This is a genomic window from Paenibacillus sp. Mc5Re-14 (genome assembly GCF_001049835.1).
Taxonomy (GTDB): Bacteria; Bacillota; Bacilli; order Paenibacillales; family Paenibacillaceae; genus Paenibacillus; species Paenibacillus polymyxa_C.
On record NZ_CVPD01000001.1, the window covers coordinates 4,552,295 to 4,667,637 of the forward strand.

The following is a 115,343-nucleotide window of genomic DNA, read 5'->3' on the forward strand; positions in this document are numbered from 1 at the left end:
GAAGAAGCGGTTAAAATCAATCCGGAACATCCTGTGCTCATCGACCGTTATATGTTAGGCAAAGAAGTTGAGGTTGACGCCATCTGTGACGGTGAAACGGTCCTGGTACCAGGGATTATGGAACATGTGGAACGGGCAGGGGTTCACTCAGGTGACTCGATCGCAGTATATCCGCCACAACACTTGTCTGACGAGCTGAAGAAAAAAGTCGTGGACATTACGATCAGCATCGCCAAGGAATTGAAAACGATTGGTCTGGTAAACATTCAGTTCGTCATTCATCAAGATGAAGTCTATGTCATCGAGGTTAACCCTCGTTCCTCACGGACAGTTCCTTTCTTGAGTAAAGTAACGAATATTCCGATGGCGAACCTGGCGACACAGGCCATTTTGGGCGGTAAGCTCAAAGATGCAGGCTATACAGATGGACTATGGCCTGAAAGTAATTATGTCTCGGTTAAGGTTCCTGTATTCTCCTTTGCCAAGCTGCGTCGTGTAGAGCCGACACTGGGGCCTGAAATGAAATCTACAGGTGAAGTTATGGGACGCGATATCCAGTACGCCAAAGCATTATACAAAGGACTCGTAGGTGCAGGTATGAAAATTCCATCTACTGGGGCGATCATCATCACAGTGGCGGATAAGGATAAAGAAGAAGCTGTCGAGCTGATGCAGGGCTTTTACAGATTAGGCTACAAAATTATTGCTACAGGTGGAACGGCAGCAGCCTTGGAACAGGCCAACATTCCAGTGAACACTGTTAACAAGCTAAGTGAGGGCAATCCGAATATTTTGGATATGATCCGCACAGGTGAAGCCAACTTCGTCTTCAACACGCTGACCAAAGGCAAAACACCAGAGCGTGACGGATTCCGCATCCGCCGTGAAGCAGTTGAGAACGGTATTGTCTGCATGACCTCGCTGGATACAGTGCGCGCTCTGTTAAAAATGCTGGAGACGATTAACTTCACATCCGAATCGATGCCAGTTCTGAGCAACTAACAAGTTATGAATAGATGAGAAAAATAAGTGGTAATGGGAAGGGCATTCATCAGCTTTTGCTGACGGATGTCCTTTATCACGGGCAAATATACCCGAATTGATGTGAGAAGGGGCGGTAGAACGGTGAACGAAGCATTTCAGCGGATGGCAGGACGGCTGATGGTTGCGCTAGATTACCCGGATGCACAACAGGCAGAGCAGTTAATTCGGCAGCTGGAGGGAATTCCTTGTTATATAAAAGTGGGTATGCAGCTGTTTTATAGCGCAGGACCAGCTTTTGTAGAACAATTAAAATCAAGAGGATACTCCGTATTTCTGGATTTGAAAATGCATGATATCCCTAACACGGTACGGGGAGGGGCAGAGAGCATTACCCGTCTAGGGGTGGATATGTTTAACGTACACGCTGCTGGAGGCCGCAGTATGATGTCGGCAGCCAGAGCCGGGGCCGAAGCAGCGATTTCCGCAGACAGCTCACTTACCATGCCGCTAATTATTGCAGTCACACAGCTGACCAGTACGGATCAGACGACCATGAATACGGAGTTAGGCATTCCTGGCACAGTACAGGATGCTGTTGTTCGTTATGCACAATTGACGCGTGAGGCTGGATTGGACGGTGTGGTCGCATCTCCATTAGAAGTGCCTGCGATTCGTGCGGTATGCGGATCTGACTTTAAAACCATAACCCCTGGCATACGCCCCGCTGGCAGCGCTACAGGTGATCAGTCGCGTGTCCTAACACCTGGACAAGCCATTGCCCAGGGCAGCAGCTACATTGTCGTTGGACGGCCGATCACGGCAGCATCAGACCCACGCGCCGCAGCGAAACATATTATTGAGGAGATGATACAAGTATGACTACATTAAATAATATACCAGAGCAAATTGCATCCCATCTGTTGCGCATTCAGGCAGTGGCGCTGCGTCCACAGCAGCCTTTTACATGGACATCAGGCATTAAATCCCCTATCTACTGTGACAATCGCCTGACCATGTCCTACCCGGAGGTGCGTGAACTAATCGCAGACTCTTTTGCGGCTATCATCCGCGAACAATACCCTGAAACCGAGGTTATTGCCGGCACAGCCACAGCAGGGATTCCTCATGCCGCCTGGGTGGCGCAAAAGCTAAATCTGCCAATGGCTTATGTTAGAGACAAAGCTAAAGGACATGGGAAAGAGAATCAAATTGAAGGTCGTATCAGCGCCGGACAAAAGGTTATGGTTATCGAAGACCTCATCTCTACTGGGGGAAGCTCCATTAAAGCAGCACAGGCTGTAGAGCAAGCAGGCGCTCAGCCGTTAGCTGTACTGGCTATTTTCAGCTACCAGCTGGACAAAGCCACTCAAGCCTTTGAAGAAGCAGGAGTGAAGCTGCAGACCTTGTCCAATTACACCGCCTTGATGGAGGTTGCCTTGCGTGAAGGAACCATTCAGGAGGAAGAGATGGAACTGCTACGTTCCTGGCGTCAGGACCCGGCTTCCTTCGGCAAATAAGGCTAAGTAATAGAGACAACGGAGCTAATAAGTAGTGCGTCACAGACTCATTGCGATCCAGTCCAGACTGTTAGAAATCAAGCTGTGTAAATCGAATTCGATCCGGTTACACTAACTCCTACTATCATGTGAAAAGAGGGAGTTCGGATGTATTGGGTTTACTACGGCAGACTGTACACGACTAAATTTCAGGCAGGATGTTTGGCAAAAAGGCTGGAGCATGACGGATGGATGTACGGCTACAATGATCCCCGCGCAGTGGAGGTGTACCGCTCGCGCAAAGGTCGTTATGGTGTCCGATTTATTCCATAGGTTTACAAAAATAATTTTTAAAAAGAAAATTTCTAAAAACTATTGACGAAACACAAGAAAATGTTGTATATTAATTAACGTTGCTGTTACGAATATGTAACGTGAATATACATGTTTTTTTGAGGGCCCTTAGCTCAGTTGGTTAGAGCGGTCGGCTCATAACCGATTGGTCGGGGGTTCGAGTCCCTCAGGGCCCATTTCCTCAAAAACCCTTGCTAAGCAAGGGTTTTTTTGTTGTCTATACTTTAAATTAAACGATAAGAGTAAGATTTCGGGAAGGAGACAAGAGAGAATCACAAAGAACATTAAAGAAGTTAACACGTGCTTAAGAGATGGAAGAATGAGTTAATCAATAAACGAAGCAAGTGAGTTTTTTATCTATCTGTACAAAATTAAAAAGTTCTATTATTTTGTGTCTAGCATTTTTTGGATGACTGTGGTATATTTATCCTGCTACTAAATACCTAGTTATGTATCATTGAATCGAAAATTTTAATATTTAATGTTATTTTTAGCACACTTTCAATTCAGCTATTTTTTTTGTATTGGTATAATTCTGCTAACACTGCTTAAAAATGATTTTTGTAATTGAATAACAAGTAACTTTAAATAAAAATAACTAGAATTAGAAATCCAGACAAAATTAGAATATAAATTAGCTTTGAGAAAGCGATATAACTATGATGTTTTTCTGTATAATTATTACTCTTAAACGTTTTATAAATGGAGTTTTTTTGCATTTTAAATAATAGAGGTGAATTTTTTGATGGATAATAGTATTAGAGAATAGGTTGTTATATGCATTAATAGGTCGTGACTATAAAGTTTAAATACACTCACTTTGCTAATAGGAGAAGATTTATGGTTAGTATTGTTGATGATATAATTGTATCTGGAATTGTAAATGTTACAACTTCATTTTTGTGTGATATGTTTAAATCTCATAAAAATAAAACTAGACAGAAAACTCTTGAAGGAGAAATAAGCAAATTTATTGAGGAATTTACGGATACTGAACTTGACTCAGGTAGTTTTTTTAAATATCTGAGTCATACAGAGACGATTTTAAACTTCAAAGAATATATTCAATATTCGGCATATAAAAATAAATACAAAGTAAGAATAAAAAAACAAAAAATCCCTTTACTCTTAACAAGAGAGACTTTTATAAAAATTATTTCAGAAAATGCCATATCTTATGTAAATGAAGATATTAAAAAGAAATTAAATTACAATACTGTATATTCATATTTTGAAAAGTTATTATTTGTTATTGAGGAGAAGCTAATAAGCAGGATTCCTGACCATAATGTAAGTATGCTTTATTTTATTAATAGTAGTCTAGCTGAAATGGAGGAACGTATACTAGATAGTGTCAGGTTTCCACTAAAGGAAGATTCGTTTGATCATGAAAGAACACGGGCAACTTATCTTAAATTAATAAAAAGGAAAAACAAAACAACTCACGTTTATGGAATCGATGATTTAGATATGTATTCGTTCTATGTTTTCCCGACGTTACAATATGTAGGGGATAAAACTACAGAGTCCAAAGATCAAAGAAGAAATAGTACTATTGAGTGGACCGATATTTTCAAAGAGTCGAATATAGTGTCAATTATTGGCGGAGCAGGCTTTGGAAAATCTTTATTTTTAAAAAATTTAATAAACAAACATGAAGATTTAAATGTTATTGAAGCTGACAAATTGTTGCCAATTTACTGTGATTTAAAGCAGTTTAAGCTCTATAGCAAAAATAGTTCATCATATTCTTTAGAACAATTTATAGTAGACAGCTTGATTAATCACACAGGAATGGATGGAAAGAATATAAATAAATCTTTTTTGGATTATTTCCTTTCTTCTGGAAGATGTCTAATTATGTTTGATGCACTAGACGAGGTAGAGGCTGAGGACAGAGATGAACTAAATTCTAGAATAGCGAGTTTTTTTGAAGTTACCAATAAAAATAATAAAGTATGTATAACTTCAAGAGCATTAGGGTTTACTTCAAAAACCAGGATAACTTTACAAGTGCACAAGGTTAAAGAAAAGAAGATAAAAGAATATCTAGATAAAATGTGTAAACTTGGTTTGTTTTACGAAAGTGATATTGAAGACTTTCTTTCACAATGTGGTACCTTAATAAGGAACGGTTTTTTGACAAGTTTTTTGCAAGTGTCGTTGTTAGTTAATATATTTAAAGCTGAAAAAGAACTGCCTGAAAATAAAATAGATCTATACGAAAAATGTATTGAGTATATTTCAAAAAAACGGGAGAGGGATCAGAAAAAAACAAGTTTTGATTTTAAAATAATGAGTAGTATTCTAGATAATAATACTAGTTTTGAAAAATTAGCTTTATTGGGTAAGCCTAACAACATAGAAATTGACCAATTGCAAATAAAAGATTATTTCACTTCGCTTTATTCGAAATCATATTTAACAAAAAATGAAACTCTTGTTGCGATTAATGAATTTTTAAAATTTTGCTCCCAAAGAACAGAGCTATACGTAGCAGGTAATCAAGATGGTTATTATAAGTTCTATCATCGTTCGTTTTTTGAATTTTTTTATTCGAAGTGTATGATGAAGGAATTTCCTGAAAATAGAGCTTTTATTACCGAATTAATGACCTTTGATCTTGATTCAGAAATGTTTGATTTGTCTGTAGCATTGATGAAAAAACACGATTATGATAGATATATCGACTTTCTTGATTTAGTTCTAGAGAGAACAAATACAAATTTCTCAAGTGGGGATAATTTTAATGATAAGGATTTTTTAAAGTGTTGCTCAATTTTTTCATCATCTAATGAAAAGTTCTATTTAAACGCTATACTCGAAATAATAGCTCATCCTAGTAGAATACTCACTCGAATTACCGAATCTTCTGCTTTTGATATTATTGGAAGTATTCTTTATAAATTTGATCATAATGAACAAATAAAAGAAAGGTTGATGATTCTATATAAAGAGGAGGTTTTATCAACATATCTGTTTACGCTTATCTTGGAAGAAGTATTTTCCGTTTCGGAAGAAAGGAAAGAGTTTAAAATTAACACTAATATTAACACATTCTTAGTGTTTATTCATTTTGTCGACGCAAAAAAAATAGTTGAAGAACTTCATTCTTGTATTTTAGAAGAAAGAAAACGTTTATTGCGTTTGTTCATAAGCTATGACGTGAAAAACATACGTGTTAATAAGATTATAAATAAGGTTCTGAGGAAATAAAATCAGCTTTTGAACATAGTGTAGTAATTTAAAAAAGATATAATAAAGATACATCAGCTGAAAGGTCATTGAAGGTTTATAGGGGATTCTTTCGATGTTATAGAGTGGAAATTTGTAAATATATAATGGCTGTTAATGTTATTACCACTTAATATTTAGAAGGATAATCAAAGCTAGTGATAATTCGGCTTTGTTCTATAATTTAATGTTGATGATATCCTGTTTGTTAAATACAATTAGCGGAATCCGCTGTACTCTATTCAATATATTAATACTGTTAGTTTGTTCAAGCAAATTGGTTACTGTTGCGTTATCACCGTTCGGTCTGATTAAGTTAAAAGAAAATTAAAATTGAACTCTATCGTATGTTTGAATCAACATAGACTCAGCGGCAGTATGCATAGAAATCCGAAAGAAGACACTTGAAAAAGTGCCCATCTTTCGGATTTCTACATTTTAGGAAAAATATAAATGATGAAGAGATAAATCCACATTATATCAAAACGTTTCTTTTCATCACCATAAATTAGATTGCCTAATTATCATGTATCAGAAAAATCAGCATGAGCTTATATTACATGCCTTTAATCATACTTAAGGGTAGGTAACCATGTAGATCCTTCTTAAAGTAAGATTTAATGTTGCGTTACTAGATTACAAACTTATAGAATGCTGAGAAAATTTTACAAGGAAATGAAAGAGTACGAAGAAATAATTTTAGGGACTAAGCACAGAAGAACAGCTTGAACATGCAGGGACTTACGTTAAGTTGCTAGAATTCCAAAAAAGCTCTAAGCTCTCGAAAGATAAAGATAGAACAAATGATTAACAGAGATTTTGGATATCACAGAAGCTACAATTCGTAAGTACAATAAGAAAAGCATTGCATCTATGCAATATACAGACATAGATATTATCATTGAGTTTTATGTATAGACAAGCGAATGTGATAATAATCTAGACTTATAAGATGAAGTCATTAATAACATAAGAAGATTGAATGACTTTACTTAATTACAATTTATTACTAAGTATACGTCAACTTCTTCATAACCGAAATAGGAAGACTTCTGAACCATTGAAGAACTACAACAAAGAGTTATGAATGAGTCTTAAACAACGGAGCGATACCAATGGAAACTAAAATAAGATGACTCCTGATTAATACTGAGCCATCTTATAAAGCCATTATATTTTACGATTTTTGTAGCTCACATTCTAGGTCATTCTTAAACCTAGTTTACCTTAACGGTATACACCATTCTCAATTTACCGTTACCGGCGTAAATTTCAACTCTTGCATTCGTTGCAGTGGTGGTAGTTACCACGCCGGATGCAGAAACGGTGACATTTCCGCTCGCCACTTTATAAGTATCTCCAGGGTAATTTGACAACGCATAGGAATAATTACGTGGCAACGTAGCCGTTCTGTAGTATACTCCGTTAACTTGTACAATAGGTGTAATTTCTGGAGAAGGGCCTACTGATGCGGAAGCACTAGGAACGATAATACTTCCAATGAGTCCCAAAGACATAGCTGTTGATAATAGTATTTTCTTAGTATTCATAAAAAAATCCTCCTTATGTATGATATGAGCTCCTAAAATATACCATGTAAAATTGTCGATTTCACTTCATTCGACAAATGTTGTCAAAATAATACAATAAAACAATCCTAAAGTCCTATAAGATACAAAATAATTAAAATATAACAATTAAAGAAATTAATTTTTAGCTTACTCTATTATTGAACTATTCTCTAGAGCTGGGCCATCTTTGCATAACACAAAATAAAAACGGATATCGGAGTGATTCGCCCGAGATCCGTTTTTCTATCTGTATGTTTAACACTTGATATCAGTTGACAAGTTGGTGTGCAACCGTCTCACTGATATTTAGATTTCTATCGATCATGCATTGCTTTAATGCAGATAGCTCCGTACTTTGACAAATCGCTTCTGCTACAAGTTGGGCAATTTTCCTTGCTCCTTCGTCAGAAAAATGGGTATTATCTGCTACCCCGGCTGGGTAATTAGGGTGCATTTTTTCAGGCAAATGCATAAATAGAAGTTGGGACTCTTTTTCACCCATGGAACGATAAAGCTGCTGTGATGCTTCGAAAATATCGAGCAACGGTGTTTGGGTTTCCTCGGCTACTTTTCGCATGGCATCGGGATAAGCTCCTACGGCCAGCGGATCAGGTTCACCGTCCGCGGTAAAACGGCGGCGGCTTACAGAGGTCAATAGCACAGGAATTCCGCCACGTTCCCGAGCGGACTGAATGAATTGAATTAAGTTTAGACGGTACTCTCCCTCAGGATCGGTGTAGCGCGTGGGGTCTTCTTTTTTCTCATCGTTATGTCCAAATTGGATAAACAGATAATCGCCAGCTTGAATATCTTTTTCAATATCAGCTAATCGCCCTTCTACTATAAAGGATTTGGTGCTTCGCCCATTGACGGCACGATTGTCCACATGAACAGTAGAGTCCAAATGAGCTTGCAAATGTTCGCCCCAGCCTGTCATCGGTTTTTCGGTTGCTCCTTTTTGGGCTGCAGTAGAGTCTCCTGCGATAAACAGTCGAGTTGTCATCCGCTGTCTTGTCTGCGCATATCCATGTTTTTGAAGCCATTTTTCCGCCAGGTCGAGCCATTGTCGGCATTCACGGTTGTCCTCAGACAGTCCCAATCCGTGCCGCCCTTCTTCAAATACATGCAGTTCAAACGGAATACGCTCTCTGGATAATGAGAAAGCGAACAACAGGCTATTTTCTACCGGTACAGCTCCATCATTGGCCGTTGTCCACATAAAAGTTGGGGGTGTCTGTGCAGTCACTTGCCGATCGGATGAAAAGGCTTGAAGCTGCTCCGAGTTCGGCTGTTCGCCTAAAAAGTGCGTACGGCTTCCCAAATGCGTATAAGGCTCATGGAATGATATTACAGGGTATCCCAACATCAGAAGATTTGGTTTTTCCGCTCCAATCGTGGACACAATGGAGGCCAGGTGACCGCCTGCTGAGAAACCGATGAGACCCACTTGATCAGGGATCACTTGCCAGTCATGCGATGTTTGGCGAATCCATTGCAACGCATGTTCTACATCTTCCAGCAAGGAGGTAACCTCGAAATCGCCGACCTGATACTCCAGCACACCCGCGTGAATACCCAAATCATTTAACCATCGGGCGATCGGCTCTCCTTCATGTGAGGCCAAATGCTCGTAGCCACCGCCAGGTAACACCAATACAAAAGGACGAGCTTCACGGACCGCTACGGGATAGAGGGAGAGAAAGGAAGTGTCTAACGGAAATTCTTCTTTTACAATCTGTTCTTTAGAACTAACGACATGTAACATAAGAGACCTCCAAATTTCTTTTTATCTGCCGCAAACCAAACTAAATCAACTTAAATTGGAATGATACGGATGTAAAAAATAATGCACACGTGAAAAAAATGATTTAAACCTTGTTATGAAAGCGCTATAATTTGGTGTGATACCAAGAACCAAAGGGGGAGCGCAATGAAAAAAGGAAGAATGTTCTACACTATTTTTATTACGATTCTGGTTTTGGGAATAGGATTGGTGGCCAGCTTCGGCAGCTACATCTATTTTACAACAATTAGCTCCGTTGTGGAGAGAGTTTCCAATACCAAGCAAAGCTACATGGCGCAGATTAGAAATAGCCTGGAGCAGAAAATTCAAACGATTGAATACGCTTTTAATACGTATAGCACGACCAGTTCCTTTAATGAAGTTGTCAAAAATCCCATTACAGAAAAAGATTTTGTAGCATATCGGAATGTGAATACCCAGCTCAATTATATTGCTACGATGGGATTAGAAGGAACCGAGTATTCACTGATCAGCCTAAATCAGAATTGGAGAATCTCCAATGGAAGCCTGTCTTATTTGACGAAAACGGAACGAGAACAGCTGATTAGCACCTATATAGACCACCAGGATAAGGGACTATTCTGGATTAAAACAGATAAAGGAATCCGTTTTGTGAATACCTTGCCTGTGTTTTCCAAAAAGAAGCAGGCCATTGCACTGTCTGATATTTCGTCGCAGACGTTAAGTCGTACCATTCAAACAGAGGATCATATGCCTGTGATTATTTTGAATAACAAAGGCGACTTAATGTACGAAACGGAGCCTGCTACTCCCTTATTGTCTACTCAGCAGCTTCAGCACATTTCAGAAGTAACTGCTAAATCAGACAACACAGGCATGCTAACGTTGGAGAAAACGGAGCATCAGCCAGCACGGCAAATCATTTATGCTAAATCTGCTTACAACAATTGGACTTACTTAACGGTATTAGATAAAAAAGAGATTGCAAACGCGTTTCAAACGACCAAATTTGGGATTATCATGATGGGCCTTGTATTAACGCTTTTAATAGTGGTGGTGGCCTACATCATTGCCATTTACTTTACCAAGCCATTTCAGCAAATAAAACGCAGCTTGCCGAAAAATCCTAATTTCGCATTCAAAAATGAACCTTCTAAAAATGAAATTGAGTGGATTATTAATTCCATCGACAACATTGTAACTGAGAAGGAAAGCTTGGAAAGTCTCATTCAGTCCGAAATGCCACAGTTGGAAACGCAATTGATTCTCAACCTGTTTCGCAAACGTGTTTCCGCAGAGGAATTGGCACGAAAAATGCCACGTCTGGGCTACCCGCAGATCGAGAATCAAATGTATATTACCTTGTTAGTTCAACTGGATAATCTGGGAGATCGAGAACCTTCGGATAAAGATATTTTACTGCTGGCTATTAACAAAATCGTAGAAGAAACGATTCCAGAGCAGCTGCGTATGCTTCCGATCATTTTGAACGATAACACTCAGGCTACCATTTTAATTTTGGCAGGTAAGAGTGCACAGGAAATGAGAAAGCAAGTGCTGGATCATGCGACCCTTTTGATTCAGCATGTAAAAGAGTATTTGAATGTATCCATCAGCATCGGTATTAGCACAGCGTATGATAACTTGTTAGAAAGCAAAGAAGCTTGTGAGATGAGCAAGCAAGCATTACATCACCGTTTAAATCTAGGTAAAGAGTCGATTATTTTTTATGAGGATATTTCCATGGTCATTTCAGGTCCGGTACTGCTTCATTATCCTGCGGAATTGGAATCGAAACTGTTTGATGCCATTCGCATAGGGGATGAAGAGCAGGTATATCATACCGTGCACTCTTTATTGGCAGAAATGATGACAAAGAACAATCATTCCATGAACTTTGAAGTGCTATTGGTACGATTTGTAAATAACCTCATCCAATTAGAGCAGCTATTAGGGATTGAAGTGCTGTTGACGCAAGACAATCATGCCTTGTATCACCGTTTGCTGGATATCCGTAACCCGGAGGAGATAGAACGCATGCTGTTAGAACAGGTTATTTTCCCCATGGTAAAAAGCATGAAGGAGAAGACCAACCAGCAATTCCGCTGTCTCTCAGAGAAAATTGCCGCGATTATCCGTGCTGAATATGACCAGGAATTATCATTAGAACTCATTGGAGATCGACTGCATTACAATCCGAATTATTTAAGCAGTATTTTCAAAAAAGAATACGGTACGACGTTTAGCGAATATCTGATGGGCTATCGCCTGCAAATGAGCAAAAAGTGGCTCGTTGAGACAGATATGACGATTAAAGAAATCGCCGAGCGATTGCAATATCATAATTCGCAAAACTTCATCCGCTCTTTTCGGAAAAAAGAACAGGTTACACCAGGGGCTTATCGAAAGATGAAGCAAGCCAATTAACCTTTAACCGCCCCCAACAAAGCTCCTTTGACAAAATGCTTTTGCACAAAGGGATATACGATTAACATCGGAACGGTCGCTATAACAATGACCGCCATCTTAATCGTCTGCGCAGGCGGGATGACATCTACCGCGGTTCCTTCTGCCTGCATACCACTGGAGACGATAACAATTTGGCGAAGTAAGACTTGAATTGGCCATTTGGCAGAGTCATTGATATAGAGAATAGCGTGCATATACGTATTCCAGTAGGCAACAGCGTAGAATAAAGAAATAGTTGCAATAGAAGGCAGGGCTAATGGCAACATAATTTTAAAGAAGATACCAAAATCGTTGCACCCGTCCATCTTGGCCGATTCCTCCAAATCATCCGGCAACGCCTGAAAAAAGTTACGCATGATAATCAGGTTAAATGCATTAATAGCCACGGGCAAAATCAAGGACCAATATGAATTGATCAGCCCCATGCTTTTGACAACGAGGAATGTCGGAATCATCCCCCCGCTAAACAACATAGAAAACACGACAATGAAGTTAATCGTATTGCGGCCAAGCAGATATTTCCGGGATAATCCATAAGCCATAAAAGCGGTAAAAATCATACTTACAACTGTACCCACGATCGTTACTCCGACCGAAACCCCAAGTCCTCTAAAAATCGTTGGAGTGGATAGGATATAGCGATAAGCATCCAGAGAAAAAGTAACAGGGAATAAAATAAACTTCTTGGCCACTACTTCCTCAGTTGAGGCAAATGAGCTGGCGATGATATTCAAAAAAGGCAAGAGACAAGTGAGGGCAATGAGAATCAAAAGTGTACTGTTTACAATGTTGAAAATACGACTGCCCAGTGATTCTTTTTTTCGTAATTTTGGTTTGAGTAATGGTTGTTCCAATGTGGTTGACCTCCTTGTAATCGTTTACATGTAAACCTTATCAAGAGGAAAGAATTCCGTATATAATCAAATCTTGAGGTGTTCTCTAAGCGTGGAAAACAGAGGATGATCATTAAGTTGTGTAGTAATCATTAGCTAAGGTGAAGAGGCTATAAAGTAGGCTGTTGGCCTACTTTTGTAAACGCTATCATTTGATGATTATATGCGGAATGTCGAAAATAACGTAATCTTGAAAGCGTATACAGTAATGTTTGAAGGAGGTCGAACTAATGAAAGTTTCAAGTGTCCCCGCACCAAACATGAAGATGAAAATGAAGAAGAACAAAAGAACGACGGAAAGCCTTTTACGAATGCAGAAACACAAGCTGCTCTATCTGATGGTTTTACCCGGATTGGTGTATTTCATTATTTTCAAGTATTTCCCTATGGGGGGATTGGTAATTGCATTTCAGGATTATCAAGCTTTTCAGGGAATCACAGGCAGTCCATGGGTAGGAATGAAGCATTTTATTCGTTTGTTTACTGAGCCTACGTTTTTTATGCTGCTTCGCAATACGCTGATTTTATTTGCACTGAATATTGTAATCTTTTTTCCGTTGCCCATCATATTGGCGCTCATGCTGAATGAGGTTAGGAAGATGTTTTTCAAAAACATTATTCAAACCATTATCTACATTCCGCACTTTATGTCATGGGTTATCATTGTTTCGATTTCTTATGTTTTCCTGACAGTGGACGGCGGTGTACTGAATGAAATGATTGCCGCGCTGGGCGGTGAGAAGATCAGCTTCTTAACATCTCCGCAGTGGCTGCGAACGGTATATATCGGGCAAGTGATTTGGAAGGAACTCGGCTGGTCTACCATCATTTATTTATCTGCAATTACAGTGGTGGATACGCAATTGTATGAGGCAGCAGAAATGGACGGCGCTGGACGTTTGCGAAAGACATGGCACGTGACGTTGCCAGCGATCCGCCCGGTTATTATTACATTGTTAATTTTGAAAATTGGTAGCACGCTGGATTTGGGCTTTGAGCATATGTATCTGCTATTGAATTCATTAAATCGCGAGGTTGCCGAAATCTTTGACACCTATATTTATACTGCGGGTTTAAAGAATGGACAATTAAGTTTCAGTACGACAGTAGGACTTTTTAAAGGTGTAGTAGGTTTAATTCTGATTATGCTCTCCAATCGACTCGCTAAGAAATTTGGTGAAGACGGCGTTTACTAATGACGACGGGAAGGATGCAAAATGGTACGGTTTGTAGAAAACATGAACAAATGGTGCATGCGCCTGCTACGCCTGGTCTACCTTAACTTGCTGTGGACCATTGCGACGATCCTGGGCTTGGGTTTTATAGGTGTTGGGCCTGCAACCGTTGCTATGCTTAGCATTTTAAGGCAGTGGATTCGGGGCAATGAGGAAGTCGCCATTTTCTCGACGTTTGTACGTTACTTTAAAGAAAGCTTTAAAGAAGCAGCCATCATTGGCGGGCTTTACAGCCTTGTGGGTTACGTGCTCTACGTGGATATCGTCAACGTCTCATCCTGGTATATTCGTGTGGTGACGCTGATGGGTGCCTTTTTGTATCTTATCTCTTTGGCATACATTTTTCCGTTGCTGGCTCACTATGATTGGAAAGGCATCAAGCTGAAGATCAAGATGTCGATCGTGATTGGTTTTTCGTATTTACAATATACACTTGTTCTTTTTGTAGCCATTGTCGTGCTTTATGCATTGATTCTAGGCTTGTACCCAGGAATTCTAACTTTTGCCGGAGCGAGCATCATCGGTTATCTCGTGATGTGGATGACGCATCAGGTATTCAGCAAAATAGAGCGAGAGGTTCTGGTGAAAGAGGAAGATATGGCATGAATATACAAACCAAAAAGGAGCAAACACGATGAAAAAAGGAATCAAGATGAAAAAGGGAGTGTCAGGTCTTCTTGCCGCACTTATGGTCATGAGTGTTTTTCTAGCTGCTTGTGGTGATAAGGGAACTGAGGATCAAGGCAGTCAAACCTATGATCCCAAATCCAAACTGGAATTTACCTGGCTAAACGTATTGCATACAGCCTCTCCGCCTACAGAAACGATTAAAAGTAAAATCGAAGAATACACCAATTCCAAAATTACGTTCAACTGGGTACCGGATGCTTCCAAGGAAGAGAGAATTACCACCGCACTGGCTTCTGGTGAATTGGCAGATATGGTGACTTTGACGATGATGACAAATTCCTCAGTGCGTAGTTCATTGAAATCAGGACTATTCTGGGATGTAGGCAAATACTTGGATGATTACGAAAATTTGAAAAAGATCCCACCTGAAGTGCGAGAAGCCGCTTCTATTGAAGGGGTGCTATATGGTGTTCCGTTCCAGAAGAATCTGGCTCGGGCGGGTTTGGTCATTCGTCAGGATTGGCTCGATCGCTTAGGACTGAAGGTGCCGACCACACTGGATGAGTTGTATGAAGTTGCGAGAGCGTTTACAGAAGATGATCCGGATGGCAATGGAAAAAATGATACGACTGGGTTTGTTGACAGATCGGATCTGCGCTACAGCAGTTTCAAAACGTTAAGTTCCTATTTTGGTACACCTAATGGCTGGAAAGTAGATGAAAACGGAAAGTTTACGCCGGAATTTGATACTCCTCAATATTTGGAGACCTTAAAGTATTCCAATAAATTATACAAAAACGGGTATCTCTCCAAAGACTTTGCTGTAACTGCTAAAACGGACCAGCAACAACAATTTGCACAAGGTAAAGCAGGTATTTATACAGGCATGATCGATATTTCTAACCTTAGAACCTTGTCTCAAGGCTTACAAAAAGGGCTGAAGCTGGTACCTGTCAACAAGATTTCGAATGGAGATGGACAATACCACGTATGGTCTGAGGGAAGCGGGGTAGGAGGCTTGCTGGCATTTCCGAAATCTGAAGTAAAGACAGAAGCTGAGTTGAAGAGACTGCTGCAATTTGTAGATGACTTAATTGACAAAGATGTATACATGTATATGACCGGTGGTCTTGAAGGTACTCATTATAAAATCGAAAAGGATGGTTCCTTCAAAATTACGAATACAGATTTGTGGCAAGCAGACGTTCAGCCGTTTTCAAGCTCCAGACCAAGTGAAGTGACCTATAACTTAAAGGATGCCAATCCAGAAAAGGAACTGGCTAATGAATTAGTGCGAGAAAATAATAAATTTGCTGTTCTGGACCCGACAGTGCCACTGGATTCAGCCACCGCTAATGAACAAGGAACAGAGCTGGAGAAAATCATTACCGACGCCTCCTTCAAATTTATTATGGGTGAAATTGATGAAGCCGGATTTAAGGCAGCTGTAGAAAACTGGAAAAAATCAGGCGGAGCACGAATTACCACTGAGTATGAAGAAGCGTATAAGAAATCGAAAAAATAAAGATATAGGTTGAATATTAGTATACATGAATTGTCACTACGCAGGCGGATGGTGCTTATCATTGCTGACACTTGTCCAGCACCATTCCGCCTACTCCGTTTTACAGTGTATTTTCAAGCCCAGTCTATAAATCATTATCATTCACAAAAAATAAAGACAGGAGAGAACGAAATGCAATTGTACAACATTGTAGATTATGGAGCAGTTCAGGATGGTACGACGATGGCAACAGAGGCGATTGCGGCTGCTATTGAAGCGGCAAGTAATGCTGGTGGAGGTACCGTTTTTGTTCCGGCTGGAACGTACCTAACGGGCGCTATTTTTCTGAAAAGCAACATTGAGCTGCATGTAAGCCCTGGCGCTATTCTTTCCTTCAGTACGGAACTGGCTGATTACCCTGTAGTAGAATCCAGATGGGAGGGCGTTCAGCGGGAAGTACATGCATCGTGTATTTATGGAGAGAACCTTGAGAATATTTCGATTACAGGCAGCGGAACGCTGGATGGAAATGGTCAGCCGTGGTGGGAAAAGCATCGGAATCATCCAGAGGAGTTACAGTATCCGAGACCCAAATTAATCAGCTTTGACCGTTGTCAGCGGGTTACCATTAAAGATGTTATGTTAAAAAATTCCCCCAGTTGGACTGTAAACCCCATTGCTTGCTATAACGTTACGATTGATAATTTGTCCATTCTTAACCCGGCGGACTCTCCCAATACGGATGGTATTAATCCCGAATCCTGTTCCAATGTTCGTATTAGCAACTGCAATATAGATGTAGGCGATGATTGTATTGCGATCAAAGCAGGAACCGAAGATACGCAAGAACGGATTCCTTGTGAAAATATTACGATTACCAACTGTACAATGGTACATGGTCATGGTGCTGTCGTGCTGGGAAGCGAAATGAGCGGGGATATTCGTAATGTTACGATTAGCAATTGCGTGTTCAAGCAAACGGATCGGGGTATACGTCTGAAATCAAGACGGGGACGCGGTGGAATCATCGAGGATATTCGCATCAGCAACATTGTGATGGAGGAGGTCATTTGTCCATTTATTCTAAACCTGTATTATTTCTGCGGACCTCGGGGCAAAGACAAATATGTTTGGGATAAAAATCCCTATCCGATTACTGATGAAACTCCGTGCTTTAGAAGAATCCATTTTTCTGATATTACGGCAAGACAGGTTCATGCGGCGGCTGGCTTCTTGTACGGACTTGCAGAGCAATATATCGCTGAAATCACATTTTCCAATATTGATATTTCTATGGCTAAAAATGCGATTCCCGGTCGTCCGGCCATGATGACAGGGATTGAAGATATGAATAACCGTGGTTTTTATCTGGGTAACGTGAAGGATATTCGTTTTCAACAGGTTACGATTGAGAATCATGAAGGTCCTGCCTTTTATATTGAAAATGGGGAAAACGTTGAAATCAATCGTTGCCATTCGAAGAATACAGCTCAGCCTGAAAAGCTGATAGAACAAGTAACGGTACAACCTTCTGAACAGAATGTGCTGAACTAGGAGGGATGAAAGGAGAATAAAACGTGGATAAGTTGCAAGCATTGCTGGGCGACCTTCCGGCAGATCGCCCTATAACGGCAACTCTGCTGAATCAAGAAGAGCGGGAGGGATATCGACTGGAGTGTCTCCTACTGGACTTGAACGGAATCGAGTCTGTGCCCGCTTATGTAGCTACACCCTTACAAGGGAACGGCCCGTTCCCATTGGTCGTTTTTAACCATTCGCACGGGGGCAACTATACGAATGGACGTAAGGAGTTGCTCCATAGCAGTCCTTACCTACAGCAGCCCTCGTTTGCTACAGTTCTGACAGACATGGGATATTGCGTGTGCTGTATCGACATGTGGTGCTTCAATGAACGTGGGGGCAAAACCGAGAGCGAGCTGGTAAAAGAAATGCTCTGGCAAGGCCAGGTGCTGTGGGGCATGATGCTGTATGATAACCGTCGTTTGGTAGATTATATGTGCCAGCGTGAGGACATTGATGCTTCCCGCATCGCAACGATCGGCATGTCGATGGGTGGACTTATGGCATGGTGGATGGCTGCTTTAGATGAACGAATACAGGTCACGGTTGATATCTGCGGACAGGTAGATGCCCATACGCTGATCGCCAAAAGGGGATTGGATCATCATGGGTTCTATTCCTATGTTCCCGGCTTGTTGAAGCATTTCACCACGTTGGATATTCAAAAGCGGATCGTACCTCGCCCACGGATGAGTATAACAGGTCAAAATGATCGAATGTGTCCTATAGAAGGAGTCGAGCATTTGGCAAACGGGTTGTTGGAAGCTTATCAGAAAGCAGGTCACCCTGAGCATTGGCAGCCTGTGATTGCGGGCGGTGGTCATATGGAGACATTGGAAATGCGAACGGCTTGGCAGTCATTTTTAGCTGAACACTTGTAAATCAAATGAAAGGATTGGGGTAACCATGCTAGTCGGAAAAGAATCCTTTTGTGATTTCCACACCATTCAGGAGGCGATTAATGTATTGGAGCAATCGCCTTCCAACGAAATGGAAACGCTAACTATTTTATCGGGTACCTATGAGGAAGAGGTGCGGATTTACCGTTCAAATCTACATATCATAGGCATCGGACAGGTAGAGATTCGAATGAATCGGTACGCCAGGGAGCGGAATGAAGCAGGTGAGGAAATAGGAACCTTTGCGACACCCACTTTATTTGTAGGCGGCAGCCATTTGATCTTGGAAAATCTCATCATTTCCAACACGGCCGGACAGGGAGAACACATTGGGCAGGCCGTTGCGGTATACGCTCATTGTGATCAAACCATCTTTAGAAACTGCACCTTTAAAGGGTACCAGGACACGTTATTTACAGGCCCTCTGCCTCCTGCACCCAAAGAACGATTAAAGTTTGGTGGAATTCCTTTGAAAGAACATCACGCATACTATCGCCAGCTCTATCAGCATTGTTACATCGAGGGTACGATAGACTTCATTTTTGGCGGGGCTACCGCTTACTTTGAAGATTGCGAGATTCGTAGTTTGCGTCATCATAAGAACCATACAAGCTACGTTACAGCCGCTTCTACACCGCAAGGACAAACGTACGGCTATGTATTTGATCATTGCTATTTAACCGCAGAGCCTGATATTACCCCTGTTTTTTTGGGTCGTCCATGGCGGGAATATGCCAAAACCGTATTTGTCAATTGTAAAATGGGCGACCATATCGATCCGCGTGGCTGGGACAATTGGGACAATGTAGCGAACGAGAAAACCGTATGCTATCAGGAATATGGCGGATCTGATGAAATAGCTTCATTACGTCAGCAGCGTGTTCCGTGGGCGGATTGTTTTGAAGCGAGGACAGAAGCATGGAGCAAGGAACAGGTTTTTGAGGGAGTCGCATTTTGGAAAGCAAGGAGAAGTGATGTCTCATGATGATCCAAAACCCTATATTAAAAGGCTTTAATCCCGATCCGTGTATTACGCGAGTCGAGGATACTTACTATATTGTAGTGTCATCGTTTGAGTGGCTGCCTGGAGTACGGGTGTACCAGTCCAAAGATTTGGCTCATTGGGAGCACTGCACGGATATTTTGACTGATCAGGTTGACTTGAGGGGGAACCCAAAAAATTGCAGCATTTGGGCACCGCAATTGAGCTACGCGGATAACCTATTTTATCTACTCTATACGGATGTGAAAAGCACCAAGCGTCCGTTCAAGGACGTTCATAATTTTGTGATAACAGCGCCTACGATTCACGGGCCGTGGTCGGAACCCGTTTATCTGAATAGTAGTGGATTTGATCCGTCTTTATTTCATGATGAGGATGGACGCAAATGGCTATTGAACGCCTTATGGGATTACCGCATGTTGGAAAGCAATAAGTCTTCAGGTATCGTCATGCAGGAGTATGACAGCAGTCAACAGCGGCTTGTTGGCGAGCCTGTTAAAATTTTTGATTGCACTCCATTGAAGAAGACAGAAGCGCCCCACATCTACAGGCAGAACGGTTATTACTATCTTATTACAGCGGAAGGTGGAACAGGTACGGGGCATGCAGTTACCGTAGCACGCTCCAAGCAAATATCCGGCCCGTATGAAGTGGACCCGCATAATCCGATGCTTACATCTCGTGATCAGCTGAATTTCCCGTTACAATGCGCAGGACATGGCAGTCTTGTGCAAACACCTGACGGAGAATGGTATATGGCCCATTTATGCACACGTCCAGTGGAGGGGAAATACGCCATTTTAGGGCGCGAGACAGCGTTGCAACAAGTCTATTGGAATGATGAAGGCTGGCTGCGATTAACCGCCGGGGGCCATACACCTCAATTGGAGGTGCCTGCGCCTCAAGGGACAGTTTCGATTAAGCAAGAGCAGCAGGAGTATATTTTCGAAGACTTTTTCGAGGGCCCCACAATTGATAAATCGTGGAACACATTGCGTATCCTGGCGGACGATAGCTGGTGTTCATTAAGTCAGCGCCCAGGCTACCTTCGAATTCATGCTGGAGAATCCATACAAAGTCTATTCAAGCACCACATGCTTGCCATTCGGCAAACGGATCATCATTTTCGGGTAGAAACAGCACTGGAGTATCAGCCAACAAGCTATTTGCAAATGGCGGGACTTTTGCTGTATCTCAATGAAGAGGACTATTTGTATACGTATGTCAGCTATGAAGAGGGAGTGGGAAAAGTGCTGCGCATGATGCGCTGTGAAGCTAATTCATTTACGTTAGTTCCGCAAGTGATTGCACTTCAGAATGATCTTCCTGTACATTTGGCTGTAGAGGTCCATGCCTCCTATGCACAATTTTATTATGGAGTCGGAGATGAGCCTTCCTGGAAGCGACTTTTTGAAATACAGGATATCAGCTTTTTGTCGGGAGGATTTACAGGGAATTTTGTAGGTATTGCTGCTCATGATATGCAACAATTCCAAGGGAGCTACGCTGACTTTTCCCATTTCTTATACTATGGTAAGGACCATCTCTCCTCATAAAAAATATAATACTGACTATATTGCAAGCACCTTAATCGGTGCTTTTTTCTTTTACAGGTTACCTTTTTACACTATAATCTCGCAAAATCTCCAAAAAAGCAGTGGTTGCTTTCGTCTCAAATACCGCAGAAGGGGTCAGAAAGGAGAATTTCCGAATGAACGGGAGATTGAGAATATCCAATACTTCTAATGTTCCCAAAGCAAGTTCCTTTTGAATTACCCATTGGGACAGCAAAGAAATCCCCAAGCCTGCTTCTACAGACTCTTTGATGATCTGTGTACTGCCAAAATTCATCATATGAGAAGGATAAAATCGAAGCTGTGCAAACATCTTTTCAGCCGCCTCCCGGGTTCCAGAGCCTTCTTCCCGCAGAATCCAGATGTCATCATGCAGCTCATTTATATCCACTTGAGATGTACCGGCCAAACGATGATTTTGCGGAACGACAATAACCATTTCATCATCGGCGAAGGATTCAATGTGTAAATGGTCATGCTGAAATTCTCCTTCGATAATGCCCACATCCAGTTGATTATGAATTACGAGCTTTTCAATTTCCAATGTATTGCCGATGGTAATAGAGGGCTGAATGAGCGGGTACTGGATTCTCATTTGCGCAATTACATGTGGTAGTACATATTCACCATACGTGTAGCTTGCACCAATAGACAGGTTACCCTTTGCCGTATGCATTAGTTCGTCCACCAAGTACTGCATACGTGTATGGAGTCGGATAATCTCCTGGGCATGATGATACACAATTTCACCTGCTTTAGTTAAGCGCACATATTTATTACTTCGCTCCAGGAGCCGGGTTCCTACACTGCGTTCCAGTGTTTGAATATATTGACTTACCGCAGGCTGGGTCATATGTAGTGCCTCAGCAGCTCGTGTGAAGTTTTGTTTCTCCGCAACCCTAACAAAGACGATTAAAGATTGATCCAAAGTCTATTCCTCCAAATTTATCATGCATATTTACTTATCATTATTATTATAATGATTTATTTTCCTTATGACAAAATACATATTAAGCTGTATGCATGTAGAATTGGAGGGAATCAGCATGAAGAGTCATATTCAACACGTCAAATTTTTATTGAACAGGGGTCGATTATTTCGGTTTTTATTTGGCATTGTGCTAACGATGATCTTTGCACTGGCAGGATACGTCCTGAACGAAGTGCCGGGCTTTCATTATGTAGGTCCATTGGCATGTGCAATGTTTCTTGCTATACTATACCGACAGTTGTGGGGGTACCCTGAAGCTGTACGCTCAGGAATTGAATTTTCAGCCAAGAAAATACTGCGCGGAGCTATTGTGTTATATGGGCTGAAGCTAAATATGGATGTTGTTATTCATCATGGGCTGGGTTTGCTTTTACGGGATGTAGGCACTGTGGTATTTGCCATTTTTTTTACGGTTTGGCTGGCAAAACGATTCAAGGCAGATGCTTCGCTTTCGCTTCTTCTTGGGATTGGAACAGGAGTTTGCGGTGCAGCAGCAATTGCAGCTGTTTCTCCCTTGTTAAAGTCCGACGATGAGGACACAGCCATAGGAGTTGGACTTATTGCCTTGGTTGGAACGGTATTTGCTATTTTGTTTACAGTGCTTCGACCTTGGCTTCCTCTGACGGATTTGCAATATGGAATCTGGTCGGGCATCAGTTTACATGAAATTGCACATGTGGCCTTAGCGGCAGCACCTGCTGGGCAGGATGCTCTTGCCATGGGTTTATTAGCCAAATTGGGGCGTGTCTTCTTACTCATACCGCTTAGCTTTATTTTAATGTATTGGATGAAACGAACCGGAAAGATTCGTACAGGTACTAAAGTAGAGTTCCCCTGGTTCCTCATGGGCTTTATTGCGGCAAGTATTTTGGGAAGTTATGTTTTTGGAAAATATATTGTAGTTTCACCTAGTCTAATGAACGAACTTTCTCAGCTTACTACCTTTATGTTAACGATGGCTATGGTAGGCATGGGGCTAAATGTGAGCTTTAAGACTTTGCGAGAGAAAGCAATGCTGCCCTTACTGGTACTTTCTGTTACTTCGATCATTCTTGTAGGACTAACATTTGTAACCGTATGAATAGAAAGTATGTGCTCGTGATGAGATAGCTGGCAAATGAGGTTAGTAAAACTGGAAAAAGCTCTGCTTGCGTATAGCTGGCAGAGCTTTTTAGTGCTTTCGTATTATAAGGCTGAAATATATAATGAATGAATCGTAACTTTTTACATAGGAGTCGCGTCTATCAAAATGGAGGCTTTAGAGGGGCATAGAATGTAAAATTTACATAGTGAAAAATTAGAGATTGGTAGGGTACATATGAAGAAAATTTGTTTATTTGCTTTTTTGTTTCTGTTTCTATTAGCATTTCCAAGAGAAAGTCACGCTGCGTCTTCAAATTCACATATTCAGCTGGATGGTAAAGATATAAGTGTCAGCAAGGGGGTGCAGATCCAGGAAGTAAAGGGCAATGTGCTGGTTCCACTTCGTCTTATTGTAGAAGAATTGGGTTATAGTGTGAATTGGGAGTCCAAGACAGGGACTGTAACTATACATAAAGAAAATCTTAACCTGAGCCTTCAGGTCAACAATCCCATTGCCTCAGTCAATGATCAACCGATGGGGTTGGCTGTAGCTCCTTTGCTTAACGGGGGGACGACTTATGTTCCGCTTCGCTTTGTATCTGAACAGACAGGAGTGGAAGTGGTCTGGAACAACGAACTTAAAACCGTATTCTTGACGACTCCGCCTGCTTCAAGCGGAAATAGCGTGACCACCCGTGATCACTCTGCTACTCAAGCTGCAAGCGATGCTATAGAGAGTGAGCGTACGGCTGTAAACCAAATTCGCTTCAACAATCACCAATTGACGATAACGGTGGATGGAAAAGTAAGCCCCAAAGTCACCAAGTTAACTCAACCAGATCGTATTGTTGTAGATATACCTGATTCGAAGTTTGGTGAGGAATTTCCAGCCTCACAATCAATTAACAATGGTGGACAAGGAAGCTTTCCAGTCACAGAAGATCTAGATGTTTCCAAGGTAAGATACTCCATGTTTAGTACAAACCCAGCCTCGGTACGTATTGTGATTGATCTTGATCACAGCACACCCTTTCATCTTATTAATGCAGTTGATGGTAAAGTGATCGTAGCGTTGGATCAGGCAACGGAGGAGTCAGCATCTACCGATACTGTTATATCTACTATACCTGTTGAGCCTACGATGTCTTCTGACGGACACGCGCAGGGGATTGACGTCTCGCACCATAATGGCAATATTGATTGGCAGCAAGTGGCGGCGGCAGGCAAGACATTTGCTTTTATTAAAGCTACAGAGGGCACCAAGTATCAAGATAATCAATTTTTAGCAAATGTTCAGGGGGCCAGAGATGCTAACATCCTGGTTGGCGCTTACCACTTTTTGAACGCAACTACCGTGGATGGAGCTCGCCAGGAAGCAGCTAATTTTGCTAGGGCTATAGATTCAGCAGGAGGAAGGCTAGATCTGCCCCCTGTGATGGATTATGAAAATAATCCCAAAGGTCTTGCTTCCGCACAGATCAGTGAAGTGGCTCATGCATTTTTGGATGAAATGGAGAAGCTTACCGGGCGTGAGCCGATCGTATACACGGGAAACGTCTTTGCTTCCAAGTTTGATCCTACGTTTTCTATGTATAAATTGTGGGTAGCGCGATACAGCACTACGCAAAAGCCGACCGCAGTTCCAGCTTGGAATAGCTGGTGGGCTTGGCAGTACAGTAGTACAGGCAGTGTTCCAGGTATTAGCGGCCAAGTCGATCTAGATGAGTACAATGGAACAATAGATGAACTTCGTGCTTCATTGGCAGGCTCGCTTGATTAGCAGGTTCATGTCATGATTAATCCTCGCGAATCCGAATTAGGATCTGCGAGGATTTTTAATGTCTGATTTGGTTAGCCAGGCATGATCCATACGATTTCGCTGATTCGAACAAAGAATTTTTTACCGTATACATCCAAGATGACATGGTCAGGCTTACTATCTACTACACATCCATCAATTCTGCCACGTGTTGTTTCAAGTACAACGTACTTGCCGATCATCGATTTTAATGTCTCTACGACATACGGATCTACGGGGTGTACCACGACATGGTGGGAGGTAGGATGGTGAGGAAAAGGTTGGTTAACGTTATAATTAAACATTTGATTTGAATTCAATTGCTTCACTCCTTCAGGATTAGTTGTGATATCCTATGCTCCTGCCTAGAAAAGGTGTAGGCTAATGCCCATCAGCGAGAATATTCATAACATTGCCAAAAAGCCCGGTCCATAGGAAAGCTCAATACATAAGCTATGTTGTACCTTGAATTGAAGGAGGCAATGATCCATGAGTGAATGTGAAAGAGGTTGCGGTGGCGGTTCAGTAGGGGGCTACCCAGGCGTTTGGACATCGACAGGAGCTATTCTGGTGCTGTTCATTCTGCTCGTTATCATTACAAAGTCTTTGTGGGTCTAAATTGAATTGAGTTAGCTTAACCCCCCATTGGGATATAACCGATGGGGGGTTAAGTGTTTTAGAGAATGGATCGTATGATAAAACACCCCAAATAACAGCGTACAGGCCCTACACAAACTGTGCCGGGCTGGGCAGCTGTCACATGAGGTGCTTTGGCATCTATAGACAGGAACGGGCAATGGATTGAGGACTAAATTAAAGCAATCGCCAACAGGGTGAACAGGCTTAAAGTTAAGATTTGATTACCGTACCCGTAAGGATAAAAGGCAGACGTTTGTACACGTCCATTCCGTTCAGTTTTTAAGTACACATTATTACGATCTACATCTGTAATGGTTCCTTCGTACTGTTTTCCATCAATGGTGAGAATACGCACCCTTTTATTCATACAGTTCAAACAGTTGTAGTAAGCGTCCATTCAATCACCCCCTCTTATACACATTGGCATTTTATGAGAGAGAAAGCCTTATGGTAACGGCGAACATACAGGGAAGGGGGATTCCGTCGTACTTAAGGTCTGACTAGGGTTAATCTTACTCTTGATAGGGATTAAAGGAAAAGCCAGGATATCCATGGGTATAGGTGTAGCCTCTTTGGGGGGCGACCTGACGATGTGATGAAGTATCGGTTAGCCTTACGTGAATCCCTGGTTTTCGAGGTGGCTGCTGTTTGCAGTCATTGGAAGGACCGATGATGATAGGTTTTTTTATAGGGGCGAGCGCTTCCTGGACCTTTTTCTCATCCAGACAGTAAGTATGAGCCATAATGTTACTTGGCGTGAGCCGCAAAACATCGGAGCCCAAAATGAATTCAGGGACTGGAGCGTTAAAAATCGCCAACAAGTGAGTGTTGTCCACCGTGGCGACTAGATAGTGCCACCATCCCTGAGGGACGTTAGCCACCTGTCCAGGTGTAATCGGAAAATGTCGTAACTCGCGGGTAAAAGGATTAATCAGTGACACGGTCACTGCTCCAGAGATACAGTATATTAGTTCTGTGGCATTTTGATGGTAGTGAGGCTCTACAACATTAGCAGTGCTGAGACGGATATCCAGTAGCGATACATTTGCTAATGTATTCAGCTGCTGGATCGACAGCTCGTTGATTGAGTTCTGAGCATCTTTCTGAAACAAAATATTGTCGCTTAAATCATAGGTGAACTGTACAGTGGGAGAGGTGTAATCCATATATGAATTCACGTGTTCTTTCCTGCCTTTCTGTTACTCGAAATGAATGATCGTACGCTACTCTATGCATTCGCCCATATATATGTGCACAAAAATGTGGTTTAAAAAAGCAGATGTCAGGTTCAGGTCCTGGGTAGATTGAATCGAAAAATAGCGAAAAAAGTCACGTATTCAAGTGTAGTCAAAATGTGATCTATTGCTTCTCATACACGTCATCCCTTGCTGGATAGTGTTTTATTGATTTGGGTATTCTTAGGACCAGAGCCGGATGATACGTAAATGCGGCTTGTGGTATACTGCAACGGACGTGTGAACGCATCAATGTCCGATTCCATATGTAGCCACGCGTCATTTCCGCAGCTAGTCATAAGTTATGGCACAAGAAGCATCATCGGATAAACGTCCCTGAGTTGTACAGGCCGGAATGGTTGCACCGGACAGAACATGAAAGAGGAGGTTGTCTGGAATATGAAAAAATTATCTATTTTAATCCTGTCCTGCGCATGCATGTTAGGTACTGTATTATCAGTCGCACCAGGACAAGCACAGGCACAATCGTCAGCTTTAAAGAAAGGGATTCAAAGCGAACGAGTGCTGGAGCTTCAACAGCAGCTTCATTCACTCGGTTACTTCAAAGCTGGTTTTACGGGATACTATGGCTCTTTGACCAGCAAAGCGGTGGCTCGTTTTCAGAGGGATCACGGTCTGGCGCCTGACGGTATTGCCGGAGCGGCAACACAGGCCAAGCTCGATTCGTTCGGAAAGGTCCGCGTAACCGCATTGGATCAACTGGCACGGATCATTTATTCCGAGGCGCGCGGAGAATCGTTTGAAGGACAAGTAGCTGTCGGCGCTGTCGTATTAAACCGTGTACAGTCCGGCGAGTTTCCAAGCTCGATTCCGGACGTTATTTTACAGCCGGGTCAATTCACCGCTGTACAGGACGGTCAATACCGCTTGAAACCCAACAAGACTGCGTACCGAGCAGCCAGACAGGCACTTAATGGTGCTGACCCGACCAATGGGTCTTTGTTTTATTACAACCCAGCCATTGCCACAGCCAAATGGAGTAAAAGCCGTCCGGCTGTCATTTCGCTTGGTCGTCATACATTTACGAATTGATTCCATATGAGCATTTGTGATTTTTTCCATCCGTCAGTAGCTTCTTCTAGAAGCGATGACGGTTTTTTGTATATTCACAAACTTGTAATATGTTAGGGATGATGTATCTCGTTTCATATTAAAAATTCTACCTATTATTCCGATACTCTTAATAGACAAAAAATGAAATCAAAGGAGTCTTTCTAAAATGAGTCAACATCCTTATACCATCGAAGTGGATCAAGTCATTAAAACGGTACATATGGCAGTGAATGGAGTTTTTAGCCAAGAGGAGTATGACAGCTTTGTAAAGGATTATATAGCCAAAACTTCTTCTATTCAGGCATCAAACTTTACACTCAGGGTAGATTGCACCCAAATGGCACTTTTGGGACCAGGTGAAGTAGAGAAACTGAAGGGTTCTTTTGCACGTTATAAAGAAACTGGATTTGCCAAAATAATTTTTGTCATCAGCCTCCAGCAAACGATTATTAAAATGCAGCTTGGTCGTGTAGCACGTGAAGCAGGATTAAACAACGTAGATATTGTAGTACAATAATGCGCTGACGTATGTGTAAGGGGGAAACCTGATGAGCCATATCAGAATAAAAGCACTGGGAGTGCACCATCCGTCCCATTCGTTGGATAACGAATATTATGTTCGCCATTTTGACGAGCGGGGAAAGGATATTCGACGCTTCATGGAGCATATGGGTAGAAAACAGCGTTATATCATTGATGATCCGAACGAAAACGGTCTAACCATGGGAATAGCAGCTGCGCAAAAAGCTCTGGAGCAAGCCGGTATGACAGGTCGTGATGTGGATATGATCGTGTTCTCCACTCAAGTTCCTGAGTCGCTGTTTCCGATGAATGCCTTGTTTGTACACCAGGCGATTGGGGCCAGACATGATGTGGCAGTGATGGATTCCAATGCAAATTGCGCAGGGATGACAGTAGCTGTCGATCAAGCCAGTCGGTCGATGTTGTCTAATCCCGAGGTGCGGACAGCGCTTATTATCGGCTCAGATTATAATTCGCTCATTTCCGATCCCGCGGATGAGATTACGTATGCGAACTATGGCGATGCTGCATGTGCAGCTATTTTGGAGCGTACAGAAGAGGACACCGGATTTATAGATTCCCTGTATTATACGGACCCCATCAATATAGATAAAATATTGTACCCGGCCCAGGGGTTAGCGGCGACACTCCAAAGGAACGCACCCGGCAAATTTATTCAGTGGCTTCCGTTCGACGCCAATATGGCCTTGCCTCCAACATTTGAACTGCTTGAACGTATTATAAAAAAGAATGGGCTTACACCTCAGGATGTACGGGCTTATTGTCTGTCGCAGTTTTCCTTGGCCAATGTGTTGAAGATCCAGGATCATTTGGAGCTAGAGGATGACCAAATGATTTATGTGGGTGATCGTTATGGTTATACAGGTACCAGCAGCCCGTTCATTGCTCTATATGAAGGTATCGAATCGGGTCGTATCCGGCGCGGCGATTATGTGCTATTTTGGACGATTGGAGCTGGATATCAACTGGTTGCTATGTTGTTTAAATATTAGGAATACGAAGACCTTGCAGCTGCAAGGTCTTTTTGTATATCCCACCATGATATTTGTAATGATTTGGTTGTGTTAGGTATGATTATTTTGTAAAATTTAAACAATGAATTCATTAGGGAGAGCTTATATTGCGGACGTTGGATAACATGACAATGATGACGAAAACATCGTACACAATTCATAATAGGAGCTGAAGAGTCATTAAAATCGAAAATTTATTTTACGGGGAACGAATAAAACTGGCCGCTGTTAGGGAAGAAGATGCTGAACTGATGTTCAAATGGGGTGAGGATGCGAAGTATTTGCGCAATGTAGATACGGATTTGGCACTCCCCTACACGTTGAAACAGATGGAATCAGAAGGATCTCCTAGCTCTAACGAGGTCTATTTTCGCTTAAGAACATTGGCAGACGATGTCCTGATTGGATTTGTTGCTATTCATGGGATTGAGTGGAATAATCGCTGCGGGCAGCTGGCAGTAGGTATAGGTAATACGGACTACCGTGGCAAAGGTTTTGGAGCGGAAGCTATACGTCTCATTCTTCGTTATGCGTTTTATGAGCTGAATTTAAATCGGGTCGGCTTGGATGTGATTGAGTACAATACACAAGCGATCCGTACCTATGAGAAGGCAGGGTTCCAGCTTGAGGGGAGAGTTCGTTCCGCTGTTCTCCGTGATGGCAACAGCTATGATCGCATCATGATGGGCATTCTGTACTCTGAATGGAGCTCGTCTCTTTAAATGTAATAGATACACAATTTGTTCATAATATATTCCATAATAAGCCTTTTAATAATGTGAAAAGAGGTTTATAGTTAAGGGGTCACATGCCCAAATCATTATTAATTTGAGTATGAGTCAAAGCTGAGGAGGAATTTACATGGCAAACGTTGTAAGGTCCGTTACTTCACCCAAGAAATTTATTTCTGGACAAAATCTGCTCTCGTCGTTAAATGACTACATTAAGGATTATGGCGATAAGGCCTATGTTATTTGCGATGAATTTATCCTTGAAAGAGCCCAAAAGGAGGCAGGTGCTTCGATTGAAGCAGCTGGTAACCAGGTGGTCTTCGAGAAATTCCAATATGAATGTACAAAAGAAGAGATTGATCGTAACCGTGAATTAGTACGCAAACATGGTTCGAACATCATTATAGGGATTGGCGGGGGAAAAACGCTGGATACCGCCAAGGCAACAGCCTATTATGAAAAGCTGCCTGTCGCTATTTTTCCAACCATTGCTTCTACTGATGCTCCTTGTACCGCGCTTGCGGTTATTTACAAGAAGGATGGCTCCTTTGATGAATATTTGTTCCTGCCTACGAATCCAGATGTAGTACTTGCAGATACAGGTATTTTGGCAGCGGCGCCTGCACGTTTCTTTGCAGCTGGTATTGGTGATGCACTGGCAACTTATTTTGAAGCTCGTGCGTGCTATCAGGCCAATGGGGACAATCTGGTGCTGAACAAGCCTTCCACTACAGGTCTGGGACTTGCTCGCCTTTGCTATGATACATTGCTGGAAAATGCCGTGAAGGCAAAGCGTGCAGTGGATCGTAAAGTATATACTCGTGCAGTTGAGGATACGATTGAAGCGACCATTTATCTGAGCGGTGTCGGAGCAGAATCAGGCGGATTGGCAGCAGCACATGCTATTCATAATGGCATGACGGCTGTTCCTTCACTTCACAAAGCACAGCATGGTGAGAAAGTTACATTCGGCTTGTTAACTCAGCTGGTGCTGGAAAACGCACCAAAAGAAGAGCTAGAGACCGTGATTAAGCTGGTTAAGGATGTAGGTCTTCCATTAACGCTTCGTGATCTGGGTGTAGAGGAATTTGTTGAGGCTGAATGGCGTCAGGTGGCTGAAGATGCTTGTGCAGCAAATGATACAATGGTCAACATGCCGTTCCCAGTTAGTCCTGATGATGTGTATAACGCAATCATCGCAGCAAATGCGATTGCAGAATCCTATCAAGAATAGTTTCTTTCTAGCTAGAAAAATGGATTTACAAAGACGGGTCTGTCATATCACTGACAGACCCGTTTCGTTTACGTGCACGATCTTGTGAAAGAAAAGAAGGGGATCAGGGACTTATATCCTATCTTGTTCTGACCGATATAGATGTAACAGGGAAAATAGGTTGGTCACACAGCAGGAGGAGATTTGATGTTGGTACATGGTAAAACGCGTAGGGGCAACTTGTACATCCATATGTCCAGCGGTTTTCACAAGATCGGGGATTTTCGGGAAGAATATTCCGTAGCACCAGGTGATCGGCTGATGTCTAGATTAACCAAGCGGATCTACACCATTGTATCTGTACATCTTGGTGAAGAGGCATATGCCGATCTTGATCTTGAAGAGGTAATTAGAAATAGTTAGGGAGCTTCATTTGGATTGGGTAGAAAAAAGCTTGCACTTCGCTCTAGGAGCAAAGTGCAAGCTTTTTTCTTTCAGCGGAGGGACTCATGGAGAAGATCGCGTGTGATAATATTATTTTGGTTCATAAAATGTCTGATGGCTGCCTGCGAATTGGTTGCCGACAGTTCCTTTCCCCATGTCATGGCATAGGCCCAGGCTGGCTGATTCTGTAGCACCTTCGCACTCGGCAGAATATCACTTTCTCCGATTCCCATAGGCTTGCCCTGCGCAAGCTTTAGCAATTCAGTGTAGTAGGAGGACCTGTAATCATTATTATAGATATCGGCTGCAAGCACATCTACCCGGTTAATGCCTGGAAAGGACAGACTATAGGGAGTGCTATAAGCGTTCGGGGCATTGGGACTCCAGACCCACAATAGGTTATCTAAATGATGGACATGTACGAACCGATCATACATTAGATCCCACAGCTTAGCGTAATTTTGTTTGTTCCCCCACCAAAACCAGTTACCATTCATTTCATGATAGGGTCTCCATAAAACTGGCACATCCGCATCCCGTAAGGTCTTAAGGGACAGAGCCGCCTCGTCCAAATCAGCGATGAGTTGCTTATATTGTGGGGTACCCGGCGTGACGTAACGATTAAATTCAGCTTGAGTAATTTTTGCTTGTACGTTTTTCCACGTTTTTGGTTTGCCCGGTAACGCCTGATGAAAGGTGATAGCTACGATTCCGCCGTCCTGACTCCATTGAATAGCGCTATTCACAACACGCTGACGTTGCTCTCGTAAGGCAGTACGGGATTGATTAGCCAACCCTCCAAACTCATAGCCGTGAAGTCCCGCGTATTGTCCGCTGATTTGTTGCAGCTTGTTATTTTGTTCATCCGGTGCCTCTAAGTAATCGTGCTGTCCGGAAATTAGCATATCATCCGGCACATTAGTTAGGTAGGCAAGTAATTGCCTGGCTTTGGCAGAGGCATGAGCATTAATTGGCGGGGCGGCATCGGCAACAATGAACGATTGTTGAGAGCCGCTAAAGAGTAAAACAAGCATTAGCAGTAGCACCCTCTGTAACCAAAAGCGTGTTGAGTGAGATTTCATGGCGCTCCTCCTTTGATGCTGGTAATGGGGTTAGTATTTTTCTTTTTGTTTTCTAAGCTGTATGTAGGCGCTAATCATGATCACTACTAGACTAATCATGGTCCACCCATTGAGTTCCTGCAAGTGTATCCAGTTGTCCCACACAAGGAAGCCTGATATAAAGACAAGCAAACCCACTGTAAGGTACATTTTGGTTTGTGCTGGACGCTTGGTACGTTTAGAAACCCAATGTATGATGCCTAGAATAAAGGCTGCCTGAAATAAAAATATACCCATTATCATTAAACTAGCTATAAAAATAGGGGACATCCGTTTCCTCCTCCTAGATCTACAAACAGAATATGCAGGTTTTAAGCGGATGTGGATTCTTGGATGTAAGTTTCATTATAAATGGAGTAACCAGTTGCGCCCTGATACGATCCTGAACAAGTTGACTAAATTATACCATAACTACCGTCCTGCAATGAAAGGCGTCTAAATACCCACTCTTCCTTAATTCGTCATCATACTTTATATTCAGTGAAATATCGACATGTTGGTTTGTATACTCATACATATGAAGCTTCATTCGGAAGTTGCATTGAATTATAGGCATAATTGCAACGCGAAATCGACGGAAAAGTTTGGTATGATTAAAGTGGATTGCAAAGGAGGCCTTCATATGAATGAAGAACACAGACCATTTTCTAGTCCGGTAGATGCTGAGGGAACCAAAGCAAACTTTGATGCCAATCAGCGGAAGCTTCACTCCGAGGGAGCTTCAAGCCTGTGGCGTCAGGTCAGTAATCTGCTTATTCTGGTTGGCGTAATTGCATTGATTATTATTATAGGTCGATTACTATAATGAGATGACTGAAAAGTAAGAAAGTTTAGGACGTGATACGTTGTTAAAGGCAGCTTTACTTTTTATTTTGGCAGGCATCGCTGAAATCGGAGGTGGATATCTGATCTGGCAATGGCTGCGAGAAGGCAAGACATGGTATGTCGGACTTTGCGGCGGAGTGATTTTAGCTGTCTATGGAGTCATTGCTACCTTTCAGGTTTTCTCCTCCTTTGGGCGTGTATATGCAGCGTACGGAGGTGTCTTTATTGTTCTTTCCATTGCATGGGGCTGGTGGATTGATAAAAAGACACCTGACTTGTACGATTTCATTGGTGGATTGATTTGTTTGGTAGGTATAGCTGTAATTCTGTTGCCGCGCTCAGGGTGATAGGACAAAAACCCCTTTTTTATTTTCAAAAACATGACTATAGGTCTACAAAAATAAGCTTCATATTCCGAAATAGAACTTAAGGAGGGGGTTCTATGAACTGGAATCAAATGAAGCTTAGATTGAAATTTGGCAGTGCTATGCCGAAGAGTGAAGGTAATTTCTCTTTTGGTCTCTTGTGCGGACTCTTCATCAGCATTGTATTGTGGATCTCGATTATTGGCTGGATCATGCTTATCTTCAAGTGATACTTAATAACCTGTGACCTATAATTCATGCTTTATTTGGTAAAGTCATTACGTAGCTTATCTATTCCACGGCCCACGGCTTCATCAATCATATCGGTAGCTGCAGGTGAATCGGCATCAGGGTCAGGAATCCGATCAAATCCTGGTTCACGCTTATCCAGAGATTGTTTATATTCGATTTGATCGTCAGTAAGACTCTTTTTTTCGGAGTTATGTTTTTTCATAGCACATTACACGCTCCTTCTTAGGCATGATTCAGTTCTACACTTTACATAAACGCTTATGCTCCATATTAAACGCTTATAAAATAAACCGGGAAGGATAAATCCCGCCCGGTACTTTCCAAACAACTAGCGATGCTCAATCAAATCAATCGCTCCCAGAACAACATGAGCCAGTCCGAAACCGAGAATGCCTGTAGCTGCAAGTTTGTACTTACTGCTCAGCAACACAGCGCCTGAAGCCGATACTACCGTCCCAAGAACAGTTGGAATCATACCTTCACGCATTCGTAACACCCCTTCTGGTGGTTTGGAAAGACATTTATTAGTGTAGTTCAAATGTGCACAAGTTATACAAAAAGAGATTTTTTATTATTTTTTTTAAAAACACTTTACATTTTGATAAAATTGTCGTATTATAAGTTGGTGCCCGGTTGAACGACATTTACATAGCGAGAACACTTCTTAATAAGTAAGCTTCTCAGATACTTGTAAGACAAGAACAAGTAAGTGTAAAATAGCGTTCCTAAATACTTGCCGGGGTGGCGGAATTGGCAGACGCACAGGACTTAAAATCCTGCGGTAGGTGACTACCGTACCGGTTCGATCCCGGTCCTCGGCATACTAGTTTTATTGCATGAAACCCTTGATACTCAAGGGTTTTTTGATTTTTTTGGGGTTGAGACCATAACACTCATATCACAGGGAGCGAGCGTCTTTTTCGCTTTTGGGGACGGATTGGGGACGAACTTTTGGATCGAAGATGTCAAGGTGCGCTGTCGTTTTACGACTGAGCTTCTTGGTGACGTGAGCATAGGTATCTGAAGTCACCTGAGATGTGGAGTGGAATGTCGCGATCGATGTTGAAGCTCCTTGATGGATGTTCCCTGACCCAGCAAATACGTTGCATTTGTATGGCGGAGACCATGAAGTGATGCATTACGGAAATCGTTCCCCTCACACTAGTTTTCCACTGCTGGGACGGCGTTTTATGGTAATAGGTTTCCCTGTACCTGAGTGAAAAATAAAGTTCCGATCCCTGCCTTTCCATATCCCATTTGCCTTTGCCTCAAACCTTAGTTTACGCATGTTTTTAACATGGACGACCAGTTCCTCCATATACCATTAAGGCATATCTACATAATCGTTAGGTGCTTTATTCTTAGTATCTGTAATGTCCGCCTGGCCATTTTTGGTGCTTGAAATGCTCTCGTCAATCCTCAATCTGCTGTTTTCAAAATCGCAATCGTCTTCGTCTAAAGCAATTAACTCACCGCGTCGGAATCCTCCCATTATCACCCCCAAGAAAAAGTTTCCATTTAGAGTCTGTATAAAGTAACTTATCAATTACCTCAACTGCATCTTCCAGACACGCTCTATTATTCTTATCTACCGCTTTTTTGAAATAGTATTCATTCTGAAAAAAAGGGGACCCTAAAAGATAACCGGAAACAATTCTATAGCTTAATCTTAGATATTTTACAGAATACTAAAACCAGGAATCGCAGAAGGAGTAGGGATGGTTGTTGAGTGGTTGATTTATTACGGTAGCCAAAGTTACAATTTAATGATTTGAAAACGAGAGGTGCATTATGGAAAATCTCAATATAACCCAGCTTGAGAAACGTATAAAAATTTTGCTTGAATGGAAATCTGTATTGTTGTGTTTGGCAGAAGATGAATTGTCACCATATGATAAGCAGTGTGCAGAAAAAGAGCTTAGTCGCGAAGATCAACACTTTATCACGAATCTTTGTATGTTATATAACATACGATTGCATCCTGATCAAAGTAACCTCGATGTCCAAAAAATCACTAAAAACTTTGAAGAACAACTCAAAATTATTGATTTTGAGTTGAGTTACGAAGTGTTTGAAAAATTATAATAGATTACCAACTTAGAGTGCATCCAATTTAGATTAGCGGGACCTTTTTCATTGCAGGAATTACCACAAATACGGCAGAATAACTATTCTGAGGTGATCAGCATGAAACATACATATAAAGTGTTAAAGTCGGATATAGAACTATTTGCAGCTGCATTAAGACAGTAAGAGTATATGTTACAGCCATTGGGAGAGGGTTTGATAGATATTGTGGACTACGGTGGCGTAGTGAAGAAGATTACACCGGAGTCGGTTAAGATTAATGGATCTTACTTCTTTCATAAAAGTTCGAATTTAGAGTAGAAGTGAAAGGAGCTACCGGATTGTAGATGGTGTCACTTTAAGGTAGACCATATCAAAAAATAGGAGGGGGAAATGATGAAGAAAAAAATATTTCTGTTCTTGATTTTATCTTTATCTATAGCAACTACGGTAGATGCAGCTTCATCCAGTAAAACTAGTGGAAACAACATAATTTCTCAAAGATCGGGCGGAAGCGCAACTGTAAAAGAAGCCTTTAGTGTCCCTAAAGGATGGGGTCATGTTAAACTTTGTATGAAGAATCACTCTGATCATCCAGTAAGAGTAAGTTTAACTCACAGCAGTTCAAACAAACTATATATTGAAGCATTAGTAATCGCTCCTCATGACACAGTGACTTGGAAATCTACTGATCAAGGTTTCAGCGACGGTTTGCGTTCTGGAGACTACATACTTCAGTGGAGAGGTAGTGATTATAAAGTTGACGGAGAAACATGGGGAGTAGCTGATTCACAGCCTGGAAACCTCTAAATTACCCTAGGACTACAACTTGTCCTTCTGGCCATTTGATGAGGAAGGTTAACTACGTGTTTGTTCAAGCCAGCAAGTGAAGTAATCTCCTTAATTGGTCGGGAGAGTTTTTTCGTTGATCAATTTTTTAGAGTAGATGTGAAAGGCTCTGTTATTAACTGGCGAGTCTTTTTTCTAATTAATCACGAAAAAAATTAATTTTATATATATTCTAGCCTATTCTTAATAAATACTATAAGAATAAGTCAGCAATTTATGAGATGAATGTTTGTTTTTTTAGGTAAAGTTACAAATAATGATAAATATATTGATTAGGCTATTTGTTGTGATATATTAAGGATAGAAATACACAATATCCCTACAACAATAAACAATGGGAGAGTGTGATTATGAATTTTAACAAAAAGTGGTTAGTTTTTGGTTTGTCATTTGCTATTTTTTCTGCTGTACCTTTGAGCGTGTCAGCCCAATCAAACGATTTAGAAACATCAGATGCTGTTTTTAGTCATGTTATTATTCCCCAAGCTTATATCGATGGTATTGATAATGGAATATTGGATGAACATGGGGAATTTAATGACTTTTCGTTCCCTTACGATCTTAGCGAGGGAAACCAAGTCAGAATAGAATTTGTTGATAAAGACCAGGTTGGTATAACGTTTAAAGTTTATGATCCAAACAATAAACAAGTCGTTGCAGCCTCAGGACACACCACAAAAACAAATAAATACAAAGTTACAAAAACATTTAGACCGAGAGTGAATGGTGATTATCGGGTTGCTATTGTTTCAGATGATGGAACTGGCGGCCACGGATTCTCAATAAAAGTAAGATCTCTTTAATTAGTGTTGCCCTCTAATTGAGGGCTTTTTTTCTTAATCATTCATGATGTAATTATTGGATTATTATACAAATAATAAAAGAAAGGACATCCAAATATGAAAAAACTAATTGGAAACTTGCTTATTTCCATCTCATTATTACTGTGGGCTGTTATGCCTGCATATAGTTATGCTGAACAGTCTAATCAATATAACTATGAATTCTTTCAGTCTGAAAAAATCCAAGAGCATCAGGATGTTAAAGAATATATATATCAGAAGGGATTTGAAAAATATTTAAAGTCGAAGGACCAGTTGGATGAGGAAATAATAAATTTATATAATCTAGAAACGATGGCAAGCGATACTACGCCAGATGAGTCTGAATTAGGAATGAATTCAAATAGCGTTTTAGATGATACGTATGGAGAGGCACCCAAAGTCACCAGTGAAAAAGAAGCTGAAATTGCCAAAGAATATGGATTAGTTAAACCAGAGACGCATATTAAAGAGTTTGATCAACATATTTTAGTGCAACGGAATAAAATAAACAATAGTATTATGAATATATGGTATATAAATTATATATGCACGAACTATGGATTCACAATCATGGCAATTAATATTGGTGATGACCCTTTGGATGTAATTTCTGGGACTTTAAAAAAGTACAACAAGAATAAAGATAATTGGAGAGTAGTTGCAACAAAAAAATTCAATAAAACTTTAGTGAATACAGGTAAGGTTTTTTCTTGGAATAATAGCAGGAACGCAGTTTCAGATTATTTTGAGTATGATATAGTAGTCAGTGACAACGGATCTACTTTTAAATATGACAACCATGATAAACTTAACTATAAAAGATATTATTTTGATGCTAATAAGTATAATATTTTGAAGGCACTAGGTGGAGAAAGGCATCATTTTGTATCTGACAAGGCATTAACAAGTGAAGGATTTAATGCGAAAGTAGCACCAGCAGTGAGAATGCTTTACAGAGATCATTTAAATACACCGTCTTGGGGATCTAGAGCTTCATCATTGGAGTTTAGGAGTAAAGAACAAGAATTTCTTAAGAAAAAAGATTTTAAGGAGTTATTACGTTTCGAGGTTAGTGGACTAAAAGAAGCGGCAGATTCAGAAGGAGATTATAAGAACCTACAGGAAAAATATTATGATTCTCTAGTAACAGTGCTTTTGTTAAGCGAGAAATATTTTGGTATAGAAGATCAAACATAAATTGTGACAGGAGAGTAACGTTTGTGGATAACTTAATTATCGAACCAAAAATAGGCATTGGTATGATTACGCTGGGTATGAGTAAAAGTGAGGTGGAGCACTGTATTCGCTCATACAGCAATCAATATGATAAATTGGACAAAGACCCCAACTATTTTCATTACGTTTTTACGATTGAATACGATTCTTTAGGGAAAGTTAATTTTATTGAAGTCGCCTCTCATGCAAAAGAGCAGTTTAATTGTTTGTTTAAAGAAATTGATATATTTAATACAAAAGCAGATGAACTAGTCAAGTTAATCGATAAAATATCTCCTTACGACCGAAATCACCCTGAGATTGGTTGGACGTACTCTTTTCCAGAGTTAGGGTTGTCATTATGGCGTTCAAGAATATTTAATGAGGAAGATACAAAAGAAGAGTGGTTTAAAGAAATGGATGTTGAAGAGCAGGAAGATGAGCTCAGGTTTCGTTATTTTGAAACTGTAAGTTTATTTTTCCACGTATAGAAAATCACGTTATCATGGCTCTGCTATTTTTATGTTAGTAGAGCCTTTTCTTGACTTGGTTGCAGAACTCATGTTTGTATATAATGCTGACAAAGGAGTTGATCGCTTTGTTACCAGACATTGAGCGTAAGTTACTGAGTATTCTGTACAACTTTTCTGCACAGAATGGACGAATGCCAATTATGAATGAACTGGAGATAAAGACAGGTAGGAGTGTAACGGATATAAAGTCGGGGTCTTTTGACCTTGGAGAAGGACAACTATACTTGTATGGGCTAACAAAACGGGTACGAATCATATCGTAATTATAGAGGTCTGGGCTAGGGATCCGAAGATTTCCACAAAGCCAACGCCGCCTGAAACTGTAAACAGATTCTATATAGAATATAAGCCTCGGATAATCTGAGGTTTATATTCTATTAGATGTAAATTATATCCATTGCAAGGAAGGATGTTCAGAACATAATTTTTACATAACACATCAGGAGACTACATACATGTCGAAAAAATTAGAAGGTAATGGCTTGTGGGAAAGCAGTCGGATTATCATACCAGAACACAAGGAAGTGTACTTAAAACTCATGAAAGACCGTCAGCGGGGAGGCAAGCCGGAACTTGACGATCAGGAAGCCCAGTTGATCGAGCAAGCGCTTATAGAGTCCTACAACACATGTCAACCTATAACATTGGGGTTTTTAGCCCGTTCGATGACGAAGAACTCACAGGTGTAATCACGTCTATAAATACTGCTCGTAGGGAAGTAAAACTGTTTCGTGGCGAGGATAATTTTAGTTTGATCGAGTTGGAGGGTATCATTTCAGCAAGTATCTAGCAAAAATCTAAGAGGAGTAAATATTCTACTGACGTTATCCAACAAACAAGAAATGTTTTCAACCCCTTACCTGCGACAATCCAAGTCGAAGTCTTTCGAGGAGCATTTGATGCTAGTGTTTTAGCTAATTAACTAAAAAAGAAAAATCCTATATGTGGCTGGAAAGTTAACAAAAGAGGCAGGGGGATCCCTGCCTTCGGAGTTTTATAATTCTACGTCTGAGAAAAGCGGAGTGGACAAATAACGCTCACCTGTATCAGGTAATATGACCACGATCATCTTGCCTTTGTTTTCTGGAAGTTTCGCAATTTGTGTTGCTGCATAAACCGCAGCCCCAGAAGAAATACCAACAAGCAGCCCTTCTGTTTTTGCAAGCAGGCGAGCAGTTTCAAACGCATCTTCGTTTTTAACTTTGAAAACCTCATCTACATATTCTTCATTAAAGTTATTTGGAATGAAACCAGCACCGAGTCCTTGTAGTTGATGTGAACCTGGATTACCGCCAGACAGCACTGGTGAATCGAACGGTTCGACGGCTATCACTTTTACAGAAGGTTTTCGTTCCTTCAATGCCTGTCCAACGCCCGAAATAGTTCCACCTGTACCTACGCCCGCGATAAAAATATCTACACCGCCGTCCGTATCATCCCAGATTTCCACAGCTGTAGTTTTGCGATGAATTTCTGGATTGGCAGGATTGCTAAACTGCTGTGGTATGAAAGAGTTTGGTGTTTCGGCAGCCAAAAGCTCAGCACGCTTGATAGCGCCTCTCATCCCCTCGGATCCCGGTGTTAACACAAGCTCAGCACCGAACGCAGTCAAAAGCTTGCGACGTTCGATACTAAACGTTTCAGGAAGTGTAATTATAAGTTTGTATCCAAGAGCCGCAGCCGCAAATGCAAGTCCGATTCCAGTATTGCCACTTGTCGGCTCGATAATAATGGAGTCTTTATTGATTAAGCCTTTCTCCTCAGCGTCTTTAATCATAGCATATCCAATGCGGTCCTTAACGCTACCAGCCGGATTGAGATATTCCAACTTTGCTACCACGTTTGCCTCAATATTTTGGATTTGGCTGTAGTTTAACAGTGCTAACAAAGGAGTATTTCCAATTAACTCTGTCAACTTTTGGTGAATTTTAGTCAAAATTATCCCTCCAAACAATTAATTCATATCTACTTACTGTGACATACATATTATCATGAATTTTTTTTCATAACCATGTCCTGTTAATTCATAGTGAGGAGCAGGAACGGATGGAACAGTTTAAGCCTAAGGTGCTATTCATAAAAAAATAGACCAAGTTTATTCAGAACCAAGAGAGTCATTAAGAATGTATACGGTGTATCATTTTTTAATTTCAGAATAATTATCACGGTTCATAATAAACTGGCTTTTTCCCAGGATGCGTTGAAGGATAGAAATCAGATTAAAATGTACAATAAATGATAGTGGCATGAGGTAGGACAACACATACGGCAAAAGATACTACCCGCTAATCTAGTGGTCGGCGGATAATGATTTTGTATTTAATAGAAGGCAAAAAGAGCAGTAAGGAATTAATCCTTCTGCTCTTTTTATTGGGGACAGACTCTAGTGTTTTGTATAGATTACAGTCCAAATGAGAACATATACGGACATATAAAAGCCTTGAGAATACTGGCTTGTGGAACTGTGTGCCACTACAGTGTATTAAAAACTCATAACTTAAAATCCTGCGATAGGTGATTACCGTACCGGTTCAATCCTGGTCCTCGGCATTTCATGTTTTATCTCGATCTCATCAGTGTTAATCGGATGAAAATAACGCTAGGTCCTGTGTAGCTGTAATGGAGCAATCCGTAGGTACACAGGACCAACGAAGCGCCTTACCGTTAGTATGCGGAGGAGGCGTTGTTATTTTGGTAAATTACATGCTATAAAAATCCAGTTTAGTTTTGTGTTTTGTAAGGATAATTATGCCACCAAGTGATTTGTTATCTTAATCTGGATATTGATACATCATCCAAAAGAATGGTGGCAAAAGCATCCTGCGCTGTAACACGGAACACTAAATCTCTAGAGACTGTCCCCGAATTCCCTGAGATTGAGAAGGTACGGGAGACTCTCTCATATTGTGATGAAGGTAGCGAGTTTAGCTGAATTGTGTAGGTTTGCTCTCCTAGACTAATTTGAAGCCGACCGCCAAAAGGCCTGATCAAATTACGTACCCAGAAGGTCACACGGTATCTTCTTCCTCTACTCAGATCGGAAATCGTTTGTCTAAGCGAGACGCTGTGCCCCGGGTTAGCTGAGATTCTGACGGCTTGATTGCCACTGTGCGGGTTGGTTCTGGTAATAAAGATTTGACCTGTCACGTTGCTGACGTTTGCAATCCAAGGTGTCAAATCCTGATCTTCAAAGCCATCGTTTCTAACAACAGCCTGGGTAGGCAAAATTTTTTTCTTCTTCAATGTGTGAGGTTGTATAGGGGATCTATTCATCCCTCTACGGACAGTAGTTGTACTTTTTCCAGCTTTTTTAGGTTTCATTTAAACAACTCTCTTTCTGTAAAAAATGTATTTTGTATTAGTAGTTTATGAAAGTGTGAATAATAGTGTTCATATTAAGAGAAACCAAAAATACCGTCGTAGGGCGGTATTTTTTTGGTTACGTAATACTGGGCCTTGCGGCCTTTTCAGTGCAGCTTTTTCGACTTTATAGTGCAAAATCTTGTAACAGAGAGTCAAAGCCCTTCTATTGCATAAGTTGCTATAATCGTTGGTACAGCAACTTTTTACAGAGAGACCATCGGAGACAAGAATGATCCCGAAAAGCGCAGGAATGCTTGTTATTCAGGAACTCTTAGCAAAGATTGCAGCATAGGAAACGCGTAGTGATGCAGATCAATTCAGCCGCATTTGAACAGTGAATTTTACGCACAAATTTTGATTTGGCCATGGAAGGTGGGTTCAGTAAAGCTGATATGAGTCTGACATACCATATGGAACAGTTAAGAGTCCGTTTTATGAATTTTATTAACTATGTATATATTGTAATGGATAAAAAAACAGGAGACATTGCCATTGTCGATCCGTCATGGGATATATTAAAAATAGAGTCATATCTTCGACAGTTGAATGGTAATCTAAGAGCCATTTTATTAACCCATTCACATTTAGATCATGTTAATTTGGTAAATCCGCTCCTGGAAAAGTATAGACCGCACGTATTCATGTCAATACAAGAAATCGATTATTACCATTTTAGATGTAAAAATTTACATCCTATTAAAGATGGGGACTTTATCAAACTTGGAGAAACAGAAATTATAAGTCTTCTGACCCCTGGGCATACCATGGGAAGTGTGTGCTATCTTTTATCCAATCACTTATTTACGGGGGATACCATTTTCATTGAAGGTTGTGGATTTTGTGATCCGAATGGAGGAGATCCGAAAGACTTATATCATAGCGTTCAAAAAATAAAGCGAGAGGTTGATAGCTCCATTCAAATTTATCCTGCTCATTCATATGGTAAAGCACCTGGTTTCCCACTCAGTCACCTTATGGATGAAAATATTTATTTTCAATTTACGAGTATGAAACCGTTTATTAATTTCAGAATGCGTCCCAACCAAAAAGGTCTATTCAATTTCAAATGAGTTGGTAAAAAGGGTGAGTTCTATAGGGGGATAGGGCATCCACCCCCCTAAAGATAGACTGGGGTGTTGCCAAAATGGCAATTGACACTGTTTGGGCAGAGGATTATAATGGAAATATACTATTCCATTTATATGATTATATGAAAAATAAAGGAACTTGTTTGCGGTTAATCGCTGGCGGGTCACGTTAACCACTGATGAGGGACATATCGTGAGAGATTGTAGCTTATCCATCAGATAAGTGAAAGGGCGAAGCTATGCATATACTGGCAGCGGACATTATAGGAGTTGATTTTGGCAGTATGTTTTGTTAGGAGATGAGCGGAGTGAATTGGTATGTGCTTTTTGTGCGAACGGGTAGGGAAGAAAGGGTTAAACAACTTTTTAATAAGTGGTTTGATTCTGAAGTTTACAAACCATTTATACCGATCCAAGAGAGACTTTTTAAAGTAGCAGGAACAGTCAAGAAAGAATTAGCACCTTTGTTCCCCAGTTATGTATTTATTGAGTCCAACTTACCTGACTTGCAGTTCGTAACAAGTACAAATTCAATGATTTATACTTCCAGTGATATCATTCGTTTATTGAGATATTCGAAGTTAGAAGCCTCCATGCGAGATTGCGAGAGACAAGTTTTAGAGAGTTTATGCAATGATAGATATTGTATAGAATGCTCAACTGGAATTATTGAAGGAGACAATATACGTATCATAGAAGGACCACTTAAAGGAAGAAGCAGCATAGTTAAGAAGATAGACAGGCATAAAAGACAGGCGGTTATTCAGTTAGAATTTATGGGTGATATCAGACTAGTGAACGTAGCTTTAGAAATTATTAGTAAAGTTTAAATAGAACAATTGTGAGAATATTTTTCTCCATGTGGAAGCTTTCAGAGCCCTTAAGGGATTTGAAGGTTTTTTTTGGTTTGGGCTTGCCTGTTCATAGGGGGATATGCATGTGGTCTTGTATACGGAACAGCTCATATTGACGCGGGAAGATACTGTGATGAAGGCGGCTGTAAGTTTTGTACATGCAGTTTGTCATGCCGGTGCTTCTCTCGATCCAGAGATTTTTCATTCAGATGAATGTAGCTACTTTGAGAGCCTGCTATTCCAGCGCCGAAAATCCAACTTTCTGCTCGGCAGGCTAAGTGCTAAACAAGCAGCATCGTTGCTGTTGAGTGAGTCGAACCTGAGCAACATAAGCGTGGAGACAGGTGTTTTCGGCCAGCCCTTGCTTCGAACTACCGGCGCCCCTGGATACCAAGTGAGCATCGCCCACTGTGATGATATTGGGACCGCTGTTGTTTTTCCAGAAGCGCATCCTATGGGGATTGATATTGAGAGGATAAGTCCTAACCGAAATAAGACCATGGAAAGCCAGTTGACGATGGAAGAAAGAGAAAGAATCGCAGCCGTTCGGGGAGTAGAGGAGTACTCTGTTTTATTGACGGTTTCTTGGACGGTAAAGGAGGCGATTTCGAAAATATTGCGCACCGGTTTTACAGCATCATTGCAAGTGCTTGAAATTAACGAGATCAGATTTAAAAGTGGATGCTTTCAGAGTACATTTTCGCACTTTCCACAATATGCTGCCCAGTCGTATCGGTTGGGGAACTACATCTTTACTATTGTAGCGCCAAGGAAGACGGAATGGAGTATGAATATGTCTCGATTGTATAAGCAATTTAATTCGATTTTTCATCCAAGCTGTTTGTAGATAATCCAATTTTAGGAGGGTAAACATGCGTAAAGAAGAAGTGTTTGAACTCGTTAAAGGTTGTATTTGTGAAGTGCTCCCGGAATTAAATGATCACCAGTTCCAGTATGACGATCGCTTGGTAGATTTGGGTGCGGATTCGGTAGATCGAGCCGAAATTGTAATGAAGACTATGGAAGCATTATCTCTTAATATCCCGCGCGTTGAGTTATCTGGCGTGAAAAATATAGGAGAATTGGCAGATGCGCTCTATGCCAAATTATAGACAGCCTGAATTAGTTATTACGGGCATTGGTGTTACTTCGGCGATTGGTCAGGGGAAGACGGCCTTTGCTTCGGCATTATTCAAAGGGCAACATGCATTTGGAGTTATGCAACGTCCCGGCAGAGAAGGAGAAGCTTCATTTATAGGTGCGGAGCTGCCATCTCTATCTTATCCGGAGTCCATATCCAAACGAATGTTACGAACCGCATCATTTTCAGGACAGGTGGCAATGGTTACCCTTCAAGAAGCCTGGGATGATGCTAAACTGGATCACGTCGACCCTAGCCGCATTGGGCTCGTGATTGGAGGATCTAATTTTCAGCAACGGGAATTATTTCAGACCTATGAGGCTTATCGGGAAAAAATGCACTTTGTACCTCCAACCTATGGGCTTTCCTTTATGGATACTGACTTATGCGGACTATGTACCGAGCAATTCGGCATTCAAGGGTTAGCGTATACTGTCGGTGGGGCTTCCGCAAGCGGACAAGTCGCCATCATTCAAGCGATTGAGGCAATTCAAGCAAATCGGGTTGATGTGTGCATTGCGATGGGGGCGTTGATGGATATTTCGTATTTGGAATGCCAGGCGTTGCGATCCTTGGGGGCCATGGGAAGCGACCGATACGCTAATGAACCGGCAAAGGCTTGTCGCCCCTTTGATCAGATGCGCGACGGGTTCATATATGGGGAATCTTGCGGAGTTATCGTCATTGAGCGGTCAGATTTTGCAATGAAGCGTCAGGGGAAATCCTATGCAAAGCTTACAGGCTGGGACATGGGGATGGATCGGAATCGAAATCCCAATCCCTCTTATGAAGGCGAGGTTCAGGTGATTAAAAGGGCCTTGAAGAAAGCGAAGCTGCAGCCAGAAAAGATTGATTATATTAATCCCCACGGGACAGGCTCAGTCGTTGGGGACGAGATCGAAATAAAGGCAATACAGGATTGCAATTTATCGCACGCTTACATCAATGCAACCAAATCCATTATCGGTCATGGCCTGAGCTCGGCTGGAACGGTTGAAATTATTGCTACTCTTTTACAAATGAAGGAGTCGAAACTTCATCCTACGCGTAATTTGGAGAAGTCTATCGGAGTGGATTGCAACTGGGTGAAAAATGAGCCCATTCCAGCAGCTATTCATAATACTATGAACCTAAGCATGGGGTTTGGCGGAATCAATACTGCCATTTGTATGCAAAAGTGTGAGTCGGGTATTTAAGAAAGGGGGAGCGTTATGGTATTGGTAGGAATAGAGGCGATGAACGTTTTTGGGGGCTCAGCCTATCTGGATGTCATGCAATTAGCGCAGCACAGACAGTTGGACCCAGCGAGATTTGAAAATTTGCTAATGAAAGAAAAGGCTGTTGCTCTGCCCTATGAAGATCCGGTTACCTTCGGAGTCAATGCGGCAAAACCGCTGGTGGACGCCCTCTCTGAAGCGGAAAAAAACCGCATCGAAATGCTTATAACCTGTACAGAATCAGGCATTGATTTTGGCAAATCAATCAGTACATATATTCACCACTATTTGGGGCTGAATCGGAATTGCAGGCTATTTGAACTCAAGCAAGCCTGTTATTCGGGGACTGCCGGATTCCAAATGGCGGTGAATTTTATTTTATCCCAGGTTTCTCCAGGGGCCAAAGCGCTTGTCATTGCCACTGATATCTCACGATTTATTGCCGCTGAAGGCGGGGATGTTTTGAGTGAGGATTGGTCTTACGCTGAACCAAGCGGAGGAGCAGGAGCTGTGGCCATGCTCATTAGTGAAAATCCTCATATATTCCAAGTTGATGCGGGTGCTAATGGATATTATGGCTATGAGGTGATGGATACTTGCCGGCCGATACCAGATAGCGAGGCCGGAGATGCGGACTTGTCTTTAATGTCCTATCTGGACTGTTGCGAGCAAGCATTTCTGGAATACCAGAAACGGGTAAAAGGGGTGGATTATAAAGATACCTTCCAGTATCTTTCCTTCCATACCCCATTCGGTGGAATGGTAAAAGGAGCGCATCGAACAATGATGCGAAGGATGACTCAGGCCAAACCGAATGAGATTGAGGCGGATTATTTACAACGTGTCAAGCCAGGATTGGAGTATTGCCAACGAGTCGGCAATATTATGGGTGCGACCTTGTACCTGTCCTTGGCAGGCACGATTGATAAGGGCACATTTGATTCTCCGAAGCGGATTGGTTGTTTTTCCTATGGATCAGGCTGCTGCTCAGAATTTTATAGCGGTGTGGTCATGCCGCAAGGCCAGGAGTATCTGCGTCGTTTTGAGATCGAGCGTAATTTGGATGATCGCTATCAATTATCCATGGATGAATATGAATCCTTGCTGAAAGGCAGCGGTGCTGTACGCTTTGGAACCCGCAACACCAAACTGGACTTTCAATTGGTTTCGGGAGTGATTGATTCCGGGAAAGGGAGACAGCGGTTATATCTGGAAGAAATTTATGAATTCCACCGCAAATATCGGTGGGAATCATGAATTATCAAACGATTCAGGTTCGGTTCCAAGATTCGATTTGTTATTTACGGTTTTACCGACCGGAGGCAAATAACACGATTAATAACATCCTCATTGAGGAATGCATGCACGTGCTTGCACTGTGTGAGGAATCGGTTACGATCGTCGTTTTGGAAGGTCTGCCGGAGGTGTTCTGTCTTGGAGCGGATTTTCAAGGAATGTACGAAAACATGACAAATGAACATGAGCATGCACAGAATCCCGAACCTCTGTATGATCTGTGGTTAAAACTGGCGACGGGGCCCTATATCACGATTTCTCATGTGCGAGGAAAGGCAAACGCTGGCGGTATCGGATTTATTGCTGCCAGCGACATTGTGATAGCAGATCAGACAGCACAGTTTAGTCTGTCGGAATTGTTATTTGGGCTTTTCCCTGCTTGTGTTCTGCCCTTTTTAGTACGCAGAATTGGATTTCAAAAAGCGAATTATTTGACATTAATGACACAGCCAATTATGGTTCAACAGGCTCTTTCATGGGGATTGGTTGATGTGTATGATGCACAGAGCGATACGGTGCTGCGCAAGCATTTATTACGTCTTAGACGATTGTCCAAAACGGGTATTTTACGCTACAAGCGCTTTATGGACGAACTCAGCGATTTGCGTCAGTGCAAACCACTGGCGTTGGCTTCCAATCAAGAGGTGTTTTCAGACGCTCAAAATCTTAAGGGCATTTTCCGCTATGTCGAAACAGGTCAATTTCCGTGGATGGACTGATGGGCGTTTGCCACAAGACGGGATGCTTAGGGGGAAGTAGATCATCATGTCACAATCTGTGGTTGAGTTACTTGAGATCGAGCGAGGGATTATTCAAGTAACAATGCAAGATAGAGTTCATAAAAATACATTTACACTTGAAATGACTCATGGACTTAGAGAAGCGTTCCGAACGATCCAGGATGACTCGACCTGCAAAGTCGTAATTCTAACAGGGTATGACAACTACTTTGCCACTGGTGGGACGCAAGAAGGACTATTGGCTATACATGAAGGGACATCGAAGTTTACTGATGAAAATATTTACTCTCTGGCATTGAACTGCAAAGTTCCAGTGATAGCTGCCATGCAGGGCCATGCGGTTGGTGGGGGCTTTGTCATGGGGCTATTTTCTGATTTCGTAATCCTGAGCAAGGAAAGTATGTACACGACTAATTTTATGAGATATGGATTCACACCGGGCATGGGTGCGACGTTCATTATTCCCCAAAAACTGGGGTTCAGCCTGGGAGAAGAATTACTGTTAAATGGGGGGAATTATCGAGGTGCAGAACTGGAGAAGCGGGGAGTGCCGTTTCCAGTTCTGCCTCGCAAAGAAGTGATGAGCTATGGGTTGGACCTTGCTAGACAGCTTGCCGAAAAACCCAGATTTTCATTAATCACGTTAAAGGATCATCTGGTTGCTCCACTCCGAGCTCAGCTTCCCAAAATCGTAGAACAAGAGCTGATTATGCATGAGAAGACCTTTCATCAAGCCGAGGTTAAAGAACGAATTATCAACTTGTTTGGAAAATAACAATTTTTTATAGATTAATTTATCGAGATTTGTTGAACGCCTTTTACGGTTGTTCATGGGAATCTGGAAACGAGTGTGAAAGGGGCACATAGCCTTTCTCATCACTCGTTTTTTCTTTGCTACTTTCGATTAGGCAACGCTTCAAACGTGAAACAGCAGCTCAAAATAGACATCGTGATAAGCATTTAGCTCATGTTGTATTTAAATTTTGTGTTTTGAGGAGTTGGTGGATGAATGACACGTAAACATGATCAAAGATCAGACCTTAATATCCCGATCGTTTCTTTTATGGAAACTTGCCGGCAATTTCCTGAAACAGAGTTGTTTACTTTTGAAAATGAAGGAGAGCATCCTCAAGTTCTTACGGGAACCACGCTTTTGCTGCAAGTGCAAACTTTGGGCAGCATTCTAATGAAAGAACTGGCCGCGCAGGAAAGAGCGCTTCTTGTATTTCCACAGGGTCTGGGATATATCAGCAGCATGCTGGCATGTTTTTATGCAAACATCGTAGCCATCCCTACACCCATTACAGCAGCAGAGCCAGATGAAAAAATGCTTGAGAAAATAAAGCCTATTCAAACAGATTCCGAGGCTGTATGTATCATAACAAATACTGCATTCAAAGCCTTTCTCCAAACACAACCAGAGTATAGAACGTTTCGTATCCTAAATATTGATGAGATTCTTCAGAAGAGCGCCGCCCACGTAGATATGAAGATGAGAATGCCAGCACCTGAAGATATGGCCCTTTTGCTGTACACATCAGGCTCTACATCCCTGCCTAAAGGCGTAATTCTCAGCCATAGATGTTTGATGAATCAGGTTAAGGCTGAGCAATGGAGAATTGACCAAAATAGCCGTATCGTGTCCTGGATGCCGCAATTCCATGCTTTTGGACTGCAAAACAATATTTTGGTACCGCTATTCAATGGTGCCTCAAGCATTCTTCTCCCACCAGAAAGCTTTGCTAAAAATCCGGAGCACTGGATTCAGATGATTGACAAGTATCAGGCTACCCATACGGCTGCGCCAAACTTTGCATTCGATTACTGCTGCTCCACCTTGGACATAGCTTCACTACAGGAATATTCTCTACACCATCTCCAAGCTATTATATGTGCAGGTGAGCCCATTCGAAAGGAGAGTTACGAAAATTTCATTCATAATTTCCGGGCATTAGGGCTTAAAGAAGATATATTTTGTCCTCTTCTCGGCTTATCTGAGTTGTGTCCTGTTACCAGTGTAAAACCGGGCCAGTCGATGAGATTCCTTAATTTGGATATTCCTAGCTTGGAGCAAAGAAGAGTCCAATACACAGATGAGAAGAATCCATCAAAGACCGTTGTCAGCTGCGGGGAAATCGAAGCTCCAACAGAAATACGGATTGTTCATCCTGAAAGTCATATGCAATGCCTACCAGGGGAAATCGGCGAGATTTGGATTAAATCCGATCGGACGGCAGAGGGCTATCTAAACAGGAAGGAAGAAACGGACAGCACTTTTGAGGCGGTACTTTCCAATACACAAGAAGACGGTTTTTTCCGTACAGGAGACCTTGGTTTTATTGCAGACAATCATATCTATGTCATCGGCAGAGAGAAAGAAGTCATTATCATTCATGGTAAAAATCATCATGCTGTCGATATTGAATGGACCATCCAAAAGAATATGCCGGAGTTGACCTTGCCTATCGCTGTATTTTCCGCCGAAATCAATGGTCAGGAAAAGGTAATCGTCGTACAGGAGATTGAAGCACCTCTTCATGAGCAGGAATATAAACGACTGGTTGAAAACATGCTGAACGCTGTATCTGGGACACATCAACTTGAGATATATGATATATATTTGCTGCCAAAGGGTAGTATTCCCAAAACGGGAAGCGGGAAAATTCAAAGAAAGGTCTGCCGTAATGCCTATATCAAACAAGAGCTTAGGGCGCTTTATCAATATCGGAGTCCCCTCTCAACAGCGTATTCAGATATAGGAGAAACGGATGTTACTATAAACGCTGTTTCGTTGATACAGCTGAAGATTCAGGAATATATGGTGCAATTTTTGCATCGGGAACTGAATCTGGAGTCCCAGGCAATGGATTTGAATAAAAATATTCACGGCTACGGCATCGATTCCATTCTTGTCATGAAGCTCATACGTGGTATCGAAAAATCTTATCCGATCAAGGTTAATGCAAGAGAAATTCTAGAATACCCGACGATTCAACTACTATCGGCTTATTTAGCCAAAAAGATTGAAAAAGATAAACCGGTTGTAGAGGCCAAGACCGAGACAATCCTGCACGGTTTGCAAAGGAATCCACTTTCTGAAGTTCAAAAAGGACTGTGGTTATTACATAAAATGTCTCCTGAAATCAATGCTTACAATGTACCAATATGTCTCCGATTTAATACGAAAGTGGAGATAGAGAACGTTAAACAGGCTTTCCACACCGTTTTAGAACAATATCCTATTTTAAATAGTGTGATTGAAGAAGAAAACGGGACACCTTATCAAAAGCTGGAGCCTGCTCAGCCGTTCAATATGCAGGTAGAGGATATTTCAAGCTTGAAAGCGGATGAAATCATGCCCTTTATTCGGAGCAAGGCAAAGCAGCCATTCGCGCTGGAACAGGACTCTATGATGCGTGTGTATCTGATGTCCAGGTCCGAGCAAGAACATTTCATACTAGTGGTCATCCATCATATTATTTTTGATGGTAGTTCTTTCGTCCTTTTTATTCAAAGTTTTTTAGATGCATATAAAGACTTGGTACGAGGAAATAGACCGATCGTTTTACCACCTGCCGCGAGCTATAACGATTTTGTGGAATGGGAACAAGCGATGCTGGCCAGTGCAGAAGGGGAGAAGCATTTTTCCTATTGGAAGCAACAGTTGTCGGGTGCTTTACCGACTCTAGAGCTTCCATATAGCCGCTCAGGTTTTCTGACTCCGAGCATGGAAGGACAAACATACACCAAGCGGCTTCCAGTTGATTGGGTCAATCGGGTAAAATCTTTTGCTCGTACGCAATATATGAGCTTGTCTACCGTCTTGCTAGGTATGTATGTGATATTGCTCAACCAGTATTCGAGACAGGAAGATATCATCGTTGGTATGCCAGTTATGGTACGACCAGAGGAGCGTTTTGACCAACTAATTGGATATTTTGTCAACATGCTTCCCATACGCAGCAAAGTGTCGGAGACAGAGACATTCTTGGATTTCATGAAAAAATTGCAAATGACCGTAGTCAATGGGATGGATCATGCTCCTTATCCTTTTCCGGCTCTGGTTCGAGCATTAAATGTGCCGCGTCTGCTGGCGAGCTCGCCTGTGTTTCAAACCGTTTTTTCTTACCAAAATTACCTGCAAACTTCAAGCTTGCAGCAGCTTTGTGCGCCGTATAGCGATAGCTTTACCGTTGAGTTGGTAGAAGAAATTCACCAGGAAGGTGAATATGAGCTGGTATTGGAGCTGCTGGAGCAGGAAGAAGAGATGACATTAAATATCAAATACCGTTCCGGTTTGTTCGATGAATCAACTATTGTACAGATGGCTGAGCGTTATATCGGATTAGCGGAAGCACTAATGAGCAATCCTACAGGGGCCCTGCAGGACTATTCAGTACTATTGCAAGAGGAAAAGAACAGCATCCTTTATGACTGGAATGCAACCGAAGTGAGTTATCCGGATAAATGCTTTCCCGAATTATTCATAAAACAGGCAAGAAAAACGCCTGAGACTATTGCAGTCGTGTATGAAGAACAATCGCTTACCTATCGGGAATTAAAAGAAAAGAGCACTTTGCTCGCCATATATTTGCAAAATCAGGGCGTGACTCCTGATACGCTGGTAGGAATTTGCATGGAACGGTCTTTAGAAATGGTCATTGGGCTGTTGGGAATCCTTCTGGCAGGAGGAGCCTATGTACCGCTTGATCCAGACTATCCGGAGGATCGATTGGAGTATATGCTTCAGGATTCCAATGCATCCCTTGTCATTACGCAATCGGGATTGTTGGAAAAAGTGTCTCGGCTGGCAGGGAGCAATGTGAACTGCATTGTTCTTGATAACGATTGGGATCTTCTGACAAGTAGTGTAAAGGGGAGAAAGACACTCAGACGGGAAGTGCAGTCTAGCCATTTGGCATATGTGATATATACCTCTGGAAGTACAGGGAAACCCAAAGGGGTCATGATCCCGCACAAAGCGTTGACCAACTTTCTTCTTTCCATGGCAGAAAAGCCAGGCATAACAGAGCAGGACAAACTGCTCGCAGTGACAACGTATTGCTTTGACATCGCAGGACTGGAATTATACCTGCCTTTGATTAAAGGCGCTCAATGCTATGTTTGCAGTTCTGAAAAAGCCAAGGATGCCGAAAGACTCAAGCAGGAGATACAAAAAATAAAACCGACAATAATGCAGGCTACCCCTGTGACTTGGACCATGCTCTTTCAAGCTGGCTGGAAGAACGAAGAGAACATGAAAATGCTCTGTGGCGGAGAAGCACTTTCAGAAACATTGAAATCTTATTTTGTTCATAACAACGGTGACGCATGGAATATGTTTGGTCCGACTGAGACGACGATTTGGTCTACAATTCAAACGATTACCGCCGACAAGCCGCTTTCGATCGGTAAGCCTATTGCCAACACTCAGATTTATATTTTGGATCAGCACCTTAGACCTGTGCCTATTGGACTTCCGGGTGAGCTTTTCATTTCGGGCAGTGGCTTGGCCAGAGGTTATTTGAATCAGCCGGTGCTTACGGATGAAAAGTTTATTAACAACCCATTCAAGCCCGGAACTAAGCTCTATAGAACTGGAGATTTATGCAAGTGGCTTTCTGACGGCTCTATTGAGTATTTGGGTCGGATGGATTATCAAGTGAAAATTCGCGGGTTTCGGATTGAGCTTAGTGAAGTTGAAGGTCAGGTCAGAACATATCCAGGAATTGATGAATGCGTCGTGGTTGCCAAGGAACAAGGAGAGGATAAGCAACTTGTTGCCTACTATTTGCGGAACGACTCCGAGTTCGGGAAGTCCTCACTTGACCCGAAAGAAGTGCGAAATTATTTAAAAGCATTCTTGCCTTATTATATGATTCCAGCATTCTTTATCGAACTAGACAAGCTGCCATTGACCCCGAATGGAAAAATAGACCGGAAGGAATTAATGAGTCGCAAGGTCGAGCTGGCGACAGCAACAAGAAAAATCCATTTGCCACAATCAGATGTTGAACATCAAGTTTTAACAATATGGAAAAAGCTTCTGGATGTCGATCATCTAAGTACGGATGATGCCTTTTTCGACGTGGGTGGAAATTCTTTTACAGCCGCAGAGATGGTTAGAAAGATCAAGGACAAGCTGGAATGCGATATTTCGGTGACAGCACTGTTCAAGTATCCAACGATTAGGGAACTTAGTGCTTATATTATGAAAGTAAAAGGCGAGGCCCCAGCTTCTGCAACAGAACAAACAGATACCACTGAAAATACCATTTCACAGGGAATAGACTCGAAGGAAGATGAACATAAACCATCCTACCCTGATTATTATGAGGATAGCATCGCAATCATAGGAATCTCGTCCCTTTTTCCGGGTGCGAAAAACCACGTTGAGTTTTGGAGTAATTTGAGGGCAGGGGTAGAGAGTGTCCGGTACTTTTCCGAAGATGAACTAGCTCAATTAGGGCTGGAGAGAGAGATTGTCGAGCATCCAAACTATGTGCCCGGACAATGCACAATTGAGGGGAAAGAGTATTTTGACCCTGAGTTTTTTAATTTGTCCCAGAAAAATGCTGAATTTATGGACCCCCAGATGAAATTGCTGTTACAGCATGCATGGAAAGCTGTTGAAGATGCTGGTTATGTTTCTAAAGAAATTCCTGAAACCAGTGTGTATATGTCGGCGAGCAGCAGCTTTTATCAATCATTTATTCCTAATTTGGCATCACAGTCGCCTAATATCCTGAGGAATGCGGATGAATATGTAACTTGGATTTTGGCACAGGGCGGGACCATTCCTACTATGATCTCTCATAAATTGGGATTTAAAGGTCCCAGCCTATTTGTACATTCCAACTGTTCTTCCTCGTTAGTCGGACTGCGTTTAGCTTCGCAAAGCCTATTGTCCGGTGAAGCAAAATACGCGTTGGTTGGTGCGTCAACAATCTTTCCTTTCAACAGTTTAGGCTATGTATATCAGCCTGGCTTGAACTTTTCTAGTGATGGTCATATTAGAGCTTTTGATGATTCTGCAGACGGAATGATTGGCGGAGAAGGGGTTGGAGTTGTTCTACTGAAAAAAACGCTGGATGCCGTTAGAGACGGTGACCATATTTATACGATTTTACGAGGGGTCGGCGTGAACAACGATGGGACTGACAAACTAGGGTTTTATGCCCCAAGTGTTAAGGGTCAGTCTGAAGTTATTCAGAAGACGATCGAATCAACCGGAATTCATCCCGAAACGATCAGTTATATTGAGACACATGGAACCGGAACCAAATTGGGCGATCCGGTTGAATTTGCTGCCCTAAATGATACATTCAGGCAGTATACAGCCAAAAAACAATTTTGTGGTATTGGATCGGTCAAAACCAATATCGGACATCTGGATACTGCAGCAGGTTTGGCGGGGTGTATTAAAGTCGCTTTAAGCTTATATCATAATGAGATTCCTCCAACGCTTAATTACGATACACCCAATACCGATATCCATTTGTCTGATTCGCCTTTTTATGTTGTTGATAAACTGCGGAAATGGGAACATGCGTCAGTTCCCCATCGGGCGGCATTAAGCTCCTTTGGCATAGGGGGAACGAATGCTCATGCCATTTTCGAACAATTTATAGCCAATGATGAACCCGAACGCTCTAAATCCAGTTTGATGAACGATGCTGCTGACTATCTTATTCCTTTGTCTGCCAAAAATCATCAGCGCCTCAAGGCATATGCTGGGGATCTCTCGGCTTTCTTGACAGCTTCTCAAGAAATCAATTTGTCGAATGTATCATTTACGCTTCAAACAGGACGAACGGCAATGAAAAGTCGGGTAGCGTTTATTGTCAAGAATACGAGCGAGCTGGTGCAAAAACTGGAATCGTTCGCGAATGGGCAAGAACATATCGAGAATTGCTGGAGGGGAGAACATAATCAGCAAGATTCAGTTCAATGGTTTGAACAGGAAGAAGTGTTCAAGGAATTAGTGAGCCAATGGATCTCAAATCGTGAAATGAACAAGCTGGCAGAGCTATGGGCCAAAGGCTTCTATATCGATTGGAAATTGCTGTATTACGATCTCCGGCCGAAAAGAATCAGTCTGCCTACGTATCCTTTTGCTCAGCAACGCTGCTGGGCTCCTGAGGTTGAGGCTGGGGCAGCAAGGGCCAGAGCAGCGGTGGAAGCACCTGTGACTGTAGCCAGCCATACCCTGATGTTTGAGCCAGTCTGGAAGGAGCAGAACGTACCGCCGGAGGTCGAAGCTCCTGCCTATGACCGTCGTATCATCTTGCTGTGCGAGCCGGACGAGGCTTTGCCTGAACGGCTTGAAGCGAGAGTGAACGGAGCGGCGCAGGTTTTGGCTTTCTCATCCGGGAAGAGCCGGGTGGATGAGCGGTTTCAGGCCTATGCAGTTCAGGCCTTTGAGAGCATCCAAAGCATTCTCAAAGACAAGCCTTCGGGAAGGGTGCTGGTTCAGCTTGTCGTGACGGCGGCTGGAGAAGGGCAGCTCTTTTCGGGACTTTCGGGTCTGCTGAAGACCGCCCGACTGGAAAATCCGAAACTCATCGGGCAATTAATCGAAGTGGAACAGGGCGAATCTGCAGAAAGTCTGCTGGTGAAGCTGGAGGAAAATAGCTGTAGTCCAGTAGATGGATGGATACGCTATGGGGGCGGTCAACGCAAAACCGCTTGCTGGAACAGGTTCGAGCCGTCCCGGCCAGAAGAGAAGCTGCCATGGAAAGACGGTGGCGTATATCTTATCACCGGCGGCTCTGGCGGTCTGGGACTGCTTGTTGCAGAAGAACTAGTTCGGCACACCCGAGCAGCGACCTTGATTCTGACAGGCCGGTCGCCACTGGACGAAAACAGGCAAATCCGCCTGAAGGAGCTGGAGTCCTTAGGGGCCAGAGTGGTGTATAAGCAGGGAGATATCACCGACAGGAATACGGTGATCAGCTTGCTGGAAAGCATCCAAGAGGAATTTGGGCGTGTTCACGGGATTATCCACTGTGCAGGGGTCATTCACGATAACTTCATTCTCAAGAAAAGCAGGGAAGAATTTATCGAGGTGCTGGGACCGAAGGTCCAAGGGCTGGTCCATCTGGATGAGGCAAGCAGCGGTCAGGATCTGGAATTCTTCGTGCTCTTTTCCTCCATCTCGGGTAGCCTGGGCAATCCGGGGCAGGCCGATTATGCCACCGCCAACGCTTTTATGGATGCGTACGCAGCATACCGGAATACCCTTGTGGAGGCCCAGCAACGGCGGGGCCGGACGGTATCCATCCGCTGGCCGCTGTGGAAAGAGGGCGGAATGCGGATCGATGCGGACACGGAAAAGCTCATGAGACAAAATATGGGCATTACGGCTTTACAGACCGAGTCGGGCATTCAGGCGTTGTACCAATGCCTGTCCTCAGGCAAGGAGCAGGTAATGGTTATGGAAGGGGAGCCTGAAAAAATTGAGGCCTATCTGGCGAAAGCAGCGTCGCAGGTAGATGTCCGTACGATCGAGGCATCAGCGCCGAAGCTGGATACGGCCTCACTTTACGATAAAACTTTGTTTCATCTCAAGGCGCTGTTGGGAGAGGTGACCCGGCTGAGCGTCAGCAGCATCGAAGCTCATGAGCCGTTAGAGCGCTATGGGATTGATTCCATTATGATTACCCAGCTCAACGCCATGCTGGCAGAGTCTTTTGGCGAGCTGTCCAAGACGCTGTTTTATGAGTACCAGACCTTGCGTGCTCTGGCTGAATATTTGGTGGCGGAATACGTGCCGGAGTGCATGCAGTGGGTCGGAATGAGTCCAGACAAGGAACGGGTGGAAGAAACGGCTGCGGCAACCCAGTGCACTGAAGAAGAAAGCACGCCAGTTGCGGGGCAGACGATTGCGGAGACGGTGACAACGAAGTCCAGCCGTAGCTATGTGAATCCTGTTCGAAGCTACGCGGAGTTTGGTAAAGAGGAAACACGAGAACCGATCGCCATCATTGGTATGGCGGGAAAGTACCCAGGTTCGAAGGACATGAACGAATATTGGGAAAATCTCAAAGCAGGGAAGGATTGTATCGGTGAAATCCCGCAGGACCGCTGGACCCTGGAAGGATTCTTCCAGTCTAACAAACAGGAAGCGGTGGCTGATGGCAAAAGCTACAGCAAGTGGGGCGGTTTTATCGAAGGCTTTGCGGAATTCGATCCATTGTTTTTTAATATTGCACCGCGGGAAGCACTCAGTATGGACCCTCAGGAAAGGCTGTTCATTGAAGCCTGCTGGGAAGCGATGGAGGACGCGGGCTACACCAGAGAACAGCTTGCGGTACAGCATAATAACCGGGTAGGTGTGTTTGCGGGAATTACCAAAACGGGCTACGAGCTTTATGGGCCGGAATTATGGAAGATGGGGGCCAAAATATTTCCCCAAATATCCTTTAGTTCGGTAGCCAACCGGATTTCGTACCTGTTCAATTTGCAGGGACCGAGCATGCCAGTGGATACGATGTGTTCGTCCTCGTTGACCGCGATTCATGAAGCGTGTGAGCATCTATACCGCGGAGAATGCGAGCTGGCCATGGCAGGAGGAGTGAACCTGTATCTGCATCCGCTGAGCTATGTCGGACTTTGCGCCAACCAGATGCTGTCCATAGATGGACAGTGCAAGAGCTTCGGAAAGGGAGGCAACGGCTTTGTCCCAGGAGAAGGCGTGGGGGTCGTGCTATTGAAGCCGCTGTCCAAGGCGATAGCAGATGGAGACCCGATCCATGCGCTCATCCGGGGAACGAGCATCAACCATGGGGGCAAGACCAACGGGTATACAGTGCCTAACCCGACTGCTCAAGGGGAGTTGATCCGATCAGCACTAGAGCGAGCCGGGGTACATGCTCGGACCATCAGCTATATTGAAGCTCACGGAACAGGCACAGAACTGGGAGACCCCATTGAAGTAACTGGTCTGACCCAGGCCTTCAGGAAGGATACGGCAGACAAAGGATTTTGCGCCATGGGCTCTGTGAAGTCCAACATCGGACATTTGGAGGCGGCAGCGGGCATCGCAGGGATTGGCAAAATTGTCCTGCAGATGAAAAACCGGACGCTGGTTCCCAGCCTGCACGCCCAGGAACTGAATCCGAACATTCCTTTTGAGCAGACGCCGTTTGTTGTCCAGCAGGAGCTGGAGGAATGGAAGCGGCCTGTGGTTGAACTCGATGGAGAGACCCAGGAATACCCGAGGATGGCTGGGATTTCATCGTTTGGAGCAGGAGGCGCCAATGCCCATGTCATCATTGAAGAGTACGTTCCGGAAGAGAAGGCGCCCATCCGTGTGACAGCTCACAACCCCGTTATTATTGTGTTGTCGGCCAAAAATGAGGAACGACTGAAACAGCAGGTCGAGAGATTACTGTCCGTGATCGGGAAAGGAGAGGTCACAGAAAGCAATCTGGCTGATGCAGCCTACACGCTCCAGGTAGGACGTGAAGCGATGGAAGAACGCTTGGCGGTAATTGCTGAATCGATGCCAGCACTGGTGGAAAAGCTGGAAGGATTTCTAGAAGGCCACGATGGGATATCCGAGCTGTACCGAGGACAGGTCAAGCGAAATAAAGAGGCACTGTCCGCACTGCTAGAAGATGAAGATATGGAAAAAATGATCGCTGCTTGGATCGGGAAACGGAAATACGCGAAGATTGTAGATCTTTGGGTAAAGGGACTGGCGATGGATTGGAGCATGCTTTATGGAGATGTCAAGCCGCAGAGAATGAGTCTGCCAGCCTATCCTTTTGCAAAGGAGCGGTATTGGATCACGGATATTAAAACCAAGCAGGCTTCCATTGAATCTACCAAATCTGTACAGCCAACGAATATATTTATCGATCAAAAAGCATCTACGGTAGCGGCAAATATTTCGCAAATGAATGGAAAAGAAAGCGACGATCCAAATTCCGAAGCTATTCCTTCGTATATCCAGAATATTCAGAGCCACATTTCCACCAGTGTCAAAATGAAGAAGATGCCAGATATTTCTTATCTAGCGGCTGAATACGAAAGAATTCCTTCGACTATGGTCGACAACCAAGCTTACTCGGAACAGGATGGGGCGACGCGAGGGACTAATCGGATGAGGAGGCTTACAGATGAAGGAAATGAATGATGTCTTATGCAAATTGCTATGGGGGTATTTGCAGTTGATGGGATTATGCCCTTATGCACATATGAACAAGAAAGCTATGATTGATGATTTTAAAACCAAAACAGCATTGCTGAGTTTATACGATCGCTGGCTTGAAGAAAGCATAGAGGTATTGGCACGGAATCATTATTTTTATCGTAAAGGAGACTCTTATAGCGTAACGGATACCGCTTCGGTTGATGTGCAGGCTGTATGGAAGGAATGGGAATTGAAGAAAAGTGAATGGCTGAAAAATCCGGATCTCTCGGCCTGGGTTGTACTCGTAGAATCAACATTGCGCAAGTTGCCGGAAATTTTGACCGGAAACATACCTGCCACCGACATTGTTTTTCCTCAGTCCTCCATGAAGCTGGTGGAAGGCATATATAAAAATAGCCCTGCAGCAGATTACTTTAATGAAGTGCTGGGGGATATTGTGGTTTCCTACTTGAATGAACGGCTTAAGCATGACCCGACAGGGGCGATTCGAATCATTGAAATTGGTGCAGGCACCGGAGGAACCAGCGCTATGCTCTTCCATAAGCTTCGACCTTATCAGGAACATATTCATGAATACTGCTATACCGATAAATCCAGAGCATTTTTATTGCATGCACAAAAAGAGTATGGCCCGCAAAATCTTTACCTGACTTATAAAATTTTTAATGTGGAAGAGTCGGCTGTGGGACAAGATATCGACACGGGCGGTTATGATATTGCGATTGCCACCAATGTCCTGCACGCCACGAGGAACATTCGGCATACGTTAGGCAATGTCAAAGCAGCGCTGCGAAAAAACGGCCTGATTCTTATCAATGAAATCAGTGGAAACTCGCTGTTAAACCACTTAACCTTTGGCTTGTTGGAGGGATGGTGGCTTTATAATGACCCTGAACTGCGTATTCCGGGCTCCCCCGGTTTATACCCTGAAAGTTGGCAGGAGGTATTGGAAAACGAGGGATTCCGGTCCGTCTTTTTCCCTGCTCAGGAAGCGCATGAAGTAGGCCAACAAATTATTGTGGCTGAAAGTGATGGTATGCTTCGGCATCAACAGGAGCTTGAACATGACAAGCTTCCATTGAAACAGCGTGACACAGGGATTCAACCAGCTACTGATGTAACCGATGAAATGGCTGAAGAGCATGTCAGGGAGCTTATTGTAGAGAAGTTGGCAGAGGCCTTGAATGTGGACTTTTCAATGATTGATGTCCATGAGTCATTCGCAGATTATGGCTTGGACTCTATTCTTGGCGTCAACTTTGTACAGGATGTCAATCAGGGACTGGGTATTCATTTGCAGACTACAGACATCTTTGATTACAGTTCGGTAAAACAACTGACGGTATACATTTTAAGCCAATTTGGCGATACCGTTTTACAGGCTTTGGGACACAATGCTGATTCAATAGAGGATAGAAAAGATGCAAGCCGAGAAATCCAAGCGACTGAGGATAAGGATAAAGATTATATGTTTAATCCGGTTCAAACGGCACGTGCATCCATTGAGCCAGAGAGACCTAAACAGGAGAATAAAGGGAAGGATTTAGCGCAAAGAGAGCCGATTGCAATTATTGGAATGAGCGGGCGATTTGCCGGGTCTGACAATGTAGATGAGCTTTGGAATCACCTTAAGAATGGCGACGATTTAGTAAAAGAGGTGACTCGGTGGGATCTTTCAAAATATCAGGAAAAAAATGCGAGCTACTGCAATTATGGAAGCTTTTTGGAGGATATTGATAAGTTCGATCCGCTTTTTTTCAATATTTCGGGGCTGGAAGCGACTTACATGGACCCACAACAGCGGTTGTTTCTCGAGGAAGCATGGCATGCTTTAGAGGATGCGGGCTATGCGGGCACAGGAATGGAGGGACGCCGGTGCGGAGTTTATGTAGGCTGTGCCGAAGGAGACTACCAGCGATTGCTGGGTGAAGACCTGCCTCCGCAAGCACTATGGGGCCATATGGGTTCCGTGATTCCCGCCAGAATCTCCTACTACTTGAATCTTCACGGACCAGCTATAGCTGTAGATACAGCTTGTTCCAGTTCGTTAGTTGCTGCCCATCTTGCTTGCCAAAGCTTATGGTCCGGGGAAACGGATATGGCTTTAGCTGGTGGGGTGTATATTCATACCACCCCTCGCTGCTATTTATATGGTGATAGGGCAGGAATGCTGTCTCACACAGGGCACTGTTATACCTTTGATGACAGGGCAGACGGTATGGTTCCGGGAGAGGCTGTTGGCGCGGTTGTGCTCAAACGGCTTGACGAAGCAGTTGCCGATGGTGACCACATCTATGGGGTGATTTTAGGTTCAGCGATCAATCAGGACGGCACCACGAATGGACTTACTGCACCAAGCCAGAAGTCTCAGGAGCGACTGGAGCAATATGTGTACGATACTTTTCATATTCATCCAGAGCAAATCCAATTGGTGGAAGCACATGGGACAGGTACCAAATTGGGAGACCCAATTGAATATCAGGCATTGACGCGAACATTTAGAAAGTATACGGACAAGAAGGAATATTGCGCGATCGGGTCCATTAAAACGAATATCGGCCATACGCAAATTGCGGCAGGAATTACAGGAGTAATTAAGCTGTTATTGTCATTAAAACATGAGCAGATTCCGCCTTCACTTCATTTCCAATCAGGCAATTCCAATATTCAGTTTGCGGATAGCCCTTTTTATGTCAATACGCAACTGCAGAATTGGTTGATTGAGCCTGAAGCCAGACGTTGTGCTGCGGTTAGCTCCTTTGGTGCCAGTGGAACTAATGCCCACATGGTCATCGAAGAGGCTCCACATACAAAACGAAGACATTCCGAAAAGCCGGCTTATTTCATTCCGCTGTCCGCCCGGACTTCACAACAATTACGCCGCCAGGTGGAGCAACTGGTTGCATATTGCGAACAGGAGCCTGAGGCAGACTGCGGTAACATGAGCTATACATTATTGCTTGGGAGAAAGCACTGCAATCATCGGCTTGCATGTGTTGCCCGCAATCAAGGTGAGCTTGTCATGTCCCTTAAAAGGTGGCTGGAAAAAGGCAGTTCTTCTCAAGTTTATTATTCTGAACTACACGAAAAAGACCAACGCATTCAATCGTCCTTGAAAAGATATGGGAATGAATGTATCCAAAACTGTCAAAATGCAGGTGATGCCCGCGAGTATTTGGAGTTTTTAACTACGATTGCGGATTTATATATTCAGGGATATCCGTTAGACTTTGAGCGTTTTTTTTCAAATGAACAGTACTCCAGAATTCCGCTACCAACTTATCCTTTTGCAAAAGAGCGGTATTGGGCGCCTGGGAATGAAGCTCAAATGGCTAAGAGCATAGGTATAGAAAGTGAAATCGAATTAACGATTTCTAGAGCAGAGGAAAAGCCAGTGGCTACAGCTAGCCATACCCTGCTGCTGGAGCCAGTTTGGAAGGAGCAGAACGTACCGCCGGAGGTCGAAGCCCCTGCTTATGACCGCCGTATCATCTTGCTGTGCGAGCCGGATGAGACTTTGCCTGAACAGCTTGAAGCGAGAGTGAACGGAGCGGCGCAGGTCTTGGCCTTCTCATCCGGGAAAAGCCGGGTGGATGAGCGGTTTCAGGCCTATGCAGTTCAGACCTTTGAGAGCATCCAAAGCATTCTTAAAGACAAGCCTGCTGGAAGGGTGCTGGTTCAGCTTGTCGTGGCGGCGGCTGGAGAAGGGCAGCTCTTTTCGGGACTTTCGGGTCTGCTGAAGACCGCCCGGCTGGAAAATCCGAAACTCATCGGCCAATTGATCGAAGTGGAACAGGGAGAATCTGAGGAAAGCCTGGGGGCGAAGCTGGAGGAAAATAGCTGTAGTCCAGTAGATGGATGGATTCGCTATGAAGGCGGTCAACGGAAAACCGCTTGCTGGAGCAGGTTCGAGCCATCTCGGCCGGATGAGAAGTTGCCATGGAAAGACGGTGGCGTTTATCTTATTACCGGCGGCTTTGGCGGCCTAGGGCTGCTTGTTGCAGAAGAGCTGGTTCGGCATACCCGAGCAGCGACTGTGATCCTGACAGGCCGGTCGTCGCTGGATGGAAACAAACAGACGCGGCTAAAGGAACTGGAGTCCTTAGGGGCCAGAGTGGTGTATAAGCAGGGGGATATCACCGACAGGAACACGGTGACTGGCTTGCTGGAAAGCATCCAGGAGGAATTTGGGCGTGTCCACGGGATTATTCACTGTGCAGGGGTGATTCACGATAACTTCATTCTCAAGAAAAGCAGGGAAGAATTTATCGAGGTGCTGGGACCGAAGGTCCAAGGGCTGGTCCATCTGGATGAGGCAAGCAGCGGTCAGGATCTGGACTTCTTCGTGCTCTTTTCCTCCATCTCGGGCAGTCTGGGCAATCTGGGACAGGCCGATTATGCCACCGCCAACGCTTTTATGGATGCGTACGCAGCATACCGGAATACCCTTGTGGAGGCCCAGCAACGGCGGGGCCGGACGGTATCCATCCGCTGGCCGCTGTGGAAAGAGGGCGGGATGCGGATCGATGCGGACACGGAAAAGCTTATGAGACAAAATATGGGCACTACACCTCTACAGACCGAGTCGGGCATTCAGGCGTTATACCAATGTCTGTCTTCAGGCAAGGAGCAGGTGATGGTCATGGAAGGAGAACCCGAGAAAATCGAGGCCTATCTGGCGAAAGCCGTCTCGCAGGCTGGTATCCGTGCGGTAGAAGCAACTGGGTCGAAGCTAGATGTGAGCTTACTTTACGAAAAAACCTTATATCGTCTCAAGGCGTTGTTGGGAGAGGTGACCCGGCTGAGCGTCAGTAGCATCGAAGCTCATGAGCCGTTAGAGCGTTATGGCATTGATTCCATTATGATTACCCAACTGAATGCCAAGCTGGCAGGATCTTTTGGCGAGCTGTCCAAGACACTGTTTTATGAGTACCAGACCTTGCGTGCCCTGGCAGAACATTTAGTGGCGGAATACGCACCGGAGTGCATGCAGTGGGTCGGAATGAGTCCAGACATGCAGCTGGTGGAGGAAACGACTGCGGCAACCCGGTGTGCCGAAGAAGAAAGCGTGTCAGTTGCGGAACAAACGATTGCGGAAGAGGCGACAGCGAAGCTTACCCGAAGCTACGTGAAGCCGGTTCGAAGCTATGTGCAGTCTGGCGCAGAGGAAACACGTGAACCGATCGCCATCATTGGTATGGCAGGCAAGTATCCAGGTTCGAAGGACATGAACGAATATTGGGAAAATCTCAAAGCAGGGAAGGATTGTATCGGCGAAATCCCGCAGGAACGCTGGTCGCTGGAAGGATTCTTTCAGCCTGATAAAGAGGAAGCAGCTGCGCATGGCAAAAGTTACAGCAAGTGGGGCGGTTTTATCGAAGGCTTTGCCGAATTCGATCCACTGTTTTTTAATATTGCACCGCGGGAAGCACTCAGTATGGACCCTCAGGAAAGGCTGTTCATTGAAGCCTGCTGGGAAGCGATGGAGGATGCAGGCTACACCAGAGAACAGCTTGCAGTACGACATAACAGCCGGGTAGGTGTATTTGCGGGAATTACCAAAACAGGATTTGATCTGTACGGTCTTGATCTATGGAGAAAGGGAGCGCAAATATTCCCTCACACTTCCTTTAGCTCGGTAGCCAACCGAATTTCGTACCTGTTCAATTTGCAGGGCCCGAGCATGCCGGTGGATACGATGTGTTCGTCTTCGTTGACTGCGATTCATGAAGCGTGTGAGCATCTGTACCGCGGAGAATGCGAGCTGGCTATGGCAGGAGGAGTGAACCTGTATCTGCATCCGCTGAGCTATGTCGGACTTTGCGCCAACCAGATGCTGTCCATAGACGGACAGTGCAAGAGCTTCGGAAAGGGAGGCAACGGCTTTGTCCCAGGAGAAGGCGTGGGGGTCGTGCTATTGAAGCCGCTGTCCAAGGCGATAGCAGATGGAGACCCGATCCATGCGCTCATCCGGGGAACGAGTATCAACCATGGAGGCAAGACTAACGGGTATACAGTGCCTAACCCGACTGCTCAAGGGGAGCTGATCCGGTCAGCACTAGAGCGAGCCGGGGTACATGCCCGGACCATCAGCTATATTGAAGCTCACGGAACCGGTACAGAACTGGGAGATCCTATTGAAGTAACCGGTCTGACCCAGGCCTTCAGGAAGGATACGGCAGACAAAGGATTTTGCGCCGTGGGCTCTGTGAAGTCCAACATCGGACATTTGGAGGCGGCAGCGGGCATCGCAGGGATTGGGAAAATTGTCTTGCAGATGAAAAAACGGACGCTGGTTCCCAGCCTGCACGCCCAGGAACTGAATCCGAACATTCCTTTTGAGCAGACGCCGTTTGTTGTCCAGCAGGAGCTGGAGGAATGGAAGCGGCCTGTAGTTGAACTCGGTGGAGAGACCCGGGAATACCCGAGGATGGCGGGGATTTCATCGTTTGGAGCAGGAGGCGCCAATGCCCATGTCATCATTGAAGAGTACGTTCCAGAAGAGAAGGCGCCCATCCGTGTGACAGCTCACAACCCCGTTATTATTGTGTTGTCGGCCAAAAATGAGGATCGACTGAAACAGCAGGTCGAGAGATTGCTGTCCGTGATCGGGAAAGGAGAGGTCACAGAAAGCAATCTGGCTGATGCAGCCTACACGCTTCAGGTAGGACGTGAAGCAATGGAAGAACGCCTGGCGGTCATTGCCGAATCGATGCCAGCACTGGTGGAAAAGCTGGAAGGATTTCTAGAAGGCCACGATGGGATATCCGAGCTGTACCGAGGACAGGTCAAGCGAAACAAAGAGGCACTGTCCGCACTGATAGAAGATGAAGATATGGAAAAAACGATCACTGCCTGGATCGGGAAACGGAAATATGCGAAGATTGTGGATCTTTGGGTGAAGGGACTGGCGATGGACTGGAGCATGCTTTATGGAGATGCCAAGCCGCAGAGAATAAGCTTGCCAGCCTATCCTTTTGCAAAGGAGCGGTATTGGATCACGGATATTACGATCCCATCTGTAGAAAGAATCCCTAGTGAATCTCAAGAAAAAGCAGTTCATGTTCAATCTCAAGTGATGGAGCCTGCACCTCCTGAAGCTTTAATGCTATCCGGTTTTTCCAGTAGTTCTGAAAAACCAAGCGGGATTTCCTTACGGAATTTGTCGGACAGTCAGCCGCAGCTTAGTAAGTCTGCCAACCAGCAGGGGTCTCCGATTATTTTAACTTCTCCGGAAGGGGTAATGCCTACATCAGAAAAGGACAAAAAGACGGAAGAACAGACGCCTGTGGCTCCTGCCCTATCCCTATCGTCAGAAATATTGCAGGAGGAGCTGACAACAAGTCTGGCGCAAGCTTTATATATAGATCGGGACGAGATCGATGAGGATAAAAACTTTGTTGATCTTGGATTGGATTCCATTATAGGCGTAGAGTGGATTCGAAACATTAATAAACACTACCACACATCCATAACAGCGACAAAAGTCTACGATTATCCGACCATACGGGAGTTTAGCAAATTTTTAGCAAAGGAATTGGGCGATCGTGTGGCCGAATTAATCATGCCGTCTTCTGCTGCGTCTATTCCAGATCAGGCACCTGCGAAGCATTTACCGCCGCTCGTATCATTGGAAATGGATAAGCAGGCAGAGACTTCACTTCAGATCCATTTGATGCCGATATCGCCTGAAAAGCAGCCGCAATTCGGCATAACTCCGTCTGGTGTCTCTACAGAGCAATTACGGGAAGAACTGACGGCAAGCCTAGCTGAAGCCTTGTACATGGAGCAAAGCGAGATTGAGGCAGATAGAAACTTTATTGATATCGGACTGGATTCGATTATAGGCGTAGAATGGATTCGAAATATGAATAAGCGTTACGGCACATCCATTGCAGCTACCAAGGTCTACGACTATCCGACTATTCTGCAATTTACCGAGTTTTTGGCACAAGAAATCAATAAGCATGGGGGTAAGAAAAGCTACGTTCAGCAGCCCTTGGACACAGTCACAGGCACGGACAAACCTATAGCAGAAGTCCATTTGCCGCGAACAGACACGATCCAATGCTCTCCAGCGCAGTTGCCTAAAGCGGAAACGGTGCCATTGCGTCGGGTAAAAGCAGAAGAGGAATCAGTGTCAGCAACTTCGGAAAATCAAGATGCAATTGCAATTGTCGGGATTTCGGGAAGATATCCTGGTGCCGAAGATGTACAGCAATATTGGAAAAATCTCGCTCAGGGTCAAAACTCCATTGTTGAAATCCCGAAGAACCGCTGGGACGTAGACCCGTTGTATGATCCGCGTCCGGCACAAGAGGGGAAAGTAAATTGCAAGTGGCTGGGTGCCTTGAAGGATATCGAATATTTTGATCCGTTATTTTTTAATATATCTCCTACCGAGGCGGAAGGGATGGACCCGCAACAGCGCATCTTTTTGCAAGAAGCCTATAAAGCCTTTGAGGATGCAGGTTATAGCGGCTCGCAGTTGGGAAATAAAAAATGCGGCGTTTATCTTGGCATTTTAAATAATGAGTATAGTATGATGCGCTACAAGAATGAAGCACAGTTCAGCAATACTACCGGGAATAGCAACGCTATTGCAGCGGCACGTATTTCCTATTTTCTTAATCTGAAAGGACCTGCCATATCTGTGGATACGGCATGCTCCTCATCGCTGGTGGCTACTCACCTTGCTTGCCAGGCTTTATCAAATAAAGAGATTGAAATGGCGCTGGTCGGCGGTGTGTCCTTATACCTGACCCCAGAATCCTATATAGGTATGTCTGCATCGGGAATGTTATCACCAGATGGTCAGTGTAAGACATTTGACAACAGTGCCAACGGCTTTGTTCCAGGCGAAGGAGCAGGGGTGCTGGTTCTGAAGCGGCTAAAGGATGCGGAAGCTGACCGGGATCACATCTATGGGGTTATTATCGGAACTGGGATCAATCAGGATGGAAAAACCAACGGAATTACCGCGCCAAGCGCAAACAGCCAAATAGAGCTTGAGCAGGAGATATACAATAAGTATCAGATTGAACCCGAAAGTATTAGCTATGTTGAAATGCATGGGACAGGCACTAAGCTGGGCGATCCTATTGAATTGGAGGCTTTATCCACAGCTTTCAAAGAAAAAACAGATCAGAAGAAGTTCTGTGCTATAGGCTCGGTAAAGAGTAATATCGGGCATACTTCGGCAGCAGCAGGCGTAGCAAGTATACAAAAAGTGCTATTATGCATGAAGCATAAGAAACTGGTACCGACACTGAATTTCAAGAACCCGAATGAACATTTTGATTTTGATGATTCTCCATTTTATGTAAATACACAATTAAAGGACTGGGAACCTTCTCGCGGGAACAAAAGACGTGCCGCAGTGAGCTCTTTTGGTTTTAGCGGTACCAATGCCCATCTTATTATTGAAGAATATCGTCCTGAGGTTGGAAAATTACCAGCAGACGACGAACCGCATAGTCCCGTTCTTTTCGTATTGTCTGCCAAAAATGAGAAGCAATTAGTAACCTATGCCGAAAACATGAGAAACTTTATTGCATCTCAGCCAAATCTTAATTTGGCAGATATGGGGTATACGCTACAGGTGAGCCGTGAGCCGCTGAACCATCGTCTGGCTTTTGTGGCAGATTCAAAAGAGAATCTGCTAAAAGCGCTGGATGGATTGATTCATCATCATCTGCCAGCTGGAGTCCTGACGGCTCAGGTGAAAAAGGGCAAAGACGGGATCGGGCTCTTTGAGGCAGATGAAGATGCCAAATCCTTGCTTGAAACCTGGATCAAGAAGAGAAAATTAGAAAAAATTGCGGAGCTGTGGGTACAGGGTCTAACGATGGATTGGAATAAGCTGTATGGGAATATCAAGCCTCGTCGGATTAGTCTACCCACCTATCCTTTTGCAAAAGAACGGTGCTGGGCGCCCGAGCTAGACAATAAGGCAGGCAAAGGCACGACTTCTGTCATTGCGGCTGCACTTCATCCTTTGCTGCACCAAAACACTTCCGATTTTTCGGAACAGCGGTTCAGCTCGACTTTTACAGGTCAGGAGTTTTTCCTGAAGGATCATGTAGTAAATGGTCGCAAGGTGCTGTCTGGGGCCGCATCCCTTGAAATGGCGCGGGCGGCAGTGGAGCAGTCACTAGGGACGGATGAGGGCCACCTGGTCGGAATGTGCCTTAAAAATGTGGTTTGGGCACGGCCTATTACCCTAGAGGATGGCCCAATACAGTTGCATATCGGGCTTTTCCAGAATGAAGATCAAGTGATTTCATATGAGATTTATGGAAATAACGGAGCCGGTGATACAGAGCTTATGATATATAGCTACGGCAATGCGGTACGGAGATCGGCGGTGGAGGTTCCTGCATTGAATATAAAAGATTTGCAGGATACATGCAGCAGAAGCTTTTATCCGACAGCATTGTATGGCGTTTTCAGAGATTTGGTGATTGATTACGGTCCCGGGCATCAGGGGATTGAGATGGTATATGCGGGAGAAGGTCAGGTGCTGGCGAAGCTATCATTGCCCTCCTCAGTCTCTGACACTCAAAGCCAATTTGTCTTGCATCCAAGCATGATCGATTCCGCTTTGCAGGCATCCATAGGCTTAACGCTGGGCTCTGGCGAGACTAAGCCCGCTCTGCCGTATGCCATTCAGGAAGTTGAAATTATAAAAAATTGCAGCTCCACCATGTGGGCGCTGATTCGATACAGTGCAGACGGTAAAGCGGGAGATAAGGCACAGAAACTAGATATTGACCTGAGCGACGAAACCGGAGAGATCTGCGTGAGAATAAAGGGTTATTCATCAAGAATTTTGGATATAGAGTCTATTTCCATAGACGCGCAGTCCAATTCCGGTACCTTGATGCTTGAACCCGTGTGGAAAGAGCAGGGAGTTACCATAGAGGGTGATTTACCTGTGTATGATCGCCATGTCGTGATCCTTTGCCAGCCGTCCGGGATTTCCTGTGAACAAGTAGAAGCTCAAATAAGCGGCGCACAATGTATATTATTGCAAGCTGATCAAAACAGAATCGGGGAACAGTTCCAGCGTTACGCCGTTCAGGTACTTGAGCTGATGCAAAGAATTTTTAGCGAAAAAAACCATGGCAAGGTGTTAATCCAGATTGTCACTAACGACCAGGAGGAGCAGCAGCTTGTATCAGGACTCTCGGGTCTTTTAAAAACCTCCAGAATAGAACATCCAAAACTGGTGGGACAGTTGATAGAACTTGAACAGGATGAGGTCCCAAGTGCAATCATAGATATTTTAAAAGAAAACAGCTGGAGTCCTGAAGACATCCAGATCCGGTATGGGAAAGGCAAACGGTGGATTTCCAGTTGGAACGAGGTTCCGTTTTCTCCGGAAATGGCGGACATCCCGTGGAAGGAGAACGGAGTATACCTCATTACCGGTGGTGCTGGTGGCTTGGGACTTATTTTTGCCAAAGAGATTGTAAATAAAGTTCATAATGTTGCGTTGATTTTAACGGGGCGTTCCGCGCTGGATGAGGGCAAGCGGGCAGAGATAAAGAAATTGGAGTCATTAGGAGCGCGAATAGCATATAAGCAGGCCGATGTGTCCCGGGAGCAGGCGGTGGCTGATTTAATTCGGGAAATTGAGGCAGAATTCGGAAGCTTGAATGGCATCATTCACAGTGCAGGAGTAATTCGTGACAACCGTATACTCAAAAAAAATAGCAGGGAAATGCTGGAGGTTCTCGCTCCCAAAGTATTAGGGGTAGTGAACTTGGATCAGGCGAGCAAGAACCTGCCTCTTGACTTCTTCATTCTGTTTTCGTCGGTAGCCGGAGGACTGGGCAATCAGGGACAGGCGGACTATTCTACCGCTAATGCCTTTATGGATGCTTACGCCAGATACCGGAACGCTTTGACAGGATCGCAGCAGCGCCAGGGCCAAACGATATCTATCAATTGGCCACTATGGAAAGAAGGCGGGATGCATATTGATGAGGAGACGGAGAAGCTGGTAAAACAGCACACAGGCATGGGAAGTATTTCAACTTCTTCCGGCATTCAGGCCTTGTACCGTGCCATGCTTACGGGTGCTGATCAGGTTATGGTGATGGAAGGCAATCTCGAAAAAATGAAAAGAGCAGTAGGTTTAATAGCAATTCCGGAAACCAGACAGCTTGAAAAGGTGGCGGGTGCTTCAGCAACTATTTCAGCAATTTCTACTGAAAGTAATGCCGCACCGGACCTGCTGGACAAGGTGCAGACCGCCATGATGCAGGCGGTATCGAAATTGCTGAAAGTCAAACTTGAAGATATTGATGCCTATGTCGAACTGAGTGAGTATGGCTTTGATTCCATCTTGCTCACGCAATTTGCCAACAACATCAATCACTTGTACCGACTTGAGCTGACACCTGCCGTATTCTTTGAATACACTACACTTCATGACTTCTGCAGGTATTTAGTGGACGAATATGCCACCTTGCTTGGTGAGCAGTTTTTCGTCCAGACCCGGACTGAGCCTGCTGTGCAGAATGAAGAGGAGGATAGGGAAGACTGCATCCGCAGTAGACGCCAGCGTTTTCGATTTGCAAACAAGAATGTGCTAGCTATGCCGCAACAGACCCAGGCGGGTTCTGAACCTATTGCAATTGTAGGCATAAGCGGAGTCTTTCCCATGGCCCGGGATGTAGATGAGTTTTGGAAAAATCTTGAGGAAGGCAGGGATTGTATCACTGAAATACCTGAGGATCGCTGGGATTGGAAGGCATATTACGGTGACCCTGCGGATGAGAGCAATAAAACAAACATCAAGTGGGGCGGGTTTATTGACGGGATATATGAGTTTGACCCTTTATTTTTTGGAATTTCACCGAGGGAAGCCGCACTCATGGACCCGCAGCAGCGCCTATTGATGACTTATATTTGGAAGGCGATTGAAGATGCTGGCATTCAGGCAGCAGGGCTATCTGGAACCCGTACAGGCATCTTTACAGGAACCGCAAATAGCGGCTATAGCGGAATGATCTATCAGGGAAATGTGGGTGTCGAGGCATACTCCTCCAGTGGAATGGCGCCGTCGGTGGGACCCAATCGTATGAGCTATTTCCTTAATATTCATGGTCCGAGCGAGCCTGTCGAAACAGCTTGCTCCAGTTCACTGGTGGCCATTCACCGGGCAGTAAAGGCTATAGAAGATGGAAGCTGCGAAATGGCAATTGCAGGTGGTGTCAATGTAATTATCACACCTGAGCTTCATATCAGCTTCAATAAAGCAGGGATGCTGTGTGAGGATGGCCGATGCAAAACCTTCTCTGATCAAGCCAACGGTTACGTGCGCGGTGAAGGGGCGGGCATGCTTTTCCTGAAAAAGCTGAAGGATGCAGAAAAGGCTGGAGACCATATTTACGGCATAATTCGGGGTACAGCCGTTAATCACGGAGGCCGGGCGAATTCTCTGACAGCCCCCAATCCGAGGGCACAGGCGGATTTGCTGGTAAATGCATATACAAAGGCCGGTATCGACCCAAGGACAGTCTCTTACATTGAGGCCCATGGAACAGGCACCGAATTAGGCGATCCAATTGAAATTAACGGACTGAAAGCAGCCTTTAAAGAACTTTATGAGACTATAAAGGGACCCGGGATCAATGAACCCCATTGTGGCTTAGGTTCAGTGAAGACCAATATCGGACATCTGGAATTGGCTGCTGGGATCGCCGGTGTCATCAAAGTGCTGCTTCAGTTGAAGCATAAAAAACTTGTTAAAAGCCTTTATTGCGATGCAATGAATCCCTATATCAAACTTGAAGACAGTCCATTCTATATCGTTCAGGAGACGAGGGAATGGAAGCAGCAGCAAGATGCTTCTGGGAAAAATATTCCTCGGAGAGCGGGGGTCAGCTCTTTTGGATTCGGCGGTGTCAATGCCCATTTGATCATCGAGGAGTATGTTTCGGAAAATCAGAAGAAAGAGCCGGTTACCTTCGCTACCCAAAAGCCAGCTATTGTTGTGCTGTCAGCCAAGACTGAAGCACAGCTGCAAGATCAGGCACGGCAATTGCGGGCTGCAATCCGGGTGCGCCAGTTCACAGACAGCAGTCTGGGAGATATAGCGTATACCCTGCAGGCGGGACGCGAAGCGATGGAAGAACGTTTGGCCTTCACTGTAGTTTCTCTCTCCGAGCTTGAGGAGAAGCTAAAGGGATTTGTGGAAGGCCGAGAAGGTATCCATAGCTTATATGTTGGGCAGGCAAAACGCTATAGAGAAGAAAATAGAGACCGGGAAACACAAAAGGGTGCGGCCGAGACGATTGAGGCGTTAGTTAGTGAAAGCGACTATGCCCAAATCGCACGCCTTTGGGTAAAAGGCGCGGTTTTTGACTGGGACGTGCTGTACGGAAAGAATAAGCCGAACCGTATTAGCCTGCCTACCTATCCTTTTGCCAGGGAACGTTATTGCATAATCGATACCAATAACCTGAGCGGAGCAAACAATGTTGGGCCGAAGCAGGAGACGTCAGCCATCATTCATCCTTTGCTTCAGCAAAATACGTCCGATATTTATGGACTTCAGTTCAGCTCCACATTTACGGGAAGAGAATTTTTCCTCACTGATCATGTGATCAAGGGACAGAAGCTTTTGCCTGGAGTGGCCTACCTTGAAATGGCGCGAGCGGCAGTAGAGGAAGTCGCTACATCTCCGGAAGAAAGTCGGATTTGTGTTCGTCTAAAAGATGTATTATGGCTCCGGCCTGTGGTAGCTGAGGAGCGGCCGATTGCTATAAATATCGGGCTTTATCCGCAAGATGGCGGAGAAATTGCCTATGAAATCTACAGCAAGTCTGAATCAGTGGACACGGAGCTAGTTGTGCATAGCGAAGGCAGCGCAGCGATTGTTCCGTTGGCCGAGATTCCTGTCATAGATATTGAAGCCTTGCTGGAGCAGTGCAATCTAGGTACCTATTCATCCCAGCAGTGTTATGAGGCGTTTGCAGCGATGCAGGTTTCCTATGGGCCGGGACATCAAGGAATTGAAAAGATATATACCGGCGTGGGTCAGGCACTTGCCAAGTTGTCCTTGCCTTCTTCTGTTTACCAGACCATGGGACAGTTTGTGATGCACCCTAGCTTGATGGATTCCGCTTTGCAGGCGTCCATAGGCCTGATTATGGGCACAGGTGGAGATGATGGTAAAGCTTCTATAAAGCCAGCTTTACCATTTGCATTGGAAGAGCTTGAGGTGTTTAGCGGCTGCACATCAGAGATGTGGGCTTGGGTCCGTTATCGTGAAGACAGCAGACAGGATGATCCAGTGCAAAAGCTCGATATTGATTTGTGCGATGTGCAGGGGAATGTTTGTGTAAGCATGAAGGGCTTCTCATCACGAATTGCAGAAGGAGGAACTAGGGGATCAGGGGAATCAGATGAATTGACGATACCTGAGACTTTGATGCTTGAGCCTGTATGGGAAGAACAAGCGCCTGCCCCGAGAGGAACAGCACCTAATTATCAGCAGCATCTGGTAATTCTATGTGAACCAGCACCTATTTCCGGGGAAATGATTGAATCACAAATGAACGGGGTGCATTGTCTCATCTTGCAATCCGAAGAGGAAAGCATGGATGCACGGTTTAGAACTTATGCAGCTCAGGTGTTTGAGCAAATTCAACATGTGCTTAAAACCCACTCCAAACACAAAACATTGATTCAGCTTGTCATTCCGGTACAGGATCATAGGCAGGTATACTCGGGACTTTACGGACTCTTACAAACAGCGCGGCTTGAGAATCCCGGACTGGTGGGCCAACTGATTGAAGTGGATGTGGAGGAAGATGCAGCAGGTCTTATAAATATCCTGCAAGAAAATAGCCGCAACTCCATGGATACACATATCCGCTATCAGTGGGGCAGACGATATGCAGCCGCATGGACGGAAATCCAATCCTCGCGGGAAGCGGGCCGTATTCCGTGGAAGGACTCAGGGGTGTATTTGATTACCGGAGGAACAGGTAGTCTTGGTTTGATTCTGGCTGAAGAAATGGCACGACAGACCAAAGATGCCCTTTTAATTCTCGTTGGACGATCTGTGCTTCGCGGTCACACCAAAGCAAGGATTGAGGAAATAGAGGCTCTAGGAGCAAGAGTCGTATTTCGACAGGCCGATGTCGCCGATAAAAGAGCGGTTGAGGATTTGATCCGGGATATTCAGGAAGAGTTTGGGAAGCTGGACGGAATTGTTCACAGCGCCGGTGTGACCAGCGATAATTTCATTATTCAAAAAACAGGGGAGGAATTGCAGAAAGTATTGGCGCCAAAAGTTACAGGATTGATCAATCTGGATCAGGCCTGCAAAGATCTTCCGCTGGACTTTTTTGTCCTGTATTCATCTGTTGCCGGCAGCCTTGGGAATATAGGACAGGCTGACTATGCTGCTGCCAATGCCTTTATGGATGCCTATGCCAGATATCGCAATACGCTTGTAGAACAGAAGCAACGTCAGGGGCAGACGCTTTCTATCAACTGGCCGCTGTGGAAAGAAGGCGGAATGCGTATTGATAGAGAAACGGAACAAATCATGGAGGAAATGGGGATGTTTGCTATGAAGACCGATACAGGAATGAGGGCTTTGTACCAAAGTCTGGCTTCCGGAAAAGATCAAATCATGGTATTGGAAGGGCGTGCCAATCAGCTCAGAGAAACGCTCTTGCAGCAGCCATCCCTGAATCAGGCTGAAGATGCCTCCTCTATGATTATGGAGAGCAGAAAGGAGTCAGGAATCGGACAAGATCTTCTTGCCGAAAAAGCGGCAAATTATTTAAAGCAACTGCTTGCTGCATCGATCAGACTGCCGGCAAGGCAAATTGAAGTCGATGCCCCTATGGAGAAGTATGGAATTGACTCTATTATGATCAGACAGCTGACACGTGAACTGGAGAAAACATTCGGAACACTACCCAAAACATTGTTTTTTGAATACCAAAGTATCCGGGAGCTGACTCAATATTTTCTTGAAGTTCACCAGAAGCAGCTGATTCAACTGCTTGGAATGGAGGAAGAGGTTAACGCCGTCCAAGCGTTTACGTCTTCTACTGTGAAGGATAGCCCAGGAAGGCCATTTTCCAGTAGCCGAAGAGAAGCTCGTGAAATGCCGGCTCAGACACAATTACTGGATCAGAAAAAATTCCAAACGCAGCCGGAAACAGTAGGCGGTACGGGGGATATTGCCATTATCGGCTTGTCGGGCATGTATCCTGAGGCGGAGAATCTTGGGGAATTCTGGAACAATCTGCGCAATGGAAAGGACTGCATTACGGAAATTCCCAAAGAGCGTTGGGATCACAGCATACACTTTGACGAGGAAGCGGACAAATCCGGAAAAGCTTACAGCAAGTGGGGTGGCTTTATCAAAGGCGTGGATCAATTTGATCCGAAGTTTTTCAACATCTCTCCTAGAGAAGCAGAAATCATCGATCCACAGGAGCGCTTGTTCCTAAAATGCGTCTATGAAACGATCGAGGATGCAGGCTATACACGAGAAGGGCTTGGTTTGGAAAGGAATGTAGGCGTTTTTGTCGGAGTTATGTATGAAGAATACCAGCTTTATGGGGCGCAGGAGCAGGCTAGAGGCAAAATGATTGCCGTACCAGGGAATCCGGCCTCCATTGCAAACCGAGTTTCTTATTTCTGTAATTTCCACGGGCCAAGCATGGCCGTGGATACGATGTGCTCATCCTCATTGACGACTATTCATCTAGCCTGCCAGAGCTTACAGCAAGATGAGTGTGAGCTTGCCATTGCTGGCGGTGTCAATGTCTCCATTCATCCGAACAAATACCTGATGCTTGGGCAGGGAAGATTCGTATCAAGCAAGGGTCGGTGCGAAAGCTTCGGAGAAGGCGGAGATGGGTATGTGCCGGGTGAAGGCGTAGGGGCCGTATTGCTCAAACCGCTGACCAAAGCAATTGCAGACGGCGATCACATATACGGGGTCATCAAGGGAACCGCTGTGAATCACGGCGGGAAGACCAATGGCTTTTCGGTTCCGAACCCCAAGGCGCAGGCCAGTGTGATTGGGAGGGTATTTAAGAAAGCCGGAATAAACCCCAGAACAATCAGTTACATTGAAGCACACGGCACGGGGACATCTTTAGGTGATCCTATTGAAATCGCTGGATTGCAAAAGGTTTTCCGGGAATATACGGAAGACACGCAGTTCTGCGCCATTGGATCGGCAAAATCTAATATAGGGCATTGTGAGAGTGCGGCAGGGATTGCTGGAGTGACTAAGGTGCTCCTTCAGCTCAAATACGGACAAATCGCACCTTCGCTGCATTCAAACATACTCAACCCGAACATCGACTTTAGCAATAGCCCTTTTATAGTTCAGCAGGAGCTTGAAGAGTGGAAAAGACCGATCGTCACTATAAATGGAAAGACCGTTGAATACCCGAGAATTGCAGGTATTTCTTCTTTCGGCGCCGGAGGCTCCAACGCACATGTGCTTATTGAGGAATACATCCCTAAGGTGCAGGAGACTAGACAAGCTGCCGTGATATTGCAAAACCCGGCCATGGTCGTGCTGTCGGCCAAAAATCAAGAGCGTTTGTACGAGCAGGTACAAAGATTGCTTTCTGCACTCAGAGCACCGGAATACGCAGAAGCCAGTTTGGAGGATATAGCATTTACCCTTCAGGTAGGACGGGAAGCTATGGAAGAACGGTTAGCAGTCTTAGCTAAGTCTACGAGGGAGCTCGAAGGAAAGCTGGAGAGCTTCCTGGCGGGGAATGAGGATATCGACGGACTCTATTCGGGTAAGGTAAAGAAAAATAAAGATATTCTGACTGTTCTTGAAGCAGACGAGGACATGGAACAGTTGGTGGATGTCTGGATAAGCAAGGGCAAGTATACAAAGCTGGCAGAGCTTTGGGTTCAGGGCTTGTTATTCGATTGGAACAGGCTTTATGGAAAGGCCAGACCTCGTCGGATGAGTCTGCCAACCTATCCATTTGCTCAGGAGAGCTATTGGATCTCTACGTTCGGAAGCCAGTCCAAGGAGACCAAGATGGAACCTCTTGAAGTTGATATCCCGGCACAAAAGCCTGTTTTCAGTCCTCCTGCTGTCGATGATAATGTGCAGGTACAAACATTGGCGAAAGTACCTGAAAAACCGCAGGGTATTTTGCTGCGCTCAGTTTCTGACATCGAGAAGGTAGCCGATACACCGAAAAAGGCAGCCAAGCCCGCAGAAGTGAAGCCGGCTCTGCCGCAACCTAAACCTATCATTTCCTCACCACAACTGGCTGTCAAGGATGAGGTCAAGCGATCTGCTAATGGGCCTGTGGCTGTACGGGTGGATGCCTTGGAGAAGGAACTAATTGAAAGTCTTGCAAAATCCTTGAGTATGGACGAAAAGGACATCGGCCGGGACGATAAATTTATCGACATGGGACTGGATTCTATTATAGGCGTAGAGTGGGTACAGGACGTGAACAAACGGTTTGGAACTTCTATTTCAGCAACCAGAGTGTATGACTATCCTAACATTAAAGAATTTTCCAAATATTTAGCAAAGGAATTAAGCAAATCGGCGGAAGCCTCAAATCAAGTGCCTGTAGAGTCAACTTCTACGCAGCCCATGCAAGCGTTGATCCAGAAGGTGCTGCAAGGTGAATTAAATGTTGAGCAGGCCGATCAGTTGTTCAAGCAATTACACTCGTAAATTGCCGACACGATATTCGTCCTATTTCATACAGCTAGGAGGGCATTTTTATGGATCCAAAAGATATTTTTCGTGCGGTACAAACAGGGGAAATAAATTCTGAAGATGCCGAAAAACAATTGCTCCAATTTATGGGCGGGCTCTCGGATGAATCTTTGGAAGAATCATTGGCAGCTCGATCAGAGGAATCATCATTAGAGGAATTGTCTCTTTCGCTACAGCCATTGGACAGTTTTCACGGACCGGAAAAGGAGAGCAATGGCGAAACGGAAGTGCCGCCTGTGGTTCAACTGCAGGAATTTGAGCATGGCATTGTCCTGTTAACAATGAAGGATACAGTGCACAAAAATACATTTTCCAATGAACTGATTATAGGCCTGAATCAGGCGTTCGAAACGGTGCAGGCTAACGAAAATTATAAAGTTGTGATTCTGACGGGGTACGACACCTACTTTGCCACAGGAGGTACACAGGAGGGACTGCTGGCAATTCATGAGGGAAAGGCGAAATATAGCGATACCAATGTTTACAAGATTGCACTGGATTGCAAGCTACCGGTCATTGCCGCTATGCAGGGACATGGGATTGGCGCAGGCTGGTGCATGGGGATGTTTTGCGATTTTATCGTGATGAGTAGAGAAAGCATCTACACCACTAATTTTATGAAATACGGCTTCACTCCTGGTGCGGGCTCAACTCTCATTTTTCCTGAAAAATTCGGAGTTAGCATGGCGCAGGAAATTTTATTCACAGGTACTAGATATAGCGGTTCAGAACTGGAGTCCAAAGGGACTCCTTTTCCTGTTCTGCCGAGAAACGAAGTGGTATCGTACGCTATGCAGCTGGCAAGGAAACTGTCCGAGTCGCCAAGAGAATCATTGATTGAGCTGAAAAACCATATGGCTCAGCCGATAAGAGAAAAGCTAGCCGCTACGATTGAAAAAGAAATAAAAATGCAGGACAAAACGTTTGTGAATCAGCAAGAGGTCAAGGAACGGATTCAAACGGCCTACGGACAGCTGCCGAATAGCGATGATACGCACAAACTGCTCAAGCAGGCTGATCTGAAAAAAAACGTGTCCCGTATACCGCATGGTCAGGAGAAGGATTCGATCGCAATTATTGGCATGGCGGGGCAGTTCCCCAAATCCAAAACATTGACTGAATTCTGGGATAACTTGGCTCAGGGCAGGGATTGTATATCGGAAATTCCTTCAACACGCTGGTCCATTGATGATTATTATGATACTGATCCCAAGGTTGAGGGGAAAACCTATAGCAAGTGGATGGGTGTGCTAGAGGATATAGATCGATTTGACCCGTTGTTCTTTAATATATCTCCTGCGGAAGCAGAGATGATGGACCCTCAACAGCGTCTATTTCTGGAAAGTAGCTGGAAATGCATTGAAGATGCAGGTTTAAATCCTGCCTCACTGTCGGGGAGCCGTTGCGGTGTTTTTGTAGGTTGTGCAGCTAGTGATTATGGAAGGTCCATGGGCGGACAGGGGTTAAACGCGCAGGTTCTTATGGGAGGAGCACCTTCCATTTTATCGGCCCGGATTTCGTATTTACTGAATTTGAAGGGCCCTTCTCTGGCGATTGATACCGCATGCTCTTCCTCTCTGGTAGCTATTGCTGAAGCTTGCAACAGCCTTGTTTTAGAAACAAGCGATCTTGCTTTGGCGGGCGGAGTAATGGTTATGGCAGGACCGGGGATGCATGTTATGACCAGCAAAGCAGGAATGTTGTCCAAGGATGGACGATGCTTTACTTTTGATACCCGTGCAAACGGGTTTGTCCCCGGAGAAGGGGTTGGCGTTGTTTTATTAAAACGGCTCTCTGATGCAATCAGGGACAAGGACTCCATCCATGGGGTTATCCGGGGCTGGGGAATGAATCAGGATGGGAAAACCAACGGCATCACCGCTCCAAGTGTAAATTCACAGATTTCGCTCGAAAGAGAGGTTTACCAGCGGTTTAATATTAATCCTGAAACCATCTCTCTGGTAGAGGCCCATGGGACAGGCACCAAGCTGGGTGATCCTATCGAAGTGGAAGGACTTACCGAATCTTTCCGATCCTATACGAGCAAAAAGGGCTATTGCGCGCTGGGATCGCTGAAAAGCAATATGGGACATATGCTGACTGCGGCCGGAGTGGCCGGGGTAATGAAAGTACTCCTGGCTATGAAACACCAGCAATTGCCGCCAACCATCAATTTTGAAGCCTTAAATGAACATATTTCTTTGGAGGAAAGCCCGTTTTACATTAACACCGGGCTACAAAAGTGGGAGTCCAAACCGGGGACACCCCGGCGTGCAAGCGTAAGTGCTTTTGGGTTTAGCGGCACTAACGCACATATGGTTATTGAAGAATATGTGCCTGTAGCCTCTGAGATGAAGCTGGACCCAGTCGATCAAGACAACTCAGTGCTATTTGTACTGTCTGCCAAAAGCGAACAAGCCTTGAAAGCCTATGCAGCTGACATGATGGACTTTGTTAAATTGCACGAAAATGCTAATTTGTCGGACCTGACTTATACCCTTCAAGTGGGCAGAGAGGCCATGAACTGGCGTCTCGCGTTTTTGACAGATTCAAGAGGAAATCTGATCGATGAGCTGGAGCATTTTGTGAATGAAAACTCATCGGATAAGGTGTTAACCGGACAGGTAGACGATGCTAGAGACGGAATTGAACTTTTTGATTCTGACGAAGACACCGGGACCCTCGTTCGGACCTGGCTTCAGAATAGAAGACTTGATAAGGTGGCCAAATTATGGGCCAATGGCGCAAGTATTGAATGGGATGCACTTTATGGAGAAATTAAGCCTCAGCGAATCAGTCTACCGACCTATCCTTTCGAGAGGGAACGCTATTGGTTGTCTGAGACAGACATGGGGCAGGAGAATATAAACCCGGCTATGGCCGCCCAAATCCACCCTTTGCTGCATCAAAATACTTCCGATCTCTCTGGGCAGCGCTACGATTCCACCTTTACAGGCCGGGAATTTTTCCTAGCGGATCACCGAATCCTAGGCCAACCGACATTACCCGGGGTGGCTTACCTTGAAATGGTGCGAGCGGCCGTAGAAGAAGCAGCGGGGGATGTTATGGAGGGTGAGACTCATATACAGCTGAAAAATGTAGTATGGGCTCAGCCCATCGTTGTAGCTAACAAACCAGTCAGGGTGCACACCAGCCTATATCCTCAGGAAGATGGAGCGATTGCGTTTGAAATATATAGCAGAGTGGAAGAAGACGCCGAAGGTATTATACACAGCCAGGGGATAGCTGTGTTGGAGAGAAGCGGTGAGTCGCAGTATCTGGACCTGAATGTCTTACAGGCAGAATGTATTCGCAGTTCACTATCTTCAAGCCAATGCTATGAAGCTTTCAGAACCATGGGAATAGACTATGGCCCGGGACATCGGGGAATAGAGACCATCTTTCAGGGAAAAGATTACGTGCTGGCAAAGCTGTCCCTTCCATCCAATGTATCTCATACCCAAAGTGAATTTGTATTGCATCCGGCTTTGATGGATTCAGCCTTGCAGGCCACAATCGGCTTGGTGATGGATCGGGAAGAACATGTGCCTGAGGGCAAGCTCTCAGTACCCTTTGCCTTGCACGAACTGAAAATATTCGAAAAATGCACTTCTGTGATGTGGGCCCGGATTTCCAGACAAGCGAATGAGGAGACACTAAATGGATTGAGCATGGTACATATCGATCTCTGCGACGAGACCGGAAAGATTTGTGTGCAGCTCAAAGGGCTCTCATCCAGAGAGCTGGAAGAAGGAGTAGGGCAAGCAGACTTCGTTGAGCATGTGGGCACACTCATGCTGGAGCCGGTCTGGGAGGAGAAGGAAGTCCCCGCAGGAGAGAACGCGTTCGACGATATACGGCACATTGTGATCCTGTGCGAATTTGAAGGTATCGCCGGGGAGGATATTGCAGCTCGCATGGACGGTACTCGCTGCATTGTTTTACAGTCCTCAAGTACTGACTTGGATGCGCGGTTTGAAGACTACACTATTCAGATATTTGAAGAATTGCAAACTATGATGCTGGACATACACAAACCAAAAACTTTGCTGCAAATTGCAGTCCCTGCCCGAAATGATCAACAGGTCTATTCCGGGTTCTTTGCCATGCTGCAAACCGCCCAAAAAGAAAACCCGAGTATCATGGGTCAACTGCTAGAGCTTGATGCCAAAGATGGCCCTGAGGGGATTATTGCAAAATTAGAAGAGAACCGATACAGCCAGTACAGCGAACGGATACGATATCATGGCGACAAGCGACAGGCTTTAAAGTGGCAAGAAATTGAAACCTTGTGCGAAGATCCAGTCCGGCCATGGAAAGATGGAGGGACCTATCTCATCACTGGCGGTCTAGGCGGTCTGGGACTGATTTTTGCCAGAGACATCGTGTGCAATGTGAAAAACTCCACCGTCGTACTGGCAGGACGATCACCTCTGTCAGCGGATAAACAGTCCTTGTTAAGTGAATTGGAAGCGCGGGAAGGTCATATAGAGTACAGACAGGTGGACGTGGGTCAAAAGGAAGCGGTCACCGAGTTAATTAATGGCATCGTCGAGCAATTTGGCGGTCTTAACGGTATTTTGCACACAGCAGGAGTGATACGGGACAACTTTATCATCAAAAAGACGATAGAAGAAGTTAGAGAAGTGCTGACTCCCAAAGTCTCAGGGTTGATCCATCTGGATCAGGCCAGCAGAGCCCTGCCTCTCGATTTCTTTATCCTGTTTTCTTCCGGCGCCGGAAGTCTTGGTAATGTAGGACAGATTGATTACTCTGCTGCCAATGGTTTTATGGATGCTTATGCTTCTTATCGAAATGCCTTGGTGGCAGTCAAGCAGCGCCATGGGCACACGCTGTCGATCAACTGGCCGTTGTGGAAAGACGGGGGCATGCATGTCGATGGGAAAACGGAAAAGGCGATGCAAGGTCTGGGCATGATTGCCATGGAAACAGAGAATGGAATAAAGGCTTTGTATCAAGGCTTATCTTCCGGTAAAAGCCAGGTCATGGTTATCGAAGGGTATCCTCAAACGATTAAGGCGGCCATGCTTGGACAGCCTTCAGGAACAGAAATTTCAGGCCGTTCCGGATTGGAAGACGGGGAAGCCGCGGTTATCGGCGAAGAATGGCTAAGAGAAAAAGCTGAAGACTATTTGAAAACATTGCTTTCGGCTGTAATCAAGCTGCCAGCTGAAAGTATAAATGTAAACGCGCCTATGGACAGGTATGGGATTGATTCCATATTGGTCATGCAGCTCACGAATGAATTAGAAAAAACGTTTGGCTCACTGCCGAAGACATTATTTTTTGAATACCATAATCTCCGCTCATTAACTGGCTATTTCCTGGAATCGCATCACGGCCGGCTGGTAGACGTTTTAAAAGCGCAGGAGAAAAATACGGCTCCTCACAAAGTAGCGAACGAACCTGCAAAAGCAGCAATAGAGCCTTTGGCTTCGTTAGCTGCGGGTCGCAAACGTACATGGCCTCTCCCGACAAGTACGCAGCCCCATCGTGAAAAGAAGGGCTTGGAGATTGCCATTATCGGGGTATCGGGAAGATATCCGGGGGCAGCAGGTATCGACGAGTTCTGGAAAAATCTAAGGGATGGGAAGGATTCCATCACTGAGATTCCCAAGGAGCGTTGGGACCACAGTCTGTACTTTAATGAAACTAAAGGTAAGCCCGGGAAAACCTACAGCAAGTGGGGAGGGTTTATCGACGGAGTGGACTGGTTTGACCCGTTGTTTTTCAACATTTCGCCAAGAGAAGCGGAAACGATGGACCCTCAGGAGCGCCTATTCCTAGAATGCGTGTATGAAACCATAGAGGATGCGGGCTATACGCGTGAAACTCTTTGTGCAGACCGGGGACTTGGCGGCATGGAAGGCAATGTTGGCGTTTATGTCGGAGTGATGTATCACGAATATCAGCTTTATGGAGCCCAGGAACAAGCCAAAGGGAATATGCTCGGGCTTCTCGGGAATGCTTCGGCGGTTGCCAACCGTGTATCGTATTTTTGTAATTTTCATGGACCAAGTATCGCTGTGGATACCATGTGCTCTTCGTCACTGACAGCAATCCATATGGCTTGTCACGGGTTGCAACATGGAGAATGTGAACTGGCGGTTGCAGGGGGAGTTAATGTTTCTGTCCATCCCAACAAATATCTACTACTCGGACAGGGAAGCTTTGCATCAAGCAATGGGCGGTGTGAAAGCTTCGGACAGGGTGACGGATATGTGCCAGGAGAAGGAGTCGGGGCTTTGCTGCTCAAGCCGCTGGCCAAAGCTATAGCAGATGGAGACCGGGTATATGGCATCATAAAAGGTACTGCAGTGAATCACGGAGGTAAGACCAATGGATATACCGTACCCAACCCCAACGCACAGGCTAGCGTGATTGGGCAGGCCATTCAGGAGGCGGGAATCAACCCTAGAACCATTAGCTATATAGAGGCGCATGGGACAGGAACTCCTCTGGGTGATCCGATTGAAATTGCGGGCTTACAAAAGGTGTTCCGGGAATATACCAGAGACAAGCAGTTCTGTTCAATCGGGTCTGCCAAGTCTAATATCGGACATTGTGAGAGCGCAGCTGGTATTGCCGCGGTGACAAAGGTGCTGTTGCAGTTGAAAAATAAACAATTGGTACCTTCGCTGCATTCAAGCAAGTTAAATCCCAATATCGATTTTAGTGATAGCCCTTTTAAAGTTCAGCAGGAATTAGAGGAATGGAAAAGACCTGTCGTATCCATCGATGGCGAAATCAGGGAATACCCAAGGCTGGCAGGAGTCTCGGCCTTCGGGGCAGGCGGATCTAACGCTCATGTGGTAATCGAAGAATACATTCCAGCAGAGACTGCTCAGCTGCAAGCTGCTCCTGCGTCGCTTAATCCTGCCATGATTGTGCTATCGGCCAAGAACAAGGAAAGACTGAACGAGCAGGCCCAAAGATTGCTATCTGCCATCAGAGAGCTGAATGACCCGCATATAGGTCTCGCAGATATCGCCTACACGCTGCAGATCGGACGAGAAGCGATGGAAGAACGGCTTGCGATCATCGCCACATCCATCCAAGAGCTAGATTGGAAATTGGAAAGCTTCCTGCTGGAAAAGGAAGGTATAGAAGAGCTGTATAGAGGACAGGTAAAGCGCAACAAAGGAGTATTGGTCACTCAGGAAATCGATGAGGATATGGCTAAAATGGTGGGTGCATGGGTGAGCAAAGGTAAATATGGAAAGCTCGCCGAGCTTTGGGTGACGGGATTGCTGTTGAACTGGAACAGGCTTTATGGGGAAGTGAAGCCTCGCAGGATTAGTTTGCCAGCCTATCCTTTTGCCAGAGAAAGCTATTGGGTGCCCGTAAACCAGGTAAAGAGCGATGGCATGACAGCCGCTCTCGGTCAGTCTACATTTTTGTCACCTTTACTGCATCACAACACTTCAAACTTCTTGAAGCAGCGGTTCAGCTCAACGTTTACGGGCGAGGAGTTTTTCCTCAGGGATCATACGGTAAAAGGCCAACGGGTTCTACCAGGTGTCGCTTATCTTGAGATGGTGCGGGCGGCTGTGGAACGCTCTATAGGAGATGAGGACAACTGCGCAACAGGAATCCGGTTGAAAAATGTAAACTGGATTCGGCCAATTGTGGTGGAAGATCGGCCATTCTCAGTACACACCGGACTATTCTTGGAAGACGCCGGAAAAATCAGCTTTGAAGTGTATAGTGAGCAAGAAGGAGGCAATATCGGACATACCGTGCACAGCCAGGGCAATGCGGTGCAGTTTAACGTGGAACAAAAGCTAGTGCTTAACCTTGAGGCATTACAGGCAGAATTTGATCCACACGGATTTGAGGGGGCGCGCTGCTACGATATCTTCCAAAAAATCGGGATGGATTACGGCCCAGCCTTCAAATGTGTGGAGAAAGTGTACACACGTCCGGGCAAGGTACTAGTCAAGCTGGCACTGCCCTCCATGCTCTCTGATTCGGCTGACAGCTTTGTTCTTCACCCTAGCTTAATGGATGCGGCCTTGCATGCATCGATCGGATTAATCATGGGGCAAGATGGAGGGCTGCCGGACAGCACGGTACCAAATACCCCTTCTATGCCATTCGCTCTTCAAGAGATCGAAATCCATGGGGGATGCACCCAGAATATGTGGTCGTTGATTCAATACAGCGAGGGCAGCAAGAAAGTGGACAAGGTACAGAAGCTCAATATCGACTTATGTGATGAGGAAGGGAACGTTTGTGTCAGAATAACGGGACTATCCACCCGGGCGCTGGACGGAGATATCCGCACTGAGCATGCACAAGGCGTAGTCGCAGGAGATCATGCCGCCGATCCGCTTGTAGGAGCCGTTATGCTCATCCCCAAATGGGACCCGGTTGCGCTTAAAAAAGATACAGCTTTCCCATCGTCGATAGACCGAATGGTCATTGCAGGTGGTACAGACAAAGATAGACAGGCTATCCGGGAATATTATCCGAAGGCGCATTTTTTGGAGCTACAGGCGCAGGATTCCATAGAAACGGTTGCCTCAAAGGTCGAAGAATATGGAGCCGTTGATCATATTTTGTGGATTGCCCCTACTATTTCTGTCGAATCTGTCACTGCTGAATCCTTAATTGAGGAACAGGAGCCAGGAGTCTTGCTCTTCTTTAGAATGGTCAAGGCGCTGCTCCTGCTGGGGTATGGAACGAAAAAACTAGGCTGGACAACTATAACCACCCAGGCTCAGTCGATCGATCAGGACGACACAGTCCACCCGGCCCACGCAAGTTTCCATGGGTTGGTAGGCACGATGGCCAAAGAATATCCGAACTGGAAGGTTCGTATTATAGACCTGCAATCCGACTATGACTGGCCGTTATCCGAACTATTTACGCTGCCTTCAGACCGTCAGGGACGGATGTGGGTTTTTAGAGGCGGGCAGTGGTATCGCCAGCAGCTGATTCCGTTTAAACAGACTCCAGGCTCAAAAGGACAGACGCTGTACAAAACCGCAGGCGTCTATGTGGTTATCGGTGGTGCAGGCAACATCGGAGTGGCATGGAGCAAGTATATGGCTTCGACCTATCAGGCTCAGATGGTGTGGATAGGCAGAAGGCCAAAGGATGCATCCATCCAGGCTAAATTGGACGAATTTAAAGGCCACGGGCCTGTTCCATGCTATATTACGGCAGATGCAGCAGATGAAAGGTCGCTGCAGGGAGCATATGAGGAGATAAAGCAGCGTTACTCCAAGATCAACGGCGTAGTCCACTCTGCCATTGCCTTTTTTGAGAAAGGATTGGAAGACTTGACGGAGGAAGGGCTCCGGTCCGGGCTTTCGGCAAAGGTCGATGTCAGTGTACGCATGGCTCAGGTCTTCCAAAATGAATCGCTGGATTTCGTGTTGTTTTTCTCTTCCATTATTGCCTATGTAAAAAATCCAGGACAAAGCAGCTATGCTGCCGGATGTACCTTTAAGGATGCGTTTGCGCAGCGGCTCTCACAGGAATGGCGTTGTCCGGTGAAAGTCATGAACTGGGGATACTGGGGGAACGACGAGAACAATGCTTCCCAAGACAGGCAGCAAGAGGTGGAAAATTACTCAAGACTAGCGCAGATCGGTGTTGGACTTATTGAGCCTCAAGAGGGGATGGAGGCACTTGAGACGTTGCTTGCTTCCCCGCTGAATCAAGTAGGGCTGATGAAAACAACAAAACATCTAGATTTGGAAGGGACTAATCCGGCGGAAGCCATTGACCTGTACCCGCACAACACGGATCCCGATCTTCGGGATATACAAGAAAGTATTGCTGCAGTGATCAAATCAAAAGTCCAGTTTGCCAAGGACTATGCGGCAGAGGATGCTGGCAGCCTGCAGGAAAGGGAATTGGAACACCTATTGTGCAAACTAATGCAGGGGCAACTTTTGTCTATGGGGCTGTCAGGGACAGATCGTCAGTCTGTCGACGAGTTTAAACATAAGCATGGGCTGTCTGAGTTATATGGCAAATGGCTAAGAGAGAGCGTAAAGATTTTGGCACGGATGAATGATGCCCTTACAGGTGGAAATGATTCCAGCTCGACTTATAGAGAGGATGTCTGGCAGGAATGGGAAGAGCACAAGCATACATGGCTGAAATATCCGCAGATGCGAGCAAGGGTACATTTGGTTGAGACAACGCTGCGAGCTTTGCCTGAAATTATTACCGGCAAATGTCCTGCCACGGAAATCATGTTCCCCAATTCCTCTATGGAGCTGGTGGAAGGAATTTATAAAAACAGTCTGGTCGCCGACTATTTTAATGAAGTTCTTTCCGATACGATTGCCGCCTATGTTCAGCAGAGAATTATGAACAACTCCGCTGCAGAAATCAGAATTCTTGAAATTGGAGCAGGCACTGGAGGAACCAGCAGCACCGTATTTCTCAAATTACGGCCATATTGCAAACACATTCAGGAATATTGTTATACCGATATTTCAAAGGCCTTTTTGATGCACGCAGAAAAAGAGTATGGGCCAGACAATCCGTATCTCAGTTATCGAATATTTAATGTGGAAGAACCTATTGCTGGACAAGGTATTGATGCGGGTAAATATGATATTGTCATTGCTGCCAATGTACTTCATACGGCAAAAGATATTCGCCAGGCATTGCGCAATGCGAAAGCGGTTTTGAAAAGCAACGGCCTGCTTCTGTTAAATGAACTCATGGGCAGCAGCGTGTTTACCCATCTTACCTTCGGATTGCTGGATGGCTGGTGGGCTTATAAGGATTCGGAATTGCGTATTCCCGGCTGCCCTGGGCTGTATCCTCACGTATGGAAAAGCGTATTGGCCAAAGAAGGCTTTCACACAGCGTTCTTCCCAGCGCAGGAGGCGCATGATTGGGGCCAGCAGATCGTTGCAGCCCAAAGCGATGGCTTGGTTCGGCAAAAGCGACAGCCAAAGCAGAAAACCATATCGATAGAGAATAGGACTGTTGAAGCAGGATCAATGAAACAATCAGCTCAGCCCAAAAGAGAGGCAGTACAGGCAGAATCAGAAAATGTGCTGCGCAGCAAAAGTACGGCCTACTTTAAAAATTTACTTGGCGAAACACTAAAAATGGAACCGGGAAGCATCGACTCTACGGTTGCCCTGGAAGAGTACGGGATCGACTCGATATTGGTTGTGCAAATCACCAATGTTTTGCGTGAGGTCATCGAGGATTTTGCCAGCACCCTGTTTTTTGAGTACAACACCATAGATGATCTGGTAGCGTACCTGCTTCAAACGCAAAGGGATTCGTTGAAGAAGCTGGTAGGTATGAAGGAGACAGAGATGAGCGAAGAAACTTCCAGAGTGGAAGAGGTACCTGCTCCACAGGTAATCGATATGGCCCCAATGAGCTTTGTACGGGAAGGACGCTTCCTTAAGCCGTCTGTCAGCAAAGGTGAGAAGCCGAAGGAGCACTCCTCTAATATCAGAGATGTTGCGATTGTGGGCTTGTCAGGGCGCTATCCAGGAGCTCGTAATGTAGAGGAATATTGGAACAACCTAAAAGAGGGTAAAAACTGCATCACTGAAATTCCGAAAGACCGTTGGGATTGGAAGACCTACTTTGACGAAGAAAAAGGAAAACGAGGCACCATCTATACAAAATCAGGCGGCTTTATCGATGGAATTGATTTATTTGATCCGCTATTTTTCAAGATTTCTCCTGCAGAAGCTGAAACTATGGACCCGCAAGAACGGCTCTTTCTGGAAGCCGCATACGCAAGTATTGAGGATGCCGGATATACCCCTGCCAATCTTTGTGAGAGTCGAAAAGTGGGCGTATTTGCGGGCGTGATGAACGGAAATTACGGTTTGGGACCTCAATACAATTCCATTTCCAATCGGATATCCTATCATTTGGATTTCCAAGGTCCAAGTATGACTATCGATACCGCTTGTTCTTCCTCATTGACGGCGATCCATCTAGCTTTGGAAAGTCTGTATAGCGGTATCAGCGAGTGCGCTATTGTCGGAGGGGTCAATTTGATCGTAGACCCAATCCACTATATCAAACTGTCAGCAATGACGATGCTTTCCAAAAGTGGCGAATGTAAGTCGTTTGGAGACCAAGCGGATGGATTCGTTGATGGGGAGGGCGTCGGCGCTATCGTGTTAAAGCCGCTGGAGAAAGCTATTGCAGACGGTGACCATATTTATGGTGTCATCAAAGGGAGTATGCTCAATGCTTCAGGTAAAACCAGTGGTTATACAGTTCCTAGCCCTCAAGCTCAATCTCAGCTGATCGAGGCGGCGCTTCAGCGTTCGAATGTTGATGCAAGAACCATCAGTTATATTGAAGCCCATGGAACCGGCACGGCTTTGGGAGATCCTATTGAAATTGCAGGATTGACCAGGGCTTTTGAGAAATTCACACAAGACAAGCAGTTCTGCGCCATAGGGTCGGTCAAATCCAATATTGGTCACACTGAGAGCGCAGCAGGCATTGCAGGGGTAACTAAAATATTGTTGCAGCTTAAGCATCGCCAGTTAGTACCATCTTTACATTCTAGGAAGTTGAATCCTGAAATTCATTTCACCAATACTCCTTTTGTCGTTCAGCAGAGCCTAGAAGAATGGAAGAGACCGGTAATTACAACGGATGGAATCACTGAAGAGTATCCGAGACGGGCTGGAATATCGTCTTTCGGTGCAGGAGGGGCCAACGCTCATATCGTGATTGAAGAGTATATTCCCGAGGTCCAGGAGCCATCAGGAATAGAATCTGCTTCTCAGGGACCTGCCATGATCGTGCTATCAGCCAAGAGTGAGGAGCAGCTTAAGGAAAAAGGACGACAGCTGCTTGAGGCTCTTCAAGGTCAGTTATCCTCTGCTAGCATATTGGATATTGCCTATACGCTCCAGGTGGGACGCGAACCGATGGAGGAGCGTCTAGCCATGCTTGTGGATTCGATCACAGATCTTGAGGAGAAATTAAAGGAATTTGTGGCCGGACGCCACCACATGCTCAACCTGTATAGAGGCCAGGTGAAGCGCAACAAAGAAGCGTTGTCCATTTTTACGGGGGACGAAGACCTGCAGCAACTGATTGAACATTGGATTTCCAAAAGGAAATATACAAAGCTTCTGGAGCTGTGGGCCAAAGGGCTAAATTTGGATTGGAACAAACTTTATACTGGCAAGGTACCTCGCCGTATCAGCTTGCCAACCTATCCATTTGCAAAAGAGCATTACTGGACTTCTGAAAGCAAGGATCAATTAAAAGCCCATGCATTACTGCCGCAAAATGAAAGCAATGTAGATTTTGATGATCAATTGTGTGGCAGACTCTTGGATGAAATGATGAACGATGCCATGTCTGTTGATGAGGCTGCCAACGAAATCTTCAATATATTCACACGTAAATGAGAAGTTTCTACATGCTGGGAGGCAATCGAAGATGAAGGACTTTTTTCAAAATATTCTGGGCGAGGTAAAAAGCGGACGGATGCAGAAAGAGGAGGCTATTTTCAGAATACGCCAAGTTCAAGCTCAAATGGCTTCACACGGTACCCTGCAAAGCAAAGCAGGGGCCGAGGCGGGGGCCCTGGCGAATACAGGAATTCTTATGCTTGAGCCTTCATGGAAAGAGCAAGCTGCACTCCAAAAAGCGACTCTTCCTGAATTTAGCCAACATCTGGTGGTGCTTTGCGAACTCGATCATATCTCGGAGCGAAGCATTGAAGCGCTCTTAAAAGGAACCCGATGCATCAAGCTCCATGCCGGTCAAACCGGCATGGATGAACGCTTTCAGGGCTATGCCCTTCAACTGCTTGCGGAAGTGCAAATGCTCCTCAAAGAGAACTTGAGGGGCAGCGTACTGATACAGATTGCTGCTTCCTCCCAAAGCGGACAGCAGCTCTTTGCTGGGCTTTTGGGATTGCTGCAAACAGCCGAAAAGGAAAACCCAAAAATCGTAGGGCAATTCGTTGAATTGGAAGCTACAGGTTTGGAAGAGATCGTTGAGAAATTAAAAGAGAACAGCCAATACCCCAAAGACAAAAGGATACAGTATGAGAACGGTAAACGTCTGGTTCTCAGCTGGAATGAAATGAAAGCCCCTAAAACTCCGGGAAGAGTGCCCTGGAAAGATCGGGGGATTTATTTGATTACGGGCGGTGCAGGAGGATTAGGACTTGTTTTTGCGAGAGATATCGCCCGGCGAGTCCAAGAAGCTACGCTAGTCCTGGTAGGGCGTTCAATACTTGACGAAGGCAAGCAGACCATACTGGAGGAGTTGAAGGTGCTGGGAGCCCGCGTAGAGTACAAACGAGCGGACGTATCCCGAAAGGAAGAGGTCTCGCAACTGATCCTAAAGATCCAAGAGGAGCATGGAGGGCTTGATGGCATCCTCCATAGTGCAGGGGTGATACAGGATCGTTTTATCATTCATAAGACGCAGGAAGAGTTCAAGGAAGTAATGGCTCCCAAAGTAGCCGGATTGGTCAACCTGGATCAGGCGACGAAGGAGCTAGACCTTGATTTCTTCATTTTCTTCTCATCCATCGCAGGGATTATGGGCAATCCTGGTCAGGCCGATTATGCCGCAGCAAATGCGTTTATGGATGCCTATGCCTTATATCGAAACAGCCTCGTCTCTTCCAAGGAACGCAAAGGGCAGACGCTGTCTGTCAATTGGCCGCTCTGGAAGGATGGAGGAATGCATGCGGATGCCGAAACGGAGATGGTTTGGCAAAGTATTGGCATGGTGGCCATGCAAACTGCAAACGGCGTCAAGGCTTTATATGATAGCCTAGCCTCTGGCCAGAAGCAGGTACTGGTGATAGAGGGGGATTTGCCCAGATTGCGGAAGCATCTATTGGAGCCTCAGCCACAGGAAAAATTATATGTTGAAGAGACAGCTTCTTCACCGATAAATCCTGAGCTGCTTCTGGAAAAAACCTTGCACCAGCTTAAAGTATTGTTTGGAGAAGTGACTAAGCTGAGCATTGAAAAGATTGATGTCAGTGAGCCTTTGGAGAGCTACGGCATAGACTCCATCATGATTACAAGGCTCAACCAAAAGCTTCAAGGAGTTTTTGGTGAAATCTCGATGACCCTGTTTTTTGAATATCAGACGTTGGAAGCGGTAGCGGAATATTTTATTGCTGACTACTATGAGGAATGCGTATGGTGGACAGGACTTGGAAGACGGCTGGAGCCGGAAGAAAACTTCGTCCCCGCATCTTTGCATACTGATAGCGAATTATCATTGCCGACTCTGCCAAAGGAAGAAAACCATCATGCCAGTAGGACAGTTATAGACACAGGCAGTGTAAAACACGAACAAATAGCCATTATTGGCATGAGCGGACGATTTCCACAAGCGAAAAATATGGAGGAATACTGGAGCAATTTACAACAGGGCAAAGATTGTATTACAGAAATCCCCGCAGATCGCTGGAAGAGGGAAGGATTTTACTCTCCTAACATAAAGGAAGCTGTGGAGAAGGGCAAAAGCTATAGCAAATCTGGGGGATTTGTGGAGGATTTTGCAGATTTTGATCCTCTTTTCTTCAATATATCTCCTCGGGAAGCTATGAGTATGGACCCTCAGGAGCGGATATTCCTGGAAGAATGCTGGAAGACCTTCGAGGATGCTGGATACAGCAGAGATCAGCTTGCAGCGCAATATAATGGGCGAATCGGCGTCTTTGCAGGCATTACCGCAACAGGCTTCAATTTATACGGACCCAAGCTGTGGGAGCAAGGCAAACCAATCTTTCCTCGCACATCCTTCAGTTCGGTAGCAAATCGAATATCGTATCTCTTGAATCTGAAGGGACCTAGCTTTTCGGTCGATACCATGTGCTCATCGTCATTAACTGCAATCCATGAGGCCTGTGAGCATATCCATAACGGAGAATGCGAGATTGCTATTGCAGGGGGAGTTAACTTATATCTTCATCCTTCCAACTATGTTTTTCTAAGCACAATGCGAATGCTATCGCCAGAGGGACGGTGCAAGAGCTTTGGTGAAGGAGGAAATGGATTTGTCCCTGGTGAAGGTGCGGGTGTTGTGCTGCTCAAACCTTTATCTCGTGCCATTGCCGATAAGGACCATATTTATGCGGTTATTCGGGCAACTTGTATCAATCATGGCGGAAAAACAAACGGGTATACCGTGCCTAATCCGGTAGCACAGGCAGAATTGATCCGAGAAACCTTGGATAAAGCAGGCGTCAATGCTCGAACAGTCAGTTATATTGAAGCTCACGGTACAGGGACAGAACTCGGTGATCCTATTGAAATTACCGGACTTACCCAGGCTTTCAAGAAGGATACACAGGATACAGGGTTCTGTGCGATTGGCTCGGTAAAATCAAACATAGGCCATTTAGAGGCGGCCGCAGGGATTGCGGGAATCGCTAAAATTATTCTGCAAATGAAAAACCGAAAAATTGTCCCAAGCCTGCATGCCAAAGAATTGAACCCCAATATAAACTTTGCCAAAACGCCATTTACAGTTCAGCAGGGACTTGCCGAATGGAAACGTCCGATTTTGAAGAAAAACGGCGAGCAACGGGAATACCCTAGAATTGCAGGCATATCTTCCTTCGGAGCCGGAGGGTCTAATGCCCATATCGTTCTAGAAGAATACATTCCGGCAGAACAGGCTGTCTCTACTCCGCAAAAGCCGGTTGTCATTATATTGTCGGCCAAAAGTGATGAAGCATTGAAAGAGCAGGCTGTTCAGTTGACTGCTGCAATTGATAAAAATGTCTTCTCAGATAACGACCTGGTGAATGCGGCTTACACCTTACAAATGGGGCGTGAGGCGATGGATGAGCGCCTTGCCGTGGTCGTTCAGTCAGTGGAGGAACTTAGGAACAAACTGCGGGAATTCAATGGGGGAAGACCGGATATTGCACAGCTTTATCGGGGACAGGCCAAGCGGGACAAGGAGAGCTTGGAAGAAGCGCTGGATGAATCCTTTGATGTCTGGAATCTAGCAGAGAAATACGGCAGACTTTCGGAATTGTGGGTCAAGGGTGTGCACGTTGACTGGAACAGACTCTACAGTGATATCCAGCCTTTCCGCATCAGTTTGCCCACATATCCCTTTGCTAGGGAACGCTACTGGATATCAGTAGATGAAGAAAAGCCCGCTGGTGTCGCTCCAGCATATCTGCACCCCTTGCTGCATCACAACACCTCCGTTCTTTCTGAGCAAAGATTTAGCTCAACCTTTAACGGTCAGGAGTTTTATCTGAATAGCCCCGGCGTTGACGGAAGACTTGTCCTGTCAGATGGAGCATGTCTTGAAATGGCACGGGCAGCGGTTGAACAGTCGTTAACAGTACAGGAGAAGGGTCAGGCAGGCATCACACTCACAGACATGGTATGGACACATGCTCCTGTCATAGGAGATCGGCCGGAAATACATATAGGACTCTTTCCGGGAGATCGAGGTGGAATTGATTTTAAGATTTACAGCACACGAACCGAAGCAGGCGATCCTGTCATATACAGCGAGGGAAGTGCCGAGCTGGAGGCTTTAAGTAGAACGGAAACATTAGATATTCAGGCTTTGCAGATGGAGTGCATTGATCATATTTCACATGGGGGAGACGATGAAGCACTGCGGACGATTGAAGTTAACTACGGTTCGGAATTCCAGTCCGCTGAGCAAGTTTATATAGGTCAGGACTTGGTACTGGCCAAGCTATCACTGCCTTCCGGTATGGCGAATACTGGGGGCCTATTTGTTGTGCACCCCTTCATGGCAAGTGCTGCCCTGCAAATGCCGTTATACCTGCTTTCGAATAATGAAAATATTATGCGGTTCACCGGCATTGACTCTCGGAAAAAAATACTGCCGACTGCGATAGATAGGCTTCAAATATTTCGGGAGTGTCCGAGCGACATGTGGGCGTTGGTACGGCATGGAAGAGGAAACCAGATTGATCATAGGGCGCACAAGTATGACATTGATTTGTGCGACGAGGCAGGCAGAATCTGTGTGCGCATAAAAGGGGTCTCCTACAAGGAAGCGGAGACTTGTGAGCAACCGCTCGGTGCAATGATGCTGCAGCCATTCTGGAAAGAACAGGCGGTTGGGGAGGAAACCATAACAACCGACCACGAACGGCATGTGATCATACTTTGTGAGACAGATGCCATAGCTGCGTTACATGTCGAAACTTCCTTGACAGGCGTGGAATGTATCACCCTACAAGCCCGCATGGAGGAGGTCGACCGACGCTTTGAAACATATGCTGTTCAGGTCTTTGAGAAAATACAAGGCATCCTGATTAACAAGCCTAAAGGCAAAGTGTTGGTACAAATTGTAACGATGTCTGGAAATGAAAAGCTACTTTTCTCCGGGCTGTGCGGCTTACTCAAAACAGCTCATAAGGAGAATCCAAAGTTCTATGGGCAACTGATTGAAGTAGGGGAAATGGAGAAAAATGAAAGACTCATTGAAATATTAAGATCGAGCAGTCGGCGTCCAGAGGACAGCCGCATCCGGTTTGTAGAAGGCAAACGTTGGATTCCTGCCTGGAACAAGGTCGAAATGCCGTCGATACCACAAATTCCATGGAAAGATCATGGAGTTTATCTGGTTACTGGAGGTGCCAAAGGCCTGGGTCTTATTTTTGCCAAAGAAATTGCGCGTCAGACCAAGGATGCAACTCTGATTCTGACGGGGCGTTCCATGCTGGACGAGGACAAGCTGGCCCCATTAGAAGAATTGAAGGCTTTGGGCGCCAAGGTGGAATATAGACAGGTGGATGTTACGCAGAAGGAAGCGGTGGTTGGCCTGATTGAGGACATCCAAACGGCATACGGCGGAATTAACGGCATTCTGCACAGTGCTGGAATTATCAAAGATAACTATATCATCAAAAAAACGAGCGCAGAATTTAGGGAAGTACTGGCGCCAAAGGTGGCCGGCCTAGCCCATTTGGATCAGGCCAGTAAGGACATACCCCTAGACTTCTTTATCCTTTTTTCATCAGCTGCGGGAGTGGGCGGAAATGCGGGTCAGTCTGACTATGCTACCGCGAATGCGTTCATGGATGCATATGCTTGGTATCGTAATACCTTGGTATCCTCCTGGGAGCGTATGGGCAAAACGCTGTCGATCAATTGGCCGCTATGGAAAGAAGGCGGAATGCGGCCTGACCAGGAGACGGAGAAGGCCTTACAGAATGTAGGTATGTTTGCGATGAGGACAGAGACTGGTATTAGTGCGTTGTATCAAAGCATAGCCTGCATATCGAATCAAGCGATAGTGGTAGAAGGAGAAATTGAGCTGATCAGCAGAATGATGATTATGGAAGGACAACTTGAAGAAAGCGGAGAAGCAGCCCGAGATCAGAGACTCGGATCAGAGGACGACAACGTTCTTTTCTCAGCAAATAAGGTAGTGTCCGTCCAAGATGAACATCTGCTGCGTGAAAAGACGACCAATTACTTAAAGACTTTGCTGTCTTCGTCAATCGAACTGCCTGCATATCGAATTGAAGAGGATACGCCGTTGGAAAATTACGGGGTGGATTCTATTAAGTCTATGGAACTGACTGACCAGTTGGAGAAGACCTTCGATCAGGTGTCGAAGACGATATTTTTTGAATATCCGAATATTCGGAGCTTAATCGAGTATTTTTTGGAATCTCATCGAGACGAATTAATCGCTCTGTTTGGTCTGGAGCAGGCAGTAACTGTAGGTGTAAAAGCCGCCACCGCCACGGCAGCAATAGGTACAGAACTTCGACCAGGAGAAGAACAGCTGCGTGATCAGGTGACAAGTTATCTAAAAGGCTTGCTTTCTTCATCTACCGGACTGCCGGAACAACGCATTGAAGAGGATAAAAACCTGGAAAACTATGGGGTTGACTCCATAAAGTCTATGGAAATAACCGATCAGCTGGAAGAAACGTTTGGATCACTGTCCAGAACCTTACTGTTTGAATATCCGAATATCCGAAGCTTAACCGAATATTTTCTGGAATCTCACCGAGACGAATTAAGCACTTTGTTTGGTCTGGATCAGGTAGCGACTGTAAGTGCAATAGCTGACACGGTTTCTGTAGCCAATGAGACAAAATCCCTGTCTAGAGAAGGGCGGCTGCGTGATCAGACGACAGGGTATCTAAAGGGCTTACTTTCCTCGTCCACCGGACTGCCGGAACAACGTATTGAAGAGGATAAAAACCTAGAGAACTATGGAGTTGACTCCATAAAGTCTATGGAAATAACCGATCAACTGGAAGAAACATTTGGATCACTGTCCAGAACCTTACTGTTTGAATATCCAAATATCCAGAGTTTAACGGATTACTTCCTGGAATCACACTGGGATGAATTGAACGCTTTGTTTGGTGCTGAACAAGAGCTAGTTGCGGCAGCCAGCACGAAATCCATTGGCATCGTAGAACATGCAAAAGCTCCCTCTCCGGTATTTCGGCACTCACCCATTTCGTCAGTGCGAGTAGAGCCTAAGGAGGCGGTCACAGGAACAGGAGCGATGGACATTGCTGTCATCGGGGTGTCCGGAAAATATCCTGGAGCGGAAAATATTCAAGAATTCTGGAGAAATCTCCAAGAGGGCAAGGACTGCATTACCGAAGTTCCCACAGATCGCTGGGATCACGATCTTTACTTTGATAAAGAAAGAAATAAACCGGGAAAAACCTACTGCAAATGGGGGGCTTCCTAAACCGAATAAATCCGTTGGATTCTTCTTTCTTTCACCTCACCTCTCATGAGGTGAGTTTGATGGACCCAATGGAACAGCTTTTCCTGGAAATGATATGGAGCCTGCTGGAAAGTGCGGGATATACGCGAGAGGTGCTACAGAAAAAACACCAGTCCAAGGTGGGGGTCTACGTTGGTGCTACGTATCATAAATACTGCGACTGTGATACAAATACGGATGCCCCTCGGATCACATCCTTTGGTTCTGTTGCTGTCGCCAACCCCATGTCGCATTATTTCAATTTCCAGGGTCCGAGCATATCTATTGATACGATGAGCTCTTCCTCTGCAGTGGCTGTCCATATGGCATGTGAAAGCCTGATCAGAGGAGAGTGTCAAATCGCAGTAGCTGGCGGGGGAAATCTGTTGACAAGCCCCAAAAAGTATATCGAATCCAGCCAGAACAATTTGATCGGAAGCCATGAAGATAGTCGAAGCTTTGCAGATGGAGACGGATATCTTCCCGCTGAAGGAGTTGGGGCAGTTCTCTTAAAGCCGCTTCATAAGGCAGAACAGGATGGAGACTGTATTTTAGCAGTCATCAAATCTACGGCAACTAATCATGGAGGACACAGCAATGGGTATACGGTCCCTAATCCCAATGCACAGGCACAACTTGTTGAAGAGAACTTTTTGAAAGCCGGCATTCACCCCCGGACAGTCAGCTATGTAGAGGCAGCAGCCAATGGATCTACATTGGGAGACCCAATTGAGCTAGTCGCCTTGAAAAAATCATTCCAGAAATTTACGGACGAGCAGCACTTTTGTGCCATGGGATCGGTTAAATCCAATATAGGCCACGCAGAAGCAGCCTCGGGATATCGCAGCTAACCAAGACCATATTGCAATTGTGGCATCGAAAACTGGTTCCCACCATTAAAGCGGAGAAGCTGAATCCCAATCTTACTTTCAGCAATACTCCATTTTATCTGCAGCGGGAGCTTCAGGAATGGAAGCGGCCTGTAATAGAGCTGGAAGGAGAAGCGCGGGAATTTCCGTTGCGGGCAACAGTAAGCTCCTTCGGTGCTGGGGGATCTAACGTCCATTTTATTCTGGAAGAATACATTCCTTCGCCAAAAGAAGCTGTTCAGTTGAAAGGGGCAGATCAGACAGAAGTAGTGGTTCTCTCGGACGTAAACTGGGAGCGATTGAAGGCTCTTGCGAGTCAATTGCTTGAATATGTGGAGCAGCAGAACGAGCTTTCCTTACATGATGTGGCTTTCACACTTCAGACAGGCCGCGAAGCGATGAAGTGCCGGACGGCAATCGTAGCGAGCTCGCGAGAGGAACTGCTCACTGGTCTGAGAGAGCTTATCGAATCCGTCGGCAAGGGTAACGAGCCAGAGGGAGCGTCTATTCCGATATTTATTGGGGAAGGCGGAGAGGATTCAAATACAAGTGCACTCCTTTTAGGAAAAGTAGGCGAGAAAGTTTCTCAAATTCTTCTAGAGGAGAGGGACCTGCAAAATATTGCTATGTATTGGACCCAGGGAGGCAGAATTACGTGGGAGGCGCTCCATGAGGGGCAAGCTGTTCGCAGAATTCCCTTACCGACCACTCCGTTCTGAGCACAAATTGGGGAACTGAACACTGTCTGACGAAAAATACGAATAATCCGGAGGTACAAATGAGGGAGTTCAAAGATAAGGTAGCTGTGATTACGGGAGCTGCCAGCGGAATTGGCCGAGCTATTGCAGACCGATGTGTCAAAGAAGGAATGAAGGTCGTTTTGGCGGATATTGAAGAGGGGGCTCTTCTAAGGACTGAACGAGAATTGAAAGCCATGGGTGCAGCTACCCTCTCCGTTGTGACCGATATTTCCAAAGAAGCTGATATTCGTTTATTAGCACAAAAAACAGTTCAGACCTTTGGCGCTGTGCATCTTTTGTTCAATAATGCAGGCGTGGATGCTGGCACAGGCCGCTTATTATGGGAGAATACTGTGGCAGATTGGCAGTGGGTAATTAACGTAAACATTTGGGGAATTCTGTTTGCCACCGAAATTTTTGTTCCTATTATGGTGAAACAAAAAACTCCATGCCATATTGTAAATACAGCATCTATTGCCGGTCTGCTGTCCGGTCCTGGAAATGGAATATACAGCGCGTCAAAGCATGCCGTTTTAAGCCTGTCTGAAACGTTATATCAGGAGCTCAGATTGATCGGTTCTAATGTGGGAGTGTCGGTTGTATGTCCGGGATTCGTTCGTACTCAAATCATGGATGCAGAGCGGAACCGCCCGACAGAGCTGCGTAAGCCAGATGGGAGCGGCAATCTTCCACCTGAAAGACAAGTTATTACCGAATTGGCTCGCAAGGCTGTCCAAAATGGAATACTTCCGGAGGATGTGGCCAATCAGATTTTTGAGGGCATCCGAAAAGGGCAGCTATATATCATCACAGAACCGAAATTCAAACCTGCAATCAGGCAGCATATGGAGAATGTTCTCAACGAAAGCAATCCTACGGCATCCCAAATGCAATTAGTGCGCAATTTGTTGTGAACTTTGAATGAATAGAGGAACTGCTTAGGAGAGTCTGATCAATACGTTGTGGGGGTTACTTGGATGGACAGATCAGTGGTTTTTATGTTTTCAGGCCAGGGTTCGCAATACTACGGCATGGGAAAGGAATTATATATGTCCAACCCGGTTTTCCGAACATGGATGACCAGGTTGGATGAGATTCATATGGATATTACAGGCAGCTCTGTATTAAAAACGCTGTACGATGATACGCGTCGCAGGGGAGAAGAATTTGATACCCTGCTATATACTCACCCTGCAATTTTCATGGTTGAATATGCGCTCACACAGGTGTTATTGGAAAAGGGAATTTATCCTGATTATGTTTTAGGCTCTAGTCTGGGTGAGTCTGTTTCTGTTGCTGTGGCTGACTGCATGAGCTATGAGGACACGCTTCAATGTATTATCAAGCAAGCACAGTTGGTGGAGGCCTACTGTCCGAAAGGGGGCATGATGGCCGTCATTGGCAATCCCAGTCTGTACGACGAAGCACCCATATTGAATACCAACTCAGAACTGGCATCCATCAACTTTGACTCGCATTTTGTTATTTCAGGCAGCTGCGAAGGTCTATCAGAGATTGAACACTATTTGAAGGTAAATGAGATAATCTGTCAAAGACTTCCAGTGCACTATGCTTTTCATGCTTCCTTAATGGACCCAATCGCATTGGAATATACGGAATTTTTAAAGCTCATGACCCTAAGCAGCCCTAAATTAAATATGGTTTCATCTATGTACGGCGGGAAGACGACATGGCTTGAGAACCATTTTCTTTGGGATGTTACTAGAAAGCCTATGCAATTTCAGAGCGCTCTAAAGTGTCTGGGAGATAGTGACGGGGTTGTTTATATTGATCTTGGCCCCTCGGGCACGCTTGCTAATTTTGTAAAGTATAATTTTGGCCCCAAGAAAAAGGCAAGTGTTTGTTCCATTCTCTCCCCTTTTCAACAAGACATAAAAAATTTGGATCGTCTGTTCGAAATATTTGACTAATATGCATCCATTACTAACAAGGAGGAAATCAATGATCGCATATCTGTTCCCTGGACAAGGAGCTCAAGTAAAAGGTATGGGCGAAGGACTATTTGATGAATTTCCAGAATGGGTTGCCAAAGCGGATGCAGTTCTTGGTTATTCTATTCAGAGGCTGTGCCTTGAAGACCCTGCCAACCAGCTCGGACAAACGGATTTTACCCAGCCAGCACTATTTGTCGTAAACGCTTTAAGCTACCTAAAAAAAATACGAGAGACCGGAATAAAACCCGACTATGTTGCAGGACACAGCTTGGGTGAATATAATGCTTTATTTGCCGCGGAAGCGTTTGACTTTGAAACCGGTTTGAAGCTGGTCCAAAAAAGAGGAGAGCTGATGGCTCGGGCTACTGGTGGCGGAATGGCGGCAGTGTTAGGCTTGAAAGAAGAAGTGTTTCGGGAAGTAATGGAAAAAAATAAATTAGTAGAGCTCGATGTTGCCAACTATAATTCGCCCAGCCAGATTGTCATTTCAGGGCCAAAGAAACTGATTGAGCAGGCGAAACCGATTTTTGAGGATGCTGGAGCCAGAAATTATGTGATTTTGAATGTAAGTGGAGCATTTCACTCTAGGTATATGGAAAGTGCGAGACAGAAATTTGAGGCTTATGCGGCGTCATTCGAATTCTCAAAACTCAAAATACCCGTTATTTCAAATGTCCATGCCAGACCCTACAAGCAGCTGGATTTAAGAAGCACGCTAATCAACCAGATTGTAAGCCCCGTCAAGTGGTCGGAAAGTATACGCTATCTGATGGGTAAAAGTGTAACCCAGTTTATCCAGATCGGGCCTGGAAATGTTGTGGCAGGATTGGTTAATGCCATACAACGAGAAGCCGAGCCATTGATCGTGACAGAGGTTGAAGACCGGAACGAACAGGTACAGAAGAGGATGTCGAAGGATACGTTGAGAAATGATGAATCGATATCCGAAAAGCGACAGGCTCCCAGAACAAAATCCGGTCATGACGTACTGGAATCCAGCAAACGATTTACGGCGGGGTCTCTTGGGCATAGCGAATTTAAACAAGATTACGGAATTAAGTATGCGTATCTTATAGGCTCTATGTACAAGGGCATCTCTTCAAAAGAGATGGTCGTAAAAGCAGGAAAGGCAGGAATGATGGGATTTTTTGGAGCTGGGGGAGTGAAGATTGATGCTCTGGAGGAAACCATAAAGTATATTCAAAAGGAATTGAACCATGGCGAAGCCTATGGAATGAATCTTATTCATGTGCCAGACCACCCGGACATAGAAAATAACATCGTTGATTTGTACATAAAATACGGTGTTAGAAATATTGAAGCCTCTGCGTTTATGAGTATCACGCCTTCTTTGGTTAGGTACAGGCTGAAGGGACTGAGACGGAATGCAAAGGGAAACGTAACGCCACAGAACAGAATTATAGCGAAAGTATCCAGACCCGAGGTTGTTGAAGCCTTCCTGAGTCCTGCGCCTCAGAATATTATAAATAAGCTGCTGGCGGAAAATAGGATCAGCCGGGAAGAGGCGATGATGGGAATGGAAATTCCCATGGTTGATGATTTATGCGTCGAGGCTGATTCAGGCGGGCATACCGACCATGCAGTTGCATATGTATTGGTTCCGCTAATGCTTCAGATGAGGGATGAAGCGATTCGAAAGTATAAATACAATAAAAGCATAAGGGTAGGGGCAGCGGGAGGAATAGGGACTCCACAAGCTGCAGCGGCAGCGTTTATATTAGGTGCTGATTTTATCATGACGGGTTCTATCAATCAGTGTACGGTTGAAGCAGGGACGAGTGATGAAGTAAAAGATTTGCTCCAGCAATTAAACATTCAGGATACGGACTACGCTCCAGCAGGGGATATGTTTGAAATGGGGGCAAAAGTTCAGGTTATGAAAAAAGGAGTGTTTTTCCCGGCCAGGGCGAATAAATTATATGATCTTTACCGGAATTATAATTCCATAGATGAAATTGATAGAGAAACCAAACACTATATTGAAGAAAAATATTTTAAGAAGAGTATCGAACAAGTCTATGAAGATATTAAAGCTTATTACCCGGCTGAAATCATTGAAAAAGCTGAAAGAATCCCAAAACGTAAGATGGCCTTGATATTTAGATGGTACTTTACTTATTCTACCCGACTTGCCATTAATGGGGACAAAAACAACAGGGTCGATTATCAAGTACACTGCGGACCAGCCCTTGGTGCTTTTAATCAATGGGTTAAGGGGACAGCCCTTGAGGATTGGAAGAATAGACATGTTGACGATATAGGACAAAAAATAATGGTTGAGACTGCAGAACACCTGAATGAAAGATTTAAAGCTTTAACTGCTAGTCTACTTACAATCTAGTTGGATTCAAGCAATGGCGAGAAGCTACGAGAAGCTAATAGTGAAGTGCAGTACGTTCTAGCTGAATAAGCCCATGGCCGGATACATGCAGGATAGAGTGACAATCTCTGCAATCAGACCATGGGTTACATCATTAAAACCATTTAGATACTAGGGTAAAAGAAAGAGGGTGTTTTCGTGCATAGGTATAGAACTCATAACTGTGGAGAACTGGATCAAACGCATGTCGGAGAAATCGTGAGAATTGCAGGTTGGATTAAAAATATTCGTAACCTTGGCAGGATTGTTTTTATTGACCTTAGGGACCATTATGGGGTTACGCAAATCGTTGTCTCTGATTCTAATGAATTAAAGGATTTTGTATCCAAGATCAGCAGGGAATCAACCATCTCTGTCATAGGAGCTGTATGTCACAGATCCGAAAGTACGATCAGTCCCCATATGAAAACTGGATATATTGAGGTGGTTGCCAAGGAGATAGAAGTGTTGGGAAAGGTCATGAATCCATTGCCTTTTGAAGTATCTTCAGCACATGAAGCTCGGGAAGATTTAAGATTAAAGTATCGTTTTCTGGATCTGCGCAATGAAAAACTGCATGATAATATTGTACTTCGTTCTAGAGTAATTCAAAGTATCCGAAAAAAGATGATTGATTTGGATTTTTTAGAGATTCAGACACCGATTCTGACAAGTTCATCTCCAGAGGGCGCCAGAGACTATTTAGTTCCTAGTAGAGTGCATCCAGGCCAATTTTATGCCTTGCCTCAGGCACCTCAGCAATTTAAACAACTATTAATGGTCTCCGGCTTTGATAAATATTTTCAAATTGCACCGTGCTTTAGAGATGAAGATGCAAGGGCAGACAGATCGCCTGGCGAGTTTTATCAGCTGGATTTGGAAATGGCATTTGCTACACAGGAAGATGTTTTTAATGTAGTTGAAAATATGCTGTATGAAGTTTTTTCCGAATTTACAAATTATAAAATTTCAAAGCCTTTTAGTAGAATTCCCTATCAAGAAGCCATGCTCAAATATGGGAGCGATAAACCTGACTTAAGAAATCCATTAATTATCCATGATGTTACAGAGCTTTTTACAGAGACTGATTTTAAAGTGTTTAAAAATAAAACGATAAGAGTTATTGCAACTCCTGGTTGTGGAGGGCAGCCAAGAAGCTTTTACGATGATATAGTGAACTTTGCTATGGAGGCTGGAGCGAAGGGCCTTTCATGGATTAAGTTCAATGATGATATGTCTCTCAGCGGCTCAATTGCAAAATTTATTCCGGAGAAGGTAAAAAACGAATTAATGAATGTAACGCAAGCTGGTCCGGGATATGCACTGTTTTTTGCTGCCGATGAGCTTAAAAATGTCGAAAAAATAGCTGGTGCTGTCCGAAATCAATTAGGCAAACGGCTGGATTTATTGGAAAAGGATACGTTTAAGTTTTGCTGGATTGTTGATTTCCCCATGTTTGAATTGGATCCTGATACCCATAAAATAGAGTTCAGTCATAACCCGTTTTCGATGCCGCAAGGTGGTATGGATGCGCTGCTGAATATGAATCCTCTGGATATCCTGGCGTACCAATATGATATTGTATGTAATGGGATTGAGCTGTCCTCGGGTGCTGTCCGTAACCACGATACAGAGATTATGGTAAAAGCCTTTGAGATCGCGGGTTATACATATGAAGAGATCAAGAGTAGATTTCCTGCACTCTTTAATGCTTTTCAATTTGGGCCACCTCCTCACGCAGGTATAGCACCTGGAATTGATAGGATTGTGATGATCCTTGCAAATGAATCGAATATTCGAGAGGTTATTGCTTTTCCGATGAATAGCAAAGCACAGGACGTATTAATGGGAGCTCCTTCGGAGGTTACTGACAAACAATTGAGAGATGTTCATATCAAATTGGCAAATGCTCAGCCACAAACAGAATAAACGGATTCAACAAGATACTGCAAGCAAGGCTGAATCCAGCACGCAATTAAATCCGATGGAGTGAGCTATAAACTCTCCCTGCTAGAAGCAGAGGAGAGTTTTTTTATTTAGCTTAGATCGTTCACTTTAGGTTAGTAGCGTCTGCTGCAACCTTTCTAGCTTGAACCACGTCAAGAAGTTGTTAATGGCCAAGCGGCCTAATTCAACTACAAGGTGGAACTCAACATGCGCATGAGAAAAAATGCAATCGCAGCCCTTGCGACTGTAGCTCTGCTGTCCTTCTCGATTGGAGGTCATTTGTCTGCGGCAGATAGTCAATTCAGGGATTTGGACCATGTAAACGGCAAAGAAAAAATCCTCTCCCTTAAAGAGCGGGGATTGCTTAAAGGTGCCTCAGACATGCAGTTTCTCCCCTCATCTAAAGTGACCGCTGCCCAAGGCATTCAGTTGATCTCGGGTGGACTTCAGCTCAGTTTGGCTGCCATTGATTTGAACCAGGCGCCACAGGCGAGTGGATTGTTTACCCAGGTTAAAGATACCGCATGGTACGCTGAAGCTTTTATTAACGCGTATTATAATGGCGTAGACATTCCAAAAGGTATCAATCCTGCCAAAGCTCTGACCAAGGAAGAGTTCACCCATATGTTGATTCAGGGCATGGAAAAAGCAGGCGCTCTTCCCATGATTAAAATCGCACCTGCAAATATTACGGATGACAGCGAACTGGAGCCTTCTTACCAAGGTAGCATTCAACGCTCGCTAGTGTACAAGGTCAATGTCCTGGATGGGAAGGGAAATTTTCATCCCAAAAGTGCGATTACACGTGCCGAGGCTGCTGTTATGTTATACAATGCATTGGAATACCTGAATGCTCATCCAAAGTCGTAACCAATACAGCAACAAAGCGCTTTTCTTCTGAGGAATTTAAGCTTTCAGTTACTTGACATCAATACCGTGAATGCTATAATAAGGAAATCGAATTTAGACCCCGCGGTAGTTGACTATCGTAAGAATACTTTTCTGGTCCTTCGGCATAGAACACAAGTAACGAATAAATAAGCTGGCTCCGGATGAGGGGTCAGCTTTATTTGTTTGGGCAAAAGTTTACAGCTTTCACAGATTTACATATTGAGAGGAGACAGCGGTATGTTTGGGAATGACTGGGATGATGTACTACGAGAAGAGGTCGAAAAGCCTTACTTTAATGAATTAAGGTATACGTTAGCTCGAGAGTACAAGTTACATAAGGTATATCCTCCAAAAGAAGACTTGTTTTCAGCACTCAAATTAACGCCATATCATCTGACCAAAGCGGTTATATTGGGACAGGACCCATATCATGGAGAGGGACAAGCTCACGGCTTGAGCTTTTCTGTTAGACCTGGTGTGCGTACACCGCCGTCTCTACAAAATATATATAAGGAGTTACGCGATGATATCGGCACTCCCATTCCGAATCAGGGATACCTCGTTCCTTGGGCTGAGCAAGGTGTGCTGCTGCTGAACAACGTGTTGACTGTGCGTGAAGGACAACCGCAATCTCATCAGGGAATAGGTTGGGAACGTTTCACGGATGCTGTCATTGAAGCGATTAATGAACGTGAACAGCCGGTAGTGTTCATTTTGTGGGGGAGTCATGCTCAGAAAAAGGCCAGTTTTGTGAATACCAGCAAGCATTTGGTGCTGAAATCTGTCCATCCGAGTCCATTGGCGGCTCACAGAGGTTTTTTTGGCAGCAAGCCTTTTTCACGTACCAATGCATTTTTGCAGGAGCATGGAATGGAACCGATTCAGTGGGAGATTCCTAACCGCTAGCACGGGAGGTGAGGACATGCGTCAATGGAAGGGACGTCAGGTCATTTTATATCACGGCAACAACGGTCATACCCAGAAGGTGCGCGGCACACTTGAAAAATGGGATGATATACGAAAATGCGTTATTTTGGGCCCGAAAATGCTGGCTATTCCTTTTGAAAATATTACGCATATTACCATGCTTCCTCCGGGACGTGAGCGTAAAAGCCGCCATCCAGCTAGGCTGAACACTTTCGGTTATGTAATGAATGTTCCGTTACAGTTTGATAATGCCATTCATTTTCAGTCAGCGGTGACGATTTGGAGAGATGATCAACTGATTGCTTACAATGTAAAGCTGGTTAGTCACTCGGCAGACCATGTGACTCTTGAGGATGGACAAACCTTATCCAAGGAAGAGCATTTATTTGTAGTGAGGTCACTGCGTGGAGAACTTTAACTGTAATAATTCACCTTTTTTTGATGAAGGGTTCAATTTAGTTAGCTGCTTACCGATAAAAGATATTGGGATTGTTAATAATATCCTGTTTTATAGAATGAAACCAAGGGAGAGAAACGAATGGAGCGTATGAAACGTATGAGCAAACGGAGTACCTTCTTACTTGCTTTGCTGATGTTTGTATTCGCAGCATGGCCAGCAGGTTTGATCCGGGCTGAGGAGAAAACGACCTCCACAGTACAGTGGGACAGTCAAAATCCAACCACAGTTAATCTGGGTGGAAGCCCCGCTCAATTAAAAGTGTGGTCTGTGACGCAGACTGGTAAAACGGATGTAACCGAAAGAGCTGAATGGATCTCCGGAGATTCAAGTATTTTAAAGGTAGAAAAGGGACTCATTACTCCAGTGTCCAAAGGGCAGATTAAGATTGTTGCCACATATGATCAGAAAACAGTAAGTACGACGATTACGGTAAAATCGCCTTACAGCAAGCTGCAATTCAATCCGACGGGTCCTTTGAATCTAACCATTGGCGGAGAATCGAAGCAACTGACTGCTCAAGGTGTACTTAGCGGAGGCGGCACGGAAAATGTGTCTGGCGTGGAATGGACATCTACGAATGAAGCTGTTGCTACCGTAGAAAATGGACTTGTACGTCCTCTTGCCAAAGGCGTGACTTACATTAAAGCCACCAAAGATGGACTTAATGCACAATTGATCGTGTATGTGCGTTCTTCATCCCAGGCATTGGTACTGAGTGCATCTGGCTCCAAATCGGTCTATCTGGGTAGCTCCCCGTTTCAGGTTACTGCAACCGATGTGAACCTGACTGGCGGAAAAACAGATGTGACCAACACGGCAGAATGGACTTCCTCTAATTCGTTGGTTGCTACGGTGGAGCAAGGTAAAATCACACCGATGGATGTAGGGAATTCGACGATTACAGCCTCCTATCATGGTTTGAGTAAGACTCTGAAGATTAATGTACTTCCAACTGTTGAAAAACTGGTCTCAAGCAAAGCCAGTCTGATTCTCGAAACTGGAAGCAAAACTTCTCTTCCAAGTATATCTGCTTATTTGGTCAATGGAGCCAAAAAAGCAGTTCAATCCGATGTAAAATGGAGCTTAAGCAGTGAGAGTGCAGTCAAGATTGCAAATGGTAAGCTGGTTGCAGTAAACCCAGGTAGTGCAACATTGACAGCGACAGTAGGTGCGCTCAAGCTGGATATTCCAGTGACCGTACAATATAAAGTTCTCAAGCTGACGGCTTCTGAGAAAAAGTATGTATTGGTTGCAGGCCAAGAAACAAGTATTCCGACCGTAAAAGCACACATGGCTGGTGGTGGAGTACTGGATGTTACCAACCAGGTAAGCTGGGTAGCTACAACAGCCGCAGTTACAGTAGGAAATGGAAAAGTAAAAGCGGTGAGTGGTGGCAACTCGGGAATCAAGGCAATGTATATGAATAAATACGTGAAAGTGCCTGTCATTGTGGAGGGAGCCATTTCTACATTGACACCAAGCTTTTCGAATGCTGAGATGAATTTGAAGGGAAGTAAGTCCATCAAAGTCGTCGGCAATTATACAGATGGTAAAAAAGTTACCCTGAGCAGTAAAGTGAAATGGACAACATCAAATGCTTCTGTAGTGGTCGTAAAAGGGTCTTCCATTAAAGCTGTTGGAATTGGAACAGCAACCATTACGGGTACGTACCAGGATAAGTCGTTTAACGTGGAGATTAAGGTTACACCTAAGTTGCTTAAGCTGGTATTGAGCAATAAAAACCTGAAGCTGCCTAAAGGCTCGTCTCAAGTGCTTAGCGTGAGTGCCGTTTATGATTCAGGAGCGACTGCAAATGTGACCAATTCAGCGGTATGGACATCCTCCAAACCGTCGATCGTACAGGTTACAGCTGGTCAGGTGAAGGCATTGGATAGCGGAAGCTCCAGTATTAAAGTAGTCTATGGTGGTAAGAAGGTAACGACATCTGCCAAAGTTTTAAAATAGTCAACGCACATTACTACACCTGGCGTATGTCAAATAAACCCCCGGTCCAAAGACCGGGGGTTTATTTTTAGCTTATTCTACGCCGTCCTGATAATGATTTTTCCAGTGCTTATCGCCTTTATGTGCGAAATCTTCAACTGTTTTCTCCAGCGTAGCTACCAGTTGGGCTTTAATCTCAGCAATTGTGTCGCGAAATAATCTTTCTTCCGTACCATTGATTTTTTCACCATATAAAGCTTGAGCGGCTACAAATTGACGATGTTGTTCTACAAAACTGTCAATCGAATGCAGTGCATGCTCCACGTATTGTGAAATGCTATGATGCTCGTTAGGCAGTTGTAATTTTAATTCCTTAACTCTGTTTAATAATGCCATGATGATCACCTCGTGCGTTTTGTTATGTCAATAATTATACATCATTTTCGGAAAAGTTTCATTAAATTTCGATTAAATTGTGACTTTTATTATGTCATGATTGCATTTTCATTGGTGATCAGGCATAATTTCGGAATTTTGCGCTTTTCCCTTGGTATCGTGATTTCAAAATTTGAAATATATGATACAAAGACAATGTAAGAGCGAGCTGCGACAGCTGTCTTTCTGACATGTTATAATGGGGAAAAAGCCCAGTCGGAAAGGTTGTCAGTATGGTATGAAGCTTTTTAAAGGTTTATTTTGGGGAATTCTGATCAGTCTTGTCCTGTGGTGCGCCTTGTTTGGGCTTGTCCGCTGGATGACTCATTAAGTGCTTCCTGTATCTTATACAATAACTCTTGCGACTGTATCCACGTCATTAACGGAAATCGTATATACGTGTTCGTCATCGTAGAGCTTGAATTGCTGAGTTTCTTGGTCAGATAGGAGCT

General features: G+C 44.6%; 66 protein-coding genes, 2 tRNA genes and 2 pseudogenes (2 of these 70 running past the window's edge). 54 read left to right on the top strand and 16 right to left on the bottom strand.

The annotated features are described in order from the left end of the window. The 6 genes from carB to BN1546_RS20870 all read left to right on the top strand — a co-directional run. A protein-coding gene (carB, locus tag BN1546_RS20850) for a carbamoyl-phosphate synthase large subunit (protein WP_090738751.1) crosses the window boundary here: on the top strand, positions 1-1,002 show its final stretch. 2,214 nt of this gene lie to the left of the window's left edge; only the last 1,002 of its 3,216 coding nucleotides appear in the window; the start codon falls outside the window, past its left edge; its stop codon occupies positions 1,000-1,002. A 66-nt stretch (positions 1,003-1,068) separates the two neighbouring features. Beyond that, positions 1,069-1,863 (top strand): orotidine-5'-phosphate decarboxylase, encoded by a 795-nt coding sequence (pyrF, locus tag BN1546_RS20855; protein ID WP_090738752.1) that lies wholly within the window; start codon positions 1,069-1,071, stop codon positions 1,861-1,863. Beyond that, positions 1,860-2,501, top strand: coding sequence for an orotate phosphoribosyltransferase (gene pyrE / locus BN1546_RS20860; protein WP_064796071.1), 642 nt, complete (start codon positions 1,860-1,862; stop codon positions 2,499-2,501). Before pyrF ends, pyrE begins: the two co-directional genes overlap by 4 nt. 147 nt (positions 2,502-2,648) lie before the next feature. Then, positions 2,649-2,813 (top strand): hypothetical protein, encoded by a 165-nt coding sequence (locus tag BN1546_RS27425; protein WP_010345444.1) that lies wholly within the window; start codon positions 2,649-2,651, stop codon positions 2,811-2,813. Positions 2,814-2,936: 123 nt separating this feature from the next. After that, positions 2,937-3,010, top strand: a tRNA-Ile gene (locus tag BN1546_RS20865). A 664-nt stretch (positions 3,011-3,674) separates the two neighbouring features. Continuing rightward, complete coding sequence (locus BN1546_RS20870) at positions 3,675-6,050, top strand: NACHT domain-containing protein (protein WP_090738753.1); 2,376 nt, start codon at positions 3,675-3,677, stop codon at positions 6,048-6,050. 1,235 nt (positions 6,051-7,285) lie between these two features. Here BN1546_RS20870 and BN1546_RS20875 read toward each other — a convergent pair. Beyond that, entirely contained in the window at positions 7,286-7,618 is a 333-nt protein-coding gene (locus tag BN1546_RS20875; RefSeq protein ID WP_025676465.1) for a hypothetical protein, read from the bottom strand. A gap of 289 nt (positions 7,619-7,907) precedes the next feature. Beyond that, on the bottom strand, positions 7,908-9,404 hold the full coding sequence (locus BN1546_RS20880; RefSeq protein WP_090738754.1) for a GDSL-type esterase/lipase family protein: 1,497 nt from the start codon (positions 9,402-9,404) through the stop codon (positions 7,908-7,910). A gap of 165 nt (positions 9,405-9,569) precedes the next feature. Between BN1546_RS20880 and BN1546_RS20885 the strand changes: the two genes are divergently transcribed. Continuing rightward, positions 9,570-11,831 (top strand): helix-turn-helix transcriptional regulator, encoded by a 2,262-nt coding sequence (locus BN1546_RS20885; protein ID WP_025676468.1) that lies wholly within the window; start codon positions 9,570-9,572, stop codon positions 11,829-11,831. Here BN1546_RS20885 and BN1546_RS20890 read toward each other — a convergent pair. Continuing rightward, positions 11,828-12,727 carry a carbohydrate ABC transporter permease gene (locus BN1546_RS20890; protein WP_013371981.1) on the bottom strand — a complete coding sequence of 300 codons (900 nt, stop codon included), beginning with the start codon at positions 12,725-12,727 and terminating at the stop codon, positions 11,828-11,830. The two genes, BN1546_RS20885 and BN1546_RS20890, sit on opposite strands and share 4 nt — an antisense overlap. 269 nt (positions 12,728-12,996) lie before the next feature. On the opposite strand from BN1546_RS20890, the gene BN1546_RS20895 reads away from it, so the two are divergent. The 7 genes from BN1546_RS20895 to BN1546_RS20925 all read left to right on the top strand — a co-directional run bounded on the left by BN1546_RS20895 (position 12,997) and on the right by BN1546_RS20925 (position 21,174). Beyond that, positions 12,997-13,962: an ABC transporter permease gene (locus tag BN1546_RS20895; RefSeq protein ID WP_013371980.1), complete on the top strand. Its 966-nt coding sequence runs from the start codon at positions 12,997-12,999 to the stop codon at positions 13,960-13,962. A 21-nt stretch (positions 13,963-13,983) separates the two neighbouring features. Further along, positions 13,984-14,607 (top strand): YesL family protein, encoded by a 624-nt coding sequence (locus BN1546_RS20900; RefSeq protein WP_058829861.1) that lies wholly within the window; start codon positions 13,984-13,986, stop codon positions 14,605-14,607. Positions 14,608-14,635: 28 nt separating this feature from the next. After that, complete coding sequence (locus BN1546_RS20905; RefSeq protein WP_040103344.1) at positions 14,636-16,156, top strand: extracellular solute-binding protein; 1,521 nt, start codon at positions 14,636-14,638, stop codon at positions 16,154-16,156. Between the two features lie 171 nt (positions 16,157-16,327). After that, on the top strand, positions 16,328-17,689 hold the full coding sequence (locus BN1546_RS20910; protein ID WP_040103345.1) for a glycoside hydrolase family 28 protein: 1,362 nt from the start codon (positions 16,328-16,330) through the stop codon (positions 17,687-17,689). 23 nt (positions 17,690-17,712) lie between these two features. Continuing rightward, positions 17,713-18,597: a dienelactone hydrolase family protein gene (locus BN1546_RS20915; protein ID WP_090738755.1), complete on the top strand. Its 885-nt coding sequence runs from the start codon at positions 17,713-17,715 to the stop codon at positions 18,595-18,597. A gap of 25 nt (positions 18,598-18,622) precedes the next feature. Beyond that, positions 18,623-19,600: a pectinesterase family protein gene (locus BN1546_RS20920; protein WP_058829858.1), complete on the top strand. Its 978-nt coding sequence runs from the start codon at positions 18,623-18,625 to the stop codon at positions 19,598-19,600. Next, on the top strand, positions 19,597-21,174 hold the full coding sequence (locus tag BN1546_RS20925) for a glycoside hydrolase family 43 protein (RefSeq protein WP_013371974.1): 1,578 nt from the start codon (positions 19,597-19,599) through the stop codon (positions 21,172-21,174). Before BN1546_RS20920 ends, BN1546_RS20925 begins: the two co-directional genes overlap by 4 nt. A 58-nt stretch (positions 21,175-21,232) precedes the next feature. Here BN1546_RS20925 and BN1546_RS20930 read toward each other — a convergent pair whose 3' ends face one another. Further along, positions 21,233-22,120 (bottom strand): LysR family transcriptional regulator, encoded by an 888-nt coding sequence (locus BN1546_RS20930; RefSeq protein ID WP_090738756.1) that lies wholly within the window; start codon positions 22,118-22,120, stop codon positions 21,233-21,235. A 118-nt stretch (positions 22,121-22,238) separates the two neighbouring features. Here BN1546_RS20930 and BN1546_RS20935 point away from each other — a divergent pair, with 118 nt between their 5' ends. Both BN1546_RS20935 and BN1546_RS20940 read left to right on the top strand, forming a co-directional pair. Next, positions 22,239-23,264: a YeiH family protein gene (locus tag BN1546_RS20935; RefSeq protein ID WP_090738757.1), complete on the top strand. Its 1,026-nt coding sequence runs from the start codon at positions 22,239-22,241 to the stop codon at positions 23,262-23,264. 237 nt (positions 23,265-23,501) lie between these two features. Further along, positions 23,502-25,046, top strand: a complete 1,545-nt coding sequence (locus tag BN1546_RS20940) for a GH25 family lysozyme (RefSeq protein ID WP_090738758.1) — start codon at positions 23,502-23,504, stop codon at positions 25,044-25,046. Positions 25,047-25,117: 71 nt separating this feature from the next. Here BN1546_RS20940 and BN1546_RS20945 read toward each other — a convergent pair whose 3' ends face one another. Beyond that, positions 25,118-25,384 (bottom strand): DUF2642 domain-containing protein, encoded by a 267-nt coding sequence (locus BN1546_RS20945; RefSeq protein ID WP_025676485.1) that lies wholly within the window; start codon positions 25,382-25,384, stop codon positions 25,118-25,120. Between the two features lie 169 nt (positions 25,385-25,553). On the opposite strand from BN1546_RS20945, the gene BN1546_RS27970 reads away from it, so the two are divergent. Then, complete coding sequence (locus BN1546_RS27970; RefSeq protein WP_013371969.1) at positions 25,554-25,682, top strand: hypothetical protein; 129 nt, start codon at positions 25,554-25,556, stop codon at positions 25,680-25,682. Positions 25,683-25,872: 190 nt separating this feature from the next. Here BN1546_RS27970 and BN1546_RS20950 read toward each other — a convergent pair whose 3' ends face one another. Further along, positions 25,873-26,100 carry an LSm family protein gene (locus BN1546_RS20950; RefSeq protein WP_013371968.1) on the bottom strand — a complete coding sequence of 76 codons (228 nt, stop codon included), beginning with the start codon at positions 26,098-26,100 and terminating at the stop codon, positions 25,873-25,875. Positions 26,101-26,215: 115 nt separating this feature from the next. Further along, positions 26,216-26,881: a cupin domain-containing protein gene (locus tag BN1546_RS20955; protein ID WP_090738759.1), complete on the bottom strand. Its 666-nt coding sequence runs from the start codon at positions 26,879-26,881 to the stop codon at positions 26,216-26,218. A 456-nt stretch (positions 26,882-27,337) separates the two neighbouring features. On the opposite strand from BN1546_RS20955, the gene BN1546_RS20960 reads away from it, so the two are divergent. The 6 genes from BN1546_RS20960 to BN1546_RS20985 all read left to right on the top strand — a co-directional run bounded on the left by BN1546_RS20960 (position 27,338) and on the right by BN1546_RS20985 (position 31,935). Continuing rightward, positions 27,338-27,991: a cell wall hydrolase gene (locus tag BN1546_RS20960; protein ID WP_090738760.1), complete on the top strand. Its 654-nt coding sequence runs from the start codon at positions 27,338-27,340 to the stop codon at positions 27,989-27,991. A 187-nt stretch (positions 27,992-28,178) separates the two neighbouring features. Further along, the gene (locus BN1546_RS20965; RefSeq protein ID WP_013371964.1) at positions 28,179-28,529 is read left to right on the top strand and encodes a hypothetical protein; all 351 of its coding nucleotides are present in this window, start codon (positions 28,179-28,181) and stop codon (positions 28,527-28,529) included. Positions 28,530-28,560: 31 nt separating this feature from the next. Beyond that, positions 28,561-29,547, top strand: coding sequence for a ketoacyl-ACP synthase III (locus BN1546_RS20970; RefSeq protein WP_090738761.1), 987 nt, complete (start codon positions 28,561-28,563; stop codon positions 29,545-29,547). 200 nt (positions 29,548-29,747) lie between these two features. Beyond that, positions 29,748-30,290, top strand: coding sequence for a GNAT family N-acetyltransferase (locus BN1546_RS20975; protein WP_040103355.1), 543 nt, complete (start codon positions 29,748-29,750; stop codon positions 30,288-30,290). A gap of 139 nt (positions 30,291-30,429) precedes the next feature. After that, a complete protein-coding gene (locus tag BN1546_RS20980) occupies positions 30,430-31,533 on the top strand; it encodes a glycerol dehydrogenase (RefSeq protein WP_025676490.1) in 1,104 nt (367 codons plus the stop codon). 186 nt (positions 31,534-31,719) lie between these two features. Beyond that, complete coding sequence (locus BN1546_RS20985; RefSeq protein WP_013371960.1) at positions 31,720-31,935, top strand: hypothetical protein; 216 nt, start codon at positions 31,720-31,722, stop codon at positions 31,933-31,935. A 71-nt stretch (positions 31,936-32,006) separates the two neighbouring features. On the opposite strand, the gene BN1546_RS20990 is transcribed toward BN1546_RS20985, so the two are convergent. Together BN1546_RS20990 and BN1546_RS20995 are read right to left on the bottom strand one after the other, a co-directional pair. Beyond that, a complete protein-coding gene (locus BN1546_RS20990; RefSeq protein ID WP_090738762.1) occupies positions 32,007-33,038 on the bottom strand; it encodes a glycosyl hydrolase in 1,032 nt (343 codons plus the stop codon). A gap of 30 nt (positions 33,039-33,068) precedes the next feature. Beyond that, positions 33,069-33,347 (bottom strand): hypothetical protein, encoded by a 279-nt coding sequence (locus tag BN1546_RS20995; RefSeq protein ID WP_090738763.1) that lies wholly within the window; start codon positions 33,345-33,347, stop codon positions 33,069-33,071. A 352-nt stretch (positions 33,348-33,699) separates the two neighbouring features. On the opposite strand from BN1546_RS20995, the gene BN1546_RS21000 reads away from it, so the two are divergent. The 3 genes from BN1546_RS21000 (at position 33,700) to BN1546_RS27430 (ending at position 34,497) form a co-directional block, all read left to right on the top strand. Next, positions 33,700-33,882, top strand: coding sequence for a hypothetical protein (locus BN1546_RS21000; protein ID WP_013371957.1), 183 nt, complete (start codon positions 33,700-33,702; stop codon positions 33,880-33,882). Between the two features lie 40 nt (positions 33,883-33,922). Then, complete coding sequence (locus BN1546_RS21005) at positions 33,923-34,249, top strand: YnfA family protein (RefSeq protein WP_013371956.1); 327 nt, start codon at positions 33,923-33,925, stop codon at positions 34,247-34,249. 95 nt (positions 34,250-34,344) lie between these two features. Next, complete coding sequence (locus tag BN1546_RS27430) at positions 34,345-34,497, top strand: hypothetical protein (protein ID WP_019688000.1); 153 nt, start codon at positions 34,345-34,347, stop codon at positions 34,495-34,497. Positions 34,498-34,529: 32 nt separating this feature from the next. Here BN1546_RS27430 and BN1546_RS21010 read toward each other — a convergent pair whose 3' ends face one another. Both BN1546_RS21010 and BN1546_RS21015 read right to left on the bottom strand, forming a co-directional pair. Further along, on the bottom strand, positions 34,530-34,721 hold the full coding sequence (locus tag BN1546_RS21010) for a hypothetical protein (protein ID WP_025676495.1): 192 nt from the start codon (positions 34,719-34,721) through the stop codon (positions 34,530-34,532). A 126-nt stretch (positions 34,722-34,847) separates the two neighbouring features. Further along, positions 34,848-35,006 carry a hypothetical protein gene (locus tag BN1546_RS21015; protein ID WP_013371953.1) on the bottom strand — a complete coding sequence of 53 codons (159 nt, stop codon included), beginning with the start codon at positions 35,004-35,006 and terminating at the stop codon, positions 34,848-34,850. A gap of 248 nt (positions 35,007-35,254) precedes the next feature. Here BN1546_RS21015 and BN1546_RS21020 point away from each other — a divergent pair. Further along, positions 35,255-35,340: transfer RNA gene (locus BN1546_RS21020), tRNA-Leu, on the top strand. 503 nt (positions 35,341-35,843) lie between these two features. Here the strand turns inward: BN1546_RS21020 and BN1546_RS27435 are convergent. After that, on the bottom strand, positions 35,844-36,011 hold the full coding sequence (locus BN1546_RS27435; protein ID WP_013371952.1) for a site-specific integrase: 168 nt from the start codon (positions 36,009-36,011) through the stop codon (positions 35,844-35,846). Positions 36,012-36,310: 299 nt separating this feature from the next. On the opposite strand from BN1546_RS27435, the gene BN1546_RS21025 reads away from it, so the two are divergent. The 6 genes and pseudogenes from BN1546_RS21025 (at position 36,311) to BN1546_RS21060 (ending at position 40,797) form a co-directional block, all read left to right on the top strand. Beyond that, positions 36,311-36,604 carry a hypothetical protein gene (locus tag BN1546_RS21025; RefSeq protein WP_090738764.1) on the top strand — a complete coding sequence of 98 codons (294 nt, stop codon included), beginning with the start codon at positions 36,311-36,313 and terminating at the stop codon, positions 36,602-36,604. Between the two features lie 378 nt (positions 36,605-36,982). Then, a complete protein-coding gene (locus BN1546_RS21035) occupies positions 36,983-37,396 on the top strand; it encodes a hypothetical protein (RefSeq protein ID WP_090738765.1) in 414 nt (137 codons plus the stop codon). Between the two features lie 389 nt (positions 37,397-37,785). After that, positions 37,786-38,238 (top strand): hypothetical protein, encoded by a 453-nt coding sequence (locus BN1546_RS21040; RefSeq protein ID WP_064962161.1) that lies wholly within the window; start codon positions 37,786-37,788, stop codon positions 38,236-38,238. A 96-nt stretch (positions 38,239-38,334) separates the two neighbouring features. Then, positions 38,335-39,456, top strand: coding sequence for a hypothetical protein (locus BN1546_RS21045; RefSeq protein ID WP_090738766.1), 1,122 nt, complete (start codon positions 38,335-38,337; stop codon positions 39,454-39,456). 23 nt (positions 39,457-39,479) lie between these two features. Beyond that, the gene (locus BN1546_RS21050) at positions 39,480-39,965 is read left to right on the top strand and encodes a hypothetical protein (RefSeq protein WP_090738767.1); all 486 of its coding nucleotides are present in this window, start codon (positions 39,480-39,482) and stop codon (positions 39,963-39,965) included. Between the two features lie 497 nt (positions 39,966-40,462). Continuing rightward, positions 40,463-40,797 (top strand): annotated as a pseudogene (locus BN1546_RS21060) (YolD-like family protein). Between the two features lie 204 nt (positions 40,798-41,001). Here the strand turns inward: BN1546_RS21060 and cysK are convergent. Together cysK and BN1546_RS21070 are read right to left on the bottom strand one after the other, a co-directional pair. Then, positions 41,002-41,943: a cysteine synthase A gene (gene cysK / locus BN1546_RS21065; RefSeq protein WP_090738768.1), complete on the bottom strand. Its 942-nt coding sequence runs from the start codon at positions 41,941-41,943 to the stop codon at positions 41,002-41,004. An 830-nt stretch (positions 41,944-42,773) separates the two neighbouring features. Further along, complete coding sequence (locus BN1546_RS21070) at positions 42,774-43,328, bottom strand: carbohydrate binding domain-containing protein (RefSeq protein ID WP_090738769.1); 555 nt, start codon at positions 43,326-43,328, stop codon at positions 42,774-42,776. A gap of 476 nt (positions 43,329-43,804) precedes the next feature. On the opposite strand from BN1546_RS21070, the gene BN1546_RS21075 reads away from it, so the two are divergent. From BN1546_RS21075 to BN1546_RS21170, 21 genes and pseudogenes are all read left to right on the top strand, one after another. Next, the gene (locus tag BN1546_RS21075) at positions 43,805-44,440 is read left to right on the top strand and encodes an MBL fold metallo-hydrolase (RefSeq protein ID WP_040103360.1); all 636 of its coding nucleotides are present in this window, start codon (positions 43,805-43,807) and stop codon (positions 44,438-44,440) included. Between the two features lie 317 nt (positions 44,441-44,757). Continuing rightward, positions 44,758-45,288, top strand: a complete 531-nt coding sequence (loaP, locus tag BN1546_RS21080; protein ID WP_230493796.1) for an antiterminator LoaP — start codon at positions 44,758-44,760, stop codon at positions 45,286-45,288. Positions 45,289-45,391: 103 nt separating this feature from the next. Continuing rightward, complete coding sequence (locus tag BN1546_RS21085; protein ID WP_255305475.1) at positions 45,392-46,159, top strand: 4'-phosphopantetheinyl transferase family protein; 768 nt, start codon at positions 45,392-45,394, stop codon at positions 46,157-46,159. Positions 46,160-46,184: 25 nt separating this feature from the next. Continuing rightward, a complete protein-coding gene (locus BN1546_RS21090; protein ID WP_013371940.1) occupies positions 46,185-46,424 on the top strand; it encodes an acyl carrier protein in 240 nt (79 codons plus the stop codon). Beyond that, positions 46,402-47,649, top strand: a complete 1,248-nt coding sequence (locus BN1546_RS21095) for a beta-ketoacyl synthase N-terminal-like domain-containing protein (RefSeq protein WP_090738771.1) — start codon at positions 46,402-46,404, stop codon at positions 47,647-47,649. The genes BN1546_RS21090 and BN1546_RS21095 overlap by 23 nt, the downstream gene beginning before the upstream one ends. Positions 47,650-47,664: 15 nt before the next feature. Continuing rightward, complete coding sequence (locus BN1546_RS21100; protein ID WP_025676543.1) at positions 47,665-48,927, top strand: hydroxymethylglutaryl-CoA synthase family protein; 1,263 nt, start codon at positions 47,665-47,667, stop codon at positions 48,925-48,927. Next, positions 48,924-49,685, top strand: coding sequence for an enoyl-CoA hydratase/isomerase (locus BN1546_RS21105; RefSeq protein WP_040103364.1), 762 nt, complete (start codon positions 48,924-48,926; stop codon positions 49,683-49,685). Before BN1546_RS21100 ends, BN1546_RS21105 begins: the two co-directional genes overlap by 4 nt. A gap of 46 nt (positions 49,686-49,731) precedes the next feature. Then, positions 49,732-50,481 carry a polyketide synthase gene (locus BN1546_RS21110; protein ID WP_090738772.1) on the top strand — a complete coding sequence of 250 codons (750 nt, stop codon included), beginning with the start codon at positions 49,732-49,734 and terminating at the stop codon, positions 50,479-50,481. A gap of 234 nt (positions 50,482-50,715) precedes the next feature. Next, positions 50,716-61,848: a non-ribosomal peptide synthetase gene (locus BN1546_RS21115; RefSeq protein ID WP_090738773.1), complete on the top strand. Its 11,133-nt coding sequence runs from the start codon at positions 50,716-50,718 to the stop codon at positions 61,846-61,848. Next, entirely contained in the window at positions 61,832-81,580 is a 19,749-nt protein-coding gene (locus BN1546_RS21120; RefSeq protein WP_090738774.1) for an SDR family NAD(P)-dependent oxidoreductase, read from the top strand. Before BN1546_RS21115 ends, BN1546_RS21120 begins: the two co-directional genes overlap by 17 nt. 50 nt (positions 81,581-81,630) lie before the next feature. After that, positions 81,631-95,028, top strand: a complete 13,398-nt coding sequence (locus BN1546_RS21125) for an SDR family NAD(P)-dependent oxidoreductase (RefSeq protein WP_090738775.1) — start codon at positions 81,631-81,633, stop codon at positions 95,026-95,028. Between the two features lie 682 nt (positions 95,029-95,710). After that, positions 95,711-103,194 (top strand): annotated as a pseudogene (locus tag BN1546_RS21130) (SDR family NAD(P)-dependent oxidoreductase). A gap of 17 nt (positions 103,195-103,211) precedes the next feature. Then, a complete protein-coding gene (locus tag BN1546_RS27985) occupies positions 103,212-103,931 on the top strand; it encodes a KS-MAT linker domain-containing protein (RefSeq protein ID WP_255305478.1) in 720 nt (239 codons plus the stop codon). A 59-nt stretch (positions 103,932-103,990) separates the two neighbouring features. Beyond that, entirely contained in the window at positions 103,991-104,866 is an 876-nt protein-coding gene (locus tag BN1546_RS21135) for an SDR family NAD(P)-dependent oxidoreductase (RefSeq protein ID WP_013371931.1), read from the top strand. 117 nt (positions 104,867-104,983) lie between these two features. Further along, entirely contained in the window at positions 104,984-105,883 is a 900-nt protein-coding gene (locus tag BN1546_RS21140) for an acyltransferase domain-containing protein (RefSeq protein ID WP_255305583.1), read from the top strand. A 31-nt stretch (positions 105,884-105,914) separates the two neighbouring features. After that, complete coding sequence (gene fabD / locus BN1546_RS21145) at positions 105,915-108,269, top strand: ACP S-malonyltransferase (RefSeq protein WP_090738777.1); 2,355 nt, start codon at positions 105,915-105,917, stop codon at positions 108,267-108,269. A 177-nt stretch (positions 108,270-108,446) separates the two neighbouring features. Next, positions 108,447-110,216, top strand: a complete 1,770-nt coding sequence (gene aspS, locus BN1546_RS21150) for an aspartate--tRNA ligase (RefSeq protein WP_090738778.1) — start codon at positions 108,447-108,449, stop codon at positions 110,214-110,216. Positions 110,217-110,441: 225 nt separating this feature from the next. Beyond that, positions 110,442-111,104, top strand: a complete 663-nt coding sequence (locus BN1546_RS21155) for an S-layer homology domain-containing protein (RefSeq protein WP_090738779.1) — start codon at positions 110,442-110,444, stop codon at positions 111,102-111,104. A 258-nt stretch (positions 111,105-111,362) separates the two neighbouring features. Continuing rightward, positions 111,363-112,031 (top strand): uracil-DNA glycosylase, encoded by a 669-nt coding sequence (locus BN1546_RS21160; RefSeq protein ID WP_090738780.1) that lies wholly within the window; start codon positions 111,363-111,365, stop codon positions 112,029-112,031. Positions 112,032-112,047: 16 nt separating this feature from the next. Further along, positions 112,048-112,470, top strand: coding sequence for a YolD-like family protein (locus BN1546_RS21165; protein WP_013371925.1), 423 nt, complete (start codon positions 112,048-112,050; stop codon positions 112,468-112,470). Between the two features lie 120 nt (positions 112,471-112,590). Further along, complete coding sequence (locus BN1546_RS21170) at positions 112,591-114,477, top strand: Ig-like domain-containing protein (RefSeq protein WP_090738781.1); 1,887 nt, start codon at positions 112,591-112,593, stop codon at positions 114,475-114,477. A 72-nt stretch (positions 114,478-114,549) separates the two neighbouring features. Here BN1546_RS21170 and BN1546_RS21175 read toward each other — a convergent pair whose 3' ends face one another. Then, positions 114,550-114,852 carry a hypothetical protein gene (locus BN1546_RS21175; protein WP_013371923.1) on the bottom strand — a complete coding sequence of 101 codons (303 nt, stop codon included), beginning with the start codon at positions 114,850-114,852 and terminating at the stop codon, positions 114,550-114,552. A 384-nt stretch (positions 114,853-115,236) separates the two neighbouring features. Continuing rightward, positions 115,237-115,343, bottom strand: the 3' portion of a protein-coding gene (locus BN1546_RS21180; RefSeq protein ID WP_013371921.1) for a hypothetical protein. 88 nt of this gene lie beyond the right edge of the window; 107 of the gene's 195 nt are visible here — the last part of the coding sequence; its start codon lies beyond the right edge, outside the window; its stop codon occupies positions 115,237-115,239.

Coding starts and splice junctions, on each gene's coding strand:
- pyrF (WP_090738752.1), top strand. CDS start 1,069: ATGTCCTTTATCACGGGCAAATATACCCGAATTGATGTGAGAAGGGGC.
- pyrE (WP_064796071.1), top strand. CDS start 1,860: ATGACTACATTAAATAATATACCAGAGCAAATTGCATCCCATCTGTTG.
- BN1546_RS27425 (WP_010345444.1), top strand. CDS start 2,649: ATGTATTGGGTTTACTACGGCAGACTGTACACGACTAAATTTCAGGCA.
- BN1546_RS20870 (WP_090738753.1), top strand. CDS start 3,675: ATGGTTAGTATTGTTGATGATATAATTGTATCTGGAATTGTAAATGTT.
- BN1546_RS20875 (WP_025676465.1), bottom strand. CDS start 7,618: ATGAATACTAAGAAAATACTATTATCAACAGCTATGTCTTTGGGACTC.
- BN1546_RS20880 (WP_090738754.1), bottom strand. CDS start 9,404: ATGTTACATGTCGTTAGTTCTAAAGAACAGATTGTAAAAGAAGAATTT.
- BN1546_RS20885 (WP_025676468.1), top strand. CDS start 9,570: ATGAAAAAAGGAAGAATGTTCTACACTATTTTTATTACGATTCTGGTT.
- BN1546_RS20895 (WP_013371980.1), top strand. CDS start 12,997: ATGAAAGTTTCAAGTGTCCCCGCACCAAACATGAAGATGAAAATGAAG.
- BN1546_RS20900 (WP_058829861.1), top strand. CDS start 13,984: ATGGTACGGTTTGTAGAAAACATGAACAAATGGTGCATGCGCCTGCTA.
- BN1546_RS20905 (WP_040103344.1), top strand. CDS start 14,636: ATGAAAAAAGGAATCAAGATGAAAAAGGGAGTGTCAGGTCTTCTTGCC.
- BN1546_RS20910 (WP_040103345.1), top strand. CDS start 16,328: ATGCAATTGTACAACATTGTAGATTATGGAGCAGTTCAGGATGGTACG.
- BN1546_RS20920 (WP_058829858.1), top strand. CDS start 18,623: ATGCTAGTCGGAAAAGAATCCTTTTGTGATTTCCACACCATTCAGGAG.
- BN1546_RS20925 (WP_013371974.1), top strand. CDS start 19,597: ATGATGATCCAAAACCCTATATTAAAAGGCTTTAATCCCGATCCGTGT.
- BN1546_RS20935 (WP_090738757.1), top strand. CDS start 22,239: ATGAAGAGTCATATTCAACACGTCAAATTTTTATTGAACAGGGGTCGA.
- BN1546_RS20940 (WP_090738758.1), top strand. CDS start 23,502: ATGAAGAAAATTTGTTTATTTGCTTTTTTGTTTCTGTTTCTATTAGCA.
- BN1546_RS27970 (WP_013371969.1), top strand. CDS start 25,554: ATGAGTGAATGTGAAAGAGGTTGCGGTGGCGGTTCAGTAGGGGGCTAC.
- BN1546_RS20950 (WP_013371968.1), bottom strand. CDS start 26,100: ATGGACGCTTACTACAACTGTTTGAACTGTATGAATAAAAGGGTGCGT.
- BN1546_RS20960 (WP_090738760.1), top strand. CDS start 27,338: ATGAAAAAATTATCTATTTTAATCCTGTCCTGCGCATGCATGTTAGGT.
- BN1546_RS20965 (WP_013371964.1), top strand. CDS start 28,179: ATGAGTCAACATCCTTATACCATCGAAGTGGATCAAGTCATTAAAACG.
- BN1546_RS20970 (WP_090738761.1), top strand. CDS start 28,561: ATGAGCCATATCAGAATAAAAGCACTGGGAGTGCACCATCCGTCCCAT.
- BN1546_RS20980 (WP_025676490.1), top strand. CDS start 30,430: ATGGCAAACGTTGTAAGGTCCGTTACTTCACCCAAGAAATTTATTTCT.
- BN1546_RS20985 (WP_013371960.1), top strand. CDS start 31,720: ATGTTGGTACATGGTAAAACGCGTAGGGGCAACTTGTACATCCATATG.
- BN1546_RS20990 (WP_090738762.1), bottom strand. CDS start 33,038: ATGAAATCTCACTCAACACGCTTTTGGTTACAGAGGGTGCTACTGCTA.
- BN1546_RS20995 (WP_090738763.1), bottom strand. CDS start 33,347: ATGTCCCCTATTTTTATAGCTAGTTTAATGATAATGGGTATATTTTTA.
- BN1546_RS21000 (WP_013371957.1), top strand. CDS start 33,700: ATGAATGAAGAACACAGACCATTTTCTAGTCCGGTAGATGCTGAGGGA.
- BN1546_RS27430 (WP_019688000.1), top strand. CDS start 34,345: ATGAACTGGAATCAAATGAAGCTTAGATTGAAATTTGGCAGTGCTATG.
- BN1546_RS21010 (WP_025676495.1), bottom strand. CDS start 34,721: ATGAAAAAACATAACTCCGAAAAAAAGAGTCTTACTGACGATCAAATC.
- BN1546_RS21015 (WP_013371953.1), bottom strand. CDS start 35,006: ATGCGTGAAGGTATGATTCCAACTGTTCTTGGGACGGTAGTATCGGCT.
- BN1546_RS27435 (WP_013371952.1), bottom strand. CDS start 36,011: ATGGGAGGATTCCGACGCGGTGAGTTAATTGCTTTAGACGAAGACGAT.
- BN1546_RS21025 (WP_090738764.1), top strand. CDS start 36,311: ATGGAAAATCTCAATATAACCCAGCTTGAGAAACGTATAAAAATTTTG.
- BN1546_RS21035 (WP_090738765.1), top strand. CDS start 36,983: ATGAAGAAAAAAATATTTCTGTTCTTGATTTTATCTTTATCTATAGCA.
- BN1546_RS21040 (WP_064962161.1), top strand. CDS start 37,786: ATGAATTTTAACAAAAAGTGGTTAGTTTTTGGTTTGTCATTTGCTATT.
- BN1546_RS21045 (WP_090738766.1), top strand. CDS start 38,335: ATGAAAAAACTAATTGGAAACTTGCTTATTTCCATCTCATTATTACTG.
- BN1546_RS21070 (WP_090738769.1), bottom strand. CDS start 43,328: ATGAAACCTAAAAAAGCTGGAAAAAGTACAACTACTGTCCGTAGAGGG.
- BN1546_RS21075 (WP_040103360.1), top strand. CDS start 43,805: ATGAATTTTATTAACTATGTATATATTGTAATGGATAAAAAAACAGGA.
- loaP (WP_230493796.1), top strand. CDS start 44,758: ATGAGCGGAGTGAATTGGTATGTGCTTTTTGTGCGAACGGGTAGGGAA.
- BN1546_RS21085 (WP_255305475.1), top strand. CDS start 45,392: ATGCATGTGGTCTTGTATACGGAACAGCTCATATTGACGCGGGAAGAT.
- BN1546_RS21090 (WP_013371940.1), top strand. CDS start 46,185: ATGCGTAAAGAAGAAGTGTTTGAACTCGTTAAAGGTTGTATTTGTGAA.
- BN1546_RS21095 (WP_090738771.1), top strand. CDS start 46,402: ATGCGCTCTATGCCAAATTATAGACAGCCTGAATTAGTTATTACGGGC.
- BN1546_RS21100 (WP_025676543.1), top strand. CDS start 47,665: ATGGTATTGGTAGGAATAGAGGCGATGAACGTTTTTGGGGGCTCAGCC.
- BN1546_RS21105 (WP_040103364.1), top strand. CDS start 48,924: ATGAATTATCAAACGATTCAGGTTCGGTTCCAAGATTCGATTTGTTAT.
- BN1546_RS21110 (WP_090738772.1), top strand. CDS start 49,732: ATGTCACAATCTGTGGTTGAGTTACTTGAGATCGAGCGAGGGATTATT.
- BN1546_RS21115 (WP_090738773.1), top strand. CDS start 50,716: ATGACACGTAAACATGATCAAAGATCAGACCTTAATATCCCGATCGTT.
- BN1546_RS21120 (WP_090738774.1), top strand. CDS start 61,832: ATGAAGGAAATGAATGATGTCTTATGCAAATTGCTATGGGGGTATTTG.
- BN1546_RS21125 (WP_090738775.1), top strand. CDS start 81,631: ATGGATCCAAAAGATATTTTTCGTGCGGTACAAACAGGGGAAATAAAT.
- BN1546_RS21135 (WP_013371931.1), top strand. CDS start 103,991: ATGAGGGAGTTCAAAGATAAGGTAGCTGTGATTACGGGAGCTGCCAGC.
- BN1546_RS21140 (WP_255305583.1), top strand. CDS start 104,984: ATGGGAAAGGAATTATATATGTCCAACCCGGTTTTCCGAACATGGATG.
- fabD (WP_090738777.1), top strand. CDS start 105,915: ATGATCGCATATCTGTTCCCTGGACAAGGAGCTCAAGTAAAAGGTATG.
- BN1546_RS21155 (WP_090738779.1), top strand. CDS start 110,442: ATGCGCATGAGAAAAAATGCAATCGCAGCCCTTGCGACTGTAGCTCTG.
- BN1546_RS21160 (WP_090738780.1), top strand. CDS start 111,363: ATGTTTGGGAATGACTGGGATGATGTACTACGAGAAGAGGTCGAAAAG.
- BN1546_RS21165 (WP_013371925.1), top strand. CDS start 112,048: ATGCGTCAATGGAAGGGACGTCAGGTCATTTTATATCACGGCAACAAC.
- BN1546_RS21170 (WP_090738781.1), top strand. CDS start 112,591: ATGGAGCGTATGAAACGTATGAGCAAACGGAGTACCTTCTTACTTGCT.
- BN1546_RS21175 (WP_013371923.1), bottom strand. CDS start 114,852: ATGGCATTATTAAACAGAGTTAAGGAATTAAAATTACAACTGCCTAAC.